Annotated in this window: 99 protein-coding genes, 12 tRNA genes, 3 rRNA genes and 2 pseudogenes (2 of these 116 running past the window's edge); 76 read left to right on the forward strand and 40 right to left on the reverse strand. The window is 30.8% G+C overall.

The window, feature by feature from the left end:
• From lpxK to AB8B23_RS01140, 6 genes are all read left to right on the forward strand, one after another.
• Positions 1-904: the 3' portion of a tetraacyldisaccharide 4'-kinase gene (gene lpxK / locus AB8B23_RS01115; RefSeq protein ID WP_369713066.1), read on the forward strand. The gene continues 110 nt to the left of window position 1, outside the view; only the last 904 of its 1014 coding nucleotides appear in the window; its start codon lies beyond the left edge, outside the window; the stop codon is at positions 902-904.
• Between the two features lie 138 nt (positions 905-1042).
• Entirely contained in the window at positions 1043-1831 is a 789-nt protein-coding gene (locus tag AB8B23_RS01120; RefSeq protein WP_369713067.1) for a hypothetical protein, read from the forward strand.
• Between the two features lie 488 nt (positions 1832-2319).
• Complete coding sequence (gene serS, locus AB8B23_RS01125; protein WP_369713068.1) at positions 2320-3591, forward strand: serine--tRNA ligase; 1272 nt, start codon at positions 2320-2322, stop codon at positions 3589-3591.
• Positions 3592-3740: 149 nt separating this feature from the next.
• Entirely contained in the window at positions 3741-4460 is a 720-nt protein-coding gene (locus tag AB8B23_RS01130; protein ID WP_147004822.1) for a GH25 family lysozyme, read from the forward strand.
• Positions 4461-4587: 127 nt separating this feature from the next.
• Positions 4588-5571, forward strand: a complete 984-nt coding sequence (locus AB8B23_RS01135) for a class II fructose-bisphosphate aldolase (RefSeq protein ID WP_006805020.1) — start codon at positions 4588-4590, stop codon at positions 5569-5571.
• Between the two features lie 637 nt (positions 5572-6208).
• A complete protein-coding gene (locus AB8B23_RS01140; RefSeq protein ID WP_369713069.1) occupies positions 6209-7822 on the forward strand; it encodes a CTP synthase in 1614 nt (537 codons plus the stop codon).
• Positions 7823-8719: 897 nt separating this feature from the next.
• On the opposite strand, the gene AB8B23_RS01145 is transcribed toward AB8B23_RS01140, so the two are convergent.
• From AB8B23_RS01145 to AB8B23_RS01175, 7 genes are all read right to left on the reverse strand, one after another.
• Positions 8720-8980, reverse strand: coding sequence for an HPr family phosphocarrier protein (locus tag AB8B23_RS01145; protein WP_021744810.1), 261 nt, complete (start codon positions 8978-8980; stop codon positions 8720-8722).
• A gap of 122 nt (positions 8981-9102) precedes the next feature.
• Positions 9103-10734 (reverse strand): Rqc2 family fibronectin-binding protein, encoded by a 1632-nt coding sequence (locus AB8B23_RS01150; RefSeq protein WP_369713070.1) that lies wholly within the window; start codon positions 10732-10734, stop codon positions 9103-9105.
• A 23-nt stretch (positions 10735-10757) separates the two neighbouring features.
• The gene (locus AB8B23_RS01155; protein WP_021744808.1) at positions 10758-11420 is read right to left on the reverse strand and encodes a MarR family winged helix-turn-helix transcriptional regulator; all 663 of its coding nucleotides are present in this window, start codon (positions 11418-11420) and stop codon (positions 10758-10760) included.
• Positions 11421-11582: 162 nt separating this feature from the next.
• Positions 11583-12215 (reverse strand): ribulose-phosphate 3-epimerase, encoded by a 633-nt coding sequence (rpe, locus tag AB8B23_RS01160; RefSeq protein WP_369713071.1) that lies wholly within the window; start codon positions 12213-12215, stop codon positions 11583-11585.
• Positions 12216-12252: 37 nt separating this feature from the next.
• Positions 12253-13107: a ribosome small subunit-dependent GTPase A gene (gene rsgA / locus AB8B23_RS01165; RefSeq protein ID WP_369713072.1), complete on the reverse strand. Its 855-nt coding sequence runs from the start codon at positions 13105-13107 to the stop codon at positions 12253-12255.
• 121 nt (positions 13108-13228) lie between these two features.
• A complete protein-coding gene (locus AB8B23_RS01170; protein ID WP_021744805.1) occupies positions 13229-14179 on the reverse strand; it encodes a PASTA domain-containing protein in 951 nt (316 codons plus the stop codon).
• An 812-nt stretch (positions 14180-14991) separates the two neighbouring features.
• Positions 14992-15171, reverse strand: coding sequence for a hypothetical protein (locus AB8B23_RS01175; RefSeq protein ID WP_369713073.1), 180 nt, complete (start codon positions 15169-15171; stop codon positions 14992-14994).
• Between the two features lie 712 nt (positions 15172-15883).
• Between AB8B23_RS01175 and AB8B23_RS01180 the strand changes: the two genes are divergently transcribed.
• The 8 genes from AB8B23_RS01180 to AB8B23_RS01215 all read left to right on the forward strand — a co-directional run bounded on the left by AB8B23_RS01180 (position 15884) and on the right by AB8B23_RS01215 (position 25665).
• On the forward strand, positions 15884-17005 hold the full coding sequence (locus AB8B23_RS01180; protein WP_369713074.1) for an SIMPL domain-containing protein: 1122 nt from the start codon (positions 15884-15886) through the stop codon (positions 17003-17005).
• 38 nt (positions 17006-17043) lie between these two features.
• Complete coding sequence (locus AB8B23_RS01185; protein WP_369713075.1) at positions 17044-18105, forward strand: SIMPL domain-containing protein; 1062 nt, start codon at positions 17044-17046, stop codon at positions 18103-18105.
• Between the two features lie 342 nt (positions 18106-18447).
• Positions 18448-19224, forward strand: coding sequence for an ABC transporter permease (locus tag AB8B23_RS01190; protein ID WP_369713076.1), 777 nt, complete (start codon positions 18448-18450; stop codon positions 19222-19224).
• Positions 19214-19798, forward strand: a complete 585-nt coding sequence (locus AB8B23_RS01195) for an ATP-binding cassette domain-containing protein (RefSeq protein WP_369713077.1) — start codon at positions 19214-19216, stop codon at positions 19796-19798. The genes AB8B23_RS01190 and AB8B23_RS01195 overlap by 11 nt, the downstream gene beginning before the upstream one ends.
• Positions 19799-19861: 63 nt before the next feature.
• Complete coding sequence (locus AB8B23_RS01200) at positions 19862-20860, forward strand: ABC transporter substrate-binding protein (protein WP_369713078.1); 999 nt, start codon at positions 19862-19864, stop codon at positions 20858-20860.
• 285 nt (positions 20861-21145) lie between these two features.
• Entirely contained in the window at positions 21146-22555 is a 1410-nt protein-coding gene (locus AB8B23_RS01205; RefSeq protein WP_369713079.1) for a sucrose-specific PTS transporter subunit IIBC, read from the forward strand.
• Between the two features lie 71 nt (positions 22556-22626).
• The gene (locus AB8B23_RS01210) at positions 22627-24225 is read left to right on the forward strand and encodes an alpha/beta hydrolase-fold protein (RefSeq protein ID WP_369713080.1); all 1599 of its coding nucleotides are present in this window, start codon (positions 22627-22629) and stop codon (positions 24223-24225) included.
• A gap of 186 nt (positions 24226-24411) precedes the next feature.
• Positions 24412-25665: a Glu/Leu/Phe/Val family dehydrogenase gene (locus AB8B23_RS01215; RefSeq protein ID WP_369713885.1), complete on the forward strand. Its 1254-nt coding sequence runs from the start codon at positions 24412-24414 to the stop codon at positions 25663-25665.
• 137 nt (positions 25666-25802) lie between these two features.
• Here AB8B23_RS01215 and AB8B23_RS01220 read toward each other — a convergent pair whose 3' ends face one another.
• On the reverse strand, positions 25803-26102 hold the full coding sequence (locus AB8B23_RS01220) for a YciI family protein (RefSeq protein WP_369713081.1): 300 nt from the start codon (positions 26100-26102) through the stop codon (positions 25803-25805).
• A 242-nt stretch (positions 26103-26344) separates the two neighbouring features.
• Here AB8B23_RS01220 and AB8B23_RS01225 point away from each other — a divergent pair, with 242 nt between their 5' ends.
• The 17 genes from AB8B23_RS01225 to AB8B23_RS01305 all read left to right on the forward strand — a co-directional run bounded on the left by AB8B23_RS01225 (position 26345) and on the right by AB8B23_RS01305 (position 38434).
• Positions 26345-28825, forward strand: a complete 2481-nt coding sequence (locus tag AB8B23_RS01225) for an AMP-binding protein (RefSeq protein WP_369713082.1) — start codon at positions 26345-26347, stop codon at positions 28823-28825.
• Between the two features lie 350 nt (positions 28826-29175).
• Positions 29176-29263 (forward strand) — tRNA-Leu (locus tag AB8B23_RS01230).
• Positions 29264-29275: 12 nt separating this feature from the next.
• Positions 29276-29351: transfer RNA gene (locus AB8B23_RS01235), tRNA-Gly, on the forward strand.
• Between the two features lie 6 nt (positions 29352-29357).
• Positions 29358-29433 (forward strand) — tRNA-Lys (locus AB8B23_RS01240).
• A 17-nt stretch (positions 29434-29450) separates the two neighbouring features.
• Positions 29451-29527, forward strand: a tRNA-Arg gene (locus AB8B23_RS01245).
• A 3-nt stretch (positions 29528-29530) separates the two neighbouring features.
• Positions 29531-29607 (forward strand) — tRNA-Ile (locus AB8B23_RS01250).
• Positions 29608-29620: 13 nt separating this feature from the next.
• Positions 29621-29695, forward strand: a tRNA-Glu gene (locus AB8B23_RS01255).
• Positions 29696-29778: 83 nt separating this feature from the next.
• Positions 29779-29865 (forward strand) — tRNA-Ser (locus AB8B23_RS01260).
• Between the two features lie 4 nt (positions 29866-29869).
• Positions 29870-29945: transfer RNA gene (locus tag AB8B23_RS01265), tRNA-Phe, on the forward strand.
• A gap of 749 nt (positions 29946-30694) precedes the next feature.
• Positions 30695-30871, forward strand: a complete 177-nt coding sequence (locus AB8B23_RS01270; RefSeq protein WP_369713083.1) for a hypothetical protein — start codon at positions 30695-30697, stop codon at positions 30869-30871.
• Positions 30872-31246: 375 nt separating this feature from the next.
• The gene (locus AB8B23_RS01275) at positions 31247-31843 is read left to right on the forward strand and encodes an outer membrane beta-barrel protein (protein ID WP_021744471.1); all 597 of its coding nucleotides are present in this window, start codon (positions 31247-31249) and stop codon (positions 31841-31843) included.
• A 488-nt stretch (positions 31844-32331) separates the two neighbouring features.
• Positions 32332-33444 carry an ABC transporter substrate-binding protein gene (locus tag AB8B23_RS01280; RefSeq protein ID WP_369713084.1) on the forward strand — a complete coding sequence of 371 codons (1113 nt, stop codon included), beginning with the start codon at positions 32332-32334 and terminating at the stop codon, positions 33442-33444.
• 47 nt (positions 33445-33491) lie between these two features.
• A complete protein-coding gene (locus tag AB8B23_RS01285) occupies positions 33492-34607 on the forward strand; it encodes an ABC transporter substrate-binding protein (protein ID WP_147006271.1) in 1116 nt (371 codons plus the stop codon).
• A 239-nt stretch (positions 34608-34846) separates the two neighbouring features.
• Positions 34847-35743 (forward strand): branched-chain amino acid ABC transporter permease, encoded by an 897-nt coding sequence (locus AB8B23_RS01290; RefSeq protein ID WP_369713085.1) that lies wholly within the window; start codon positions 34847-34849, stop codon positions 35741-35743.
• A gap of 24 nt (positions 35744-35767) precedes the next feature.
• The gene (locus AB8B23_RS01295; protein ID WP_369713886.1) at positions 35768-36853 is read left to right on the forward strand and encodes a branched-chain amino acid ABC transporter permease; all 1086 of its coding nucleotides are present in this window, start codon (positions 35768-35770) and stop codon (positions 36851-36853) included.
• A gap of 66 nt (positions 36854-36919) precedes the next feature.
• Positions 36920-37678 (forward strand): ABC transporter ATP-binding protein, encoded by a 759-nt coding sequence (locus AB8B23_RS01300; RefSeq protein WP_021744476.1) that lies wholly within the window; start codon positions 36920-36922, stop codon positions 37676-37678.
• Between the two features lie 42 nt (positions 37679-37720).
• Positions 37721-38434 (forward strand): ABC transporter ATP-binding protein, encoded by a 714-nt coding sequence (locus AB8B23_RS01305; RefSeq protein ID WP_419950570.1) that lies wholly within the window; start codon positions 37721-37723, stop codon positions 38432-38434.
• Between the two features lie 158 nt (positions 38435-38592).
• Here the strand turns inward: AB8B23_RS01305 and AB8B23_RS01310 are convergent, their stop codons facing one another.
• The 8 genes from AB8B23_RS01310 to AB8B23_RS01345 all read right to left on the reverse strand — a co-directional run bounded on the left by AB8B23_RS01310 (position 38593) and on the right by AB8B23_RS01345 (position 45786).
• Positions 38593-40584 carry a hypothetical protein gene (locus AB8B23_RS01310; protein ID WP_369713086.1) on the reverse strand — a complete coding sequence of 664 codons (1992 nt, stop codon included), beginning with the start codon at positions 40582-40584 and terminating at the stop codon, positions 38593-38595.
• A 103-nt stretch (positions 40585-40687) separates the two neighbouring features.
• Positions 40688-41812: a YARHG domain-containing protein gene (locus tag AB8B23_RS01315; protein ID WP_369713088.1), complete on the reverse strand. Its 1125-nt coding sequence runs from the start codon at positions 41810-41812 to the stop codon at positions 40688-40690.
• Positions 41813-41858: 46 nt separating this feature from the next.
• Positions 41859-42389 (reverse strand): hypothetical protein, encoded by a 531-nt coding sequence (locus tag AB8B23_RS01320; RefSeq protein ID WP_369713089.1) that lies wholly within the window; start codon positions 42387-42389, stop codon positions 41859-41861.
• 420 nt (positions 42390-42809) lie between these two features.
• The gene (locus AB8B23_RS01325) at positions 42810-43289 is read right to left on the reverse strand and encodes a hypothetical protein (RefSeq protein ID WP_369713091.1); all 480 of its coding nucleotides are present in this window, start codon (positions 43287-43289) and stop codon (positions 42810-42812) included.
• Positions 43290-43524: 235 nt separating this feature from the next.
• Positions 43525-43983: a hypothetical protein gene (locus AB8B23_RS01330; RefSeq protein WP_026745751.1), complete on the reverse strand. Its 459-nt coding sequence runs from the start codon at positions 43981-43983 to the stop codon at positions 43525-43527.
• 21 nt (positions 43984-44004) lie between these two features.
• On the reverse strand, positions 44005-44640 hold the full coding sequence (locus tag AB8B23_RS01335) for a hypothetical protein (RefSeq protein ID WP_369713092.1): 636 nt from the start codon (positions 44638-44640) through the stop codon (positions 44005-44007).
• Between the two features lie 97 nt (positions 44641-44737).
• Positions 44738-45025, reverse strand: coding sequence for a hypothetical protein (locus AB8B23_RS01340; protein ID WP_369713093.1), 288 nt, complete (start codon positions 45023-45025; stop codon positions 44738-44740).
• A 134-nt stretch (positions 45026-45159) separates the two neighbouring features.
• Positions 45160-45786: a hypothetical protein gene (locus tag AB8B23_RS01345; protein ID WP_369713094.1), complete on the reverse strand. Its 627-nt coding sequence runs from the start codon at positions 45784-45786 to the stop codon at positions 45160-45162.
• A gap of 199 nt (positions 45787-45985) precedes the next feature.
• Between AB8B23_RS01345 and AB8B23_RS01350 the strand changes: the two are divergent.
• The 4 genes and pseudogenes from AB8B23_RS01350 to AB8B23_RS01365 form a co-directional block, all read left to right on the forward strand.
• Positions 45986-46138: pseudogene (locus AB8B23_RS01350) on the forward strand (ABC transporter ATP-binding protein); the annotation flags it as partial.
• 257 nt (positions 46139-46395) lie between these two features.
• Positions 46396-47742: an AAA family ATPase gene (locus AB8B23_RS01355; protein ID WP_369713095.1), complete on the forward strand. Its 1347-nt coding sequence runs from the start codon at positions 46396-46398 to the stop codon at positions 47740-47742.
• Positions 47743-47843: 101 nt separating this feature from the next.
• Complete coding sequence (locus AB8B23_RS01360; protein WP_369713096.1) at positions 47844-48398, forward strand: hypothetical protein; 555 nt, start codon at positions 47844-47846, stop codon at positions 48396-48398.
• A gap of 174 nt (positions 48399-48572) precedes the next feature.
• Positions 48573-49391 (forward strand): Cof-type HAD-IIB family hydrolase, encoded by an 819-nt coding sequence (locus AB8B23_RS01365; RefSeq protein ID WP_369713097.1) that lies wholly within the window; start codon positions 48573-48575, stop codon positions 49389-49391.
• 436 nt (positions 49392-49827) lie between these two features.
• On the opposite strand, the gene AB8B23_RS01370 is transcribed toward AB8B23_RS01365, so the two are convergent.
• The 3 genes from AB8B23_RS01370 to AB8B23_RS01380 all read right to left on the reverse strand — a co-directional run bounded on the left by AB8B23_RS01370 (position 49828) and on the right by AB8B23_RS01380 (position 52840).
• On the reverse strand, positions 49828-50781 hold the full coding sequence (locus tag AB8B23_RS01370) for an ATPase (protein ID WP_369713098.1): 954 nt from the start codon (positions 50779-50781) through the stop codon (positions 49828-49830).
• Positions 50782-50822: 41 nt separating this feature from the next.
• The gene (locus AB8B23_RS01375) at positions 50823-51854 is read right to left on the reverse strand and encodes a rod shape-determining protein (protein ID WP_021744492.1); all 1032 of its coding nucleotides are present in this window, start codon (positions 51852-51854) and stop codon (positions 50823-50825) included.
• A gap of 95 nt (positions 51855-51949) precedes the next feature.
• The gene (locus AB8B23_RS01380) at positions 51950-52840 is read right to left on the reverse strand and encodes an alpha/beta fold hydrolase (RefSeq protein WP_369713099.1); all 891 of its coding nucleotides are present in this window, start codon (positions 52838-52840) and stop codon (positions 51950-51952) included.
• 584 nt (positions 52841-53424) lie between these two features.
• Here AB8B23_RS01380 and AB8B23_RS01385 point away from each other — a divergent pair.
• The 6 genes from AB8B23_RS01385 to AB8B23_RS01410 all read left to right on the forward strand — a co-directional run bounded on the left by AB8B23_RS01385 (position 53425) and on the right by AB8B23_RS01410 (position 56776).
• Positions 53425-54843 (forward strand): NADP-dependent glyceraldehyde-3-phosphate dehydrogenase, encoded by a 1419-nt coding sequence (locus AB8B23_RS01385; RefSeq protein WP_369713100.1) that lies wholly within the window; start codon positions 53425-53427, stop codon positions 54841-54843.
• A 90-nt stretch (positions 54844-54933) separates the two neighbouring features.
• A complete protein-coding gene (locus tag AB8B23_RS01390; protein ID WP_369713101.1) occupies positions 54934-55092 on the forward strand; it encodes a hypothetical protein in 159 nt (52 codons plus the stop codon).
• A gap of 41 nt (positions 55093-55133) precedes the next feature.
• Complete coding sequence (gene aphA / locus AB8B23_RS01395; RefSeq protein WP_369713102.1) at positions 55134-55856, forward strand: acid phosphatase AphA; 723 nt, start codon at positions 55134-55136, stop codon at positions 55854-55856.
• A 143-nt stretch (positions 55857-55999) separates the two neighbouring features.
• Entirely contained in the window at positions 56000-56191 is a 192-nt protein-coding gene (locus AB8B23_RS01400) for a hypothetical protein (RefSeq protein ID WP_369713103.1), read from the forward strand.
• Positions 56192-56295: 104 nt separating this feature from the next.
• A complete protein-coding gene (locus tag AB8B23_RS01405) occupies positions 56296-56472 on the forward strand; it encodes a hypothetical protein (RefSeq protein ID WP_369713104.1) in 177 nt (58 codons plus the stop codon).
• Positions 56423-56776, forward strand: a complete 354-nt coding sequence (locus AB8B23_RS01410) for a transposase family protein (protein ID WP_369713105.1) — start codon at positions 56423-56425, stop codon at positions 56774-56776. Before AB8B23_RS01405 ends, AB8B23_RS01410 begins: the two co-directional genes overlap by 50 nt.
• A gap of 294 nt (positions 56777-57070) precedes the next feature.
• On the opposite strand, the gene AB8B23_RS01415 is transcribed toward AB8B23_RS01410, so the two are convergent.
• The 6 genes from AB8B23_RS01415 to AB8B23_RS01440 form a co-directional block, all read right to left on the reverse strand.
• Entirely contained in the window at positions 57071-57199 is a 129-nt protein-coding gene (locus tag AB8B23_RS01415) for a hypothetical protein (RefSeq protein WP_255349256.1), read from the reverse strand.
• A complete protein-coding gene (locus AB8B23_RS01420; protein ID WP_021743009.1) occupies positions 57196-57372 on the reverse strand; it encodes a hypothetical protein in 177 nt (58 codons plus the stop codon). Before AB8B23_RS01420 ends, AB8B23_RS01415 begins: the two co-directional genes overlap by 4 nt.
• Before the next feature lie 183 nt (positions 57373-57555).
• A complete protein-coding gene (locus AB8B23_RS01425; protein WP_369713106.1) occupies positions 57556-57999 on the reverse strand; it encodes a DUF333 domain-containing protein in 444 nt (147 codons plus the stop codon).
• Between the two features lie 104 nt (positions 58000-58103).
• Complete coding sequence (gene guaA / locus AB8B23_RS01430; protein ID WP_369713107.1) at positions 58104-59648, reverse strand: glutamine-hydrolyzing GMP synthase; 1545 nt, start codon at positions 59646-59648, stop codon at positions 58104-58106.
• A 287-nt stretch (positions 59649-59935) separates the two neighbouring features.
• Positions 59936-62338, reverse strand: coding sequence for a glycyl radical protein (locus tag AB8B23_RS01435; RefSeq protein ID WP_369713108.1), 2403 nt, complete (start codon positions 62336-62338; stop codon positions 59936-59938).
• Between the two features lie 43 nt (positions 62339-62381).
• Positions 62382-63200: a glycyl-radical enzyme activating protein gene (locus AB8B23_RS01440; protein ID WP_369713109.1), complete on the reverse strand. Its 819-nt coding sequence runs from the start codon at positions 63198-63200 to the stop codon at positions 62382-62384.
• A gap of 552 nt (positions 63201-63752) precedes the next feature.
• On the opposite strand from AB8B23_RS01440, the gene AB8B23_RS01445 reads away from it, so the two are divergent.
• The 13 genes from AB8B23_RS01445 (at position 63753) to AB8B23_RS01505 (ending at position 74530) form a co-directional block, all read left to right on the forward strand.
• Positions 63753-64469: a transaldolase family protein gene (locus tag AB8B23_RS01445; protein WP_369713110.1), complete on the forward strand. Its 717-nt coding sequence runs from the start codon at positions 63753-63755 to the stop codon at positions 64467-64469.
• 147 nt (positions 64470-64616) lie between these two features.
• The gene (tuf, locus tag AB8B23_RS01450) at positions 64617-65801 is read left to right on the forward strand and encodes an elongation factor Tu (protein ID WP_369713111.1); all 1185 of its coding nucleotides are present in this window, start codon (positions 64617-64619) and stop codon (positions 65799-65801) included.
• Positions 65802-66260: 459 nt separating this feature from the next.
• A complete protein-coding gene (locus tag AB8B23_RS01455; RefSeq protein WP_369713112.1) occupies positions 66261-67367 on the forward strand; it encodes a hypothetical protein in 1107 nt (368 codons plus the stop codon).
• Between the two features lie 146 nt (positions 67368-67513).
• A tRNA-Leu gene (locus AB8B23_RS01460) sits at positions 67514-67599 on the forward strand.
• Between the two features lie 319 nt (positions 67600-67918).
• On the forward strand, positions 67919-68494 hold the full coding sequence (yqeK, locus tag AB8B23_RS01465) for a bis(5'-nucleosyl)-tetraphosphatase (symmetrical) YqeK (protein ID WP_021743944.1): 576 nt from the start codon (positions 67919-67921) through the stop codon (positions 68492-68494).
• 267 nt (positions 68495-68761) lie between these two features.
• Positions 68762-71038 carry a ribonuclease R gene (rnr, locus tag AB8B23_RS01470; protein ID WP_369713113.1) on the forward strand — a complete coding sequence of 759 codons (2277 nt, stop codon included), beginning with the start codon at positions 68762-68764 and terminating at the stop codon, positions 71036-71038.
• A gap of 21 nt (positions 71039-71059) precedes the next feature.
• Positions 71060-71509, forward strand: a complete 450-nt coding sequence (smpB, locus tag AB8B23_RS01475) for an SsrA-binding protein SmpB (protein WP_039889111.1) — start codon at positions 71060-71062, stop codon at positions 71507-71509.
• A gap of 169 nt (positions 71510-71678) precedes the next feature.
• Complete coding sequence (locus tag AB8B23_RS01480; protein WP_369713114.1) at positions 71679-72008, forward strand: IS630 transposase-related protein; 330 nt, start codon at positions 71679-71681, stop codon at positions 72006-72008.
• Between the two features lie 115 nt (positions 72009-72123).
• Positions 72124-72750, forward strand: a complete 627-nt coding sequence (locus AB8B23_RS01485) for an ISAs1 family transposase (RefSeq protein WP_369713115.1) — start codon at positions 72124-72126, stop codon at positions 72748-72750.
• Complete coding sequence (locus AB8B23_RS01490) at positions 72737-73039, forward strand: hypothetical protein (RefSeq protein WP_369713116.1); 303 nt, start codon at positions 72737-72739, stop codon at positions 73037-73039. Before AB8B23_RS01485 ends, AB8B23_RS01490 begins: the two co-directional genes overlap by 14 nt.
• Before the next feature lie 254 nt (positions 73040-73293).
• The gene (locus tag AB8B23_RS01495) at positions 73294-73647 is read left to right on the forward strand and encodes a transposase family protein (RefSeq protein WP_369713117.1); all 354 of its coding nucleotides are present in this window, start codon (positions 73294-73296) and stop codon (positions 73645-73647) included.
• An 11-nt stretch (positions 73648-73658) separates the two neighbouring features.
• Positions 73659-74000, forward strand: a complete 342-nt coding sequence (locus AB8B23_RS01500) for a hypothetical protein (RefSeq protein WP_369713888.1) — start codon at positions 73659-73661, stop codon at positions 73998-74000.
• 416 nt (positions 74001-74416) lie between these two features.
• A complete protein-coding gene (locus AB8B23_RS01505) occupies positions 74417-74530 on the forward strand; it encodes a hypothetical protein (RefSeq protein ID WP_369713889.1) in 114 nt (37 codons plus the stop codon).
• Positions 74531-74599: 69 nt separating this feature from the next.
• Here the strand turns inward: AB8B23_RS01505 and AB8B23_RS01510 are convergent, their stop codons facing one another.
• Positions 74600-74917, reverse strand: coding sequence for a hypothetical protein (locus AB8B23_RS01510; protein WP_369713118.1), 318 nt, complete (start codon positions 74915-74917; stop codon positions 74600-74602).
• A gap of 113 nt (positions 74918-75030) precedes the next feature.
• Positions 75031-75240 (reverse strand): annotated as a pseudogene (locus AB8B23_RS01515) (helix-turn-helix domain-containing protein); the annotation flags it as partial.
• 320 nt (positions 75241-75560) lie between these two features.
• Between AB8B23_RS01515 and AB8B23_RS01520 the strand changes: the two are divergent.
• The 7 genes from AB8B23_RS01520 (at position 75561) to AB8B23_RS01550 (ending at position 81096) form a co-directional block, all read left to right on the forward strand.
• Positions 75561-77072: ribosomal RNA gene (locus tag AB8B23_RS01520) — 16S ribosomal RNA — on the forward strand.
• 38 nt (positions 77073-77110) lie between these two features.
• Positions 77111-77187: transfer RNA gene (locus tag AB8B23_RS01525), tRNA-Ile, on the forward strand.
• An 11-nt stretch (positions 77188-77198) separates the two neighbouring features.
• Positions 77199-77274, forward strand: a tRNA-Ala gene (locus AB8B23_RS01530).
• 75 nt (positions 77275-77349) lie between these two features.
• Positions 77350-80253, forward strand: a 23S ribosomal RNA gene (locus AB8B23_RS01535).
• A gap of 63 nt (positions 80254-80316) precedes the next feature.
• Positions 80317-80429 (forward strand): 5S ribosomal RNA (rrf, locus tag AB8B23_RS01540).
• Together the 16S, 23S and 5S rRNA genes with 3 tRNA genes alongside form the textbook arrangement of a ribosomal RNA operon.
• Before the next feature lie 13 nt (positions 80430-80442).
• Positions 80443-80519: transfer RNA gene (locus AB8B23_RS01545), tRNA-Asn, on the forward strand.
• 427 nt (positions 80520-80946) lie between these two features.
• Positions 80947-81096 (forward strand): hypothetical protein, encoded by a 150-nt coding sequence (locus AB8B23_RS01550; protein WP_369713119.1) that lies wholly within the window; start codon positions 80947-80949, stop codon positions 81094-81096.
• Positions 81097-81727: 631 nt separating this feature from the next.
• Here the strand turns inward: AB8B23_RS01550 and AB8B23_RS01555 are convergent.
• The 5 genes from AB8B23_RS01555 to ppc all read right to left on the reverse strand — a co-directional run bounded on the left by AB8B23_RS01555 (position 81728) and on the right by ppc (position 88023).
• Positions 81728-83080 carry a HAMP domain-containing sensor histidine kinase gene (locus AB8B23_RS01555; protein ID WP_369713120.1) on the reverse strand — a complete coding sequence of 451 codons (1353 nt, stop codon included), beginning with the start codon at positions 83078-83080 and terminating at the stop codon, positions 81728-81730.
• Between the two features lie 53 nt (positions 83081-83133).
• Positions 83134-83805, reverse strand: coding sequence for a response regulator transcription factor (locus AB8B23_RS01560; RefSeq protein WP_369713121.1), 672 nt, complete (start codon positions 83803-83805; stop codon positions 83134-83136).
• Positions 83806-84092: 287 nt separating this feature from the next.
• Positions 84093-84410 (reverse strand): PepSY domain-containing protein, encoded by a 318-nt coding sequence (locus tag AB8B23_RS01565; protein ID WP_006805921.1) that lies wholly within the window; start codon positions 84408-84410, stop codon positions 84093-84095.
• Positions 84411-84488: 78 nt separating this feature from the next.
• Positions 84489-85064, reverse strand: a complete 576-nt coding sequence (locus tag AB8B23_RS01570) for a PepSY domain-containing protein (protein WP_369713122.1) — start codon at positions 85062-85064, stop codon at positions 84489-84491.
• A 157-nt stretch (positions 85065-85221) separates the two neighbouring features.
• Complete coding sequence (ppc, locus tag AB8B23_RS01575) at positions 85222-88023, reverse strand: phosphoenolpyruvate carboxylase (RefSeq protein ID WP_369713123.1); 2802 nt, start codon at positions 88021-88023, stop codon at positions 85222-85224.
• A 750-nt stretch (positions 88024-88773) separates the two neighbouring features.
• On the opposite strand from ppc, the gene AB8B23_RS01580 reads away from it, so the two are divergent.
• From AB8B23_RS01580 to AB8B23_RS01610, 7 genes are all read left to right on the forward strand, one after another.
• A complete protein-coding gene (locus AB8B23_RS01580) occupies positions 88774-91113 on the forward strand; it encodes an endonuclease MutS2 (RefSeq protein ID WP_369713124.1) in 2340 nt (779 codons plus the stop codon).
• 62 nt (positions 91114-91175) lie between these two features.
• Positions 91176-92627, forward strand: a complete 1452-nt coding sequence (cysS, locus tag AB8B23_RS01585; protein WP_369713125.1) for a cysteine--tRNA ligase — start codon at positions 91176-91178, stop codon at positions 92625-92627.
• A 24-nt stretch (positions 92628-92651) separates the two neighbouring features.
• Complete coding sequence (gene coaBC / locus AB8B23_RS01590; protein WP_369713126.1) at positions 92652-93857, forward strand: bifunctional phosphopantothenoylcysteine decarboxylase/phosphopantothenate--cysteine ligase CoaBC; 1206 nt, start codon at positions 92652-92654, stop codon at positions 93855-93857.
• Positions 93858-93925: 68 nt separating this feature from the next.
• Positions 93926-94159, forward strand: coding sequence for a DUF7336 domain-containing protein (locus AB8B23_RS01595; RefSeq protein ID WP_018450629.1), 234 nt, complete (start codon positions 93926-93928; stop codon positions 94157-94159).
• A gap of 12 nt (positions 94160-94171) precedes the next feature.
• A complete protein-coding gene (locus AB8B23_RS01600; RefSeq protein WP_369713127.1) occupies positions 94172-94642 on the forward strand; it encodes a hypothetical protein in 471 nt (156 codons plus the stop codon).
• Between the two features lie 38 nt (positions 94643-94680).
• Positions 94681-95634, forward strand: a complete 954-nt coding sequence (locus AB8B23_RS01605; protein WP_369713128.1) for a M23 family metallopeptidase — start codon at positions 94681-94683, stop codon at positions 95632-95634.
• A gap of 41 nt (positions 95635-95675) precedes the next feature.
• Positions 95676-96353: a suppressor of fused domain protein gene (locus AB8B23_RS01610; protein ID WP_021745057.1), complete on the forward strand. Its 678-nt coding sequence runs from the start codon at positions 95676-95678 to the stop codon at positions 96351-96353.
• Between the two features lie 119 nt (positions 96354-96472).
• On the opposite strand, the gene AB8B23_RS01615 is transcribed toward AB8B23_RS01610, so the two are convergent.
• Both AB8B23_RS01615 and ahpC read right to left on the reverse strand, forming a co-directional pair.
• Entirely contained in the window at positions 96473-97105 is a 633-nt protein-coding gene (locus AB8B23_RS01615; protein ID WP_369713129.1) for a thioredoxin family protein, read from the reverse strand.
• A 34-nt stretch (positions 97106-97139) separates the two neighbouring features.
• Positions 97140-97706, reverse strand: coding sequence for an alkyl hydroperoxide reductase subunit C (gene ahpC / locus AB8B23_RS01620; RefSeq protein WP_021745055.1), 567 nt, complete (start codon positions 97704-97706; stop codon positions 97140-97142).
• A gap of 171 nt (positions 97707-97877) precedes the next feature.
• Here ahpC and AB8B23_RS01625 point away from each other — a divergent pair, with 171 nt between their 5' ends.
• The 3 genes from AB8B23_RS01625 (at position 97878) to AB8B23_RS01635 (ending at position 100386) form a co-directional block, all read left to right on the forward strand.
• Positions 97878-98567: a response regulator transcription factor gene (locus AB8B23_RS01625; RefSeq protein WP_369713130.1), complete on the forward strand. Its 690-nt coding sequence runs from the start codon at positions 97878-97880 to the stop codon at positions 98565-98567.
• Between the two features lie 83 nt (positions 98568-98650).
• Entirely contained in the window at positions 98651-99340 is a 690-nt protein-coding gene (locus AB8B23_RS01630) for a YoaK family protein (RefSeq protein WP_026746853.1), read from the forward strand.
• A gap of 20 nt (positions 99341-99360) precedes the next feature.
• Positions 99361-100386 (forward strand): Fic family protein, encoded by a 1026-nt coding sequence (locus AB8B23_RS01635; RefSeq protein WP_369713131.1) that lies wholly within the window; start codon positions 99361-99363, stop codon positions 100384-100386.
• 90 nt (positions 100387-100476) lie between these two features.
• Here the strand turns inward: AB8B23_RS01635 and AB8B23_RS01640 are convergent, their stop codons facing one another.
• Positions 100477-101100, reverse strand: coding sequence for an MliC family protein (locus AB8B23_RS01640; RefSeq protein WP_039901601.1), 624 nt, complete (start codon positions 101098-101100; stop codon positions 100477-100479).
• Positions 101101-101546: 446 nt separating this feature from the next.
• Between AB8B23_RS01640 and AB8B23_RS01645 the strand changes: the two genes are divergently transcribed.
• Complete coding sequence (locus AB8B23_RS01645) at positions 101547-102404, forward strand: YitT family protein (protein ID WP_369713133.1); 858 nt, start codon at positions 101547-101549, stop codon at positions 102402-102404.
• Between the two features lie 104 nt (positions 102405-102508).
• Here the strand turns inward: AB8B23_RS01645 and AB8B23_RS01650 are convergent, their stop codons facing one another.
• Positions 102509-102691 carry a hypothetical protein gene (locus AB8B23_RS01650; RefSeq protein ID WP_369713134.1) on the reverse strand — a complete coding sequence of 61 codons (183 nt, stop codon included), beginning with the start codon at positions 102689-102691 and terminating at the stop codon, positions 102509-102511.
• 383 nt (positions 102692-103074) lie between these two features.
• Here AB8B23_RS01650 and hisS point away from each other — a divergent pair, with 383 nt between their 5' ends.
• Genes hisS through aspS form a run of 3 tightly spaced genes read left to right on the forward strand, consistent with a single transcriptional unit; the run spans position 103075 to position 106857 of the window.
• Positions 103075-104328: a histidine--tRNA ligase gene (gene hisS / locus AB8B23_RS01655; RefSeq protein WP_369713135.1), complete on the forward strand. Its 1254-nt coding sequence runs from the start codon at positions 103075-103077 to the stop codon at positions 104326-104328.
• An 8-nt stretch (positions 104329-104336) separates the two neighbouring features.
• Positions 104337-105035, forward strand: coding sequence for a DUF554 domain-containing protein (locus AB8B23_RS01660; RefSeq protein ID WP_369713136.1), 699 nt, complete (start codon positions 104337-104339; stop codon positions 105033-105035).
• Between the two features lie 40 nt (positions 105036-105075).
• Positions 105076-106857: an aspartate--tRNA ligase gene (aspS, locus tag AB8B23_RS01665; RefSeq protein ID WP_369713137.1), complete on the forward strand. Its 1782-nt coding sequence runs from the start codon at positions 105076-105078 to the stop codon at positions 106855-106857.
• Positions 106858-107430: 573 nt separating this feature from the next.
• Here the strand turns inward: aspS and AB8B23_RS01670 are convergent.
• The 4 genes from AB8B23_RS01670 to AB8B23_RS01685 all read right to left on the reverse strand — a co-directional run bounded on the left by AB8B23_RS01670 (position 107431) and on the right by AB8B23_RS01685 (position 112997).
• Positions 107431-110346 (reverse strand): autotransporter domain-containing protein, encoded by a 2916-nt coding sequence (locus AB8B23_RS01670; RefSeq protein ID WP_369713138.1) that lies wholly within the window; start codon positions 110344-110346, stop codon positions 107431-107433.
• Positions 110347-110605: 259 nt separating this feature from the next.
• On the reverse strand, positions 110606-111253 hold the full coding sequence (locus tag AB8B23_RS01675) for an N-glycosylase/DNA lyase (protein ID WP_369713890.1): 648 nt from the start codon (positions 111251-111253) through the stop codon (positions 110606-110608).
• 86 nt (positions 111254-111339) lie between these two features.
• On the reverse strand, positions 111340-112215 hold the full coding sequence (locus AB8B23_RS01680; RefSeq protein ID WP_369713139.1) for an alpha/beta hydrolase fold domain-containing protein: 876 nt from the start codon (positions 112213-112215) through the stop codon (positions 111340-111342).
• A 200-nt stretch (positions 112216-112415) separates the two neighbouring features.
• Positions 112416-112997, reverse strand: a complete 582-nt coding sequence (locus AB8B23_RS01685; RefSeq protein WP_369713140.1) for a helix-hairpin-helix domain-containing protein — start codon at positions 112995-112997, stop codon at positions 112416-112418.
• An 896-nt stretch (positions 112998-113893) separates the two neighbouring features.
• On the opposite strand from AB8B23_RS01685, the gene AB8B23_RS01690 reads away from it, so the two are divergent.
• A protein-coding gene (locus tag AB8B23_RS01690) for a DUF4153 domain-containing protein (RefSeq protein ID WP_369713141.1) crosses the window boundary here: on the forward strand, positions 113894-115343 show its 5' portion. 413 nt of this gene lie beyond the right edge of the window; the window shows 1450 of its 1863 coding nt (coding positions 1-1450); the start codon lies at positions 113894-113896; its stop codon lies beyond the right edge, outside the window.

A 115343-nucleotide genomic window follows, 5' to 3' on the forward strand; every position in this document is an offset into this window, starting at 1 on the left:
TGGAAATATTGTGGCAGGAGGGACTGGGAAAACACCAGCTGTGCAGTATTTTGTGCAAAAATATTTAGAAAAAAATAAAAAAGTTGGAATTCTGAGTCGAGGCTACAAGGGAAAACGGGAAACTGATTTACTGCTTGTACGAGATGAAAAAAAGATTTATGCTACTTCAAAGGAATCAGGGGATGAAGCCTATTTGCATGCCTTAAATTTTCAAATTCCTGTCGTAGTCTGTAAAAATCGTTATGAAGGTGCAACTTTTTTAAAAGAAAAATGTGGTGTGGAAATAATTATTATGGATGATGGTTTCCAACATAGAAAATTGAAAAAAAATAAAAATATAATTCTAATTGATGCAACAAATCCTTTTGGAATGGACGATTATTTGCCAAAGGGACGATTACGGGAGTCACTAGATGCTTTGAAGCGGGCTGATGAAATTATTATTACAAAAAGTAACTATGTTTCGGTAGAAGAAATTGCGAAAATTAAGGAAAGACTGGCAAAATATCAAAAATCGATTTCTGTTGCTACTTTTGAAGAAAGTTATTTTTACAAATTAAATTTTGAAAATGGTAAAAAGTTTGGTAAAATAAATAATGGAAACAAAATGGAAAATAAAAAATTTCCATTAGAAATTATTAAGAATAAAAATGTGCTAATTTTTTCTTCAATAGCAAATCCAGCTGTATTTTATCAGACAATAAAAAAACTAAATCCAAGTAATATTGATGAAATAAAATTTACAGATCATCACGTTTACACAAACGAAGAAATTTTGGAAATAAAAGAAAAAACCAAAAACTATGATTATGTTTTAACAACGGAAAAAGATATTGTGAAAATTGATGAAAATATAGAAAACTTAATAATTTTGAAAATGGAATTTAAAATTGTTGAAAAATAAATTAAATCTAAGGTTTTGGTGAAATCAAAATTTTAAAAATAAAAGTTATAAAATCAAATATAAAAAATATTGTAATTATTAAAAAAATTAGGATTTTTACAAAGATTAGAAAATGAAGCAGAAGGGAGGAATTAAATTTTGACTGAAAATAAAAAGCTGGAAAATGAAAATGTATTTTCAAATACAGAAAATTTTTCACAATTTATTCTAAAATATAAAAATAATTTTGAAAAACGAAAATATTTTCAGCTTGACAAAAATTTTAAGATAACATCTAAAGAACCATCATTTATACTAGAATTGGGATATATTTATTTTAGTGAAAACAAAAAAAATGAAAATATAAAGCAAATCATAAGGGAACAATTTTTGGAAACATTTAAGGAAAAAGACAAAAAGATTGAACGGTTAAGCAAAGTTGAACTTCCCAAATTAATAGACGGATTTCGAAGAAGTATTTTTAATAAAGAATCAATTTATGCTGTAAAATTAGGAAATGAATTGCTGTATCGGGATAAAGATAAATTTTTTGAAATTTTATACAATTATTCATTAATTTCAATAGATACAAATAAACTTGTAAAGACTTTTTTTACAAAAAAAATGATAGAAATAATTGAAGCTGAAAACAGTTCAAAATTTAACGAAATTCGTGATAAAATAGACGAAATAATAAAAAATATTATAAATTATTTCACAAAATCTGATTCAGCTTTCTTAAATTTTGAAAATGTGGAAAACTTAAACTATTTTGTGGAAAATCAAGCTGATGAACTTTACAAAAAAATTTATGTGGAAAATTACAATAAAATTGTGGAAAAATATAATATTCAAAATGTGAAAAAAATAGAATTTAGTAAAAATTATGATTTTGAAAATTTAAGCGAAAGTAAAAAAGTATTGTATGAATATCTTGAAAATATTTAATTTTTATTTTAACTTATTTTAGTTAATAATTGTTTTTTCTCTTTTTTTATGTTATTTATTTTAACGTAAGAGTATCAGACGCCATACTCTTTTTCGCAATAAAAGTTATTTTAACATATTTAACTAATTACTATTTGAAACTGATGGCGAAACGTTCTACGAACTACCCCGCTTACGCAAAACTTTTTTATAAAGAAAAAATAAAACTCGATTTTGAATAAAGATTATTTTAAATATACAAAATCTCACTTTCACAATATAAAGGTTAAAATAATTCAAATAATAGCAGTTATTGTGAAAGAAACACATTCGTGTTTAGTTATTTTTTCTTTAACAAAATTTTGCTTGTTTTTTGTTTTAGTTAAATTAACTGTTATAATCAAAAAAAGAAAAAATAGTTATTAAATAATAATTTTTTTAGATTAAAACACTTTAATAATTCAATAAATTTAGATAATAAATATATACAGGAAAGGAAATAAAAAATTATGCTAGAGATGAGATATATAAGGGAAAATGCTGATAAAGTCAGAGAATATTTAAAAAATAGAAATAGTGACTTTGATTTAGATTCATTGCTGAAATTTGATGAAGACAGAAGAAATTTGCTTCAGAAAGTGGAAATGTTAAAGAAAGAAAGAAATGAATCAAGTGCATTGATAGGAAAATATAAACAGGAAGGAAAAGATCCTGCTGAACTACTTGCGAGAATGCAGACTGTCAGTGCAAAAATTAAGGAACTTGACCAAAAGGTGGCAGAAATTGATGAGAAACAGTTGGAACTTGCTTATACGATTCCAAACAAATTAAGCGATACAACTCCAGTTGGAAAAGATGAAGATGATAATGTAGAAGTTAGAAAATGGGGAACTCCAAGAGAGTTTGACTTTGAAATAAAATCACATGATGAACTAGGAGTAGAACTAGGGATTTTGGACTTTGAAAGAGGGGCAAAACTTGGCGGTTCAAGATTTACAGTTTATAAAAATGCAGCTGCAAGATTGGAAAGAGCATTGATTTCGTTTATGATTGATGTTCATACTAGAGAAAATGGGTTTGAGGAAATTTTTACGCCACAATTAGTTAGACGGGAAATGATGGTGGGAACAGGACAGCTTCCAAAATTTGCTGACGATGCCTATAAAATTGAAGGCGATGAAATGTACTTGATTCCAACGGCAGAAGTTACACTTACAAATTTACATAACAGCGAAATTCTGGATGAAGAGGAATTGCCTAAATATTACTGTGGATATACAGCTTGCTTCAGAAAGGAAGCTGGTTCTGGAGGGCGTGATTTGAAGGGTCTTATAAGACAGCATCAGTTTAATAAAGTGGAAATGGTAAAAATTGTAAAACCTGAAACTTCTTACGATGAACTTGAAAAAATGGTAAACTGTGCGGAGAAAATATTGCAAAAATTGGAATTGCCATATAGGGTACTGGCACTTTGCAGTGGAGATTTAGGATTTAGTGCGGCAAAAACTTATGATTTGGAAGTTTGGGTTCCAAGTCAAGGAAAATACAGAGAAATTTCTTCTTGCTCAAATACAGAAGACTTTCAAGCTAGACGTGCAATGATCAAATACAGGGAAAAGGAAACTGGAAAAAGCCATTTTGTGCATACTCTGAATGGATCAGGACTTGCTGTGGGGAGAACATTGCTTGCCATTATGGAAAATTATCAGCAAGATGATGGAACTATAAAAGTTCCAGAAGTACTAGTGCCTTATATGGGCGGAATGACAGTTATAAAGTAACAAAAACACTATAACCGTATAACTATCATATTAATCTGATTTTTTCCTAAACTGTCAAAAACTGCTCTAAAATTAAGTACAATAATAAAAATAGGTTATTTGAGAATTTTAAAAATAATTTTGTTATTAAATAACTGAACGGAGAGAATATGGAAAAATTTATAAAATTTTTGGTAATTATGATAATTGGTGGAGGTATAGTGGGGTTTTTAGAACTTAGTGGTTATTTATATCATAATGATATTTTGGCGGAATTAGCTGGATATAAAGTTCATGGGCTGGATATTTCACATCATCAGGAAAAAGTGAATTGGACTCTTGTTGATAAAAAATATAAATTTATCATTTTAAAAGCGACAGAAGGACAGAATTTTCTTGATACGGATTTTTTATATAATTGGAATAACGCCAGGTTAAATGGATTTGTAGTTGGAGCATATCATTTTTTTGTAATGACTAGCAGTGGAGAAGCACAAGCGGATTTTTATATAAGTAAAGTGCCTGATTCTGAGAAAACATTACCTCCAATTATTGATCTTGAAATTTCTACGAAAAAATATAAAAAACCAGATGTAATTGAGCATTTGAGAGTTATGGTTGAAAAACTTGAAAAACATTATAAAAAAAGAGTAATTTTCTATGTGAATTATAACACTTATAATGCATACATAAAAGGTGAATTTCCTGAAAATAAAATTTGGATTACAGATTATAAATATTTTCCTAAAATAGACGAAGAGAATAGGTGGATAATTTGGCAAGTTTCAAGACGTGGCAGAATTGAAGGAATTCCAGGATTTACAGATAAAAATGTACTTAGAAAAGGAATGACAGTGGAAGAACTCATAAATCAAAGTAAAATAAATTAAGTAAAGTAGATTAAAAAAATATCTTATTTTTAACATTATTTTTTGTTTTCTATTGATTTTTATACGAAAATTTGATAACATATAATTAAAGAAGTTAATCTAATTAATAAATATTAGGAGGCGTAAAATGAAATATCATTTTAAAGATTTAGGATTAAGCAACACTAAAGAAATGTTTGCTAAAGCAAACAAAGAAGGTTACGCAGTACCTGCTTTTAACTTTAACAACATGGAACAATTACAAGGAATTATCGAAGCGTGCGTTGAAGAAGGATCACCAGTAATTCTTCAAGTATCAACAGGTGCAAGAAAATATATTGGTAAAGAAATGTTACCTTGGCTTGCAAAAGCTGCAACAGCTTATGTAGAAGCATCAGGATCAGACATTCCAGTAGCATTGCACTTGGATCATGGTCCAAATTTTGCTGAAGCAAAAGACTGTATCGAATATGGATTCTCTTCAGTAATGTACGACGGATCTCACCACCCTTACGATGAAAACGTTGCAGAAGCAAAACAAGTTGCTGATTTCGCTCATCAACACGATGTTACAGTTGAAGCTGAATTAGGAGTTTTAGCTGGAATCGAAGACGATGTAGTAGCAGCAGAACATGTTTATACTCAACCTGATGAAGTTGAAGACTTCGTAACAAAAACAGGAGTTGATTCATTAGCAATCGCAATTGGAACTTCTCACGGAGCTCACAAATTCAAACCAGGAGACGATCCTAAATTAAGATTGGATATCTTGGAAGAAATTGAAAAAAGAATACCTGGATTCCCAATCGTATTACATGGTTCATCAGCAGTACCTCACCAATTTGTTGAAATGATTAACCAATATGGTGGAAAAATTGCAGATGCAATTGGTATCCCTGATTCAGAATTAAGAAAAGCGGCTAAATCAGCAGTAGCTAAAATTAACGTAGATACTGATGGAAGATTGGCTTTCACAGCAGGAATCAGAGAAGTATTCGCTAAAAACCCAGGAGAATTTGATCCTAGAAAATATGTAGGACCTGCAAAAGACTACATGAAAGAATATTACAAAGATAAAATCAGAAATGTATTCGGATCAAATGGAGCTTACAAAGCTGGAGCTGCAAGATAATAACAAATAAAAAATGAAAATTAATTTGGACTATCTCAAGTTTATTCTCAAACTTGGGATATTCCTTTTAAGTTTTACATAAATAAAATTTGTTTAAAAGAGGTGAAAATTTTTTTTTTCCTCTTTTTTTGTGGGAAAAACAACATAATTATTTAAAAATATAAATAGAAAAATAGTTATTGTTTAAAAATGAGAATAAATTTTATAATAGGGTTGTTCAATAGCTAATTCCTAATCATTCAACTTTTTTATTTTCGTAGGATTGCTCATTGCCGCAAATCCTACAACCTATGGCTAGTCTACGACATTTTTCTGCACTGGCAAAAAACTCGCTATGCTCAAACAGTTTTGCCAGCACAGAAAAATGCTCCGACGGATTAGTTTATACTAATCTCTATTTAAAAAATGAAAATTATATCTTAAATTACTTGAAAATATTAGGTTTATATCTTTTATTAGAAAAGTTTATAATAGATTTATTATTTAAATGTGGATTAGTATTAATCAGAATAACTAAAATATAAAAAAAAATTAATAGAATAGTTTAAAAAATAATAGACTACTAAATTAAGTGATATTTTATAAAATTGCCAAAATATTTAAAACTGAATAAATAAGAATAGAAATAGGAGGAAAAATGGATAGACAAAATAACACGACAAAATATATTTTTGTCACAGGTGGAGTTGTTTCATCGCTTGGAAAAGGAATTGTGGCTTCTTCTTTAGGAAGATTGCTAAAAGAGAGAGGATATAAGGTTACAATTCAGAAATTTGATCCATATATAAATGTGGATCCGGGAACTATGAGTCCTTATCAGCATGGGGAAGTTTTTGTTACAGAAGATGGAGCAGAAACTGACTTGGATTTGGGGCATTATGAAAGATTTATTAATGAGAATCTGACAAAGTATAATAATTTGACGACTGGAAAAATTATGTCAAAAATTATTGCAAAAGAGCGTCGTGGGGAATTTTTAGGAGGGACTGTACAAACTGTGCCTCATATGACAGATGAAATTAAGTACAATGTTATAAAAGCTGCTGAGGAGAATAATTCTGATATTGTAATTACTGAGATTGGTGGGACAATTGGGGATATTGAAAGTGACCCGTTTATTGAAGCAATTCGTCAACTGAAAAGAGAAGTTGGAAGAGAAAATATTGCCTACATTCATGTAACATTATTGCCTTATTTAAAAGCAGCAGGAGAATTGAAGACAAAACCTACACAACATAGTGTAAAAATGCTTCAAGGGCTTGGAATCTCGCCAGATGTGATTGTAGTGAGAAGTGAACATCCTGTTGATGAAAATATTAAGAAAAAAATCTCGATTTTCTGTGATATTGATGAAGAGGCGGTTATTGAATCACTTGATGCTAAAAGTCTTTATGAAATACCATTAACTATGGAAAAATTAGGACTTGCTGATGTAATTTGTAAACATTTTAAAATAAAAAATGAAAAACCGTTATTGACTGAATGGACTAAAATGGTAGAAAAATTCAAAAATCCTAAAAAGATTGTAAAAGTAGCAGTTGTTGGAAAATATATTGAATTAAAAGATGCTTATATCAGTATTCATGAGTCAATCGAGCATGCTGGGTTTAATCTTAATACAAAAGTTGAAATTGATTATTTTAAGGCTGGAGAATTTGATGTGAAAAAACTGGCTGATTATGATGGAATTTTAGTGCCGGGAGGATTTGGTGACAGAGGAGTAGACGGAAAAGTTGAAGCGATAAAATTTGCAAGAGAAAATAACATTCCATTCTTTGGAATTTGTCTTGGAATGCAAATGGCTTGTGTCGAATTTGCAAGAAATGTACTTGGCTATAAAGATGCAACTTCGACAGAATTTGAAAAAGACACTCCATATCCAATTATAAGTCTTATGGAAGAACAAAAAGGATTAAAAGATATGGGAGGGACAATGCGTCTTGGAGCATATCCATGTGTGTTAAAAGACGACAGCTTGGCTGCAAGTGTTTATGGAAGAACTGAAATAACTGAAAGACATAGACATAGATACGAATTTAATAATGCTTATAGAGAAGAATTTGAAAAAAATGGAATGGATATTGTAGGATTATCTCCAGATGGAAATTATGTGGAAGTAATAGAAATAAAAAACCATCCATATTTTATAGCATCACAATACCATCCAGAATTTAAAAGCCGTCCAAATCGTCCACATCCATTGTTTAAAGGCTGGATAAAAGCGGCATTAAAAAAACGAAGTGAAAAATAATAATAATTAATTGAAAAATAAATTAAGCAGGAAAATTTGTATTAATTAGGAGTTTTTCTGCTTTTTTTATAAATTTTAAAATAATTCGATATAAAACTGCTTTAAAACTGAATTCAAAAGTTATGACTATTTTAATCAAACCTTAAATTTGTATAATTTTTAGTAGTTTAATTTTAAAAAGATTTGAGTATAAAATTAAGAAAAAACAATTATTATATTATCTTCCGTTTAAAAATGAGAATAAATTTTTTATAATAGGGTTGTTCAATAGCTAATTCATAAGCTGATTCCTAATCATTTAAATTTTTAATTTTTTCTTTTCGTAGGATTGCTCATTGCCGCAAATCCTTATCTTGCAATAAAGATTTATCCTAAGAATCAAAATGTATGGCAAGATTGCTACGCAACACCTATGGCTAGACTACGACTTTTATTTACCCAACTTCGAAACTCCTCCTTTCAGTCGTCAAACAGTCGCAGTTGAACAAATAAAAGCTCCGTCGGTTTATTAAATTATATTTTAATTATTTTGAAATACTAGGTTTTTATCCTTTATTGGAGAAGTTTGTAATAAATTCGTTATTTAAATAGGATTTATAGTAAAATTGCTTTAAAAATAAACTCAAAAGTTATGACTATTTTAATCAAACCCTAAATCTATATAATTTTTAGCAGTTTAATTTTAAATAGGTTTGAGTATAGTATAAGAAAAAACAATTATTAAACAAAACAATTCAAAATATAAATTCACAGAATAGTTAGTATGAAAATAAATAACAAATAAAAAAAGACGATCTTAAAAATAAGAAAGTCTTTTTTTCTAGTTCAATAAAACATATTTTCTATAACAAATCTATAAAAAACAATATTTTTATTTCACTTAATTACTACAATTTATTAGTCTCTGATAGTTGCTAATAATTCTCCTAAAACTTCAACTGCTTGATCAGCATCAGGTCCTTCAGCATGAACTGTAACTTCTGAACCATTTTTGATCCCAATTGATAATAGTTTTAATAAAGATTTTCCGTTTACTTTTTTTCCTTCATTTTCAACTTCTACTGTACTTTCAAATTCTTTTGCTTTAGCAACAAATACTCCACCTGGTCTTGTATGTAATCCTGTAGGATTTGTCATAGTAACTGTTTTACTTGCCATTTATTTATCCTCCTTAATTATATCTCTATCTTAATTTTACAACAGTTTTCGGTATTTGTCAATAAGTGTGAAAACATTTTTTCTGTTAGTCAGTCAAACAATATTTTTTATTTTTAAAAAATTTACTGAACTTCGATTAATAGAGAGTGAAAGTTTGTATAAATAACATTTCCTGGTTTACTATTTTTTATTTTTTTTACAAATTTTCTTTCACAGTAATCAACAGTAACTTTGTCGCCTTTTTTCGCTTTAGAATACTCACAGGCAAGGTTTGCAGCATGCAAAAGAACATCGTTTGGAAGTTCTTGATTATTTCGTAAAATAAGGACATGACTTCCAGGAATATCCTTTATGTGCAACCAAATGTCATTCGGTTGTCCTTTGGAAAAGGAAATTTCCTCGTTTTCCTTATTGTTTCTTCCAATAAAAATTTGAAAGCCTTTGTAGTCAAACGACAATAACTCACGTTTTTTCGGTTTGTTCAATTTAATTTTATTTTTTGATTTATTTCCATTATTTGTTAAATTCAGTTCATTTTCAATTTCTTCAATTCCAATAAAATCATTTTCTTTTTCGATAAACATTATTATTTCTTCAAAATATTTTATTTCATTTTGAATATCTAAAAATCTAGAATTTAAGGCGGAAATAGTTCGTTTTCCCTTATTATATTTATTATAATAAAAATTCAGATTATCGTTTGGAGATAAGAGCGGATCCAAATTTATTGTAATTTCCTGATTGTTATAAAAGTCAAAAACTGTAACTTTTTTCATTCCATATTTTATTTGGTGCATATTTGCTGCCAAAATATCCCCGATATTTTTATAATTTTCAAAATTTTCATTTTTTTTCAAGTCAACTTTTATATTTTTTTCAATTTTTTTGAATTTTTTTATTTGAGAATCAACATATTTTAGCAAGTTTTTCTTTTTTTCGCTAATAACATTGGAAGTAATAGTTGTTTTAAAATAAGCATTTAAACCATCATTTACGGTTTCAAAATATTTTCTTCCATTTTTTAAATTTGTATTTTCCTTTTGGCTAAATTCAGAAAATTCGTTGTAAGTTAGCACTTTTTGAATTTTTCTACGATTTATGATTTCATACATTACTGGCTTATAGCCAGATAAATATTTTTTGAAAGTATCATAATTTTGTGAACACTCTAGTGCAAAAGCACGTCCGACACCTTCAATTTTTTCCATAAAAGATTCTGTTTCAAATGGAAAATTTTCAGCTTCTAGATATATAGGTGAAATCTTTTTTTCCTCAAATGGCAATGTATATTTCGCGCCAGTCATAATAACACGGTTCCCAACATCAATTGAAGTAAAATAAAGAGCAGACAAAATTTTGTCCTTGCTAGTCAGAAAAATATTGCTCGCTTTTCCCATAATCTCAATAATTAACGTATATTTTTCCACATCTCCAAACTGATTTAACTTCTCGAAGTCAAAATAAACAATCCTGTCAAAACCTTCTTGACGGATATTTATCAAAATTGAATTTTGCAGATATTTTTTTAATGACAATAAAAATTTTGACTGAAAATTAGTATTTGGATCTTTTTCATCTTTTAAATAAAAAATTGTTGAATTGTCTTTTACTTGAAAAATTAAGTTATTTTTTCCAAAAAAGAGTGAAAATGAAACTCTGTCATATTGGAAAATCTTTGTCAGTTTATATCGTAATATTTTTTCTTTTATTTCTTTTATCAAAAATGAAATCCCAATTCCATCTAAATAAAGCATATTTCACTCCCTTTCTACAACTTTTAAAGCGTATTTTTTCTAACCATGATATTTTCTGCATCTTCAATATTTAAAACTTTTTCATCCCCATCAACAATTAAAGTTATTAAATATTTATCAATATTTAAAATTTTTATAAGTGATTTTATCATAACGCCTTTTTCGTTTAGATATTTTCTAATTGCAGTACTTCCTTTGATAGAAGAGACTTGCACTAAATCATTTTTTTCAAAATTTAAGATTGATTCGGGTTGAATGTCTTTTTTGACTTTATCTAGGTTTTTTACGATTCTTTCAAAAACTTCGATAAATGTGTCCAGTTTTTTTTGTGGAATATCATCTGTAATTTTTTCTAGAATGTTTGAGTGAAAATCTCCGTGATAGTTTAATGCAACTTTTCCTTTTGAAGTTAGTTTTACAAAAACTTTACGCCTGTCGGTATCTGATCGGGAACGTTCCAAAAATTGCTTATCAGTCAGCTTATTTACTGCAACTGAGGCAGTTCCCATTGTAATGCCCAATTTATCAGATAATTCATTCATTGTAATTTCATTTTCTCCAATAGCTTCAATAATGTGAAGTTCAGATGTAGTCAAACATTTAATTACCTGATTTAAATTTATTTCTTCAATTTTGTAATATGTTTTATAAAATTTGTCTAATAGATTTTCTATTTTTTCATACATTTTATCTGTTCCTTTCTTCTTTTATTTACAATTTTTTATTTTATCTGTTTTTTCATATTTTTTACATTTAATCTTTTTTTATATCTAATAGATAGATAAATAATTTTAGAATTTGAATAAAGCAGACATAATTTTTGAGTTCAATTTTAAGATACTTTTACATTATTTCAGGGAATCAATTTTTTCTTTATAATTTCCGCTAAAAATATAGGAACCTGCAACTAGCACATTTGCCCCAGCTTCTTTTACCAGCTTAGCAGTTTTGTCATTTATTCCACCATCCACTTCAATATCAATGTTTTTATTAATTTTTCGCAAATCTTTTATTTTCTGTATCATTTCAGGAATGAATTTTTGCCCGCCAAAACCGGGATTCACAGTCATAATTAGAACCATATCAATGTTATCCAGGTCATATTTTATAACATCCAGCGGAGTAGATGGATTTAATGCGACACCTACTTTTTTTCCAAAAGATTTTATTAACTGTATTGTTCTGTTCAAGTGCTTTGTAGCTTCGGCATGGATTGTGATTATGTCTGAAAAATCAGCAAAATCTTTTATTAAATAATCTGGTTCGTTTACCATCAGATGTACATCAAACACAAGGTTGCTATGTTTTCGTAAAGATGAAATGACAGGAGCTCCAAAGCTGATATTTGGAACAAAATTTCCATCCATAACATCTAAATGCAGGTATTCTGCTCCAAGTTTTTCCACTTCTGTGATTTCTTCCCTCAGTTTACTAAAGTCTGCAGCAAGTAGCGAAGGTGCTATTATAATTTTTTTATCCATAAAAAATCAACTCTTTTCTTTAATTAAATGTCAGGTTTTAGGTATATTTTAAAAATCGTATATTTTCAAGCGAGTATAAATAAAAATCATACCGTTCTTTTGAGATATTGCCATTTTCTATATTTTCCTTAATTGCACAATTTGGCTCATTTACGTGAATACAGTCTCGAAATTTACAGTCAGGAATAAATTCGAGAAACTCTGGAAATAATTTTTCCAGTTCTTTTTTTTCTTCCAGCTTAGGAAAATCAAGTGTTGAAAATCCTGGCGTGTCTATTATGTATGAATGTGGAGCTGGCATAAAAAATCGACTTTCTATCGTAGTATGTCGTCCTTTTTTAGTTTTCTCGCTAATATCGTTTGTAGTTAGTATTTCTTCTCCAATTAAAGTGTTAATAAGCGTGGATTTTCCAGCTCCCGACGGTCCTGAAATTACAACAGATTTTTCATTTATATATTGTTGTAATTCGTTAATTCCAGTATTTGTTTCAGTTGAAATTGGGAAAATAGAAATTATATCTTTAAAAATTTGTTTAAATTTATTAAAGAATTCCTCCAGTTCTTCTTTTGAAACTAAGTCAATTTTAGATAATATGAGTACAACTGGAATATTTTGAGAATTTGCATTTAAGAGCATTTTCTGAAAATTTGTAAAATCAAAATTTGGACTTTTTATTGCAAATAAAATACCGATAAAATCAATATTTGCAATTAGTGGACGATATAAAAAGTTTTCTCTTTTTTCAATTTTTTCAATAACTTTTTCCTTTTCGTCAAATTCTACGCAGTCTCCAATAACACAATTCATTTTATCATTTTTCACTTTTAATGTTCCACGTAATTTACATTCATAAATATTTTCTTCATTCAAATTTTTGGAATTTTCATCCAAAACATAGTAAAATCCTTTTATTTTTCTAATAACTTTTCCTTTAATAAAAATATTTGGGAGAAATTTTAAAATAAAAATTCAAAATAACTCCCATCTCCTTTCTAAATTTTTGCTGTTTTAGCTATTCGTCACCGTCATCGTCACTAGAATCACTATTATTTCCTCCGCCTTGTGTATTGTTACGTGGTGAAGATTGAGTGTTTCCATTATTTTTTTGTTCAGTACCTTGCTGATCTATTTTGTTAATTGTATTATCAATAATTCTTTCAATTTCCTGATTATCTATTTCTTCTTGAGATTTATTAATAATTTCCTCTGTCGATCTTTCACGTTTTTTCGGAGCTGCTCCAGTATTTAATACAATTGATACCTTCTGTCCTCTCTGAATCTTAGTTCCAGCTGCAGGATTTGTAGAAATAATCGTATTTACAGGCAATGTTGGGTCACTTGTACGTGAAATATTTCCAATATCAAGTCCAATTTGTTTTAACAATTCTCTTGCATCATTTAAGTCAAGTCCTATTATATTTGGCATAACTGATGGATCTACCATTTGCTGTGAAGAAACTAGTATTGAAATTTTTTGGTTAATTTCAAGTTTTGTACCTGGTTTTGGATAAACTCCCAAAATCGTATTATATTTCTGATTAGACGGGTAATAATCAATCGTTTCAATCTGAATATTTTGCCCTTTTAATCGAGATCTTGCTTCAAGTAGTTCCAGTCCAATAATATTAGGTACTTTTACATCTTCTCCGTTATTTACCCAGATTCTTATAACTCTGTTTACTTTAACTTCTTTACCCGGACGTGGATCTTGGTTATAAACCGTATCCAATGGTACTTTTTCTGTTTTAGAATTAATAACTTTGACTTTTAACCCGGCTTTTTTCAAATATTTTACAGCATCCTTTTTATTAAGGTTCATAACATCAGGAATAACTGTAAGTCTAGTGTTAAAAAAATGACGTTCAAAAACATCCTTACCAAATCTTATTAATGCCACTAAACAAAGCAGTACAATAATAGTTCTAAAAAATTTTCCATAATTAAATTTATATTTTGTGGCCATTTTTCACCTCGTTATTTTTATTGTTAATTCTTTACTCTATATAATATCATAAATATTGAAAAAATGATATAAATTTATTTTTTTAGATTGTAATTCGTCTTTTATATTTTTTAAGAAATCTTACCTAGAAGAAATTGATTTATGTGACATATTACAAAGCGTAGTTTATACAAATATGGAATTTAATCTAATACAAGATAACGAAGAATTAAATGATGTTAAAAAGGTGACAGGCAAAATAGAGATGAAATTCTATAACAATTAATTTGGTAGTTTTGTAAATCTAATTTTTAAGTATCCATACAAGATTTTCATGATAGGGTTGTTTAATAGCTAATTCGTAATTATTAAATTAAATTATTTTTTATATATTTTAATTAATAAATATTTTTTCATATTATTATGTTTTTTCTTTTTCTTTTCGTAGGATTGCTCATTGCCGCAAATCCTACAACCTATGGCTAGTCTACGACATTTTTCTGCACTGACAAAAAACTCGCTATGCTCAAACAGTTTTGCCAGCACAGAAAAATGCTCCGACAAATTAATTCATACTAGAATCTATTTAAAAGGTGAAAATTATATCTTAAAATTACTTGAAAAAATTAGGTTTATATACTTTATTAATTAGAAAAGTTTGTAATAAATTTGTTATTTAAATGGGAAATAGTATCAGACAGAATAGAAAAGAATATTTACTCAAAAAAAGACAGGAGTACATTCCCCTGTATAGGAAACCCCTGCCTCTCTGTATATATTTCATAGCTTTTAAACCATTTTCATCCATCTTATCTTTTCCATGTCACATGTATCTAATAGACTCTGTTTCCGTATCTATCCTTGCAGTAATAATATCCACTAGAATCCTTAAAACATCTTCTACCTTCTTCTCTTCTTTCCTGTTCCGCTTCTTTCCATAGGGCAATATCACGTGCACTGCATCCTATAATTGCCACAGTAAGTATAATCATAAGTAAAATTTTCTTAAACATTTCATATCATCTCCTTCTGTTTTAAATATCTATGTCAAATATTTATTCTGTTTTATGTATTAACTATTTGTGTTCTTTTTATATTTTTATTATACAATATTTTAAGTTGGAATACAAATTGCTTTTTCTATTTCTGAGGAAAATTCAATAAAAAATAAAATTATATCTAAATTACAATGTAATTTAAAATATTTTGATAAAAAACGAATTGCAATTTTTTTAAAACATAGTAGATATTTTATTTGAGATTTGTACTTTAATACTAAACTCCATTTAAATAACGAATTTATTACAAACTTTTCCAACAAAGGATAAAAACCTAATATTTCAAAATAATTAAAATATAATTTTTTTGTTTTAATAAACCGACGGAGCTTTTATTTGCCCAACTACGACTGTTTGACGACTGAAAGGAGGAGTTTCGGAGTTGGGCAAATAAAAGTCGGAGTCTAGCCATAGGTTGTAGGATTTGCGGCAATGAGCAATCCTACGAAAAGAAAAAGAAAAAAACTAATATTAAATAAAATAATCTAATACTAAATCTCATTATAAAATAGAAACGGTATTAAGGACAAAAATTTTTAATTCTTTTGATTAATTTTATTTTGAAATAAAAATAAAAACCCTCATTTAATTTTAATATATGTATGTTATACTTATACAAAATATAAGAATTTTTAAAAAATAATAAATAAAAATTATGGAGGGAAATATGAAAAAGATAGCAATTGCACTTTTTTCACTTATGAGTATTCTTTCGTTTAGTGCGAATGAGAATATTGTGAGAAAGATAAGTGTTACTGGGAATGCAGAAAGGGAAGTTATGCCTGATTTGGCAAAGATTAACTTTAAGATTGAGGAAAAGGGGAGTAACTTGAGTCAGACGACTAATGAGGTTAATAAAAAAATTGAGAAGTTTAAAAGTGAATTGAGAGCTAGGAAAATATCGCTTGAAAATTTGGAAACAAAGGCATTTTATAACAGGAAAGGGAGCGAATATCAGAATGATGAGGATATTCTGGATGTGAAAACTGTTCCAAATAAGACTGTCAAAAAGACTGATAAAAAGCCAACTTCTTATGATGTAAATATGTCAATGCTGGTAAAAAATACTGATTTTAACAAGATTTCAGCATTGATTGACTTGGAAGACGGGGATAATTTGCAAAGCATTCAGAAAAATTTTGATGAAAATACATTTGCATTTAACATAAATGAAAACGGAACAACGGTTGATCAAGCCTTAAATAAAGTGTTTAACAAACTTAATACTTCAAGAAGAAAACTGATTTCGGCTGGAATCCCTGAAAGTGATATTATTTTAAGTGATTATACGATAAAAGAAAATTATACAACAGATAACAAAAATTCAAGAAAAGATGTCTACTATGTTACAAACGAGTTTGTGCTTACGACAAAAAATATAAAGGAGCTTAATACAATAATTTCAATTGCTGATAATAATGGAATAAATATAAATGGCTCAATTAACTTTGACTTGTCAGACAAAGACAGAATTGAGTCAGAAATGTATAAAGATGCATATAATCAGACAAAACAGAAGGCAGAAAGCATTTTGCGTTCTAGTAAAATGAAATTGGGAACACCGATTATCGTGAGTGAAGATGTGGAATTTCAGCAAAAGATGATTGACAGGATTGATCAAGACTGGGAAGTGAAGTATGAAGCGGCAGCGGCACCGATTGCGATGGAAGAATATTCAAATAGTGCTGATATGCGAAAATCGAGAACAGCAGGGAGAGTCGGAGTTGATTACACTCCAAAACCACTAAAATTAACACAAAATATTTCAGTTATGTATGAAATGAAATAAGAAAATAATTTGAAATTGAGAAAGAAAGGATTTTTAAAATGAAAAGAATAATAGCGTTACTTATGACAATTTTTTCAGTATTATCATTTGCAGATGGTGAAGTTGCTGGAAAAAGAATACAGGTTAGAGGGGTTTCAAAGAAGGAAATTGCACCAAATTCGGCAAAAATTGATCTTACGATTCAGACTGAGAATGAAAGTTTGGATAAGGCGAGTGCGGAAAATGCACAAATTCTGGAAAGATACAAAAGATTGCTTGCTCAAACTGGCACAAAATATAACAAGATTAATTCAACAGAGTATTCCACTTATGAAACATATAACTGGGACACAGTTGTTGAAAATAAAGGAAAAAAGGAATATCAGACAAAACTTTCAGTAGAAGTTGACAAAATCTCACTTGACACATTAAAAAACTTTATGAATGTACTTGCAAATGAAAAAGTTTATTCTCTAAACAGAAGCAAAAACGGCACATATATTTTCACTATCGAATCTCAAAATGCAACAAGCAAGCAGGCTTACCAAAATGCAATGTCAAAATTTAACGACATTCAGCAAAAATTAAATAGAGTTGGAATTTCAGCAAGCACAGTAAAAATCGCAGGATACGACAACAAAGAAGTGAGCCTTGAAAAAAACACAAACAACAAAAAAAATATTCAAGTTGTTTCACACCAAATAGAAGTTGAAACAAGAGATTTGAAAAATCTAGGAAATATCATAAATGTAGCAAGTGCATTGGGAATCGGGGCAACTGGACAAATTAAATACGACATTGACAATAAACAGCAATTAGAAAATGAACTTTACGAAAATGCTTATAAAGAAGCCTTGAAAAAAGCACAAGTTATTCTTGGAAAAACAGATTTAAACTTAAAAAATCCTGTAACAATAACGGATAAATCAAACGAAGTTATCCAGCCTTACTACGATTACAACTATAATTACTATAACAAAGCAAATTACGCAACAAATGTAGTGCAATTAAGAAAAAGTGATAGAGAACTAATTGACGAGTCTACAAGAAGAAATATCGTAATTTCTCCAAAAAAATTAAATATTTCAAAAACTGTCTACATTGAATTTGAAATGGACTAGTAAGTTTAAAAGTTAATCTGGCAATAAGTAAATTCTTTATAATTGAGGATTACTGCATCTTGAATATAAGATTGGAGGTGCAGTTTTTTATTTATTTAAGAGAAAAAATTATTCTTGATGTTTGATAATATCTGATTTTTACTAATTTTTCATCTATCTCTATTTGTACATAAACATTTCCTAAAATAGTTTTATAATAAAAATACTTGAAAATCAAAATAAATAGTGTTAAAATATACTAATATTATTTTAAAGTTAAACTTAAAAATTATAATAATTCTATTCTAAAGTTTGATTTTGAATAGTTTTAAATAAATAATTAAAAATTGAGAGGTGTGCTGTATGACAAAAAATAAGATCAGGCTTTTTAGTCTTACACAGATATTTGCAGTAATATTTTGGCTTATTGTGTGGTTTGTGACTTCAAGGATAATTAATCAGGAACTTATACTTTCTTCTCCTTTGGAAGTTTTACGAAAAATTGAGGAATATATAAAAGAAGCGGATTTTTGGAAAACTGTGCTCTATTCCTTTACGAAAATATCGTCAGGATTTTTACTGGCTATACTGCTTGGAACTGTGCTTGCTGTGTTGTCATATCGATATGAAATAGTAAAAATTCTGTTAAATCCTTTAATAACTGTTATAAAGTCAGTTACGGTAGCATCTCTGATTATACTTTTTCTTGTCTGGTTCCAGCCCGAAAGACTGTCTATTATAATTTCAATATTTATGGCGTTTCCCATAATATATACAAATGTCTTGAAAGGACTGCAGGAAGTGGATAAAAATTTATTGGAAATGGCTAAAATATTTCGCATTACAATTTTAAAAAAGATTGTGTATATTTATGTTTCGCAAGTTATGCCTTACTTTGAATCGGCTGGAACATCTGCTCTGGGACTTGCATGGAAAGCTGGAATTGCGGCTGAAGTTATTGGGCTGCCGAAAGGTTCGATTGGAGAAAGCCTTTATGAATCAAAGATTTATCTGAATACTGAAAATTTGTTTTCGTGGACAATCGTTATAATAATTTTGGGATATATTAGCGAAAAAATATTTTTGTACATTATCAGGTACTGTATAGCAAAAATAATGGGAGATACCTATGAATATTAATATAAATAATCTTACTAAGAAATATGGAAAAAAGAAAATTTTTAAAAATTTTTCTTTGGAAATAGAAGTAGGAAAAGTAACGGCTCTTATGGGGAAATCAGGATTTGGAAAGACGACTCTTATTAGAATACTGATGGGGCTGGAAAAGTACGACGAAGGTAAAATCACAGGACTTGAAAACCAAAAAATTAGCACCGTTTTTCAGGAGGATAGATTATGTGAAAATCTATCAGCGATTACAAACATTTCGATAGTTTGTGGAAAAGAAACTTCTATCAGGGAAATATCTGCCGAACTTGAAAAAATAGGATTAAAAGAAAGCCAAAACAAACCTGTAAAAACTCTTAGCGGAGGAATGAAAAGACGTGTGGCAATTATAAGATGCATAATGGCAAAATCTGATATTATAATATTTGACGAGCCGCTTAAGGGGCTGGATGAGACAACCAAAAAAAATGTCATTAGATATCTAAAGGAAAAAATCAGAGGAAAGACTGTTATTATAGTCACTCACGATATAGAAGAGGCGAGACAGCTTGACAGTACGATTGTAAATTTGGAAAAATTTAATTAGTTTGTTAAAAGGATTGTGCGTTATCCTAAAATAACATAAAATTTATATTTAGAGGTGGTAGAAATGAAAAAACGACTTTTAGTGATTTTAATTTCAATTTTAATGTTGATTATTCTTATTGGATGTGGAAACAAAAAGGAGAATGAAGTCAAAGAAAAGGCTGAACAGGGGAAAATCAAGGTAAAAGCCTTAAAAGGGCCTCCAGCTGTAAGCATGGTAAAATTATTTGCAGACAATGAAGCAGGAAAAACTTCAAACAAATATGAAACTTCTATTATAAATTCAGTAGATGAAGTTGTTGCAATAGTTGCAAAAAAAGATTATGACATAATCACTATACCATCAAACCTGGCTTCTGTTATGTACAACAAAACTAATGGAGATGTAAAAATTGCCTCCATACTGGCATTAGGCATTAATTATATAGTCGGAAACAATGATACTGTAAAATCTATTCAAGATTTGAAGGGAAAAACAATATATACCTTTGGAAAAGGAGCAACTTCTGAAATTGTCTTAAATTATGTACTAAAAGGAAATGGACTAGAGCCAGGAAAAGATGTGAAAATAGAATTTAAGTCTGAAGCTACAGAAGTTGCTGCAGTTTTAGCAAGTGAGAAAGATGCTATCGCAATGCTGCCTGAACCTTTCCTGTCATCAGCGCAAGTTAAAAATCCCAAATTAAAGGTACTTATTTCTATGGGCGATGAATGGGACAAAGTAAAAGGAACTCTGCCAAAATCCCAAATTTCAGGAGTAGTTATTGTAAGAAAAGAATTTGCAGAAAAAAATCCTGAAGCAGTAAAAAACTTCTTAAAAGAATATCAGGAATCAATACAATTTCTAAGTGCCAATCCTAATGAAGCTGCAAAACTGACTGGAAAATATGGAATCGTTCCTGAACCTGTCGCAAAAAGAGCCATCCCAAGAGCGAATATCACATTTATTGCAGGAAACGAAATGAAGGAAAAAATGACAGAATACTTAAAAATACTATATAAAGCTAATCCAAAATCTGTTGGAGGTAAATTGCCAAAAGACGATTTTTATATCATAAATTAATTTTTTTGGTTGCTTTTACAAGGCAGTCTTTTTTCAATAAAAAATTTTAGAAATAAAACTTTTTATAAATTTAATTCTAAAACATCAAAATTATTAAAATGTTTCTCTTGATATATGATTTGTAATAATTAATGATTTTATATTTTTTAATCTTATTTTTAGAATAATATTAATATATTATTGTAATTTAAGCAAATTTATAGCTTTTTTCTAAAATAGTATTGACTTTTAAAAAAAATAAGGTATAATTAATGTTATTGTTAAAAAATTGTAAAGGAGATGAAAATGGCAAAAAGTTATGAAGAGATAGCTAAAGAAGTGATAGAAGCTATTGGAGGAAAAGAAAATATAAGTTCATTTGCACATTGTGCAACAAGACTTAGAATTATGGTAGTTGACAAGGATAAAATTGACAAGGACAAGGTAGATAATATTGAAAAAGTAAAAGGAACAATGTTTAATTCAGGACAGTTTCAAATAATCTTTGGAACAGGGACTGTAAATAAAGTTTATGAAGCTGTTCAAGGACTTGGAGGAGTAAGTGAATCTTCAGTATCCGATATGAAAAAAGAAGCAGCTAAACAAGGTAATGTTATTCAAAGAATTTCAAGAACATTTGGAGATATTTTTGTTCCAATTATACCAGTATTGGTAGCAACAGGATTATTAATGGGACTTCGTAATGTAATAACTAACCCAGATTTTTTAAAATTATTTGGAGCAACACCAAAAGGAATAAACGAAAATTTCTTGTTATATACTAGAATATTGACGGATACAGCATTTGTTATTTTACCAGTATTAGTTGCATGGTCTTCATTTAAAGTCTTTGGTGGCTCGCCAGTATTAGGAATTGTTTTAGGAGCAATGTTAATTAGTGGTGAATTACCGAATGCTTACGTAGTAGCTGCTGGTGGAGCAAAACCATTAACATTCTTTGGTTTTTTACCAGTAGTTGGATATCAAGGTTCAGTATTGCCTGCATTATTTGTAGGTTTGATTGGTGCAAAATTAGAACAAAGATTAAGAAAAATTGTACCAGATGTACTAGATTTATTAGTAACGCCGTTTTTAGTATTTGTAGTAATGAGTGTGTTGGGACTATTTGTAATTGGTCCAGTATTCCATTCAGTAGAAACTATTATATTGGGTGTAACTAGATGGATTTTAGGATTACCATTTGGAATAGCGGGAATTGTTATTGGTGGAGTTCATCAAATAATAGTTGTAACAGGAGTTCACCACATATTTAATTTCTTAGAATCACAACTTTTAAATACTCCAGATCCAATTACTGGAGAAAAATTAAATGCTTTTAATCCATTAATTACAGCAGCAATGTCAGGACAATTAGGAGCAACTTTAGCAGTAGGATTAAAAACAAAGGATCTTAAATTAAAAGCATTAGCATTCCCTTCAGCTTTATCAGCAGCATTGGGAATTACTGAGCCAGCAATTTACGGAGTAAATCTAGTAAAAGGTAAAGGTAAACCTTTTGTTATGGGGCTTATTGGTGGAGCAATAGGAGGTTTCTTTGCTTCAGTATTTAAACTTAAAGCAACAGGAATGGCTGTAACAATTGTACCAGGAATGTTATTATTCTTAAATAGCTTGCCACTTTATATTTTAATGGTAGCAATTTCAATTGGAGCAGGATTTGCATTAACATATACAATGGTAAAACTTGATAAATAACAAAATTTTAGCGGGAGTCTTTAACTCCTGCTTTTTTTGAAAAATACCAAAAATAAGGAGAGTGGCTGTTTATGAAAAAAGATCTAGTAATAATTTTATTTATTATGCTAATTGCTGGAGTAATTGGAAATGGGGCGACACGTGGTAATAGAAAGAGAGTTAGCAGGAAAAAAATTCGAAATGTGAAAGTGAGTGAAAAAACTGTGGATTTATCCAATTATGACGGGATAAAGAAAATTAACATTTTTGTACAAGGTTTTGAGAGCGGGCCTGCTGTGAGCAAAGTTATTTTTGAAATGGCTGATTATAGAATTACGAATCTTGATAAAAATGATTGGAAAATAAAAACAAATGGATTTGAGCGAAAAGTAATGAATGTGTATGTTTCGGATAAGAAAGGAGAGAAAGCCTTTGATACTGGGATTGTTACACTTGAATTAGAAAATAAGTTTAGTCCAGATACATTGAAGTACGAAGGAACACCGTTTGAATACAATACAGAGAAATTTTTTAATGAATGGGTAAAAGGATATGTTGTGGAAATCAATGGGAAAATTACAGTTAATGGAAAAGATTATTTGGTCAGTAAAAAAGAGGATGTAATTAATAATAGAGTTTCGACTGATACAGAATTGTTTAATTATAGAAGTTCATTTAGTGGAGATTATAAAAACCCAATTACTAAAAAAATAGAAAATCTAAAACTGGAAATGGCGGCTTATGAGCCTGAAAATTTTAAATTGGGAGCAAAAAAGCCTTTAATCATTTGGCTTCACGGACAAGGGGAAGGTGGAACAGATCCTGATATTGATATTCTGGGTACAGAAACTTCGGCATTTGCGAAAGAGGAAATTCAGAAATATTTTACTGCAGGAGGAACTGATACAAAAGGAGCATTTGTTCTGGCTGTACAGTCGCCAACTTACTGGATGGATGAAGGCGATGGGACTAATGGAAATGGAAGTGGAAATTCGAGATACACTCAAATTTTGATCGATACAATCAAGGAATATGTAAAGCATAATCCGTATGTCGATGCAGGCAGAATTTACCTTGCTGGAGATTCAAATGGTGGATACATGACTGTAAATATGATAATCACTTATCCAGACTATTTTGCAGCGGCAGTACCGATTTGCGAGGCGTATGCTTATCACGAATATGTGAGAAATAGCGATGGAACTTATAAAACAAACAATATTAAAGTTTTGGCAGGCGTAAAAAACAGTGCAGTCTCAAGATTTGTAGAAACTAAAAAACTATGGGTAACGAATGAAAAAATTCAAAAGATGAAAAAAACGCCAGTGTGGTTTATTGCCGCAGCAGATGATGCGATTGTTACACCGAAAAAATTCTCACTTCCAACGTATAGAGATTTATTAAAGGCTGGAGCGGATAATGCATGGTATTCGTATTATGAAAATGTAATTGGGACAGATGTGCCAGATTCAAGATTTCCTGGACATTTTTCGTGGATATATTTTTTGAATAATCAAGTGGAAGGTGTGCAGAACAGGGATAAAATAAAAAATTCCAAAGATACCGAAACTTTCGGATTTGAGCCAAGTAATGCTGGAAAAGGTGGGAATGAAAAGGCTAAAGTTAATGGGAAAACATTTGGAAATATATTTGAATGGATGAATTTTCAGAAAAAAAGTAATAGAAAATAAAATTTTTTGAAGTATTTATTTTGTACGATAAAATATATAATTGTAAAACCTCAAAATGTTAAAAATAACACTTGTTGTGCAAAAAATACTTGCAATTTTGTGTAAAATTGTAGTATGATGTAACAGTAGAGAAGATTTTTAATGGATAAAAATCGAGATAGACTAGAGAAAAGTGAGGTAGAAACGATGGCAAAAGAAACATTAAATCCGTTTGAGATTGCTCAAAAACAAATCAAATCAGCTTGTGATAAATTGAATGCAGATCCAGCTGTTTATGAAATTCTAAAAAATCCTATGAGAGTGTTAGAAGTATCGTTCCCAGTAAAACTAGACGACGGAACAGTTAAAACATTTGTAGGATACAGATCTCAACATAACAATGCGGTAGGGCCTTTCAAAGGTGGACTTAGATTCCATCCAGATGTAACAAAAGATGAAGTAAAAGCGCTGTCTACTTGGATGACATTCAAATGTTCAGTAGCAGGAATCCCTTACGGTGGGGGAAAAGGTGGAATGGCAATTAACCCTAAAGAATATTCTAAAGCTGAGTTAGAAAGAATTTCTAAAGGTTTTGCAAAAGCAATTTCACCAATCATTGGAGAAAAAGTTGACATACCAGCTCCAGACGTTAACACAAATGGACAAATCATGTCATGGATGGTTGACGCTTATGAAGAAGTTGCAGGAAAATCAACAAAAGGTGTATTCACAGGAAAACCTTTAGAATTTGGAGGATCTCTTGCAAGAACAGAAGCTACAGGATACGGAGTTCATTTAACAGCTAAAAAAGCATTAGAAAAATTAAACATTGATGTTAAAGGAGCAACATACGCTGTACAAGGATTTGGAAATGTTGGGTTCTATACAGCTTACTACGCACACAAAGATGGTGCAAAAATTGTAGCATTCTCAAATACAGATGTTGCAATTTACAATGAGAATGGAATTGACATGGAAGCTGTAATTAAAGACTTTGAAGAAAATGGACGTATTACAGCAAACAAAGGTTACGGAAAAGATATTACAAATGCTGAATTGTTAGAATTGGAAGTTGATGTTTTAGCACCATGTGCTTTAGAAAATCAAATTACTTCTGAAAACGCTGACAGAATTAAAGCAAAAGTAATAACAGAAGGAGCAAATGGACCAACTACTCCAGAAGCTGATGAAATCTTATTCAAAAAAGGAATTATAGTTATTCCTGACATTCTAGCAAATTCAGGTGGAGTTGTAGTTTCATACTTTGAATGGGTACAAAATTTACAAAGTTACTACTGGCCATTTGAAGAAGTTCAACAAAAAGAAGATGCATTATTGTCAACAGCATTTGAAGATGTATGGAACTTAGCGAATGAATACAAAGTAGATTTAAGAAATGCTGCTTATATGAAGAGTATCGAAAGAATTTCAAAAGCAATGAAATTAAGAGGATGGTATTAATTTTTTAAATTCTTGATTTAAGTTAAATACAAAAATAAAGAACCTATTTCTATTTTATTTGATTATAGAGTAGGTTCTTTTTTTTAATTAAGGTGTTAGATAATTTAAATTCTATGATTGATAATCTAAATTAATAATTATTTTTCTTGTAATTTTTTTAAATCTTCATCAAATAGTGCAGGTGTAAATTCAGTTATTAGAGTTTCTATCAAATTATTCTTGTAATACGGATCTTCTTTTAATATTTCCTCAAGTTCTGATTTTGTTACATTATATGCTAAAATAAGTCCGCCAGTTGGTGGATTTTGTCTCCCTCCAGCCATAAATTTTCCAGCATCAATATTTTTTTGAATAAAATTAAAATGTTCCTGTCTAAATTTTCCTACTTCTTCAAGCGATTTTGTATAAGTTGTAGATATAACAAAAATTGGTTTCATAGTTTATTTTCCTTTCTTAAATTATTTTTTTCACGCTATTATAATTATATTTTACAGTATATTTCAAAATAATCAATAAAAATATTTAATTTGTTAATAAAACTATAGTAAAAATGGCTTCCAAAATTATATTTTAGGAACAAAATTTTTTATATACAAAGTAATGTGAAATTGAATTTTATTTATGATTATGGTATACTAAATTGAATTTTGGATATGCCAATAAAAAGAGGAGGCAAATTATGTTTTTAGAGAGAACGGAGCGACTGGCATTAGTTGACTTTGACAATAAACATATTAATTATATTGATTTGATAAATAATATAAAGTATTTTTCTGAATATGTAGTTGAACTGGAAAAAGAAAAATTTGGGCTGATTGTTATGGAAAATCGTCCAGAATGGATTTACAGCTTTTTTGCAGTATGGGATAAAAAATCAGCTGGAATAGCCCTTGATGCTAATAGTAATTCAGATGAAATTTTATATGTACTGGAAGATTCACACCCAAATGTAATTTTTTGTTCAAATGAAACAGAAGGAACTATTTTTGAAGCAGTTGAAAAATATAGTTCAAAAAATACTGTAAAAGTAATAAATGTGGATAAAATTACAGTTGAACAGGAAAAAATGAATGTTATAAAAAATATGCAGTTTGAGCTTGAAAATCCAACTGGAGATGAAACAGCGGCTATGCTTTATACTTCAGGGACAACTGGAAGTCCAAAAGGTGTAATGCTGTCTTTTAATAATTTAAATACTGAAATGGAAGGACTTTATGAAAAGGGAATATTTGATCATAGAGATCAGATCTTAGCAATATTGCCGTTTCACCATGTTCTGCCATTGACAGCAACTGTACTTTTGATGTTAAAATATCAAACTTCAATTGTATTTGTAGAAAAAATTGCAAGCAAGGAAATATTTGATGCGCTTGAAAAAAATAGAGTAACTGCAATAATAGGTGTTCCGAGAGTATTCAAGCTATTTTATGATGGAATAAAGCAGCAAATTGATGCAAAATTTATTACACGATTTATTTACAAAATGATGAGCAATGTTAAATCATTGAAGATAAAAAGAAAAGTCTTTGCAAAAGTCCATAAAAAATTCGGTGGACATCTTGACTTCATTGTTGTCGGTGGAGCAAAAATGGATCCTGAAATTTCAAAGTTTTATGAAACATTGGGATTTTATGCCCTTGAAGGTTATGGACTTACAGAGACCTCACCAGTTATTGCTGTAAATTCAAAAAAAGAAAGAAAAATTGGAACAGTTGGAAAAAAATTATGCAATGTGGATGTAAAAATTGTAGATGAAGAATTGTGGGTTAAAGGACCAATTGTTATGAAAGGTTACTATAACAAACCTGATAAGACGGCAGAAGTTATTACTGAAGACGGATGGTTCAAGACAGGAGATTTAGCAACAATTGACGAAGAAGGATATGTTACAATTCGTGGAAGAAAAAATACAATGATTGTCCTTTCAAATGGTAAGAATATTGACCCTGAAACGCTTGAAAATAGAGTAATTGCACAAAGTAATGGATTAATCAAGGAAATTGGTATTTTTAATTACAAGAACAAGTTAGCTGCAATAATTGTTCCAGATTTATTAGAGCTTAGAAAACGTGGAATTACAAATACAAAAGCCTACATCAAAAATATTGTAGAGGACTATAATTTAAAGGCACATAACTATGAGAAAGTACTTGATTACAAACTGTTTGAAGAAGAACTGCCAAAAACACGTGTTGGAAAGACACGTAGATTTATGTTGCCAGATTTATACGAAAAAAATGAAATCGTAAAAAAAGAAAAAACACCTGAACCTACAGACGAAGCATATAAGATTTTAAAAGAATATGTCAAGAAAAATAAAGGGATTGAACCACAGCCCGAAGAAAATTTGGAACTTGAAATCGGAATGGATTCACTTGACATTGTAGAATTTTTTGCATTTATAGAAAATAGTTTTGGAATTCAGCTAGATGAAGAAAAATTTGCTGAAATGCCAAATCTGAAACTATTATCAGAGTACATTAATCAAAAAGCAACAAAATTTGAAGATAGTGATGTAGACTGGAAACAGATTATAAATGAAACAAAACCTATACAAGATGATAAAAACCGATGGGTAACAAAACTGTTGAAAGTATTTCAGCCAATAGTTGACTTATATTTCAGAGTAAAAAAAGTTGACAGAAAAAAATTAACAGACAATCCACAAATCTTTGTATCAAACCATCAAAGTTTTATAGATCCATTGATTTTAGGATCACTTTTTCCAAATAAAATTGTTTTTAATACATTGTTTTTAGCAATTGACTGGTATTTTAAAAAAGGTGTAATGAAACTTCTTGTTTCAAATGGAAATGTCGTTTTAATTGATATTAATAAAAATATTAGAAAAAGTGTAGAAGAAATAGTTGGATATCTAAAAAGTGGTAAAAGCATCGTAATTTTCCCAGAAGGAGCAAGGACAAAAGATGGAAAAGTTGCTCAATTTAAAAAAGTATTTGCTATAATTGCAAAGGAACTAAATGTGGATGTTCAATGTCTTGGAATAAAAGGAGCATTTGAAGCATATTCAAGATACATGAAGTTCCCAAAACCAAAAAAAATCGAAGTAGCAGTGCTGGAAAAATTCTCGCCAGAAGGAAGCTATGATGAAATTACACAAAAAGCAGAAAAAATTATAAGAGAGTATGTTGAGAACTAATAAAAGTTAGTACAAGAGAATGTCTTGCAAGATAGAAGAATCCAATTGTAAATTTTATATATCTGCTGTTTTATAAAATCAGTAAAAATAATATTTTTTAATTTTTATAAAATATATGATATTTAGTCAGTAAAATTATTTCTAGGTGTGAGACATTCTTTTATTGCAAAAACAAGAGAAAGAACGGCAAGCCTTAGTTTTTGTTATATATTTTAGCGTTGTATTTGAGTATGCGGTAAACCCAAATGAGAAAATAAGAAAAATTTTAAAAAAGGTGTTGACAATAAAAATTAATTATGATATACTAATTGAGTACTTGTGAGTTGAAAAAACAACAAACATCTATAAATGCCTTGGTGGCGAAATCGGTAGACGCACAGGACTTAAAATCCTGTGGGAATTTATCCCGTGCCGGTTCAAGTCCGGCCCGAGGCACCATAATCATATTATGCGGGAGTAGCTCAGTTGGTAGAGCGTCAGCCTTCCAAGCTGAATGTCGCGAGTTCGACCCTCGTCTCCCGCTCCAAAATATGAGCCATTAGCTCAGTCGGTAGAGCACTTGACTTTTAATCAAGGTGTCACTGGTTCGATCCCAGTATGGCTCACCATTTAAATTTAACCATATGTGCCTGTAGCTCAGTTGGATAGAGCAACGGCCTTCTAAGCCGTGGGCCAGGAGTTCGAATCTCTTCAGGCACGCCATATGGATCCATAGCTCAGCTGGTTAGAGCACTCGGCTCATAACCGAGCGGTCGCTGGTTCAAGTCCAGCTGGATCCACCATTGAAAAGCTTGTGCGGCCTTCGTCTAGTGGTTAGGACCTCGGGTTTTCATCCCGGTAACAGGGGTTCGATCCCCCTAGGCCGTACCATTTATTTTTTTTAGAACCATGATTTAAAATTATGGTATTTTTTTTAGAAAATTTATAACATTCAATTATCTAATTAAAGTTGTGGGTGGATGTCCGAACGGCTAAGGGACCGGTCTTGAAAACCGGCGAAATCGCAAGATGTCTGGGTTCGAATCCCAGTTCACCCGCCATTATGCCCAGATAGCTCAGTCGGTAGAGCAAGGGACTGAAAATCCCTGTGTCCGTGGTTCGATTCCGCGTCTGGGCACCATTAGAATAGCTAGAAATGTGATATATAGTGCAAGTCAGTGTTTATGCTGAATTGCACTTTTTTCTTTTATTTATGGTACTTTGCGGTTTTATCCTGTCTTAATCTGTTTCTATTTATTTCAATACATTAAAAATTTATTGGCAACTTACTGGCAACTTATTGGCAACTATTCTAATAGACTAATTTATTTATGACATCTCTTAATTCTTTAATAGTCCAATGAGTATATACGCCGTCTGTAATGTCTTTTTCCCTATGTCCAACAATTTTTTTTATTTTTGAAGCTGATTCATTTTTTAAACGTCGCATTTTAGTTATAAATGTGTGCCTAATTGAATGTAAATTACCCGAAGTATTGTATAAGGAAAATTCCTTGCTCTTTGCCAGTATGTTCTCTAGTCACAGATGGTACTTTTTGCAATATCGTATTCAAAGTCAATATTTTTGATAATTCTATAGTCACCGTAATATGAAAGCATAATTACAAGTCTGCTAAAGACGGACAGTTTCGGCGGGTATCTGCCTCTTAAAATATACTTCATTTAGAAGTTTTAACATTTTATCAAAGGTCTTTTTTTATACTAAAAATTTTCTGATAGAGTTTTTTTATTCTTTCAACATTATTTACTATTTTTATTATCAGTTATTATACCTTGATATTATTCTTTAAGGTTATCGAACAGTTTTATTATAGAAATATTGGAAAAATACAAGATATTAAATGAAGATATAGAAATAGATGGGATTAAATGAAATGTAAAAAAAATAAAATACAGATAATATTATCAGTAACTACAACAAGTTGTGAAAAACCTGAATCCAAAAAAAACTATACAGTAGTATTAAATAAAGAAGAATGCAAAAAAAGAGTTACTGAAATAATTAATAATAAAAATTTTTTTCTAAAGTTGAAAAGAAAAGAGTAAAATATTCTCAAGATGGATTAGTAAATCAAGCAGAATTCTATAGTTTGTTTCAAGATAAATCTATTGAAAAGGATTAAAAAATTATACTTTAGAGTATAAAAAATTTGCACATGGATATAAAGAATAAATAAATTTTTTGTAACAATTAAGAATGTCTAAAAGGTATATTTTATGTATAAAATAGGCATAAACAAAGGGTTCTGTCAAAGGTAAAACTAAAGATAGATACACTAACTTATAAGTTGTATGGGGTATAATACTGTTGACAGTTGGGGAGGATGTATAATCTTCAATTGTTAAATATAGCAATTTGATTTAGAAATTTTAGAAACAAGATTGTAAAGGAGATTTTTTAGAAAAGAAAGGTGATTAATTATGAAAAAGACATTAATTGGTTTATTTTTAATTTTAGGAGCAGCTTCTTTTGCAGATGCTGGGAAAATTGAAGCTAAAGGAGCTTTAGATTTAGGTGGAAAATACCACTATGGAGATAATTTTAAGAGTCAAAAAAGTAAAAATAGTTCAGGAGAGGTAGGAGTTGAATATAGAAACGAAGTAGCTCCTGGATTAGAAGTAGGTGGAGGGACAGCATTCCAATTCCATAAAGATTTAAAAGATAAAGTTAATGGACAAAATGAAAAAAACTTTAACTCTATTCCAGTTTATGGAACTGCAAAATATAAATTTGATACACAAACTGCTGTAAAACCTTACGTTAAAGGTGATTTAGGATATTCATTCAATAGTGGAGACCATGACTATGGAAGATTAGGAAAATTCAAAGCTAAAAACGGATTATACTATGGAGTTGGTGGAGGAGTAAACTACAATAACTTCAATGTAGAGCTTATGTATAAAGAAAACCAAGGAGAATACGAATATGAAGGACGATTAGGTTCAAGATCTAAATATGATGCTAATTATAAAAGAGTATCTCTTGGTGTAGGTTATGACTTTAACTTGTCACAATAATCTATAATAAGAGAAGTTATACATTAAAAATCTAAAAATTTAAAAAATTGAATATTTGCAATCGAAGAAACTATCACGTTTATGTGATAGTTTTTTTTAAATATTTAGTAAAATAAGTTATTTTAAAACCAAATAAAATTAATATTTTTATGAATAAACCATATTTTGTTTAAAATAAGGAATATTGATTATTTACTAATTAGTATGTAACTTAAAATTTATAAAGAATTTGATATTTAAATGGAAAATAGTACAAATACTGAATTTATTTAAATTTTTACAGTATGATTCAAAAGGGAACTAGATATATAATAAATTTTTAAAAATAATTTCATTTCTTTATCCTTTTGTGATATAATATTAGACATAAGCAAGTGAAAGTTTGTTTTAGATTAATAGTAATAGTATTTTATTTGATATTTATTATATGTTTTTCTAACAATGCTTTGACGATGCAAAGAATTTAAGAGAGAAAGGATGATGAGAGTATGAAAAAAATATTTCTGATGATGTTATTAGTCACGGCATTTATCGTTGGCTGTGGGAAAAAATCGGCTGATGGAAATGTTATAAAAATAGGAGTTATTGCACCGCTTACTGGAAATTATGCACAATACGGAACTGCAGTAAAAGAAGGTGTTGAACTTAAAGTAGATGCTATTAATAATGCAGGTGGAATTAATGGTAAAAAAATTGAGCTTGTCATTGCAGATAGCAAAGGAGACGTTCAGGAATCAGTGAATGCATTTAAAAAAATGGTTTCACAGGATAAAGTGAGTGTTGTAATTGGAGAAGTTGTATCGGCTACATCACAAGCTATTTCAGGACTTGCACAGCAAGCAAAAGTACCTTTGATTTCAGCAACTGCTACAAGTCTTGATGTTACAAAAGGAAAAGATTTTGTATTTAGAACTACATTTACAGATCCTTATCAAGGAACTGCTACTGCAAAATATGCAAAAGCTAAAGGTGTAAAATCAATTGCAATTTTAACAAATTCTTCAAATGATTATTCTGTAGGAATTGCGAACGCATTTAAAGAACAAGCTAAAAAAGACGGAATAACTATTACTGAAGAAAAATATACAAATGATGATAAAGATTTTAAAGCGATTTTAACAAAAGTAAAAGGACAAAATCCGCAAGCTATCTTCATACCTGATTATTACAATACAATTGGGTTAATTATTTCTCAAGCAAAAGATTTGGGAATAACAGCTCAATATTTTGGTGGAGATGGATGGGACGGAATTCAGACTAACTTTGGAGCAGTTGCAGAAGGAGCAATTTTTGCAAGCCAATTTTCTCCAGAAGATAAAGCTGAAAATGTTCAGAAATTTATGAAAGAGTACCAAGCTAAGTTTCATAAAGAACCAATAATGTTTGCTGCACTTGGATATGACACAGTGGAAATTGTGGAAGCTGCATTGAAATCAGCAAAAGATTTGACAGGGCCATCTATAAGAGAAGCTATGAATGGAGTTAGTGGAATTGATCTTATAACTGGAAAATTAAAATTTGATGCAGATAGAAATCCTGAAAAAGCAGTTACATTTATTGAAGTAAAAGGTGGAAAACTTACATTAAAAGAAAAATTTTAATTTAAAAAAATAAATTAATTATAAAAATATAGCAGAGGAGAACAACAATGAAAAAAATATTATTTTTAGTTTCATTATTGGCATTATTTGTACTAAGCTGTGGAGCAAAAGCATCTAAGGACAAGAATGTTATAAAAGTTGGTGTTATAGGAGCATTAACTGGAAACGTGGCACAATATGGAACAAGTACAATAAATGGATTTAAATTGAAAGTAAAAGAAATAAACGCTGCTGGCGGAATTAATGGTAAAAAAATTGAAATTGTAGAAGCAGATAGTAAAGGTGATGTACAGGAAGCAATTAATGCATTTAAAAAAATGGTTTCACAAGACAAAATTGACATATTTGTAGGAGAAGTTACATCTGGACCATCTCTTGCAATTGCACCGCTTGCACAACAAGCTAAAATTCCTATGATTACAGCAACTGGAACTGCATTTGATATAACAAAAGGAAAAGATTATGTATTTAGAACTACATTTACAGATCCTTATCAAGGTGTTGTTGTTGCAAAATATGCAAAATCAAAAGGGCGTAAAAATGTTACAGTTTTAACAAATACAGGAAGTGATTATTCTGTTGGGCTTGCAAACGCATTTAAGGAACAAGCTAAAAAAGAAGGAATTCAAGTAAAAGAAGAACAATATACTGCTGATGACAAAGACTTTAGAGCATTACTTACAAAAGTAAAAGGATATAATCCTGAAGTAATTTTTGTACCTGATTACTACAATACAATTGGATTAATCTTGACACAAGCAAAAGAACTTGGAATAAACGCTCAATTTATGGGTGGAGATGGATGGGACGGAATTCAGACTAACTTTGGAAAAGTTGCTAATGGAGCAGTTTTCGCAAGTCAGTTTGCACCAGATGATCCTGATCAAAATGTACAAAAATTCATCGCTGCATACAAAAATGAATATAAAATAGATCCAATTATTTTCGCTGCTTTAGGATATGATACAGGAACTATTTTAGAAACAGCATTAAAAAATGTTTCTGACTTGTCTTCAAAAGATGCGATAAGAGAAGCAATCAAAAAATTTGACGGTACTTTAGTTACTGGTTCATTAAAATTTGATGCAGAAAGAAATCCTGAGAAAAAAGTTACATTTATTGAAGTGAAAGACGGAAAACTTACATTGAAGGAAAAATTCTAGAAATAATATAGAAAATAATAATTATTATAAAGTTCGGTTGTTAGGAGAAGTTTTCTTTCTTCTAACACTCTGGAACTTTTTTTATCTAAAAAGAAGAAATTAATTTGGGTAAATATACGTAAGCAGCTTTAAGATTATACTAATTTTTTGAATACAAACAAGGAGTATAGTTTTAAGGTTGCCTAAGTATATGAGTAGAAAATAAACGTATGAGTAAAAAGTATGAGGAGTTTTTAAATATGTTAAAGAGCTTTATTGAACAGACTATTAACGGACTGCAGACTGGAAGTATTTATGCCCTTATTGCGTTGGGATATACAATGGTTTATGGTATCGTTAAACTTATAAATTTTGCACATGGAGATATACTTATGGTGGGAGCTTATGCTACGCTTATCGCTGTGTCAAATGGAATGCCATTAATACTGGCTATTGTTTTGTCAATTATTTTATGTGCTATTATGGGAGTTGTAATTGATTTTTTTGCATATCGTCCAATTAGAAATGCGCCTAAAATTTCGGCACTTATTACAGCAATTGGAATGAGTTTTTTGCTAGAAAGTTTGGCACTTATAATATTTGGAGCAAATCCAAAAGTTATTGATCAGAAATATATACCAGCATTTTTATCAAACAACAACAAGATTAATTTAGGATTTTTAAGCATCAGCATGCTTACAATATTTGTAATTGTAGTTACTTCAGTTTGTATGATTGCCTTAAATTTATTTATTAAAAATACAAAATTAGGAAAAGCAACGAGAGCAGTTTCACAGGATACAGGAGCTGCACAGCTTATGGGAATTAATGTAAATAAGACTATTGCCATAACATTCGCAATTGGATCAGGGCTTGGTGCGTTGGGTGGAGCATTGTATGCGATTGTTTATCCGCAAATTGAGCCATATATGGGAATGCTGCCAGGATTGAAGGCATTTATTGCAGCTGTATTTGGAGGAATAGGAAGTATTCCAGGGGCGATGGTTGGTGGATATGTCTTAGGGCTTATTGAAGCATATGTAAAAGGTTCATCGCTTACAACTTGGGCAAATCCTATTGTATTTGGTGTACTGATATTAATACTAATTTTTAGGCCAAATGGACTATTTGGAAAGAATATGAAGGAAAAAGTATAATTTGAAAGGAGGAAAATGGGAAATATGGAAAAAACTAATAAAGATGTAAAAGCAAAAAATATAGATAGTACAGAAAAAAAGCATAAAGAAATAAAAGAATATAAATGGAAAAATTTGAACTATTTTAACAAATTAAAAGTAAAAAATTATGTTGTTACATTTATTTCAATAATTGCACTTTATATCGTCCTAAGTTTTACTTTTGATCCAAATGATGCTTTCAGTTATACAAAAGGAATATATATAAACATATTAATTTTTGTTTTATTTGCAGTAAGCTTAAACATAACAGTTGGGCTTATGGGACAGCTTAATTTGGGGCAAGCTGGATTTATTGCAATTGGTGGATATTCAGCGGCATTTATTTCAAAAATACTTGTAAATTATAACTTACCGACATTTTTACAGTTAATACTGGTATCATTGTTTGGAGGACTGGTTGCGGCTGTATTTGGATTTTTTGTTGGTGGAAGTACGCTAAGGTTAAGAGGGGATTATCTTGCGATTATTACTTTAGCATTTGGAGAAATTGTAAAATATATTATTCAAAATCTGGACTTTTTAGGTGGAGCAACTGGACTTAACAATATTCCAACAATTCTAGATTTTTCAAATACATATTTCATTGTAGTTATCTCGATTATTATAATCGCAATGGCAATGACTTCTCGAAAAGGGAAAGAGATTCTGTCAATTAGAGAAGATGAAATTGCGGCAGAAAATATAGGAATTGGACTAAATCGTGTAAAACTTTATGGATTTGCTTTTTCAGCGTTTTTTGCTGGAGTTGGAGGATCGTTATTTGCTCATAATATTGGAATTTTGACACCAGATAAATTTGGATTTTTATTCTCGATAGAAATTCTTGTTATGGTAGTGCTAGGCGGACTTGGAAGTATTACGGGAGCGATTATCGCTGCAACGATTTTGACACTTCTAAATGAAAGATTGAGAGATGTTTCGCAGTTTAGATACTTAGTTTATGCAATTATATTGATTTCATTAATGATTTTCCGTCCAAAAGGAATTTTTGGTACGAAGGAATTTACATTTGCAGGAACAAAGAGAAGAATTAATAAACTTAGAAATTATAGAAATAACAAGAATTAAAAAAGTGAAAGTTAGAATTAAATATTTTTGATAAATATAAAAATGAAGTAAAATAGGAGATAAAATATGTCATTATTAAAAACGACAGATTTGGGAATATCTTTTGGTGGGCTAAGAGCTGTTGATGAGGTAAATATTGAGATTAAAGAAGGGGAACTGGTTGGATTGATTGGTCCAAACGGAGCTGGGAAAACGACAATATTTAACTTGCTGACAGGCGTTTACAAGCCTACTGATGGGGATATTTCTATAAATCAGATTAGTATAAATAAAAAAACTACTCCACAGATAGTTGCTTTGGGAGTTGCCAGAACATTTCAAAATATAAGGCTGTTTAAGGAATTAACAGTGCTTGACAATGTAAAGCTGGCACTTAACAGCAGTATGAAATATAATACTTTTGAAGCGATTTTCAGGCTTCCTAGATTTTGGAAGGAAGAAAAGGAAATAACAGATAAGGCGCTTGATTTACTGGATATTTTTGATATGGCTGAAATGGCAAATATTACAGCAGGAAACTTGTCTTATGGACAGCAAAGAAAACTGGAGATAGCAAGAGCTTTGGCAACAAATCCAAAATTATTGCTACTGGATGAGCCTGCAGCAGGAATGAATCCAAACGAAACAAAAGAGCTGATGAACACTATCAGCTTTATAAGAAATAAATTTAAAATTGCAATCCTGCTAATCGAGCATGATATGGACTTGGTAATGGGAATTTGTGAAAGACTTTATGTGCTAAATTTTGGGAGAATTATTGCTTCAGGTCTTCCTGATGAGATTCAAAATAATAAGGAAGTTATTGCAGCTTATTTAGGAGAATAAAATTTAAGACGAAAATTAATAAATTAGCAAAAAGGAGGAAAAGTGAATATTTTAAATGTAAATGATTTAAATGTATATTATGGCGGAATTCACGCTATAAAAAACATTTCATTTCAGATAAAAAAAGGTGAAATCGTTTCTCTAATTGGTGCAAATGGTGCTGGAAAAACCTCCACACTTCACGCTATTTCAGGGCTTGTACCAATAAAATCAGGAGAAATTTCGCTAAGCGGAGAAAATGTAACTAACATTGATGCTTACAAGCTTGTCAGCCGTGGAATGGCACATGTTCCAGAAGGACGTAGAATCTTTACAGAATTAACTGTACTGGAAAATTTGGAAATAGGAGCATTTACAAGAAATGATACAGATCAAATAAAAAAAGATATGGAGCATATGTTCTCACTGTTTCCACGACTTGCTGAACGTAAAAAACAGCTGGCAGGAACAATGAGTGGGGGAGAACAGCAAATGCTAGCAATGGCAAGAGCCTTAATGTCAAATCCTTCACTACTATTGCTAGATGAGCCGTCAATGGGACTAGCACCATTATTAGTGCAGGAAATTTTTAACATAATTGTAAGAATTAATAAAGAAGAAAACGTAACTGTACTGTTAGTAGAACAAAATGCCAATATGGCACTATCGATTGCAGACAGAGGCTACGTTCTGGAAACTGGAAAAATAATTCTGGAAGGAACAGGAAAGGAACTGCTTACAAATCCAGAGATTAAAAAGGCTTATCTTGGAGGGTAAAAATAGAAAATTAGAATATTTGTTTTGGAAAACTGTCTTGAAAAGTTTTTTGACTTTTTGGGATGGTTTTTTTGTTTTGGAGAAATTTTGAGAGAAGAAAAAAACTGGGAGGAATCCCAGTTGAAAAGATTACTATTTTTTATAAATTTTTTATTTTTCTAATTTAATAAATTGTATCCTTGCGAACTCATTGTAGCCTGTACTTCTCCTGTATTATTATATGTTTCTGAAGAAAAAGAGTTGGATTTTATTTCTTCATAAGAAATAATGTTATTTTTTTTATCTAAAACTATTTTTCCAATTTCTACAGGTTCGAAAGATTCTGTATTGCCAAAAAATCCAGTAAATACTTTTTGGATGAAATATTTAACTGATAAATTACCATTTTCATCCTGTTTATAATAAATTCCACCTAAGTTAAGATTGGAAGAAGAATCTTGATCCTTTTGCAATTCAATTTTTCGCTGTGCTACTTTTGTAATATAATTTTTAAGGTCTTTTATTTCATTGACATTTTTGGCATATTCAAGAAGTCCATTGACTTTTATTTTAAATTTGCTATTTTTAGGACGGATTTTTAATCTATTGGCTATTTCTTTGTTATAAGAAACATTAACGTCTATTGTATCTCCATTTTGTATTCCTTCAGTTTTAGAAAAAGTAAATGAAATTTCTGCATCTTTTGCAAATTCTTCTTCTTTTGTCATTTTTTCTGTATTTCCATGCATAGTTTCTAACGGGAAATTAGGATTTTGATAGTTTTGGATAGTTGCACTTCCAGAGGCTCCATCAATTCTAACTGTATAATATTTATTAAAATCAAAATTTTTCAAAAAAATAAAATTTGTACAGATATAATATAAAGCAAGAACTCCTATTACAGCAATTCCAATTACTTTATATTTTTTCTTTTTTTCAGGATTCATTGCATTTATTTTTTGGACACCATTATTCCATTCTGATTTTATATCTTCAATTTCTATATTTTTTCCTCTAAAAATAACAAAATAATTAGTTATCGCTGAACCTAATGAAACTAATAAAGTTGTTATTATCGCAAATTGTGTAAATCCTATATTAGGTGTTGCTCCTGTCGCTGCTCCCCACATACCTGATAATGAGCCAAATGCTTTTATAAGACTATTGACTGAATACATTTCAAGAAGTCCTAGTATTCCAAATCCACCAATAAAATAATAGTTTAAATTTTTTAATTTTTCTATTTTATTTTCTTTTTTCGCTTTTAAATAAATTAATACAGAAATTACAATTACCGTTATTATTATTAAATTTAATAAACTTTGCAACATTTTTGCTGTTGAAATAAATCCAATTCCTTCTCCTAACGTATTCATTCCACTATTTAAAAGATTGTCGAAAGAACTGGAACTGCTAGCTTCTGAAGTCAATTTTTTTACATTAGAATATAAACTTAAAGCCTTTATTCCAGCATAAAGAAGTATTGCCGATGAAATTGTACTTAACCAAAATATTATTTTTAAGAAAAGTTTATTATTTTCGTTATCTTTTTGTAAAATATTATCTAAAAATTCTGATTGTGAAGGGTTATTAGAATTATTATTTTCTGAAATTATATTATTATTGCTGTTGTTTCCTATATTATTTTTTGAAAAAACAATAGGATAATTTTTTAATAATGTAAGTGTAGAAAACACAAGACATCCAATTAGAGTAATTAAACCCGTAATTACAGATAATTTAAAAAGAAATTCAGGTATCAATCCTGCAATAGACAATATAAGTATTACTAGAACTACCATTCCTGCTATTGCTAATCTAAAAGGATTTGCATAATTAGGTATTTTCATTTTTTCAGCGTTATTTGAATTTAATGCTTTGGAACGAATACTAAATATTACAATTATATTTATTAAACTTGCAATTCCAAAAATTATAAAAAGAATAAATAATAAATGCATTGAATTATAGCTGTCAACAGCCCCTCCAATCATTCCACCAAATCCATTCATAAATTGTCCTAATATACCAATTATTTTTATGAAAATAAATCCCAATGTTACAAATATTATAGCACTTAACCAAAATAACAATTTTATTTCTCCAAGTTCTATTAAGTTATTGATATTTTGGTTATTTACATTATTTTCTATATTTTTGTTATTATTCATATTTCCTCCTAATTTTTATTTATTAAGCTATTACTATTAGACTGAAAATTAATTGAATTATATAGCTTAAATTTTTTGAATATGAAATAATTTATAATAAATATTAATTTTCATATCGTCTGAATATATCAATAAATCTCTTTTCTTCTTCGTTTAATAAAGTATCTTGATTAGTTTGTGTTCCACGATACCAGCTTTTTTGAGAAAAGTAATTTGAATATTCAGGTTTTGTAAATATATATCCTTTTTTGGCAAATAATGTATTTCTTATATATGCCAATTGTCGTTTTGAAAAAGTTTTTAATATATCTGGATTGTTTTTGTGCATAACTTCATCATAAACTCTATCTAATAATGCTAAATCATCTTCATTCTGATTAGTTTGCGTTGGAGTTGGATTTGATATATTTTCTCCATTTGGTTGTGCTGATGATTGTTCTGGAGTTGCACTTTCACCAGAAGAACTTAATATTCTTCTAAATAAAGTTAATCCATTTTCAAGTACTGTATTTATATCGTTTAATTTTCTTATTTCAGACAATGTTTCACTTTTCTGATTTTTAGAATCCAATTTATATTTTATTTCAGAAATCGCTCCATCTCGAGTAAAATTATAATAAGTTTTATAAACACCACCATTTTCCTCGAATACAGCACCTACGTATTTTTCATCACCATTTTTATTTTCTTCCACATTTAAATCTTTTATGAATTTCCCATTTTTCTGAATACTTCCTATCATAGATTGTAAATCCATTGAATAAGAATTTTTATCGTATTTTGTAGTAATTTGCACAATTTTTCGATTACTGATAGAATTAGGATCATCAGAATAAATGACTTCCGTTATTATATTATTTTCAGTTTGAGTAAGTTTAACAAGTTTTCCTTGCTCATAAACTTGTACTTTTTTTGTACCACTTAATTTATAATTTATTTCAGTTTCTCCTTCCAGTTTTCCATTACTTACAAAAAAATACCCGCTTTTGTGAGGTAAATTAAAAGTAACTTTCCCTGTAAAAATGTTTCCTTGATAATAAATAAATTCATTTTCAATCTTAAAGTCTGTTAAGTTAAGTGCAACAGTAGGTCCTTGTGGATTTTGAAGCTTCATATAGGCAGCTGTTTGATTTGAAGTATTATTTCTATTTTTTGTGTTACCATTTTCTTTATTTGAACAAGATGCCATAAATGCCAAGATAAGAATTGCTATTGATAACTTTTTCATATTTTTTTATATTTCCTTTCTTTAAAATTTTTTATTGAAAAACAATTTAATTATTGTTATGGAATAACCAGTCTAAATATAATTTTGTATTTTTTTCTGTAGTTGAATCAAGTCTTTTTGCATTTTTAGACTTTAACAGAGCATTTAATTCACTTTCTGAAAGGACTTGATAACGATCTCTCTCATATTTTTTTCCATTTTTTATTTCAGTTCCAGGAAACATTCCCATATATGAAATAAGAGTTATACCGTAAGAATTAGTTGTTGGTATCTTTTTATTTTTTTGAGATTTATAAACCAAATTAGGATAGCCTTCTTTATCATAATTTCCTGTTATTTCAATAGGCGTATATGAAATTTTGTATTTTTTTCCTACTTTCAAAATATTAATAAAAAAATTTTGTTTTTCCCACACACCATCATCTCCTTCCGGAGTTTCTTGATAGAACCAGTCTTTCTGATTAGAAATATAAATTTGTGTTTCAGGTGAGAAAAAACTATTTCTTTCCTGCTCCGTTATTTCTGCAAAAGCAAAAGTTCCTAAAATAAGCATTAACATTAAAATAAGTTTTTTCATGATTTAGTTCTCCTTTATTTTCTAATTTTTTAAATAACTTTGTCCTAGTATTAAGTTTTTTTGTTATTTAATTAATAATTTTATATTATAAAGTACAAGGAATTAGGTTATTTTCTTTTTATATTATACTTAAAACTCTTTATTTTATAACTCTTCCTTGAATTATAAAATTTTTTATATTATATCACATAAAATATTAATATTGCTTATTATTTTGTTATAAATATAAAATTATAGTTAAACAAAAATGATTAAATAGGATAAAATAAGGGTTTGAAATAATTGCTTATAAAGATGAATTTTTATTAAAATCCTTGAAATCAAAGATATTTATAAAGATACAGTATAGAAAGAAACTGGGATTTCTCCCAGCTTATTATTTAATTTTTCAGGTTATTTATTATGTTAAATTCAAAACTTTTAATATGTCCACTTAACATCGCCTTGTAATATATGGGCTACATTAGAATATGGATAAATTAAGTAGCCTTTTAAATCTTGAATATTTTCTTTTGAAATAAGTTTTGTAATTTCATTATATGTCTTGACTGTTTCTTTTTCAAACTGATCTGGCTTCATATTTTCTAGTTCTTTTAGCGTTTGGTTATATTCTTCTAGATGGTCTACAGTTGCATATATTGATTTATATGTAAGCAATAATTTATAGTTTTTTAGTACCAAAAGAGGATATATTGCTTTATCATTTATTAGCAAGTTTTTTTTTCTGGATTCTTCAATGAAAAAAATAATAACAGAATAAATACCAACCATTATCATCAGTTCATTCATTGCTTTTCCAAAAAACATACTCAGAATGAATGCCCTTATGACAAAAATAGCAATAAAGACATATTTTACTAAATAACATAGTTTTATGTAACTGTATTCGTTAGATTTCATATTAATCTTCTTTATTATTGATCTTTTAGTTTTTGGATGTTTTAGATAAATAGTATTCTAGATTGGCATCTAAGTATTCTTTTGCGGCATTTATACGCAGTGGTATCCTTTCCAGGGTTTTTGTCTGGATAGAATTCCTTTGCTTTTGCTCTGTGTGTCTTTTTTATAGTTTGAAGAGTCAGTTCGCCACTTGGATTTTCAGATTTTCTTCAAATTTTTTGCTATAAATTTATCCTTATTTTATTTCATCAGTAAACGGAAGTTTTTTATAGTTTATATTTTCAAATTCAAAATAATTTTTTACAGTTTTATTATTGTATCCAGTATTCTCAAACTCAAAATCAGCTCTTTTGGAGACTCCCCATCCTCTTAAGTCTAGTTCCCGATTTTTATAAAATTCTAGTTTTGCACCTTGATTAATGTATGTTTTATGAGATGATTTCAACTTTTTGTTAAAAAATTTAGATGCATCCAAATTGTAGCCTCTTACCCAATTATACGCCAAAGCAACGTCTTTGTATTCTGTTCCGTTAATATTGCAAGTATCGTAAAATCTAAAATAATCTCCTGTACCATTTCCAAAATCTCCACCTATACTAGAAAATCCAGTACAGTAGCTCCCTTTTTTCACAGTAATTTGTTGTCCGAATGCAAAACTTCCAATTAACAGTCCTGCTAATAGTAATTTTTTCATTATTTTCACTCCCTTTTTTATCTAAAATTTTTCATTTCTTTTTTTAATTCTTTCCTTAATTTCTTCTGCTTCATAATCTGTAATAATTCGTTCATGTGGCTGAACATTTCCACTATATCGTTGTCTTTCGTAAGTATGGATATCGATATCATCGTGTACTTCTCTAACTCTGTTTACTGCGGCATTTCCAATAAAGTTCCCAATTCCCAGCACTTTAAATACTAAATAGCCTGCTATAAATAGAGCAATTAATGGTATTGCAAATAATACAAGTATTCCTATTCCGATTAGTTTTAAAATTAGTAAGATGTATTGCTTTGTAGTAGTATTTTCTTCTCTAGCAATATTATCTTTGGAAGTTAGATATTTTTTGTTCAATACAGCAAAAGTAATTGCTCCAGTTATAAATTGTACAGCTGTTGCAATTCTAGAAATCGTAATTTCAGTTGGATGACTATAATTAAACAGGCTAAGAATGTAAAATATACCTTTTAGTATAAGGAATAAAGCAGCTCCTGCAATTGTTCCTGCCACAGATCCTAATAACCAGTATGATACAAGATATGTAATCCATACTTTTCCTTTTGTTACTCCTTCGAGAGGCTTACGTCTTATAGATAGGACTATAATGAGAATATTCAGTATAACAGAAGCCAAAAATATGAGTTTCAATGTTAATGATGAAGAATCGTTAAAAATTTGAATAATTTATGACATTGACTTTTCTTCCTTTCTTTAAATATTCTGTTTTATCTTATTTCGCATACTGATCTCTCATACTTGGAGGAATTTTGTCAGGATTTTTTCTAAAATATTCCTCTCGAACTTTTTTATAATTGGTAGGTGCAGGGCGGTTGGGATAGTTTGCTAAATCGTGAAAGCTAAATCTTTCCATATTCATTGCATCTTTCTTTTTTCCGCTTTTTTTAGATGTTGATGTGGTTCTTGCTTTTTTAATTCTTCTGTTCTTTTTAGAAGTTTTGTTTGCTGAAAAAGTAAATAGAGATGTTGCCAGCATAAATAATAATATAGTCTTTTTCATAAATTTTTCCTTCTTTCCTTTTTTATAAATTTATTTTTTTATTAATAACTATTTTCAAGAAAACTGGGATTTCTCCCAGTTTCTGTTGTTCCAAAATAATCAGACAATCTAAAATTCTGATAAATTTTTACAAATTAATTAAACTTTTTCCCATTAATATAAATCTCAGCTTCAGGATTTGTTGAATCAAACCAAGGAATATAGCCATTTTCAGCTTTACCGTTTTTCATTGCCAAAGTAGTTACTGTTAATTGATTGTCCCAAATATACATTGCTAAATTATGATCCAAATATAAATCATCATTAATTTCCTTTTCTTTACCTGATTTATCTCTTGAAAAACATCCTGAAATAGGTACTTTACCTATTATTTTGTATACTGGAAATTTAACATATCCATAATATGATTCCTTTCCTACCCATTCTAAAAATCCTCCTGGTTTTAGTCTGCATTCTATGTAATTTACTTTAGTTGCTGTTCCTTTTAAATCTTTATGTCTATATATAGACGTTCTTTCATCTGAATATATACTGTCTTCTGCTCTAAAGTCATTTTTATCAAAAGGATTTACGATTTCTTTATTTCCTCGATTGTCTGTTCTTATATACCCCCTAGTTCCGCCAGTTTTCCCAGAACTGTTTGATGAAGATGATGAACTGTCTGTTCCAGTTACTGCATTTTTCAGTTTTTTCCAGAAGTCTGCCTTTGCTGGAATTGTGAATGTTAGGCATAGCATTGCAATTAAAAATAGTTTTTTCATGTTTTTCTCCTTATTTTTTGAAATTTAATTTATTGAGTCAATTTAGTTATATTATACCTTAAAACCCTTAGTTTTTTTTTTTTGCTTAGAAAATATTCTTAGGCAGATTAATATTTAATAAAAAAGGTTATTAAGTGGACTTTTATCCTTATTTACTGTATAATATCAATATGTTGTAAGAATCAATAAAGAAGAAAACGTAACTGTACTGTTAGTAGAACAAAATGCCAATATGGCACTATCAATTGCAGACAGAGGCGACGTTCTGAAAACTGGAAAAATAATTTTGGAAGGAACAGGGAAGGAATTGCTTACAAACCCTGAAATTAAGAAGGCTTATCTTGGAGGATAAAATTAAGAAATTAGAATATTTGTTTTTGAAAACTGTCTTGAAAAGTTTTTTGGCTTTTTGGGATGGTTTTTTTGTTTTGGGGAAGTTTTTTTTAAAGATAGAGTGTATAGTAAAATACAATAAATTTAAAACAAAAAAATATAAAATCATGTAAAAAAATGATAAAAAAATGTATTTTTATCAAATTTTTATTGAAAAAATTAAAAAATATAGTATAATATAGTTAATAAAATATATTTTAGTAAAGGAGATTAGTTTTGAAATTAAAATCTATAAAATTAGAGAATTTTAAAAATATAAAAAATTCAAAAATTGAATTTAAAAGCAATAATTTATCAGCAATTTACGGACCTAATGGAAGTGGAAAAACGGCTGTAATAGAGGCAATTGAAGTTGTAAGAGAATATTTTTTGATTGATAAACCTGATTTTATGGAAAAGGAATTGGATGAAAAGTTAAAAAATTTTATAAAAATAGGAGAAACTACTACTTCTATTGAGTTTGAAATAGAAGGTGAAACAAAAAAATATAAGATCATTTTAATTTTTTCAAAAGACAAGTTTAATAATATTTTGCCTATGGAAGAAAAAATTTTATATAAAAATGTAGATAAAAAAAGAGAAACTTATAAAAAATTAATTTCTTTTAAAAGTTATGAAGTACAGCAAATTAAGTTAAAAAAATCTGAAAGTATCAATATAATAGAAAAAATATTGAAACAGCAGGAAACAAGTAAATTAAGTATAAATTTAGAAAATGTAAATTTAAATAGTTACTTAGGGATTATTTTTAGTCAAATTATTGAGAATCAGAAAAGTGAAAATAAAATAAAACTGAATGATGAACTTGAAAATGTATTGACAAATTTTTTAGAAATTGAAAACTATTTAACTAAAATTTTTGTTATAACCTTAGAAAATCAAGCAATGACAAATTTGAAAATTTTCTTAAATATGAATATCCACTTGGAAAATTCACAAGGAACAATTCCAATTACACTTAACCAAAATAATAACTTTTATTCTGAAAATATAGCAGAAGCAATTATAAATACTATAAAACAAATAAACGGAATTTTTAAAGCAATTATACCTGATTCTGAATTAGTATGCGAAGTAGAGGGAGAAAGAATAACTGAAAAAGAAAAGGAAAAAGGAATAAACTTATATGTAATAAAAAAAGGAGATAAAATTTCTATAAAAAATGAATCTGTAGGAATACAAAAGATAGTTTCAATATTATCAGCCTTGATTTACTGTATTCAAGACGAAAATGCGCTTGTAGTAATAGATGAATTAGATGCCCATATTTTTGAATATTTGCTCGCAGTAATCTTGGAACAAATCTCAAAAATAGCAAAAGGACAACTAATTTTTACCGCCCATAATCTTTCTCCAATGGAAAGATTAAAAGGAGAAAATATAATAGTTACTTCTCTTGATGAAGATGAAATAAATTACAGCTATTTTAAAAGAATTTCTAAAACAACAAACTTAAGACAAAAGTACATAAGATCACAAGCAATATGGAGTGAAGATAATATAAATCCATTAAATATAAGTGAAACAGAAATAGCATTGTATATGAGGAAGTTGGTGAAATAAATGAAGGGGAGTGTTATATTAATAATAGTTGAGGGAATTAGTGACGAAGAAAATGGATAAACAGAACTATAAATAAATTGAAAAAAAGAGTTACACCAATTGTGATACATGGTGATATGTTGACAAGATATAAAAAATATTCCAAAGAATTTGAAATTACATCTTCAAATGTAACAAAAGAATTACAAAAAGTTGTAAATAGTTTTTTAAAAAAGCCATCAAATGTTATAAAATGGGCAGATATTATAAAAGTTTATTATGTAACTGATACAGATAATTGTTTCAAAATAGAAAAAGAAAATTTAATAAATAAAAGGAAATGTCTAAATAAATTGTTTAAATTGAAGAAAATTGGAAAATCTAAAGATTCGAGACAACAACCATTTGAAGTAATTTTTTTTGGAAATAATTTAGAACATGTTTTATATGGTATAGAAAATAAATTATCTGATAAGGAAAAAACAAAATTATCTACAGAATTTGCAATAGATGTGTCAAATGGAAAAAAAGATTTTAAAAGCTCATTTTCACAAAGTGAAATAAAAACCTGGAACATTTATGAAGAAAGTTATAAAGAAATTCAAAATTATAAGGGCAGAGCAACAAATATTACTGCGTTGATAGAAGAAATAGAAAATGAATTTAAACTTTTATAGGTTAGACTTTTATTTTAATTTCTTGTATAATATCAATATAAAGCAGTAATTTTTTGGCATTTTATGAGGATGAAAATCACACAGTGATAAGACTGGCAACAAGCTGGTCAACTACGAAAAAAGATTTGAATGAATTAGTAAAATTATTATAAATAAAGAAAGTGAGAGGATTTTATGAATTATAAATTGATTGCGACTGATATGGATGGAACATTGCTTGATGAGGAGCATGGGATAACAAAGGAAAATGTTGAGGCGATTATTAAAGTTCAGAGAGAAAAAGGTGTTAAATTTGTACTTGCGAGTGGAAGACCAAGTTATGCGATGCTTGAATATGCAAAAGAGCTTGAAATGGATAAATACGAAGGATATGTGCTGGCATTTAACGGTGGCGAATTAATTGATATGAAGACAAACGAAGTGATTTTTCACGAAGGGCTTGAAAAAAAGGATATTGAAAATGTTTATAAAGTTTCAAAGGAAATAAATGTTCCGATGATTTTATACGTTGGAGATACAATTTATGGAACTGAAGCGACAGATGGAGTAATGTATGAAGCCGATCAATGCAAGATGAAATTTCAAAAATTCGATACACTTGAAGACTTGGAGAAAAAAGGAATTGATAAAACTACAAAATGTATGATTATTGGAAAGCCTGAAGAAGTATTGATTGCTCAGGAACACATGAATAAAGTTCACGGAAACGATTATTTTATCGCCATCTCAAAACCAATCTTCCTAGAAATTGCCAACAAAAATGTGGATAAAGGAAAAACATTGAAAAAATTGGGAGAAATTGAAAATATAAAGCCTGAAGAAATGATTGCGGTTGGTGATAGTGCGAACGATAAGCCGTTGCTGGAGTACGTGGGAATGCCTGTGGCTGTAGAAAATGCAATTCCTGAAATTAAGGAAATAGCTAAATTTATTTCAACATCAAATGTGGAGCATGGATTGAAAACTACAATTGAGGAATTTTTTGAATTTTAAAACTATAAAATTTGTACAGGAATTATCGAGAAAAAAGTCGAAAAATCATATACATCTTTTCTTTTAATTTTGAAGTTTATGGTGAAAGGGATATGTATAGTCCTGACTATGAAATGGAACTTTTGGTTCTGATTGTCCTTAACAGTTTCTATTTTTTAACAGGATTTAATATTAGATTATTTTGTTTAATAATAGTTTTACTATTTTGATTATCAGGAGAAACCTTTACTGTAAGATAAGGATTTGCGGCAATGAGCAATCCTACGAAAATAAAAAGAAAAAACATAATAATATGAAAAATATTTATTAATCAAAATATCTAAAAAATAATTTAATTGAATGATTATAAATTAGTTATTAAATATCCCCATTATAAAAATATATTCCTATTTTTAAACGGGGATTTAGTATTATTATTAATTTTATTCAATTAGTTCTAAAAATTTTGTAAAATATCAAAAAAGTTAAAAATCACACTTTTCACATTTACATTGCTTCTAATGCTGTTTTTCAAATTTATCAGTTTTTTCAATTTGTCTGCTTCCACAGAATGTTTTACGTTTATAATAATTTTTGAAAGGAAATTTATCAGAAATTCCTTTTCCTTTTTTAGTTCACTTTCGATTTCGTTTATAAAAAAATATACATTTTCGATATCCCAGAAACGTATTCGCTGTGATAACAATTCAATACTTTTATTATATTTTATCGTCAAATATAGATTATTTTTTATAGCCAGTTCTCCAGTTGTGTAATTTTTCATTTCAAAAATAATTTGTAAAATATCTTCCACTGTATTAATTTTAAATTGAATATCCTCAAGTGAGAGATTTTGCCTTTTAAATTCTAAAATATCGTTTTCATTTCCATCAAAGAAATAGTAGATTTCCTTGCTGACTCTCAGTTCATCGTTATTCATTCCAGATAGATGAAATTTGATTGTACGGGATTTTATTGTAGAAATGATGTTTAATGTTCTTGATAGAAGTATGAAATATACGTTTTGTGGCGGCTCTTCCAAAATTTTTAAAAGTGCGTTTGAAGATTCTTTTCGCAAATTTTCGATTCCGCACAGGATAAATATTTTTTTGGGTGAATTGAATGAAGATTCTATTGATGAATAGATGATTTCTCGCACTTCATCAATTTTTATATTTTCATTGTTTTTATTTATTATTTCAATGTCAGGATGCTGGAAATTGTCAATAAGCCGTTTTATTTTCTCTTTTTCAGAGTCATTCTGCACATCCTTTGTCATAATCATTTTTGAAAACATTAGTGCATAAGAAAGCAAGTCAACTCTCTTATCGCCGTAAAAGAGGTAACTTGCACTTATTTTATCTTGATTTATTTCATTTTTAAATTTTTCAGTTATTTCCTGTAATTTCATTTTTTCTCATTTTCTCTTTTTTAGATTAACAACAGATATTATTAATTTTCTTTCATTTGAAGAGTTCTTAATAATTTTTTGTTGTCAAATGCGGCTCCTCCACCTAAAACTACTGAATCTAATGGATTTGGAGATAAGAACACTTTAATTCCAACTTCTTTTTCCATCATATCAATAAAGTTTTTGATTAATGAACCTCCACCAGTCATTACAATTCCATTATCCAAAATGTCTGCCGCCAGTTCAGGAGGACATTTTTCAAGAACTTCTTTTGTAGAGTTTACAATTTGGAATAAAGAATCTTCAATTGCTTCATAAATTTCGTTTGCATTAATTTCCACAGTGTTAGGAATACCAGATTCCAAATCTCTACCTTTTATCTCCATAACTTCAGGTGATTGAACTTTTATTGCTGTAGCCATTTCTTTTTTTATTTTTTCAGCAGTTCTATCTCCGATTAGCAAGTTATATTTTCTTTTTACGTATCTTACAATATCTTCATCAAATCTATTTCCAGCAATTCTGATTGATTTGCTTGCGATAATCTCATCAAGTGAAAGAATTGCAATATCAGTAGAACCTCCACCTATATCGATTACCATACTTCCTTCAGGTTGTGAAATATTTACACCTGAACCGATAATAGCAGCTCTTCCTTCTTCAATAATGTATGTTTTTTTAGCACCTTTTACTGCATCAAATAAGGCTTTTCTTTCCACACTTGTAACTTCAATTGGTACGCAGATCATTACTTCGGGTTTGAATAATGAATTTCCATAAATTTTATGAATGAAGTATGTAATCATTTCCTTTGTTGAGTCAATATCTGCAATAACTCCGTCTTGTAAAGGCTTGATAGCTTGGATACTTTCAGGAGTTTTTCCTAACATTTCTCTAGCTTCTCTTCCAACTGCAATTAATTTTCCAGTTTTTCTATCTCTTGCAACTACAGATGGTTCATTTAACACTATTTTTTTTCTTTGCTTATCATAAATTAATATGTTCGCAGTTCCCAAATCTATTGAGATACTTTTATTTACTCTAAATATTTTTACAAAATCAAATGCTCCCATTTTTCCTCCTATTAAAATTAACTTTCTTAATTATATCATATTTTTCGATAAAAATTTATTATTTTTTGCAAATTTTTTAAATTTTTTGTTATAAATTAAAAATCTTTTGCATTTAACCACTTCAAAATTTCATCATAAATTTCATGTTTATTTGTTTCATTGAGCGATTCATGCCGTCCGTTTTTATTTTCAAGAATATTTATTCTTCTTTTTTTCTTTCTTAATATATTAAAAATTTTACTGATATATGGAATGTCAATTACTTTGTCATTAGTTCCATAAACAGCCAATATTTTTGCATGTTCATCTAATTTTTTATAATTTTTGTTAATAAATGACATTGTAGAAAAAATTCCAGAAAAAAACTTTGGTGTAACAGGATAGCCGCAAAGTTCGTCATCTTCATATTTTTTATTTTCAGCCTCATCTCTTGTTAACCAGTCAAATTTAGTTGTATTTGGCTCAAATGCTGAATTCCATTTTTCAAAAATTTTGTTAAATGCAGAAACTTTTCTGAAAATAATTCTTTCCAAAAGAGTAGCAAGTTTTCCACCGATGACTTCTAATTGGCTTTTTAAAGGGAAAGCTGACAAAATAAAGTATTTGTATTTATTTTTTATTCCCCATTGTATTCCAATAAGAGCTCCCATACTATGTCCGAGAATAGTTGTATTGCTTGGAGTCGCTCCAACTTTACTCAGAATTTTTGTGAAAAAGTTGTCAATATCTTTAAAGGCAGATTTTATACCACCTTTTCCAAAATCTCCAATTTCACCGTCCTTCAGCTCGCCATGGCCACGAATTTCCATAACAAACACATTATATCCATTAGAAGCCAAAAATTCTGCAAATTCAGCATATCTGTCAATAGGCTCTATCATTCCATGAAATATAACAACATTATTTTTATATTTTTCTCTTTTTGATTCAAAAAATAAATAAGGAATTTTTTTATTATCAAAACTTTCAAAATATTGTTTTTCCATTATTTTCCTTTCTGAAAAAATATTATCAAATACTCAATCTTTCAATAATTTTAAACAAGTACTTATAATCATTATAATATAATATTATTTTTTTTGCAATTACAAATTTTTTTCTTACAGATAAGCAGAAAGTGAAAACATCTTTAGGTGTCAATAAGTAAAAACCCACAGATTACTATATCTGTGGGCAAACGGAGATTGGAGGCTAAAATTATTATTTGCTAAAATAGAAATAGAAAATTATGGCTATAATAACAACAAAGATGAAATCTCCGCTTATCACAATCTCACCTTCATCCTGTGTCAACTGGACGGTGAAGCTCAAAGTACTATAACATAAAAAAAAATACTCTAATCAATTATGAGTAGAGCATTTTTTCCACCTTTTTGTTAATACAGAATATTTTTCTCCATTTTTTATATATGTTTATTATATTACATACTATTTTATCAGTCAATCAAATTTCTATTACTTTTTCAGAAAATGGAAAATATGAAAAATATATGAAAAAAACTATATTAATTATGAAAAATATATGCTAAAATATAAAATATAGAAAAACAAAAATAAGGAGGAATTTTTAATGAATTATAAAAATTTAGTAAATGGAGAATGGAAAGACTCTAAAAATACAATAACTATTTATTCGCCAATAAATGGGGAAGAACTTGGAACTGTACCAGCTATGTCAAGAGAAGAAGTTGATTATGCTATGGAATCTGCTAGAAAGGCTCTACCTGCTTGGAGAGCATTGTCAGCTGTAGAAAGAGCGGCTTATTTGAATAAGGCTGCAGATATTCTTGAAAGAGATAAAGATAAAATTGGGGAAAACTTGGCAAAAGAAGTGGCAAAAGGAATTAAGGCTGCTATTTCAGAAGTAGTAAGAACGGCGGATTTGATTAGATATGCTGCAGAAGAAGGACTTAGAATCACAGGTGAATTTGTAAATGGTGGTGGATTTGAAGCTGGAAGCAAGAGAAAATATGGAGCAGTAAAAAGAGAGCCAGTTGGGGTTGTACTTGCAATCGCACCATTTAACTATCCAGTAAACTTATCAGCGTCTAAAATTGCACCAGCATTAATTGGAGGAAATGTAGTAATTTTTAAACCGCCTACACAAGGTTCAATTAGCGGATTGTTATTAACTCAAGTATTTGCAGAAGCTGGAATTCCAGCGGGAGTATTTAACTCTGTAACTGGAAAAGGTTCTGAAATAGGAGATTATCTGATTGAACATAAAGAAGTTAATTTTATAAACTTTACAGGAAGTACACCGATTGGGGAAAAAATTGGAAAACTTGCAGGAATGCGACCAATTATGCTTGAATTAGGTGGAAAAGACGCTGGAATCGTATTGGAAGACGCTGATTTAGAAAAAGCTGCAAAAGATATCGTAGCAGGAGCATTCAGCTATTCTGGACAAAGATGTACTGCTATCAAAAGAGTGCTTGTAATGGACTCTGTCGCTGATAAATTGGCTAGCTTGATAAAAGCAGAAGTTGAAAAACTAACTGTGGGAGATCCTTTTGACAATGCTGACATTACAACAGTAATTGATACTCCATCAGCAGACTTTATCGAAGGATTGATAAAAGATGCACAAGAAAAAGGTGCAAAAGCATTGACAACAGTAAAAAGAGAAAAAAACTTAATATGGCCAGTAGTTTTTGACAATGTAACAACTGATATGAGAATTGCTTGGGAAGAGCCATTTGGACCAGTATTGCCAATTATCAGAATAAAATCTATAGATGAAGCAGTAGAAATTGCAAACAAATCAGAATATGGACTTCAATCAGCAGTATTCACAAAAAATTTCCCATTGGCATTTGAAATTGCTGAAAAACTAGAAGTAGGAACAGTTCACATAAATAACAAGACTCAAAGAGGGCCTGACAGCTTCCCATTCTTAGGAATCAAAGGTTCAGGAGCAGGAGTTCAAGGAATAAAATATAGCATAGAAAGCATGACAAGAGTTAAATCTATTGTATTTGATATATAGGAATTTGAGAGATGTTTTCTTTTGGGAGAACATCTTTTTTGAATTTTTATTTTTAATCTTAAATAAAAAGCTATTTTACGGAGGTTTCCTATGAAAAAAATAACGATGTACACAGTATTAGCTTTGTCGGCACTGTCATCTGCAAGTTGTTCATATTTTAAAGTTGACAAAAACGCAGGGGAAAAATCAGGAAATATATGTACTTATTCAGCAAAGGGAGAATTTATAGGTTGTAAGCCTATAAAATAGCAAAATTTTGTTAGCCGAAAAAATATATAGGAGGAAATGTTATGAAAAAAGCATTATTATTTTTATTTGCTGCATCTGTAGTATTTGCAGCAGGACCAAAGGTTCCTTATACTCATGAGGGATTTTATTCAACAGATAAAGTTCAAAAGGCTGTTCATTTTGTATCTGTTGATGATATTAAGAAGAGTCTAGAGGGAAAAGGACCAATTAATGTAAGTTTTGACATTGATGACACATTGCTTCATTCAAGCGGATACTTTATCTATGGGCAACATTATTTCCAAATTCCAGGAGATAAAAGAGGAGCTGTAAGTTACCTTTACAACCAAAAATTCTGGGATTATGTAGCTGAAAATGGAGATGAACATTCAATTCCAAAACAATCTGCAAAAGACTTGATAAAAATGCACTTGGAAAGAGGGGATAACGTATTTTTCATCACAGGAAGAACAAAACATTCAAAAGACAAAAACTATACTTCTACAAAACTTTCCAAAACATTGCAAAGATACTTTGAACTGCCAAAAGAAGTTTATGTAGAATACACAGCTGACACACCAACAAGTGGCTACAAATATGACAAATCATTCTACATCAAAAAACACAACGTTTCAATCCACTACGGTGACAGTGACGATGATATCCTAGCCGCAAGAGAATTAGGAATAAGAGGAATAAGAGTTCAAAGAGCTTACAACTCTACAAATCCACAAAAAATGAACGGTGGCTATGGAGAAGAAGTTCTAATAAACTCTGCGTGGTAAAAATAAAAAAAGTTTATAACAAACATTTGAGGGTGTTTCATAAGTCAAAAATAATTTTATTAACATGCAATATTATATATTTTTAAAAATAGATCTATTCGACAACCTTGTATAAAGAACAATACTAGTGATGAAAATGATAAATGATAAATGATGTTGAAAGAATAAAAAAACTTAAGGAAGAAAACTATCAGGAAATTTTTGGTATTAAAAAGAATACTTTTGATAAAATACTGAAACTTTTGAATGAAGCATATAGAATTGAACACTTAAGAGGCGGACATCCGTCAAAACTGTCTGTTCTTGACGGGTTTATAATTATGATTTCGTATTAAGAACTATCGAAAATATTGCCTTTGAATATGGCGTTACAAAAAGTACCATCTGTAAGTGTGTTAAATAAACTGAGAACATACTGATAAAAAGCGGGGAGTTTTCTTTGTCTAAAAAGAGGGAGCTTGCCAGGGACACTGAGATAGAGGTTGTACTGGTTGACGCTACAGAATGCGAGATTGAGCACCCTAAAAAAATAGCGGAAATATTACTCAAGAAAAAAGAAAAAGCACATGATAAAAGCTCAGATAGTGGCAGACAAAAAAGATCTAGGGATACTTAATGTCTCATTTTCACATGGAAGCGTTCATGACTTTAAGCTGTTCTGTAAAAGCCGCGTGCAATTTTTAAAAGATGTCCTTTTAATTGTCGACAAAGGATACATAGGCATAAATAAGATACACAGTAACAGCTTGATACTTAAAAAATCGACAAAAAGGAACAAATTAACTAAAGAGGATAGAAAATACAATTCAACTATTTCAAAACAGAGAATCTACATGGAGCATGTGAACAGGCATATCAAGAAATTCAGGATAGTGTCTAAACGTTACAGAAAAAAGAGAAGAAAATTTTCCATGAGATAGATTCTCGTTGATTTGTGCAATTTATAATTTTGAACTATAGGTTTCAATCAGGTCTACTAAACTCCATCTAATTAACAGAATGAGTCTATTGATGAAGAGTTATGCTTTTTAGCAGTTCATCTGTAAAATGGAATTATAGTATCACAAACTCGTCAACTACAGCATTTAGTGTCTTGAATATCCTGTTGTTAGATCTGCTTTTTTTAGTTCAGATTTGTGGTGTAAATATGCTATTATAATGTTTCTAAGCATCTTTAAATCTTTTGATTTATGTTATGTCTAATTGGTTCAATATTATACCTCTTTTATTTCATTTGTGCTTAGTAATTCACCTTTTCCTTCTCTTTCCTTGAACCGTTTCAGAAACTCCTCTTCCTCTTCAAATGTCATATTTTTATGATTTTCACTCTTTGGTCTGTTCACAAACTCCTTGTATTCTTTGCTCTGAAAAATATGATTATCCATTTGCTCACAACTTTATGATGAACATCTAAAATTTTAGCTATTTCCTTGTTCTTTTTGTCCATATCTCTTATATTTTCATTTTTGTTTTTTATTATTTTTCTAATTATTCTTATTTCGTATGTTTTTATCATTTTCAGTACTCTATTTATTATATCTCATTATTTTCAGTTAGTTTAATGGGTTTTAGTATTATTATTTTTTCCATAATATATGGTATCTCAAATTAGAATTTTATCTTAAATTTTTATAAAAAAAGACTGTCTCATAATTATGAAACAGCCTTGTCTTTGTTAATAATAAAAAGTTTAAGATTATTAGTTATTTTGTCTGTAATAATCCCATTCATCAATTTGTGTACCATTTCTAAATTTACATACACCTTTTTCGTTACCATTACTGTCTTTAACAGTAATAGACTTTCCACCTTTATCTACACAGAATTTTGCAGCAGGATTTGGTGTTCCTATAACTTGTTTTTCGAAGTCTCTAGTAGTGTTATTTTGTCTGTAGTATTCCCATTCTTCTACGGCTGTTCCGTCTTTTAGCTTGCAGACTCCATATTCACCTTTTTTACCTTTAACATTGATAGATTGTCCACCTTGTTTTTGGCAAAATTCTGAAGCAGGATTTGGTGTACTTACTACAGGCGGTGTAGAATTATTGTTATTGTGATTTCTATTTTTTCTCACAGTTCTTGCCATACCAATAACAGATAACATAACCATTATTACAGTTATAACAATTTTTAAATTTTTCATTTCTAATTCTCCTTTTTATTTTAGTATATCAATTGTTTATATCATAAAAAAATTTGTTACTTTTATGATTATTATTATTTTTTACTTAAAAAGTATTTGTTAAATTACTCCCACTCAATTGTTCCTGGTGGCTTAGAAGAAATATCATACACAATTCTGTTAATCCCGTTCACTTTGTTTATAATCTTATTTGACACTTCTTCTAGGAATTCGTAAGGCAGTTTTGACCATGTAGCAGTCATGAAGTCGATGGTATTTACTGAACGAATAGCTGCTACGTATTCATAAGTTCTTTGATCGCCCATAACTCCGACAGTTTTTACAGGTAGTAATGTTACGAATGCCTGATCTACTTTGTCGTAAAGTCCTTGTGCCATTAGTTCTGTGATGAAGATGTCGTCAGCTTCTTGAAGGATTTTTACTTTGTCAGGAGTTACTTCTCCGATAACTCTGATTCCAAGTCCTGGGCCTGGGAATGGGTGTCTTTTTATAATTGTGTCAGGTAGTCCAAGTTCATGTCCTACTTTTCGTACTTCGTCTTTAAATAGCTCTTTTAAAGGTTCAAGTAATTCAAATTGCAAGTCTTCTGGCAATCCTCCTACGTTATGGTGAGATTTTATTGTATGGGAAGGGCCTTTTATAGACTGAGATTCAATTACATCTGGGTAAATTGTTCCTTGTGCTAGGAATTTCGCTCCTTCTTGTCCTTTAAGTTTTCTAATTTCTTCGTTAAATACTTCGATAAATTCGTTTCCAATGATTTTTCTCTTGGCTTCAGGCTCGTCTACGCCTTTTAATTTATTTAAAAATCTGTCTTTTGCATCAACGAAAACAATGTTTAAGTCAAAGTGTTTTTTGTAATATTCAAGAACTTTTTTTCCTTCATCTTTTCTTAGAAGACCAGTATCTACAAACATACAAGTAAGCTGGTGCCCGATTGCATTGTTAATCAGAACTGCGGCAACTGATGAATCTACTCCACCAGAAAGGGCAAGCAGTACGTGTTCATCTCCGACAGTTTCCTTGATGGATTTTGTTTTTTCAGTAATAAAACTTGAAATTTTCCAGTTTTTTTCGCATTTACAGATGTTAAATACAAAATTTTCCAAAATTTGTGTTCCACATTCAGAATGGACTACTTCTGGATGGAATTGAAGTGCATAAATTCCATTGTTGTTTGTAATTGCGGCGATTGATGAATCTGTTTTTGCGATAATTTCAAATCCTGTTGGCAATTCTGTGATGTGATCGTTGTGGCTCATCCAGATGTTAGAAGATTTTTTTACTCCTGTAAACAAAGGATTATCATTATTTTCTACTTCTAATACAGCTTTTCCGAACTCTCTTGAATCTGCCTTTTCAACTTTTCCACCGTTTAAGTGTGTGATTAGTTGCATTCCATAGCAAATACCCAAAATAGGAAGATTTAAGTTAAATACTTCAGGATTTACAGTTGGAGCACCTTTTTCGTAAACTGAAGCAGGACCTCCTGAAAAGATGATACCTTTTACCTTTTCTTCTCCATTTTTTATTTTTTCAATATCAATTAAAGGTACAATTTCACAATAAACTTCCATTTCCCTAATTCTTCTGGCAATTAATTGGCTGTATTGTGAACCAAAATCGATGATAATAATTTTTTCTTTCACTTTTCACCTCTATTTATTAAAATTTTTTTATAAAACATAATTTTATGTAAATATTTTAGCATTATTTTTAAGTTTTTTCTATATATTTTTATAAAATTTAATTTTTAATTTTTTAGTTAAATTATTTTTAGAATGTGTCTAAAATTTTAGACAAATATTTTTGAGATTTAATTTTTTTTCTTTTATTTGCTTATCTTAAAAGATTATAAAAAATACAAGAAGCTAGCAATTTTAGGCTTCTTGTATAGAGAAAACTTATATATAAAAATTATCTAAAAGATAAATGTTTATATTCTTTGTTCAGTTCTTGAAATAATATCATTTTGTGTAGTTCTGTCAAGTGTAACAAATTGAGCGCAGTATCCAGCAACTCTTACTATTATATCTCTATGTTTTTCAGGTTCAACTTGCGCTTGCTTTAATGTTTTTCCTGAAATAATGTTAAATTGAATATGCCATCCTTTTGAACTTATAAATGATTTTATTACATTTACAAATTTTTCAAACTGTTCTGGAGTATTTACTAATTCTGGCGGATATTTTTGATTCAATAACTGTCCACCTGTAATCATTAGAGTTGGCAATTTGTTTACAGAATTTAGTACTGCTGTTGGACCATTTGTGTCAGTTCCTTGAGTTGGTGAACCACCTTCAGCTGCTGGTGTGTAGGCATATCTTCCGTCTGGAGTTGCACCGCTCACCGTTCCCATTGGTACATTTGATGAGATTCCAGATGTAGAAACTCCGTAACCACAATTAATAGGGCCTCTTCCATATCTTGTATTATGATATTTTTGAATTTCGTCAATATATGTCCAGTAAATATTTGTAGCAAATACATCCACTTCATCAATATCATTTCCATATTTAGGTACTTCTAACAATATTTTTCTGATTCGTTGTCCATTTTCTCCAGCATAATTTGTCTGAAGGGCATTGTAAACTTCTTCTTTTGTTAATATTTTATTATCAAAAACAATAGTTTTTAGAGCGTATAGTGAATTTGCAGCATTTGCAATTCCCACTTGAAGACCTGAAATGATGTCATAAACAGCTCCACCTTCTTTTGCGGAAAGTCCTCTGCCAATACAGTCATCAATAAGGCTTGATAATAAAATATCAGGGAATTCTTCCAAATGTGTATCAGACAATGCGTCAAGTGCTACTGATAATTTTGTATAGTGTTTCATGTATTTTTTCCATGCTTCCCACAAATCATCGTAAGTTTCATAGTCAGTAAGTTTTCCAGCTTTTAGTAATTGAAGTCCAGTTCTAGCATCATAGCCATCGGTCAACACAAGTTCAGTTGCTTTTACAAAGTTTAAGAAAGTCATACCAGTACATCTATATCCCCATTTTCCAGGAACAGCCACTTCTACACATCCAACCATTGAATAATTGTAGGCATCTTCAATTTTTACGCCTTTATTTAACAATGCAGGAACTATTATTTCATCTGTATGCATTGCAGGCATTCCATAACCTGTTGCGGCTACTTCGGCACATTTTCTAATAAATTTTTCTGGAGAATTTATGTGAAATCTTGCTGACAGGTTTGGCTGTGTAAGCTTATTTTCTCCAACACTTTCCAGTATTAAATAGCTTAATTCATTTGTAGAATCTTTTCCAGCTGGAGTCGATCCTCCTATTGTAACATTTTGATAAGTTGGATAACCTGCACCATAACCAGAATGCGAAGTTGAACGGACTTTTATTACAGAGTAAAGTTTTACCCATAGACATTGCAGCATTTCTTTTGCAAATTCTCTGTCTAAATCACCTTCCAGTACCTCTTTTTTGTAAAGTGGATATAAATATTGATCCACTCTTCCAAGAGAAGCTGAATGTCCATTGCTTTCAATCTGAATTACTAGATGGATAAACCAGATTGCTTGTACTCCTTCCCAAAATGTCTGAGCAGGATTTTCTGGTACGTTTAGACAATTTTTGTGAATTTGAAGTAATTCTTCTTTTCTTTGGGAATCAGTTTCCTTTTCAGCAAGTCCCTTTGCCAAATTTGCAAATCTATGAGCAAAATCAATAGTTGCCTGTGCTACAATTTGTACAGCCTTTAAGAAGTCGATTTTATTGTATCCGCCATAAACTGTAATGTCTACTTTTTCCATAGAAGCCTTAGCTTCTTCAATTACACCTTTTAGCCCTTTTGTCAAAACCTTTTTAAAATCAGGAACAATGTGTCCGTCACCAGAGGTCATATTTCCTTCTCCGTGAATAATTTTTGCGATTCCAGCTTCTTTTATTTCCTGAGGCATTTGAGCGTGAGCTTTATCCTTTAATGTTTTTCCACGCCACCATTCGCATATTTCAAGTAATTCTGGAATTTCTTCTTCGGGTATTCTGAATTTATCTCCGTCTCTATGGTCAAAGTTACCTTTTGTCTTGATTTCATCAATAATCCAATCTACTGCATATTCTGGGAAAAGGGGAGCAGTTCTCTCGTCTACAGACTGATTTCCTACGACAAGTTCCCCATCTTTTATATAAATTGTCATATTTTCTAAAATTTCCTTAACTGCGTAAGCACGGACAATATATTTTGATTTTCCTTCATGTTCCTTGTATGCTTTTGTCAAAAGTCTTCCTCTTTCGACACTGACACCAGGAAATTTTGATAAAGCCGATTCTCTTAATTTTTTTACTCTTTCGCTTTTCAAAACAAATTCTTTCATTGTTTTTCCTCCATTTTTTTATTATTTTTATCTTTAATTTTCGTTATCCATATAATTTTGCTTTCAATCCGTAACTGTTCATTATGCCTACAGCGTTATCTAGTTCCGCTTGTGTATGTTTTTCCAATGTTTTCATAGGATATTCACGACCTAGTTTTCTATATTTTTCTAATCCCATTGTGTGATAGGGGAGAATGTTTACTTCTAGAAGATTCAATTTTTTTAGGAATTCTGCTGTTTGACGAATATTCTTCTCGTCATCATTAATTCCTTTTATAAACGGAAATCGCATAATGATTTTTTTGTGCCATTTTGAAAGTTTTGTAAGATTTTCTAAAATAATTTCATTTGAGACAGAAGTGTATTCCTTATGTTTTTGGCTATTTAAGTACTTTATATCAAATAATACAGTATCTGTTAGTTTTGCTAAATTTTCAAGATCCTTGTAATTCCCATATCCTGTCGTTTCTATGGCCGTATTAACATATTCTTCTTTTAACTTTTCAAAAAGTTCTATTGCAAAACCTGAATTTACAAGTATTTCTCCGCCACTCAATGTAACACCGCCACCAGAATTTCTATAAAAGTTTTCATCTTTCATAACGATTTCAAATACTTCTTCCAGTGTCATGTCTTTTGCAACTTGTTTTAGTGAATTTGCGGCAGGACAGCCAGAACATGGATTTTTGTTTCCTTTGTAAAGAGAGCCATCATAATCCCAAAATTCATTTTCCAATTTTTGCGTTTCAGGATTGGAACACCACAGACATCTAAGTGGACATCCTTTAAAATACACGACTGTTCTAATTCCTGGTCCATCAAATGTAGCTCCTCTTTCAATATCTGTAACTAATGCTCTCATAGATTATCTACCTCTTTTTCTTTTTAAAAAATCTGTAGTTTCAAATTGTTTCTTTATATTTCGATTTTATCCTATTTTTGAAAATTTGTCAATAGTTTTATTTAATTTTATAAAAAATTATAAAAAACCTGCAATATAAATATAATTGCAGGGGAAAATGTTTTTTCGTTTTGGGGTGTTATCTTCTGCTTAGGATGTAGTAAATAACCACAAGTTGAACTAATATAAAAACTATATCCCGTTTCATTGGACATCACCCCAAATCATAATATGAATTAGGTAACGAACCTAAAAATGTTATAAAAAATTTAATACAAAAAAACTAGCCCAAATTGAGCTAGCTCTTGTCGTTGTTTTTTCATATTATGATTGTTTTCTTGTATAACAATTATACTATAAAAAAAATAATTATTCAATCAAAAAATTTTCAAAAAAATTAAAAAAATAGATTGACATTTCTTAAATTATATATTAAAATTGTATCGAAATAAAACGAAACCAATTAAAATATTAAACTATTTGATATAAAAAACAAAAGAAAGGATGACAGAAATGCAATATTTTATTGATACGGCAAATTTAGAAAATATAAAAAAAATCAGTGATATTTTTCCAATAGCAGGTGTAACTACAAATCCTACTATTATTGCAAAGGAAAAAAGAGATTTTAAGGATATTATAAATGATATTTTTGATATTATTGGAAGAGATAAAATTGTGCATGTACAGGCTGTGGGAAGTACAGCTGAAATAATGATAAAAGAAGTGAAGCTTCTGCATGATACTTTTGGAGAAAATCTTTATACAAAAATCCCTGTAACGCCTGAAGGTATAAAAGCTATAAAAAATTTGGCAAAAGATGGATATAAAATTACTGCAACAGGTATTTTGTCACCTCAGCAGATAATTATGGCAGCTGAAGCAGGAGCAGAATACATGGCTCCATATATCAATCGTTCTGATAACATTGGCGAAAATGGAATTGAAATTGTAAAAGATGCATATAAAATCCTTGAAATGACTAAAAAAACTGATGAGGAAAAACTGGCACGGTACAAAAGAATTTTTGAGCCAAAAATATTAGGAGCTTCATTTAAGAATGTAAGACAAGTTCATGAAGCAATTCTAGCTGGATCAAAATCTGTAACAGTAGCTCCAGACGTTTTTGAAAAATTAATTTATCATCCTTACACAGACTGGAGCATGGATACATTTAATTCAGACTGGGAAAAAGTTTATGGCCAAAAAACATTGCTTGATTTATTATAATTTTTGAAATTTAAAAATAGAGTTTTTCTCAATTTAAAATTAAAAGTTTTACGTGCTTGCAATTATTTTTTAGATATGTTATAATCAAAATGATAAAAATAAATTATTAAAAAACAAAAAATCAAAATAAATGGAGGAAAAATTAAAATGGCAAAAGCTAAATTCGAGAGAAGCAAACCACACGTAAACGTAGGAACAATAGGTCACGTTGACCATGGGAAAACAACAACAACAGCAGCAATTTCAAAAGTATTGGCTGAAAAAGGGCTAGCTGAAAAAGTTGACTTTGAAAACATTGACCAAGCGCCTGAAGAAAGAGAAAGAGGAATTACAATCAACACAGCTCACATTGAGTATGAAACAGAAAAAAGACACTATGCTCACGTTGACTGTCCAGGGCATGCGGATTACGTAAAAAACATGATTACAGGAGCAGCTCAAATGGATGGTGCTATCTTAGTAGTATCAGCAGCTGACGGTCCTATGCCTCAAACAAGAGAGCATATCCTTCTTGCAAGACAGGTTGGAGTACCTTATATCGTAGTTTACTTGAACAAAGTTGACATGGTAGACGACGAAGAATTATTAGAACTAGTAGAAATGGAAGTAAGAGAATTACTTACAGAATATGGATTCCCTGGAGATGACGTTCCAGTAATCAAAGGATCTTCATTAGGAGCATTAAATGGAGAAGCTCAATGGGTAGAAAGAATTATGGAATTAATGGATGCAGTTGATGAATATATCCCAACACCAGAAAGACCAGTAGACCAAGCATTCCTAATGCCAATTGAAGATGTGTTCACAATTACAGGAAGAGGAACAGTTGTAACAGGAAGAGTGGAAAGAGGAGTAATCAATGTTGGTGAAGAAGTAGAAATCGTAGGAATCAAGCCAACAACAAAAACTACTGTAACAGGAGTAGAAATGTTCAGAAAATTATTGGATTCAGGACAAGCTGGAGACAACATTGGAGCATTGTTAAGAGGAACTAAGAAAGAAGAAGTTGAAAGAGGACAAGTACTTGCTAAACCAGGAACAATCAATCCACATACAGGATTCAAGTCGGAAGTATACGTATTGACAAAAGATGAAGGAGGAAGACATACACCATTCTTCACAGGATACAAACCACAATTTTACTTCAGAACGACTGACATTACAGGAGAAGTAAACTTACCAGAAGGTGTAGAAATGGTAATGCCTGGAGACAACATTGAAATGACAGTTGAACTAATTCACCCAATCGCAATGGAAGAAGGATTAAGATTTGCGATAAGAGAAGGTGGAAGAACAGTAGCTTCAGGAGTAGTAGCAACTATTACTAAATAGTTTTCTATAAGGAACTTTCTTAAATAATTAGTAAATATCTTTTAATTATTTGATGTTATTTTTAATAAATAAAGTTATTTATAATCAAAACATAATAAAAATAGCACTTAATTAAATTAATAAAAAAATTTTTATTAATTTATTCGTAGTGCTATTGTTTTTTTAAAAATATGAGGTATACTTAATATAGGAATTATTAAGTGTTGGATTACACTATGTAACAAAAAAATATTAAAATGTCTTATACATCTTACATTCAGAAATAAATAGCTCAATAATAGTACTTGTATCTGAGTTTTAAGACAGTTTACTCAGATAAACAGAGTATATTTTGTAAAAAACTTTTTAATAAAACATCTTTTTTTTAAAAAAACTTTACAAATCCATATTATTGTGCTAAAATTAGCTGTGAATTGTTAAGATGTATATTTGTTAAAATTATTTTTAGGAGGAAAAACAATGAAAAAATTATTAGGATTATTAGCATTAGCAGTAGTATCTAATTTCGCTTTAGCGGATAAAAGTCAAGATACTTTAAAAGAATTTCATTTCTCTAGCGAATATAGAGGATCATACACAGATAAGAAAAATAATACTGGAAATGGATTAGGAATCGCTGGATTTAGAAAAGACAATCAAGAAAAAATCAGATGGAGAAATGCTTTTGGTGGAGATTTGCAACTAGTAGATGAAGGAAACTTAGGATTAAGATTTGACTTTCAAAATGACCAAGACAGAGTGAGAAATGATTTTGATTATGTAACTAGAACTAATGACAAAGGAACTTATGATAAATCTCAAACTTGGGAAAATAATATTGCATTATACAAAGATGTAACATTAGGTAATTGGACTTCTACTTGGGATCTAGGATGGAAATATAAATCTACAAGTGGAAAAGGTGCTTATGGAGGACATAGAGGAACATCAAATGAATTTTATGTAGGACCATCGTTTGGACTTAACTTATTAGGATTTAACTTTAAAGGTAAATCTCAATTAGTTTACTTTGACCAAGCCGGAGGAAAATCTGCAGATAATGCATGGAGTGGTTCTGCTTTCAGAAAAGAAAAAGTATCTGGATGGGGAGCAAACTTTGATTTAGAAACTGGTGGTAAATTACTTGATAATGCCGCTGGAAACTTTAAATACTATGTAAACTTAAATAATCATCTAAGAGATGCTAAAGGTAAATTAAAAGAAACTGGAAAAGATGCAAAATCTACTGTATATTTAGATTATGTAGTTGGAGCAAACTACAATACACCTTCATTAGCAGGAGTTTACGGATTGGTTAATCTTGAAAATGAATGGGAAAGACAAACAGCTAGACATGGATTCCAAAACAATTTCTCAGTATGGACTGGATTAGGATACAAAAAAGGGATTGACCTTCCAGTAGGAAAATTAACTATAAATCCAGAAGTTAAATATAGAGTTGTTAATAAAGAAACTGTTAAAGGTGTATATAACGATGGACGTTACTACAATAGTAACAGAGAACAATATACAAGAGAATATAATGAATTAAGAGCTGGAGTAAAAGTTGGTTTAGAAGTTAAATAGTTACTTAATTATTCAGAATGATTCATAGAAAGAGAGATGAGATATTTTTTCATCTCTTTTTTGTTAAAAAATTTGAAAAATTGAAAAAATAAGTTGACAAAAATTCAAAAATATATTATACTAATCAAGTAACATTAAATTTATATGCCCGAGTGGTGAAATTGGTAGACGCAACGGACTCAAAATCCGTCGATTTTATATCGTGCCGGTTCGACTCCGGCCTCGGGCACCAATAATATAATAAATTTTTTCATAATAAATTGCACTCTATACTCCTAGAGTGTTTTTTATTTATAAATTAATTTATTTCATTACATTTTATTTAAATCTTTTCAAAATATATCTCAATTCCTCTAATCCTTAATTTCTTGTTTTTTTCTTTCTAGTGTAGTATAATAATGTCAATAGATGTTGATTCATAGTTATGTTCAAAATTAGAGTAAAAATATGTAAAAGTAAAGGATTGGCTGTAGAGAAGGCTAATCTTTATTCTTGATTTAAGCTGGAATTACTATATTTGAAAATTGTTGTAAATTAGGGGAAGTGGTATTATGAATATAGAAGTAATTAAGAAGAATGTAAAAAAATATTTGGATGAAAAAAGATACGATCATGTGGAAAGAGTTGCTAAATGTGCTGTAGAACTTGCAAAAATTTATAATGTAGATGTGGAAAAAGTTGCAGCTTCAGCTTGGCTTCATGATGTGGCAAAATTTTTTGACTTGTCAGTTATGATTGACTTGACGAAGGGGAAATATCCTGAAGTAGAGGATAAGATGTCGAAGTCTACAGCTGTGCTTCATGGATTTGCAGGAGCTGAGTTTGTACGGCAAAATTATGACTTGTTTGGAATTGATGATGAAGAAATTTTGGATGGAATAAAATATCATACGATTGGTAAAGAAAATATGAGTACTCTTGCTAAGATTGTTTATCTTTCAGATGCGATTGAGGAAGGGAGAAGCTGGGAAGGTGTAGAAACAGCTAGAGAACTTGCAAAAACTGATTTAGATAAAGCAATAAAATTTGAAATTGAGGAAAAATTGAAATATTTACTTTCGAAGGATTCAATTATTCATCCCAATATTATAAAATTTAGAAATTCAATAATAGCAAATCAACTCTAAAATTAAAAAAATCAAATTTAATCTAAAAAATAAAAATTGATTTAAAATATATCTGAAATTTTATTATTTTCTCAATATATAGGTATATTTTGTTAGAATTTTATAATTTAGACTAATACTAAATTTCATTAAAAAATACAAATTATATTAATTATAAGAAGTTTCAATACTTGACTTGTTAGAATAATGTAGTTCAAAATTTATGAAGTATCTGATTTAAATGAAGAATAGTATAATTTGATGTATTGAATAAGACAGAGGTAAAATATGGGAAATAAACAAAAGAAAGAAAAACATAAAAATATTGAAAATAACGATAAAAATTTTCATAAAGGAAAAAAATTTAGTGGAAAAAATTACAATATAAAAAAAGAAAATGAAAAAACTCGGAAAATGGAACTCAAAGAAGAGCGTGAATTAAAATATTTGCGACAAGTACTAGCAGAGTATGAGTTTACTTTTCAGGAAATATTGCAGTTGCTGGAATGGAGCCAGAAAAAACGGAAAATGTATAAGCAACTTTTAAATGCATGGGAAGAAAGTGGCGATATTTATTTGAAAAGGAATGGAAGATATACCTTGCCTGAGAAGGAAGGGTTTGTGAAAGGGGAAATTTCTATTTCTAACGGAAATTTCGGATTTCTTGATATTAATGGAGAGGCTAGCGTCTTTATTCCTGGAGCTTATTTGAATACAGCTATGAATGGAGATACTGTTCTAGTACGTATTTTGAAGGAAAGTTCAGATGGAAAGAAACGTGAAGGGGAAGTTTACAAAGTTGTTAAAAGAAATCGGGATGTTATTGTCGGCGTTTTTGAGCATAATTTAAGTTTTGGATTTGTGCGTCCAAGAAATTCTCCAAAAGATATTTATATTCCGAAAAAATTGATAAAAGGTGCAAAAACTGGAGATTTGGTGGCTGTAAAGGTAGATTTCTGGGGAGATGAGGAAAGAAAGCCTGAAGGAGAGATTGTAAGCGTTCTGGGAAGTCCTAAGGATACAGAGGCACTAATTTCATCATTGCTTTTAAATGAGGGGATTGAGGAGAAATTTCCAAATGAAGTCTTGAGGGAACTAGACAAAATTGATGAAGATATTTCAGAAGAACTGAAAGATCGAAAAGATTTGCGGCACCTTGATATTATTACAATTGACGGCTCTGATGCGAAAGATTTGGATGATGCAGTTTATGTGGAAAAAACAGAAGATGGGTATAAACTTTTTGTAAGCATTGCCGATGTTTCTTACTATGTACGGGAAAATAGCGAGATTGATACAGAAGCATTGAAGCGTGGAAACTCAATTTATCTTGTAGACAGGGTAATTCCTATGTTGTCAAGAAAATTGTCAAATAATTTATGTTCGCTTAATCCAAATGAGGATAAACTGACTTTTACTGTACAAATGGATTTGGATAAAAAAGGTAAAGTTGTAAGAAATGATTTTTATAAATCGGTTATAAAATCGAAATACAGAATGACTTATGAAAATGTAAATACAATTTTGGAAAAAAATGAAGAATCTGAAGAATACAAAGGTCTTTATGATAAATATAGAAAAATTGGTGAAATGCTAAAAAATATGCTGGAATTATCTAAAATCATCAGAAACAACAAAAAGAGACGTGGGAGCATTGATTTTGAATTACCTGAGATAAAGGTAGTCTTAGATGAAAATAAGGCTGTAAAGGACATTGTATTGCGTTCTAGAGGGGAAGCTGAAAGAATTATTGAAGACTTTATGGTTATTGCAAATGAAACTGTGGCGGAAAAACTTTTCTGGGAAGAAATTCCAGCAATTTACAGAGTCCACGAAGATCCTGACAAGGCGAAAGTTCAAGCGTTAAATGAAACACTGATAAAATTTGGATATTCCCTAAAAGGATTGGAAGAAATACATCCTGGCAAATTCCAGAACATAATAGAAAGAACGACAGGACTGCCAGAAGGGTATTTGATTCACAAACTGATTTTACGGGCAATGCAGCGTGCAAGATATGCCAACAAAAATCTGGGACATTTTGGTCTTGCTTCTAAATATTATCTGCATTTTACATCACCGATACGTCGTTATTCTGACTTAATTGTTCATAGAATGCTTGGACGTTCGATTGAAGAATTTATGAACGAAAAAGAAAAGGCTAAATATGGAGCTAATTTTGAAGCAATTGCCTCAAGTATTTCGAGAACTGAAAGAATAGCGGATAAACTGGAAGAAGACAGTGTAAAAATCAAGTTGATTGAGTATATGCAAGATAAAATTGGGCAAGTTTATATTGCTAGACTTAGCGGGATGAATAAAAATAAGATATTTATGGAACTGGAAAATCACATAGAAGTGGTTTACAATGTTACAACAGCACGTGATAATTTTATTTATGATGAGGAAAACTATAAAATCATAGATAAAAGAAATAATAAGTCCTACACTATGGGAAGCACAATGAAAGTAAGTGTTGTAAGTGCAAGTTATACAAAAATGGAAATTGAGGTCATACCTTATGTGGAAGAAAGAGCAAAAATCGAGGAGACTGAAAAGGAATAAAGAATATTGGAAGGAGGGAAAATGCCAGTATTAGCTAGAAATAAAAAGGCTTTTCACGATTATTTCATAGAAGACAAGCTGGAAGCAGGTATTGAACTTGTAGGAACGGAAGTAAAATCAGTAAAAGCTGGAAAAGTCAGCATAAAAGAAAGTTTTATAAGAATTATACGGGATGAAGTTTTTGTGATGAATATGCATATTACGCCTTATGAATTTGGGAATATTAATAATGTTGCAGAATCTCGTGTAAGAAAATTGCTTTTGAATAGACGTGAAATAAAAAAATGGAGTGAAAAAATCAAAGAACAAGGCTACACTATTGTTCCAATTTCAGTTTATACAAAGCAAAGGCTTGTAAAAATGGAAATAGGGCTGGCAAAAGGTAAAAAGATGCATGATAAGAGGGAATCATTGAAAAGAAAAGACATTGACAGGGATATGAAGAAAATTCAAAAGAATTTTGGAAGATAAATTTTTATAAAAGTATTATCTACCAGATTTGTTTAGTAATCTTGTATTTAATGAAAAATAAAGAGGTGTTTGTAATTTGAAAAAATATTTAAGAAATACGTAATAGATATTCATAGATTGTATAATATATTGCGACAAACTAAAAAAATATAAAAACTCATGATACATTATGGCATATGAAAAAGATTATAGGAAAAGAATTTTAAATTTTTATTATGAAACTGGAAAAACAAAAACATTATTTCATTTCAACATAAGTTCCAGCACATTGTACGGATGGATAAAACTTAAGAAGGAAACAGGAGATCTTTCATCAAGAACACGGAAAAGAAAATTTAAGGTGCTTGATTCTGAAAAACTTGATGAATATATGAAAAATCCAGAGAATGCAGATAAATACATCCGTGAAATAGTAAAAGATTTTGGCTGTGGAAAGGAGACAGTGAGAGTAGCACTAAAAAAATCAGGATACACAAGAAAAAAAACAGACAAAATATAGGGAGCAGGATGAGAAAGAAGTAAATAGATATTAGACCTACACGACAAACGCATGAAAAAAATCTAAAAAAAAGGTATAATATTACTGAGATATTTTATGAAAGAAGATGGTAAAAATGTCGGAAAATAACCAAAATCTAAAAGAATTATTAATATATATTACTCAAATAGAGGACAAGCGACAGGCTTCAAAAATAAAACACAAGTTAAGTGACATTGTTGTGATTACTCTTTTTGCTATGCTTGCGAATGTTGAATATCGGGAAGAGATTGAGGAATTTGAGAAACTGTATCTTAAAACATTAAAAAGATACTTGGAGCTGCCAAACGGAGTTCCTTCGCATGATACTATTCAAAGAGTCATGGCTACAATAGAGCCTGAAGTTACAGAAGTTCTTTTGACAAAATGGATGGAGCTAAAAATTTCCGGGGAAGATAAAAAAATAAGGAAAATATTGAATATTGATGGGAAATTTTTAAACGGAATGAAGAATAAAAACAACAGCCCGTTAAACATAGTATCTGCGTATTCCAAAGAAGATGGAATCTGCTATTCACAAGTGGCGCTTGAAGGAAAAGGGAATGAGATAGAAGTGATATTACGTCTGCTTGATAAAATCTCAGTAAAGGAATGTACAGCAGGAAAACAGAAAAGCAAAGGGGTCAACTGGAAACTAGGGAATATTACTATACAGAAGAAACAGAATGGCTTATTAAAAGAAATAAGGAATGGAAGGAAGTAAAAGGGATAGGTGCATCAATTTTAACAACAGAAGAAAATGGAAAAAAGCAGGAACAGAAAAGGTATTACATAACGAATATAGCAGGGGGAGTGGAAGAATTTGTAAGAGAAGAGGACATTGGGCAATAGAAAGTTATCATTGGATACTGGATGTGACATTCAGAGAAGATGCAAATAAAACATTAAACAAAAATGCGGCAAGGAACTTAAATATTCTAAGGAAATTAGCAATCTCAATACTGGAAGAACTGCCGTTCAGAAAGAAATTTAGCAGAAGGATAAAGAGATAATATAAGAAGATACTTAAAATTATTTTTTGATATATAGAAATGCTGTTGTTAAAAAAATGGATATGATGTAAAGAAATAGTTTAAAATATTCATGCGTTTGTCGTGTTAGACCTATTCGACAACTTGTATAAAGACCAATATCGGGGTATAATAATACTGGTGATGAAAATGATAAATAATGTTGAAAGAATAAAAAAACTTAAAGAAGAAAACTATCAAAAACTTTTTGGTATTAAAAAAATACCTTTGATAAAATGCTGAAACTTTTGAACGAGGCATACAGAATTGAACATTTAAGAGGCGGACATCCGCCAAAACTTTCTGTTCTTGACAGACTTGTAATTATGCTTTCATACTATCGTGACTATAGAACTATGGAAAATATTGCCTTTGAATATGGTGTTGCAAAAAGTACTATCTATGAGTGCGTTAAATGGGTTGAAAACATCTTGATAAAAAGTGAGGAATTTTCTTTGCCCAAAAAAAGGGAACTTGTCAGGGACACTGAGATAGAAGCCGTAATGGTTGATGCTACGGAATGTGAAATTGAGCGTCCTAAAAAAAACAGCGAAAATATTACTCGGAAAAAAAGAAAAAGCACACGATAAAGGCTCAGATAATAGCAGACGAAAAGGATTTAAGGATACTCAACGTCTCGTTTTCACATGGGAGCGTTCATGACTTCAGGCTATTCTGTAGAAGTCGTGTGTATTTTTCAAAAGATGTACTTTTATACATAGGCATAGATAAGATACACGGCAACAGCTTGGTACCTAAAAAATCGACAAAAAAGCATAAATTAACTAAAGAGGACAAGAAATACAATTCAATTATTTACATAGAGCATGTGAACAGTCATATCAAGAAATTCAGGATAGTGTCTACACGTTATAGAAACAAGAGAAGAAAATTTGCCCTGAGATTTTCGTTAATTTGTGCAATTTATAATTTTGAACTATAGGTTATCGAACAGGTCTATTTAAAAAAATTATCAGAAGCAGGTTCAGGCAGAGAAATAATCTATATTGATGAAATAGACTTTGACGAATATTACTACCGTGAATACGGCTGGAGTAAAAGGGGAATATATGTTGAAGGGAAGAAAAGAGGATTAAGATATTCAAGAATAAACCTGGTTGCTGGAAAAATAGGGAATGCACTGATAGGAAGTATGGTATACAGGGAAACAATGGAAAGTGAATTTTTTTAAGAATGGTTCAGGGAAATACTTTTAAGAGATATTGAAAAATTAGGGAAGAGAGTTCTAATAGTGATGGATAATGCCAGATTTCATAGAAGGAATATATTAGAAAAGATAATAAAGGGACGGGACATTGTCTATTATTTCTTCCGCCGTATTCGCCGGATTTAACTCCAATAGAAAAATTATGGGCTAATATGAAGAAAAAATTAAAAGGCATAGCCCATAATTTTAATACACTAGAAGAAGCAGTTACTTCTGTTTTATTTAATAAATTAGTTCAGTTTTAAACAGGTTTTACTATAATATAAAATTAAAGTATTTTTTAAAGGGCAGAGATTTTTCTGCTCTTTAATTTTTTATGCTGTAGTGTTATCAAAATGATACTCTTCTGCTGAACGATAGTTCAGTATTTTTCTACATCTCTCATTCAAAATTTTTTGTATTTCTGGTATTTTTTTCTCTTTTCCATTCTTGCCTTTTACGGTATTAATTTCAGAGTATCCTTTTTCTTCACGGCTGTTAATATGTTCAGGTCTCTGCTTAATTCTTGCGCCCAGTATGCTTTTATTCTTTTTAGTATTGCATTGTCCATCAGTTTTTTTTCTAGGCTTAAGCTTGATCATTCTTGGAAGCATGTATGGCTTTATTCCTTCAATTTGGCCTCTGTGAATCATTTTATATACAGTTTTGGTTGAAGGGGCAACTTTATCAGGATTGTCTCTTTTGTAGATATTGCAGAAAGTATCAATGCTGTGAACTCTTTTCTCTCTTTTAAGTATTTCTTGTTTCAGCTCAACAAAGAATAGAGAGTCATACTGCTTACGGTAGATACACTTCTGTCTTTTTTTGTATAGGATGTGAGCAGTATCAGCAATATAGATACCTTTAAGGTGTAGGATGAATCCAACTGTATTATAGAGTTTCTTTTGAGTTTTCTTGAAATAGTGGAGGGGCTTTTTCCAAGCATCTTTGTTATGAAGCGGATAGACTTGCCTTCATTTTTGTAAGTATGTGAGAGATATTAGAATATCATTTTTACTATGTTTTTTTAATATGTTTTAGGTGCTGCACTTGATTATACAATACACCTACGAATAAAAATATGAAAAAATTCAAAAAAAGTAGTTGACAAAAGGGAGTGATTGTGGTAATATATATCTTGTCGATACGAAAAAGGTATCACAGGACAATAGAAAATAAGAATAGAAGAAGCAATAATGTGTAATAGATAAAATAAAAGTCAAGAGTATATATTTTAGTAGAGTAAGATATGAACTTGTCAAAACTAAGGTGAAATAAAATATATTTATGATATATTGAATGAAGAGTTTGATCCTGGCTCAGGATGAACGCTGACAGAATGCTTAACACATGCAAGTCTTTGGCGAAGCTGTGCTTGCACAGACTAGCCAAGGCGGACGGGTGAGTAACGCGTAAGGAACTTACCCTGCAGACAGGGATAACAGATGGAAACGACTGATAAGACCTGGTATTGTCAGGCTGACGCATGTCAAGCCTGATGAAAGGAGACGCTGCAGGAGAGCCTTGCGTCCTATTAGCTAGTTGGTGGGGTAATGGCCTACCAAGGCGATGATAGGTAGCCGGCCTGAGAGGGTGAACGGCCACAAGGGGACTGAGATACGGCCCTTACTCCTACGGGAGGCAGCAGTGGGGAATATTGGACAATGGGGGCAACCCTGATCCAGCAATTCTGTGTGCACGAAGAAGGTTTTCGGATTGTAAAGTGCTTTCAGCAGGGAAGAAGAAAGTGACGGTACCTGCAGAAGAAGCGACGGCTAAATACGTGCCAGCAGCCGCGGTAATACGTATGTCGCAAGCGTTATCCGGAATTATTGGGCATAAAGGGCATCTAGGCGGCCCTGTAAGTCTAGGGTGAAAACCTGCGGCTCAACCGCAGGCTTGCCCCGGAAACTACAGGGCTAGAGTACCGGAGAGGTGGACGGAACTGCACGAGTAGAGGTGAAATTCGTAGATATGTGCAGGAATGCCGATGATGAAGATAGTTCACTGGACGGCAACTGACGCTGAAGTGCGAAAGCTAGGGGAGCAAACAGGATTAGATACCCTGGTAGTCCTAGCTGTAAACGATGATTACTGGGTGTGGGCATGAAGAGTGTCCGTGCCGAAGCAAATGCGATAAGTAATCCGCCTGGGGAGTACGGCCGCAAGGCTGAAACTCAAAGGAATTGACGGGGACCCGCACAAGCGGTGGAGCATGTGGTTTAATTCGACGCAACGCGAGGAACCTTACCAGATCTTGACATCCTGCGAATGCCCGTGAGAGCGGGCAGTGCCTTTGGGAACGCAGAGACAGGTGGTGCATGGCTGTCGACAGCTCGTGTCGTGAGATGTTGGGTTAAGTCCCGCAACGAGCGCAACCCCTATCGTTAGTTACCATCATTAAGTTGGGGACTCTAGCGAGACTGCCTGCGAAGAGCAGGAGGAAGGTGGGGATGACGTCAAGTCATCATGCCCCTTATGATCTGGGCTACACACGTGCTACAATGGCCGGTACAGAGAGCAGCCAGGCGGCAACGCTGAGCGAATCTTGAAAGCCGGTCCAAGTTCGGATTGAAGCCTGCAACTCGGCTTCATGAAGCTGGAATCGCTAGTAATCGCAGATCAGCAATGCTGCGGTGAATACGTTCTCGGGTCTTGTACACACCGCCCGTCACACCACGAGAGTTGTCTGCACCTGAAGCTGCTGGTCCAACCGTAAGGAGGAAGGCATCTAAGGTGTGGATAGTGATTGGGGTGAAGTCGTAACAAGGTATCCGTACCGGAAGGTGCGGATGGATCACCTCCTTTCTAAGGAGAAATAAACACAGCTTCTTCTTATATCTTATGGGCGTGTAGCTCAGGTGGTTAGAGCACTGTGCTGATAACGCAGGGGTCGCTGGTTCGAGTCCAGCCATGCCCACCATATTATGTCTTGGGGATATAGCTCAGTTGGGAGAGCGCTGCCCTTGCAAGGCAGAGGTCAGCGGTTCGAACCCGCTTATCTCCACCAACTCTTATATAGGACAATGAGAAATGAATAGTAGGTAAAAGATTACAATAAAACTAGAGTAAAAGTTATTCTGGAGAAAAAGCTAATAAGGGCACACGGAGGATGCCTAGGCAACAGTAGCCGATGAAGGACGTGATAAGCTGCGATAAGCCAGGAGGAGATGCACATAATTATTGATCCCTGGATTTCCGAATGGGTAAACCTACATATCTGAAGGATATGTGTGAAAACGGTAAGTCCGCGAACTGAAACATCTAAGTAGCGGGAGGAAAAGAAAGTAAAAACGATTCCCTAAGTAGCGGCGAGCGAACAGGGAGGAGCCTAAACCGTGTCAGTGCCAAGCGGACAGCGTTGCTGGCACGGGGTTGAGGGACTTCCATTAACGGATTGTCATAATGTTTAAGCTGCATGTGTGTAAGTGGAACCAGCTGGGAAGCTGGACCAAAGAAGGTGATAGTCCTGTAGAACATAAAACATATGCTGTGACTGGAAGCACCCGAGTAGCGTCAGGCACGAGGAATCTGGCGTGAATCAGCGTGGACCATATCACGCAAGGCTAAATACTACTGTTGACCGATAGTGAAGAGTACCGTGAGGGAAAGGTGAAAAGAACCCTGAGCAAGGGAGTGAAATAGAATTTGAAACCGTGTGCTTACAAACGGTAGGAGCACTTTATGTGTGACTGCGTGGATTTTGGTTAATCATCCTGCGAGTTATGATTAGTGGCAAGGTTAATAAAGTGGAGCCGAAGGGAAACCGAGTCTTAATAGGGCATTAAGTCGCTAGTCATAGACGCGAAACCTAGTGATCTAGGCCTGTCCAGGCTGAAGCTGAGGTAAGACTCAGTGGAGGGCCGAACTCACCGCCGTTGAAAAGTTGGGAGATGAGATAGGTCTAGGGGTGAAAAGCCAATCGAACTAGGAGATAGCTCGTTCTCTCCGAAATGCATTTAGGTGCAGCCTTGATATTAAGATATGCGGGGGTAGAGCTCTGTATGGTCTAGGGGGCGTATTGCTTACCGAAATCAAGCAAACTGCGAATACCGCATATTAATAGTCAGGAGTGAGTCCGTGGATGACAAGGTCCTCGGACGAGAGGGGAACAGCCCAGACCGCCAGCTAAGGTCCCTAATTATGTCTAAGTGGGAAAGGAGGTGGATATTCACAGACAACCAGGAGGTTGGCTTAGAAGCAGCCATGCCTTGAAAGAGTGCGTAACAGCTCACTGGTCGAGAGTATCTGCGCCGAAGATGTAACGGGGCTAAGACATAAACCGAAGCTGCGGAGGCGTTTTTACGCCTGGTAGGAGAGCGTTCTGTAGGCCGTTGAAGAGACGCCGTAAGGCAGTCTTGGAGGTATCAGAAGTGAGAATGCAGGAATGAGTAGCGAGAAGGCGGGCGAGAATCCCGCCGGCCGGAAGTCCAAGGTTTCCAGGGGAAGGTTTGTCCGCCCTGGGGGAGTCGGGACCTAAGCATAAGCAAAAATGTGATGGCGAATGGAAAACAGGTTAATATTCCTGTACCGCTGTTATCGCCTGAGAGACGGAGTGACGCAGGAAGGTATGCGGGAAGGCTGACGGAATAGCCTTTCTAAGGGCGTAGCATGGGCATGCAGGAAAATCCGCATGCCTAAATGTGAGACCTGATGGGTAAGTGCATCTGCATAAGCTGCAGATCCTACACTGCCGAGAAAAACTTCTATCGATGAGAAGCAGCGCCCGTACTGTAAACCGACACAGGTGGACAGAGTGAGAAACTTAAGGCCGACAGGATAACTCTAGCTAAGGAACTCTGCAAAATGGCCCCGTAACTTTGGGAGAAGGGGTGCCTGATATACCTGATGGGAGAAACACCCTGAGGGGAAACAGGCCGCAGTGAAGAGTCCCAAGCAACTGTTTACCAAAAACACAGGTCTATGCTAAGCTGAAAGGCGACGTATATGGGCTGACACCTGCCCAGTGCCGGAAGGTTAAGAGGAGGGTTGAGAGACTCAAATTGAAGCCCCGGTGAACGGCGGCCGTAACTATAACGGTCCTAAGGTAGCGAAATTCCTTGTCGGGTAAGTTCCGACCTGCACGAATGGTGAAATGATTTGGGAGCTGTCTTGGCTGGAGACCTGGTGAAGTTGTAATGCCGGTGAAGATACCGGCTACCTGCAGTAGGACGGAAAGACCCCGTGGAGCTTTACTGTAGTTTGGCATTGGGTTCTGGCTGCATGTGTATAGGATAGTTGGGAGACTATGAAGCCAAGGCGTCAGTCTTGGCAGAGTCGCTGTTGGAATACCAACCATATGCCGTCGGAATTCTAATCTGGAAACGGAGACAGTGCTAGATGGGCAGTTTGACTGGGGCGGTCGCCTCCCAAAGAGTAACGGAGGCGTTCAAAGGTTCCCTCAGGCTGGATGGAAATCAGCCTAAGAGTGTAAACGCATAAGGGAGCTTGACTGCAAGACTGACGGGTCGAGCAGGCACGAAAGTGGGAGTTAGTGATCCGGCGGTTCCGAATGGAAGGACCGTCGCTCAACGGATAAAAGCTACCCCGGGGATAACAGGCTGATACTTCCCAAGAGTCCATATCGACGGAAGTGTTTGGCACCTCGATGTCGGCTCGTCTCATCCTGGGGCTGGAGAAGGTCCCAAGGGTTGGGCTGTTCGCCCATTAAAGAGGCACGCGAGCTGGGTTCAGAACGTCGTGAGACAGTTCGGTCCCTATCCACTGCAGGCGCTTGAGTACTGAAAAGATCTGACCTTAGTACGAGAGGACCGGGTTGGACAGACCTCTGATGTATCAGTTGTCACGCCAGTGGCACGGCTGAGTAGTCACGTCTGGAACGGATAACCGCTGAAAGCATCTAAGCGGGAAGCCGGCTTTGAGATGAGTACTCGCAGTATCCATGGAGAACACATGGTCGATAGGCCAGAGGTGTAAGCGTAGTAATGCGTTTAGCTGACTGGTACTAATATTACATATGCTTTTTAGGTAGTCTTTTACTTCTACTATTTATTTCTCATTGTCTTAGTTCATACAATTTAATCTTACATAGTTTGGTGATCATAGCGGCAGGGATACACCCGGTCACATTTCGAACCCGGCAGTTAAGTCTGCCTGCGCCTACGATACTTGGATTCGTCCCGGGAAAATAGGAAGTTGCCAAACTTTTTTTCTTTGCGTCTCCGTAGCTCAGCTGGTTAGAGCATCTGACTGTTAATCAGAGGGTCGTTGGTTCAAGTCCAACCGGGGACGCCATTTTTTTGTTCAAAAAGGAATTCAGTTTGATTTATGGCTGTTTACTTTTATATCGCTATATTTTATTTATAACTACAACAAACGTATATTTTAAACTATTTCTATATATCAAAAAATAATTTTAAATTTTTGTTTCGAAAATGGAAAAGAAAATTTAAAATGCTTAATCCTGAAAAACTCGATCAATATATGAAAAATCTAAAAAATAAAGATAATATATCCGTGAAATAGTAAAGGATTTTTACTGTGTAAAAGAGACGGTGAGGGTAGCACCGAAAAAATTAGGATACACAAGAAAAAAAGACAAAATACAGTGAATAGGACGATACGAAAGTAAACGAATATTTAAAAGTTATCAGAAGCAGATTTAAGTAGAGAAATAAGCTATATTGATGAAACGACTTTAACGAATATTACTGCCGTGAATATGGCTGGAATAAAAGAAGAGTATTTATCAAAGAAAAACGGATTAAGATATTCAAGAATAAGGTTGATGGAAATTAATAGGGAGTATGATAGACAGGAGAAAAAGTGGAAAGTAAATTTTTTGAAGAATGGTTCAGAGAAATATTTTTAAGGGATATTAAAAAATGAAAGAAAAGAGTGCTAATAGTGATGGATAATACCAGATTTTTTAGAAAAAGAATATTAGAAAAGGTAATTTAAGAAAACGGGGCATTGCCATTATTCTTTCCGTTATATTCACCGAATTTAAATCCAATAGAAAAAGTATGAGCCAGCGTCCTCAAGAAGAACATAGGTCGTAATTTTAATATGCTTGAGAAAGCAGTTATTTCTGTTGTGTTTGATAAAATAGCCTAGTTTTAAATAGGTTTCACTATACATGAGTACAGTAGGCTTGAATAGCGCAACAATAAAAAATATACAGTAGAACGGGGAAACATGGTACAGCAATGGACAAGTTAAGTGTAAAGGAAAATATGAAGACACTTTTAAAGGTAGTGAGTAATATGGACAATTTCTTTAAGAGGTAGTAATGAGTGAAATATAGCACTAGCTTAAACAAAGGTCAAGTATCGTCTTTAGGTTGAATAAGAGACTCAATGGCTTATAGCTGTAGAGTAAGCCATTCTTTTGAAAAATGGCCTTGATTCAACTGTATTGAATAATTCATTGTACGTATTATTTCATAATTGTTGTAAAAGAGGTATTAGACTCTTTGATATTTTATAAAATATTATTTATAGTCATTCAAAGTTAATAAATTTTGCAACAAATTTTGTTCCTTTGTTCAATTCACTTTCAACATCAATACTTGCATTATGCTGCTCAATAATTTTTGCAACTAATGAAAGTCCTAATCCAAAACCTTTATTCACTTTTTTGTTTCGTGAGTCATTTACTTGGTAAAATCTATCCCAAATAAGTTTTTTATCTTCATCAGGTATTCCAATTCCATTATCTTCAATCTCCATAATGCAGTTTTCATTTTCTGAATACAGCTTTACACTTATTTCATCCTTTGTAAATTTCATTGCATTATTAAGTAAATTGTCAAGCAATCTTTCAATCATTACTTTATCTGCGTTTATAAATATATTTTGTTCAATATTTTTTGAAACTTTTATATTTTTCTCGTTTAAAAGATTTTTATAATCTTCTAATATTTTTTTCATTGTTTCTGAAAAATTTATTTTTTGGAATTCAATAACAGTCTGCTTTTCTATTTTGGAAAGTTCCATTATTTGATTTATCAGTTCTGACATTCTTTTTGCCTGACGCTGAATCACAGAAAAGGAGTCCTTTGCTTCTTCCACAGTGTCTGCATATTCCAGCGAATACTGGCTTTCTGTAAGTATAACGCTCACAGGTGTCCGAAGTTCGTGCGAAACATCTGAACTGAACTGTTTTTCACGTATATAGGAATTTTCAAGCGAATTTAGCATTTGATTAAAGGTATCTGCCATCCTGTGTATTTCATCTTTTCCTTCATCAATTTTGATTCTTTTGGAAAAATCACCGTTTTTTTGAATTTCTGAAGCTGTATCTGATATTTTGGCTACAGGATTTAGAGCTTTTTTTACAATTCTGTATCCACCATAAACTATTATTAGCAATAATAGTGGACTTAAAATTAAAATTATAATAAGCAGTTTGCTTACTTCATCAGACAGCTGATTTACTGGAACAATTCCTCTAACCCATTCTCCTTCAGAATTATCTATTTTTTTATCGAAATAATAATATTTTTCTCCATTTTTTTCATAAGTTCTAACAGTGTTTTCTTTATATTTTAATGTCAAATCAAATCCTCGTGGCGACATTCCGCCCATTTCTATTCCTTCGCTATTGTACTTAACAAAGTAAATCCCGTCATCAAATTCATCAAACTCATTAGGATCTGAAATCATTTCAACAGTCATTTCAATCACAGCCTCCATCAATTCTCGATGGTTCAAGTCTCCTGTCATCTTATTTGCAACGGTAAATGATACTGTTAGCATAATCGAAATTAAGATTACTACAAAAACAGTATACCAAAGAGTTACCTTCACAGTAATTGGAAAGTCCCCCCAAATTTTATTTAATTTATTTTTCAAAACTCAATTATTCCTTTCTCTTCCAAAAATTCCTAATAATTAATTTATTTGAACTAATCCTCTTTTATAACATATCCAAGTCCTCTTTTTGTATAAATTATCTGTTTTCCATCTTCTATGTCTATTTTTTTCCTAATATTTTTTATCAAAACGTCAATTATATTAGAATCTCCTTCATAATCAAAGTCCCACACATGCTCCTTAATCTGTTCTCTGCTTAAAATCCGATTTTTGCTTTGCATAAGGTATTCTAGAACTTCATATTCCTTTCCTGTTAATTCTATCTGCTTTCCAGCTCTTGTTACTGATTTTTCTGAAGTATCCAAAATCAAATCTCCTATCACAAGCTTATTTGAACTATTTCCATATTTTCTTCTCACAACTGCCCTAATTCTTGCCATAAGTTCATTAAAGTCAAATGGTTTTACAATATAGTCATCAGCCCCCAAGTCAAGCCCTTTTACCTTATCATCTGCACTATCCCTTGCAGTAAGCATAAGAACCGAAGTGTGATTTCCCTTATCCCTAAGTTTTTTTATAACTTCAAATCCATCTACTTTTGGCATCATAATATCCAGAATTACTAAATCGTATTCACTATATTCCAGATAGTCAAGCGCTTCTTCCCCATCTAGCACGCTATCTACACTATATCCATTTTTTTTTAGATACCTTGTTACAACATTATTCAAATCTACTTCATCTTCTGCCAGCAAAATTTTCATATTTAATTCTCTCCTGTATTATTTTTAGCAAATGCTAAAATCCTAAGTTTCTATTATTCTAATATATACTCAAACCTATTTAAAATTAAACTACTAAAAATTATATAAATTTAGGGTTTGAGTAAAATAGTCATAACTTTTGAGTTTGGTTTTAAAGCAGTTTTACTATAAAAACTATAGCAATTTTACTATAATATATCACAAATTCCAAAAAATAAAAAGAGAGCAAACTGAAAACAGTAAATTTTCAATCAACCCTCTGCAAGAATATTTTTTAATTTATTTTATTAATCTCTTTCTGCTTTCCATTTTACAATGGCTCCAGTTACTGCGTCAATATCAAATTCGTATTCCCATCCATTGTGGTAGATTTCTCCTTCATAGACCATTCTTCCATTTTCTCTATCCAAATGGATTTCTTTTACGTGAGAACTGTTTGCTCCTGGCACTTTTTTCAATGCAATGTTCATTGCCCTGTTTACTCCAATGTAACTGTTTGAAGAAACGTTTCTGTTATATTTATGTTTGCTTTTTGCGTTTGCAGTCACTGATACTCCTAATACCATGATTCCTAATAATGCGATACTTAAAATTTTCTTTTTCATAATTTTTCTCCTTCTTTTTCATTTAATTTTGTTTTTTGATTTAAAAATTTTTGCAAGATTTTTTATTTATATTGTATTTTAATAATTTTTATTATAATGCTTTACTTCAGTTCCAATAATTTCTCCTGTTGAAGCGTCTATATCAAACTCGTATTTTGAATTATTGTAAAAAATTTCAATTTCATAAACTGCTCTTCCATGATCATGATCTAATTCTATTTTTCCAAAATGGCTTTGATTCGCTCCTGGCACTTGTGCAAGTGCAATTGATTTTGCTTTTTCCATTGTTATAGCTTGCGAATTGTTCACATTGTTATTAATGTAGCCAGAATTATTTGAAATTTCATCTACTTTCCATTTTACAATATCACCAGTTACAGCATCAATATCAAATTCATATTCCTGTCCGTTATAATAAATTTCCCCTTCATAAACCATTCTTCCATTTTCTCTGTCTAAATTGATTTTTTTCACGTGAGAATTGCTTGCTCCTGGCACTTTTTTCAATGCAATGTTCATCGCCCTGTTTACTCCAATGTAGTTATTTGAAGAAACATTTCTGTTGTATTTATTTCTGCTCTTTGCGTTTACAGCTACTGATACTCCTAATACCAGGATTCCTAATAATGTAATACTTAAAATTTTCTTTTTCATCTTTCTTTCTCCTTTAATATTCACTTATTTTTTACTTTTCTCTCTTATCTTGAATACATTATAAAACAGTTTTATGAATATAAAATGAATGGAAAAAAATTTTTGCAAAAAAAAGGAACAGTCCTAATTTTAATTAGAAATATTCCTTTTATTTATATTATCCACTATTACGAAGTCCTGTTGCAAGTCCATTTATTGAAATGTGAATGGCTTTTCTCAGTTCTTCTGAATCGTCTCCAGCTCTTGAACGTTTTATTAATTCAATCTGTAAATAATTCATCGAGTCAAAATATGGCAGACGATTTCGTAGACTGCTCACTAACTCTGGATTATCTGCCAGTAAAACATCATTTCCTGTAATTTTTTTCAAGATATCAATTGTTAAACCCCACTCTTTTTCTATTTCTTTAAAGATTTTTTGTGCTGTTTCCTGATCACTTGCTAATTTTACATATTCTGCGAAAATTGATAAATCTGTTTTTGATAGAACCATGTCAACATTTGAAATTGTTGAACGGAAGAATGGCCATTCCTTATACATTTTCTGTAAAATTTCCAATTTTTTATCATCATTGCCAATCCACTTTGTAAACGCTGTTCCTACACCGTACCATCCCGGAAGCATTATTCTTGCTTGCGACCATGAGAATACCCATGGGATTGCTCTTAGGCTGTCTAGTGATTGTGTTTTTTTACGTGAAGACGGTCTTGAACCAATATTTAACCCTGCAATAAAGTTTATTGGCGTAACTTCAAAGAAAAAGTCTGAAAATCCGTCTGTATTGTAAACTAAGTCACGGTAGGCATAATAACTTAAGTCTGAAACATTTTCTATTATTTTTTCATATTCTTCCCAGTCTGCATCTTCTTCTGTCAATGCACTTGATTCAAGAGCTGCTGAAATCAATGCTTCCAGATTTTTTAATCCTAAATCAGGATTTCCGTATTTTGCACCGATTACTTCTCCCTGTTCTGTAAGTCTGATTGTTCCGTCTGTACTTCCTTCAGGCTGTGCTAAAATAGCTTCATAACTTGGGCCGCCGCCACGTCCTACTGTTCCTCCACGTCCATGAAAGAATGAGATTTCAACATCAAATTCCCGTCCGATTGCAGTCAGCTCTTTTTGCGCCTTGTATAAAGACCAGCTTGAACTTAGGTATCCACCATCTTTATTACTGTCTGAATATCCTAGCATAACTTCCTGTTTTCGTCCTTTTTTATCCATCCATTTTTTTACTAATGGCAAATTAAACCATTTTCTCAAAATATCAGGAGCCGCAATTAAATCTTCCACTGTTTCAAAAAGCGGAACAATCTGTAAATCACAAAATTCATTTCCTTCATTTCCTTTTGCAAGATTGGCTTCTTTTAGTAAAATAGCTATCTCTAGCATATCTGAAACGCTTGTTGCATGAGAAATCAGATTTTTTTCAATAATTTTACTTCCAAAACGTTCTCTCAAAGATTTCGCCTTTCTGTAAATTGCAAGTTCTGAGGCTAGTGTTTCGCTTTGTGGAATTGTCGGATCGCTTAAAATTCTAGGGTCATGTTCCAATTCCCGCAGTAAAATCTCACATCTTGCGTCTTCTGACAGGCTCAAGTAATCTCCTAGAATGTTTGCATTTTTCAGAAGTTCTGCAACACATACTTCGTGAACGCTGGAATCCTGCCTTAAATCAATTGTCGCAAGGTGGAATCCAAATATTTTTGTGGCACTGATTAGATTGTTTAATTTTCCTTGTGTTAAAAATTCACTGTTGTTCTTTTTAAGAGATTCTGCCACGATTATCAAATCGTTTGTAAATTCATTAGCTGACTTGTAGGGAAGGTCAATTCCATTTTTTCTTTTTGGCGGTAATAAGTCACGGTTGTAATCACACAATTTGTAGGCTGTTGCAAGCAGTCTATCTGTTATTGTTGTCAATGCACGACGATATGGCTCGTGTGTACGATGTGGCGAAACTTCTCCAGAAGCATCAGCCAGTTTTTGCAGTTCCTCAGTTACATTTGTCATTGAAATAGACATTGATAAATCTCTATAAATTTCTCGAACTACATCCAGATAATGCTGGAATAATTTTATAGCCTGCTCTTGCGCCGACTGCTCCAGTGTATTTACTGTAACATAAGGATTTCCGTCTCTATCTCCACCAATCCACATTCCCATAGTAAGTGGAAGCAGAGCTTGGGATTTTACTTCAGAATTTCCTAATGTTTTTGAAATTTCCTGAAATTTATTCATAAGTCTTGGAATTTCATTAAAAAATGTAATGTTGTAATAACTTAGAGCATTACTTATTTCATCTGTTACACGTAATTTGCTAGCTCTCAACATTGCAGTTTGCCACCAAATTTGAATACCACGGCTTAAATCATTAAGCCATTCATTTTCATCAATTTGATGAGATTTTACATTTTCATATTTATCCAGAATATCAGTTAATTTTTTTGTCAAATCCAAAATACTTTTTCTTTGAACTTGTGTTGGATGTGCTGTTAAGACCGGAACAATTGAGACCTTTTCCATAGCCTTCAATATTTTATCTTGACTGATTCCCTTTTTCTTTAAATTTTTTAGTGATTTTTCAAGAGATCCGATCTGCGGCTTGTTGGAAATCTTTGCATATCGCTGTTCATGAGTCTGATATACATCTTCAGCAATATTCGCAAGTGCCGAAAAAATCGAAAAACCTCTTATCACACGTAAAATTTCCACATCAGTAAGTTCCGAACAAAAAGACGATAAATTTTTTCTAGCCTCCTGTTTTTGTGTTTTATAATATTTACTAGAAGCTTCTTTCAATTTTTCAGTAACCTCATAAATATGTAAACCCGCATATCTAAAAATCGTTTCACCTAGAAGAGTTGCAAAAAGCTCGTTATGAATGAGCAAATCCTCCTGATGCTTATCAAGTTTTACTGACGGTAAAGGAGTTATCGGTAAATTTTTTAAATCCATTTATTTCACACTCTCTTTCTTTTTTAACATTTATATATTTATCATTTATTCTACAATTTTTTAAATATTTTATCTGTTAAATTATACCATAAAAAAGCCTTAGATTAAATAGCGATTTCAAATTATTACAAAATGTGATATAATTTTAACAAAATAAGACAAAGCAAGGGGGAACAATCGCCATCCCCCTTGCATCCCCGGATTGTCTAAGTATTTTTTTGAAATATTCCCAAATTTTATTTGGGAAAGTAGTCTAAACATTTATTATTTGAATAAACCTGGATTACTACGAAATTGAAACTCGCTTTTTAACAAAGGTTATTATAATTCCTTAAACCAATTATAATCTAAAAATTTTGAAAAAGCTCAGACAGTCAATTTCATTTCAAAAAAATCACGACGTTTTTAGTTTAATTATAATAATTAATTTGATTAAAATAAATGTGGAAAAATTAAAAAAATTGTTATAAATTTCCGAGATTTTAATTTTTCAGTAAAAGACAACTTGTTTGAGCTTTTCTACTACATTTGAATTGATAATAACTTTATGGAGTGAAAATAACTTTTATTAAAAGCGAGTTTTGTCTTTTTCTGTAAAATTGAAATTCGGGAAGCGGGGATGCAAGGGCATGGCGTCTGATGCCCTTGCGTTAAAATAAAAAATGAGTAAAATAGAAAATATTTATTAATAAAAATAATCTTAAAATTAGACAGATATTTGAAATTAGAAAGAATGTTGAGAGGAAGAAAATGGAAAAAAATTATGATGTATTAGAATTTTATAAAATAATTAACGAACTTATTGATTTATCAAGATTGGAAAAGACGAAAGAAAAGTTTCTGGATATTGATATTATAAAGGAAAAGTCAGCTTTGGATAAGGAACTTATGCTTATGATGGAGATGATTGACTTTTATAAGTATGATGATGGATTGGAACTTGCAGGGCTTGCGGATATTACTAAGATGATGAATTCCATTGATATTATTGGGTCTTATTTGAGTGCTGAGGATTTGGCAGTTCTGAAGAAGAATTTGACGATTTTTAGAATTTCTAAAAGCAGAGCTAAAAATGTTAGGGATAAATATAGAACGATTTGGAATCTGTTTAGTGATGTTGAGGAAGTTAAGGATATTGAGAACTTTATTTCAGAAGCAATTAATGATGAAGGAGTATTGAAGGATGAGGCTTCGATTGGACTTCGTGATGTGAGAAGGCAGAAACAGAATATTAATGCAAATATAAAAGAGAAATTTGACGAGCTGATTTCCAATAAAAGTACACAAAATGCTATTCAGGAAAGAATAATAACTCAAAGAAATGATAGATACGTAATTGCTGTAAAGACAGATTTTAAAGGGCTTATTAAAGGAATAGAACATGATAGGTCTGCAACAGGAAGCACAGTTTACATCGAGCCTTTAAATATTGTTTCATTAAATAATAAATTACGTGAATACGAGGCTCGTGAGCGTGAGGAAATTAGAAAAATACTGCTTAGAATTACAGAACTTGTAAAAACGAAAAAGGAAGAAATTCTGGAAATTAAGGAAATTTTGGAAAGACTGGACTTTATTGATGCGAAAACGACTTATTCAGTTAATAAAAAATGTATTGTTCCAAAAATTATTAATAAAGAATATTTGAAACTGGTTGAAGCGAGACATCCACTAATTGATGAAAATACAGTTGTGCCGATTAATTTTGAACTTGGGAATCCTGAAAATATAATGCTTATTACAGGACCTAATACTGGAGGGAAGACAGTAACATTGAAAGTGGCTGGTCTTCTTACAATTATGGCTTTATCTGGTATCCCGATTCCTGCAAATGAAAAAACTGAAATTGGATATTTTCACAATGTACTGGCTGACATTGGGGACGAACAAAGTCTTGAGCAAAACTTATCCTCATTTTCAGGGCATGTTAGCAAAATAAAAGATATAATTGAAAATGCAAACAGTAAATCGCTTGTATTAATGGACGAATTAGGAAGTGGAACTGATCCAATGGAAGGAGCTGCTTTTGCAATGGCAATCATTGATTACTTGAATAAAAAACACGTAACTTCAATAATTACAACCCATTACAGCGAAGTAAAAGCCTATGCCTTTAATACAACAGGAATTAAAAGTGCCTCAATGGAATTTGACGTGGAAACATTATCTCCAACGTACAAACTGCTGGAAGGAATACCGGGAGAAAGTAACGCTCTTATAATTGCAAGAAAATACGGAATTAGTGAAGAAGTGATTGAAAATGCAAAAAGCTACATAAGTGAAGATAATCAGCGTGTTGAAGAAATGCTAAAATCAATAAAGGAAAAAAATGACGAGCTGGAAACAATGCAGGCAAAATTAGAAGCAACAAGAACTGAACTTGACAAGCAAAAGAGCATTTATGAGCAAAATATGATAAAACTTGAAAATGAAAAAAATGAAATTATAAAACGTGCCTATCAGGAAGCCGACAATTACTTGAAAAACATGCAGGCAAAAGCCAAAAATTTAATTGATAAAATAAATAGCGAAGAATCTAAAAAAGAAGATGCGAAAAATGCTCAAAGAAGCTTGAATATGCTACGTGAATCATTTATTACGGATAAAAAGAAAAATGTAAAGGAAAAGAAAGTTGTTACTCAAAATGTAGATTTTTCCGTTGGGGAAGAAGTGCTTGTAAAAACAATGAATCAAAACGGAAAGATTTTGAAAATAATGCCAAACAACCGTATTCAAGTGCAAACTGGAATATTAAAGCTAGTTGTATCAACTGACGATATTGTAAAAATCCAAAAGAAAAAAACAAACAAATTTAAAAACTTTGCCTCACTAAAACGAACTTCCCAAGTTCGAGGAGAAATCGACTTACGTGGAATGAATGCCGACGAAGCAATCGCAGAACTAGAAACATACATGGACAGAGCAATGCTAACAGGCTACCACGAAATCTACATAATTCACGGAAAAGGAACAATGGTACTAAGAAAAAAAATCCACGAATACCTAAGAACTTCAAAATATGTAACAGAATTTAAAGATGCCAATCAAAATGAAGGTGGAATTGGGTGTACGGTGGCTACTTTGAAGTAGGAAATTTATGTTAAGAGAGATTTTATAAATTAAAAGTTTTCAAGAGCAGGGAGAATAAAAAAATGAAACTTTACAACACAATGACCAATAAAATTGAAGAATTTAAGACAATAGAAGAAAATAAGGTAAAAATGTATGTTTGCGGGCCTACTGTCTATAATTACATACATTTGGGGAATGCACGTCCAATTGTAGTTTTTGATACGTTGGCACGGTATTTTGAGCATAAGGGGATGGAAGTTGAGTTTGTGCAGAATTTTACGGATGTGGATGATAAGATTATAAATAAGTCTATGGAAGAAGGGACTTCTGCTAGCGAGGTTTCGGAAAAATATATAAAATATTTTTTTGAGGATATTAGCAAGCTGAATATTCTTGAAAGTGTGAAAAGACCTAAAGTTACTGAAAATATGGCGGAAATTATTAAGATTATTCAAAAATTAATTGATAATGGGTTTGCTTACGAGAAAGATGGGGATGTTTATTTTGAGGTAAAAAAATATAAGGATTATGGAAAATTATCAAATCAGAAAATTGAGGAGCTGGAACTTGGGGCTAGGATTGATGTGTCGGAAATTAAGAAAAATCCAGTAGACTTTGCACTTTGGAAAAAAAAGAAAGATGGAGAGCCGTTTTGGCAATCGCCTTGGGGACAAGGACGTCCTGGATGGCATATAGAATGTAGTGCGATGGCAAAAAAATATCTTGGAGATACATTTGATATTCACGGTGGCGGACAAGATTTAGTTTTTCCGCATCACGAAAATGAGATTGCCCAAAGTAAGTGTGCTTATCACGGAAACTTTGCAAATTATTGGCTTCACAACGGATTTATTCAGATAAATGGCGACAAAATGTCAAAATCGCTAGGAAATTTCTTTTTGCTTCGTGAAATACTTGAAAAATTTTCTGGAAATGTAGTAAGACTTTTTATTCTTAGCACTCATTACAGAAAGCCGATTAACTTTTCATTCGAGAATATGGAAGATACGAAAAAAGCGTTGCAAAATATTATAAAATCAATGAATAAATTTGAAAATATTGTTGAAAAATATAAGAATGAAAAAATAGAAAATGTTAAAAATTCAGAGTTTTCTCAAAAAATTGATGAATTTGATAAAAAATTTGAAGAAGCGATGGACGAGGATATGAATACACCGCAGGCACTAGCGACTATTTTTGATCAGATTAGGGAAACAAATAAACTTATTTCCAGAAATGAAAGTGAGTTTTCCAGAATTTATTATGAAATTAAAAAATCTTATGATTCTTTGAAGGCAAAATTAGAAAATGTATTTGGAATAGCGATTGAAATAGAAAATGCTGTGAAGGAGGAAGATGGAGAAAATATGGAATTGACAAAAAAATTAATTGAATTACTGATAAAATTACGAAGTGAGGCAAGAAGTGAGAAAAATTTCAAATTATCCGATGAAATTCGGAATGAATTGAAGGCACTTGGGGTAGAAATTAAGGATAATAAGGATGGAAGTACGGATTATAATTTATTGTAATTTTTGATTTAAGAAGAGGGAAAAATGAAAAATATTTTAGTAGGAGTTACAGGGGGAATTGCGGCATATAAATCGGCTGGAATTGTATCGCTTTTGAAAAAGAAAGGATATAATGTGAAAGTTGTGATGACTGAAAATGCTACAAAAATCGTTGGACCTTTGACTCTTGAAACTTTATCAAGAAATAGGATTTATGTGGATATGTGGGACAGCAATCCGCATTATGAAGTGGAGCATATTTCACTTGCGGATTGGGCAGATATGGTTTTGATTGCACCTGCGACTTATAATATAATTGGAAAGGTGGCAAACGGGATTGCAGACGATATGCTTACGACAATCCTTTCCGCTGTTTCGGTAAGAAAGCCAGTATTTTTTGCTTTAGCAATGAATGTGAATATGTATGAAAATCCGATTTTAAAAGAAAATATTGATAAGCTGAAATCCTTTGGATATAGGTTTATTGATGCAGAAGAAGGACTGCTTGCCTGCAATTATAGTGCGAAGGGAAGAATGAGCGAGCCAGAAAATATTGTCGATGAAATAGAAAGATACAGTATTTTTTCAAAATTTGAGAATTTTGATACAACCTTGAAAGGTAAAAAAATTCTTATAACAAGCGGGCGAACAAAGGAAAATATTGATCCAGTCAGATATTTGTCAAATAATTCAAGCGGAAAAATGGGATATTCAATTGCTCAGGCGGCGGCTGATATGGGAGCAGACGTAACTTTAATTAGCGGGTCTACGGACTTGAAAATTCCAAATGGGCTTAAAAATTTTATTTCTGTGGAATCAGCACTTGAAATGTATGAAAAAGTGGATGAATATTTTAAAAATACTGATATTTTCATAGCTTGTGCGGCAGTTGCTGATTACAGACCAAAGGAATACAAAAAGGAAAAAATAAAGAAATCTGATTCAGATTTGGTTATGGAATTGGTTAGAAATCCTGATATTTTATTAGAGATGAGCAAAAAGAAGGAAAAACAGCTATTAGTTGGATTTGCCGCAGAAACTAATGATATAAGGGAAAATGCCTTGAAAAAGCTGGGAAAGAAAAATTTAGATATTATAGTGGCAAATAATGCATCTGTAATGGGCAGCGATGAAAATGTGATTGAGATTATTAGAAAAGATAGGACTTCGGTGGAAATTAGTCAGAAAAGTAAGATGGAGCTGGCTTATGATATTTTGAGTGAAGTTGTTTGTGAGTTGGAAAAGAGATAAAGTTTTTTGAAATTATGAATGTGTTGATTTTTATAAGTTTATTGATTTTGTAAAAGGGAGAATAAATTATGAAATCTGAAAAACAAAAGATAAAAAAAGTGTACATGTTGTATCATAGAGATGAAAAGGATGACGATAAATTAATAGGATTTTTTTCAACAAAGGAAAAGGCATTGGAAATTGTTGATAAATGGAAAGAAATGAAAGGTTTTAGGGATTTTCCTGAAGGATTTAAAATTAGAACCATGATAATTGGGAAAAATTACTACACAAAAGGGTTTAAATCTAAAAGCCTTAAATAATTAGGAGAAACTATGGAAATATGGATTTTATCACATGGATATGATTATGGAGATGTCTATGATAAGTATAAGTGGAATGAGGAAGCAAGGTTTTTAGGTGCCTATTATACAAAGGAAGAAGGATTGAAGGCACTGGAAAAATATAAAAAAATCAAAGGATTTTGTTCACATTTGGATGGGTTCTGGCTAGAAAAGCATCATTTGGATAAATATGCTGGATGGGAAGGTGGTTATGTTACTTATTATAAAGAAGATGAGGTAAAAATTGATAATTCAAAAAATCAAAAATTATATGTACTTTCTCATTTTTATTATACTGGTAAAGATAAAATAAAAGAAAAACATCGAATTTTATCAGTATGTTTGTCAAAATTAGAAGCTAGGAAGAAAATAAAGGAATATCAGAAAATAGAAGGATTTTCTTCACATATTTCTAATTTTTACATTGAAGAATATATTTTGGATGAAAAAAAAAATAAATAAAAGAAGGAGAGGCTATACAAATTTAGCAAATTAATGTTATGGATAATGAAAAGAAAAATGTAAATAGAGTTTTGAATGAAAAAAAAGAAAATTTAGAAAAGAGAAATTCAAAATCTAGAAAAAAAACAGGAATAATTTTGGGAATAACGGCTTTATTGATTTTAGGAATTATAATTTTGGGGATGATATTTGGTAGAAAAAATATTAATTTTAAAAATCTTGTAACTGAAGATGAAGATGATAAAATTTTTAGAATTAATCCAGTAAAAGATCCACAGGTTACATATTACAATTTTCGTGGAGAAGTTTATCCTGACTGGGCTAAATTTGGGCTGACTCGAAGTAATGGGGCAAGAGGACATCAAGGAATTGATATTTTTGCATTGCCGGGAACAGATGTTTATGCGGTTCTGGATGGAAAAATTGTGGATATGTATGTGGATAAAACAGGGTATGGATTAAATTTTTATTTGGAAGTTAATCCAAAGGAGCTTGAGAAAATAAAAAGAAAAAATTACAAACCTAAAGAAAGTGCAAGAGAATGGGCATACAGCCCAAATTATGACCCTAATACAATGCAAGTAAAATACATTAGATATTGCCATTTAAGTGAAGTGAATGTAAAAATCGGAGATACAGTGAAGGCTGGGCAAGTAATAGCTAAATCAGGTACAACTGGAAATGCAAGTGGAACACATGCTCCTCATCTGCATTTTGAGATAGCCTTTGAAATGAGAGGAAAAGGACTTATAAACAGAGTTGATCCAGAAATGTACTTTAAAATAAAAAATGGAGACAAAATGACAAAACAAGAGATAAATGTCCAGACTGAAGCAGCTAAAACAGAATGGTTTGAAACAAAAGGCTATGATACTGGATTTAGAGATAAAAGTATATTTTTAGATAAAAAAATGAATCCAGATGGAAGCAAAGTGAAAGAAAATTTAAATAAAATTAATAATTTAAAAAGTAGAAAAATTAGGAAAAAATAATTTTTTTAATTAGCAATGATGACACTTAGGAGGAAATTTTTATGGGATTATTTGATTTATTTAAGAAAGAGAATGAAAAAGAAAATGATGCTGAAGCAGTTTCTGAAGAAATAAATACAGATGGCTGGGATGCTATTACAGAAACTTTTAATAAACTTTATCCGGATCAGAAAAATCCATTACATTATGCGGCAATGATAAAATGGAGATTTGGTGGAAATGATCCTTTGGATGGTATTAGTATTTATGATGGAGGGGATTATTGGCACTTTGTTACTTATGGATTGTCTGAACTGCATGAAAAAGTAAGTGAAAATACAGAATACAGCGGTTATGGAATGGAGTTTACATTAAAATTAAAAAAAGATAATTATATTGATGAGGAAGCTGAATTAAAAGGAATTTGTGGAATTTTACAAACAATTGCAAGAGCGACGTTTTCTAGTGGAGAAATATTTAGACCGTATGAATATTTATACACTGGGCAGACGGAAGGAATGGATGTAAATAAAAAGTCAAATATTACAGGGTTTATTACTATTTCTGATGAAAAAGCTGGAATAATTGATACAGTTAATGGAAAAGTGGAATTTATACAATTTATCGGAGTAACTGATAATGAACTGAAAGCAATTCAAAATAAAGAGACAACTGTTAAAGAATTATATGAAAAATTAAACAGCGATGTAACAAACTATAATAGAAAATCAGTATTTTAAATAAAAAAGAGAGTATAAAGGGTAAATCCCTAAATATTCTCTTTTCTTCATTCACAAGTTTTATTTTTCTCTCATCTTTTCAGATAAATCAATTTTCTCTCTATTTATAATTTTGGTTACTAAGCATTAACAACAAGATTTATTAATTCTTCAATAGTTTTTGCACCAACTGATTTTTGCTCTCCATTTATAAATACAACTGGTACCGCCTGAATATCTTTTTCTTTTGCTTCTTCAAAAAATACTGCACTATCTACCATTGTTGTTGTAATGTTTTTGTTATTTGATGAAATTAAGTTTAAGGCTTGAACTACATCTGGACAATGTGTACAAGATAATGAAATAAATGTTTCGATATTTACAGGCTTATTAACTGATTCAACTTTTGAAAGCTGCTCTCCTTCCAGTTTTTTTCCAAGTCCTGCAAGTCCCAAAACTGCTAGAATAAAGCTGTTAAATTCATGTCCTCCAGGAATACCTGAAAAATTAATCCCAGTATTTTCCCCATCTTTTAAAATTGTAAAAGATGTTGGACGAGTAAGGTTTGCTTTTTCTAAGTCAGCCTTATCATTGTCAAATGATTTTTTTACATAGTTCACTTTTCCAGAAATTGAATCAACTTCTTGTAAGAAGCTATCTAATTCAGCTGATTTTTCGCTATCATTCAAAAATGAGACTAATTCAATGTTTCCATTAATTTTATCAAAATAACCTTTTAACTGTTCTACAATATTACTATCTAATAAAGCCATTTTACCTCCTTCTAATTTATTAAGTTTAAAATTATTAAATTTTACCTACTAAATCTAATCCTGGTTTTAAAGTAGCTTCTCCTTCTTTCCATTTTGCTGGACAAACTAATCCTGGGTTATCGGCTACGAATTTTGCAGCTTTTGCTCTTCTTACTAATTCTGATGCGTCTCTTCCGATTCCTTCATCATTTACTTCGTAAGCAACAATTTTTCCTTCAGGATTTACGATGAATGTTCCTCTGAATGCAAGTCCGCTTTCTTCGTTTAATACTTCAAATTCTCTTGAAATAGCTTTTGTAGGATCTCCAATCATTGCATATTTAACTTTTCCGATTGCTTCTGAGTGATCGTGCCATGCTTTGTGAGTAAAGTGAGTATCAGTACTTACTGAATAAACATTAAATCCTAATTTTTCCAATTCTTCTCTATGGTCTTCTAAATCTTCTAATTCAGTTGGACACACAAATGTAAAATCAGCTGGATAAAATACGAAAATATTCCATTTTCCTAACATATCCTTTTCAAAGTTTACTTCTTTAAATTCTTCGTTTTGATAAGCTTGAGCTGTAAAATTTTCAATTTTTTTTCCTATTAAAGACATAATTTCCTCCTAATTTAATAATATTATTGTTTTTAATTTGAAATCATTACAAATATTTCTTGGTTACATTATACCATAAAAAATTATTTTGTCAAATAAAATTTAATATTTGTATTTCAAAGAAATTATGATAAAATTTTATAAGAATAAAAATAAAAAGAGAGGATAAATATGTATAAAGTATTAATTGCAGACGATAATAAACAAATTGTTTCGATACTGTCAGAATACTGTAAAAAAAATAATTTTACTGTAAGTACTGTATTTGATGGGGAAGTAGCGTTAAAGGAAATTGAAGAAAATGAGTTTGATATAGTACTTTTGGATGTAATGATGCCTAAAAAGGATGGTTTTGATGTATGCAGAGAGGTGCGTACTTTTTCAAATGTTCCGATTATAATGATTACAGCACGTGGGGAAGATTATGAGAAAATAATGGGACTGGAAATAGGAGCAGATGATTATATAGTAAAGCCTTTCTCGCCAGGAGAAATAATTGCAAGAATAAATGCAATTTTACGTAGAATAACACCTAAAAATGATGAAAGTACAAAAATTTTTACATTTGATAATCTTGAGATTGATTTGAATAATTTTACGGTAAAGATAAACGATGAAATAATTTCGTTGACTAAGAAGGAAATAGAGATTTTATGGACTTTGGCAACAAATCAGAATAAAGTTTTTACAAGAGAAAATTTGCTGGATTTAATATGGGGATTTGATTATTTTGGAGAAAGCCGTACTGTCGATACGCATATAAAAAGGCTTCGTGCAAAACTTGACAATTATAAGCATGAGAAATGGAATATTAAGACAATTTGGGGAGTTGGCTATAAATTTGATATTTTGGAAAAATAACTTTGTTAATGAATATTAAAAATTAAATCATTGGATAAAAAATACGAAGTTCAAAAAAATAAAAAGGAGTGAAGTTTTTAAAAATGGGTAAAAGAATAAAAAAGATTTTTTTTAACGGAGAGGAGTATCCGCCAGAGACATTTAGATTAGGAATGATGCTGTGCATGGTTGGGGGATTTATGGATGCATATACTTTTGTTACGCGTGGAAAGGTGCTTGCTAATGCACAGACAGGAAATGTTGTTTATCTAGCTATAAATTTACAAAGGGGAGATTTTGGAAAAGCCTTTAATTATTTTATGCCGATTCTGGTTTTCACATTTGGAATATTATTTACTGAATTTATTAGAGTGAAATTTGAAAAACATAGAATTTTTAGATGGCAGCAAATTGTTATATTTTACCAAGTTATAATAATGTTTTTTATTTCATTCATTCCAAGCGGAAATTGGAATATTGTTGTAAATATGATTATGTCGTTCATTGCCGCAATTCAATATCAAGGATTTAGAAAAATTAGGGGACTGGCAGGAGCGACAACAATGTGTACTGGGAATTTACGAAGTGGAATGGAGAATTTATTTAAATATATAAATACAGAAAACAAGTCGTATTTACAGAATTTCTGGATATATTTGGGATTAGATGGATTTTTCTTTATCGGAGCAATGCTTTGTGTAGTTTTAGTAAAAATATACGGTATAGGAGCGTTGCTTGCTTGCTGTATTCTACTAGTTGCGGTGTTTATTATAATGTTTAAGGAAACTATTTAGGAAATAGGAGGTATTTAAAATTGAATAATTACAAGCCACCTTTTCAAATAACTGAAAAAATGACAGTATTAATAGGTGAAATAAGTGAAGAAATAGGGAGAATGTCTATTTTTCAGGAAAAAATTTCAAATCCGCATTTAAGGAGAGAAAATAGAATAAAAACAATTCATTCTTCGCTTGCTATTGAACATAATTCTCTCTCGCTGGAACAAGTTACAGCTATATTGAATGGAAAAAAAGTTTTAGGAAATCCTAATGAAATAAAAGAAGTAAAGAATGCTTATGAAGCGTATGAATTATTAACTAAGTTAAATCCATTTTCAGTAAAGGATTTATTGAATGCTCACAGATTGATGATGAATGGGCTGGTTAAGGAAAATGGTAAATTTCGTTCTCAAGGGGTTGGTATTTTTGCTGGAAGAAAAGTTGTACATATTGCTCTGCCAGCAGATTTAGTGCCTAAGCATATAAGCAGTTTAATTTCATGGTACAAGACTTCTTCTGTACATCCATTGATTAAAAGTGCTGTTTTTCATTATGAATTTGAATTTATCCATCCATTTTCAGATGGAAATGGTCGTATTGGAAGAATGTGGCATACTTTACTGCTTGGAAAATGGAAAAAAATATTTTTTTGGCTTCCAATAGAGGAATTGATAAAAAAAGAACAGAAAGAATATTATGATACTCTTGCAATAGCTGATAAAGAAGGTGAGAGTACAATATTTGTAGAGTTTATGCTCAAAATTATAAACGATAGTTTAAAAGAAATTAAAACTTCTGAAAAAATAACCGACCAAGATAACGACCAAGTAACCGATCAAGATAGCGACCAGGATAAAAATCCAGTTGAAAAATTACTTAGTGTACTTGGAGATAATGTTTTATCAGCAACAGAAATTATGGAAAGATTAAATTTAGTACATAAACCTACTTTCAGAAAAAATTATTTAAATCCTGCCTTAAAGGCAAAATTGATTGAAAGGACAATTCCTGACAAACCTAATAGTAAAAATCAGAAATACAGGAAATTGAAAAAAAGTTAAATAAAAGAAGCCGTTTAATATAATTCATAAAATTATATAAACAGCTTTTTAAAATTTAGTTTTTAATTGTAAATTCCAATTTTTCAGGTTTTATTCGTTAATTGAACCATGTCCAGAGCTTTGAAGACTGCAGCTTTTATCTTTTCCATTTTCAGTATAGATAGCATCGTTACCTTTCATGTGAATTGAGATGTTTCCATTTGAATATCTTTCTCCACTACCAGATGCTGCTGAACTTAAAGTATGGATTCCTCCATAACCATCAGCTACTTTTACTTTATCTGTTGAAACATTTTCAACTGTTATGTCTTGATAACCATCGCAGCTGTATTTTCTTAGCAAATTGCTGCTAGAACTTTGGTTGTAGCTTCCTGAGTTGTCACTTGCTGTCATAGAGCAGCTTTCATCGCTTCCATTTTTTGTGAAGACTGCATCGTTTCCTTTTATGTGAATAGAAACTCCTCCACCTGTGTATTCTTCTCCACTACCAGATCTTGTTAATTTCAGATTGTAAACTTTTCCGTTTCCATCTGTCAATCTTACTCTGTCTGTAGAAAGATTTTGTACTGTTACATCTCTGCTACTGCAGCTAAATTTTCTTGTTACATTTGATGCTTTTTTTGAAGATTTTGCTCTCACTGCTGAAAAACCAATAGAACTAAGAGCTAAAACTCCAACTAAAGCTGTTAAAATCATTTTTTTTGTCGATTTCATAACACTCACTCTCTTTTCTCCAATTTATTTTTTATTATATGCTCAAACTCCTAAAAATGAAACATATAAATTCTGTTTGAGAATAGCCCAAACTGTATCCATTTTAAAGTAATCTGGCTATAACAATTACATTTTTGAAATCTTTGAATCCCTTCTCAAATTTCAATATGAGTATATCATACTTTTTTTAAATTTTCAATTATTTAATGAAAAAAATTTTCCTATATTTTTAATTATAAATTAACTTAAAAAATATGAATTTTTATTTTTTATTGTCAACAAATCCTTTGTTTATAACAAAAATAATATATATTATATTAATTAGTAAAATTTTTTTAAAAATTAGCCAAAAAATTAAAGGAAAAAAAAAGAAATATCATGTATAATTCAAAAATGGAGCATGCGTTATCCTGAATTAACGTAAATTTTTGATGAAGGACATTTTTATGAAAACAAATACAATTTTTACATTGATTAAAGAGTATTTTTTAATTGGACTTGGAACTTTTATTCTGGCATTCGGATTACATTTTTTCTTTTTCCAGAATAAAATAGCAAGTGGTGGAGTAACAGGGCTGGCATTGGTTGTCAACAGTATTTTTCACATTTCAACTGGATTATTTGTTGCGGTTAGCAATTTTATTCTGTTTACACTTGCATTTATTGTAATTAGTGGTCAATTTGGTATAAAAAGCATTTATGCTACAGTAATTTTATCTGTTTTTCTTTCATATTTTGAAAAATTTTACCCAAACTATGCTCTTACTCACGACTTAATTTTAGCAACAATTTTTGGAAGCGCATTATGTGCTTTAGGAATAACAATTATTTATTTTTATGAAGCTTCTACTGGCGGTACTTCAATCATTGCGAGAATCCTTACAAAATATTGCCATATCAGTTACGGAATGTCTAGCTTCATCGTAGACGCAATTGTTACTCTTTTAGCGATTTTTGCCTTTGGAATTGAGCTGGGACTTGTGGGACTTTTAAGTGTCTACGTAACAGGATTTATCATTGATAAGTTTATTGAAGGATTTAATTCACGTAAGCAGATTATGATTATCACTTCAAACAAAGACATCGTTTTAAATTACATTTTAAAGGATTTTGACAGAGGTTGTACTGTACTTAAAGCCGTTGGAGGCTATTCTGGAGCTGAAAAGGACATTTTACTCACAATTATCGAAAGAAGACAGTTTATTCAGTTAAGAAAATTCCTAAAAACCCACGATCCAACTTCCTTTGTAACAGTAACTGACACAACAAAAGTTTTTGGAGAAGGTTTTGATCAATTACATTAATTTTTAAATTTTTACATTTCACAAAAAAGAGAAAGCCAATTACAATAATAATTTATTACAAAACGGTTTTCTCTAACATCTATTTACTTTTTTAATAACTCTTTTTAATTTGCACTATTTGATATCCTTACAATAAATACTTCCATTTGCTCTTTCATAATTTGTTCTACCATGTTTAACACTTCTCCGATGTACTTCTTTCCACTCATTACAATCAAAAAATTACAACTAATAGCACTCATTCCCAAGACTATCATAAGTATTATTTTTACTATTCTTATTTCCATTTTCAACAACTCCCTTTTAAATTTTTATTTCCTGTTTGTTAAAGTGTACTTTTAGAATTAATAACAATCTATTTTTTCTTTTATACTTCTAAACTTTTTGATCAATAAATATTTTTTCTTATTTTAATTTAATATCAGTTCTTTTAACACAGAAGTGTTGGATGCTATACCTTTTATTTTTCAATAACACTTATACTGAATTATCATTTAACACTAATGGCGAAAGTTCTCGCACGACTCCTATTTAACGTAAAACCTTCTTATTTGACTACTTGAAGATAAATTCAAAATAAATGTTGATAATAACTTACATTTTTTGATATAATATGAGAAGATAAATTTTTAATTGCTAAAATTGCATGTAATGAAAGGATAAATTTAGAATGATTAGTGTTTTAAAGGGAATGAAAGATAGATATTCTGATGATGTAAAAAAATACGACCTAATTGTTGATACAGCAAAAAGTGTATTTGAAAAATATGGATTTGAACGAATTATAACGCCTATTCTGGAAGAAACTGAACTTTTTAGACGTGGTGTTGGAGATGAAACAGATGTTGTTTCAAAGGAAATGTACGAATTTGTAGATAAAGGTAACAGAAATGTTACAATGCGTCCAGAAGGTACTGCTGGAGTAGTACGTGCCTATTTGGAAGCAGGTTTTCACAAGTCTTCCCCAATTGTAAAATGGTTCTACAACGGTCCAATGTATCGTTACGAAGCCCCTCAGAAAGGAAGATTTAGAGAATTTCATCAAATGGGTATCGAAATGTTCGGAGTCCGTTCTGCTTACCTTGATGCTGAAATTATCCGAATGGGATGTGAATTTCTTGAAAAACTTGGAATTACTGGACTGACTGTCGAAATAAACAGTCTTGGGAATATTGATTCAAGAAAAAAATACATCGATGATTTAAAATCATTTATGGAAAAAAGACTGGATAAACTTAGTGACGATTCAAAACGAAGATATAAAACTAACCCTTTAAGAGCATTGGATTCAAAGGATAAAGGTGACCAAGAACAATTTATCAACGCCCCAAAATTATACGACTATCTTGACGAAGAAAGCAAAAATTATTTTGAAGATACAAAGAAATATCTTGAATTAATGAATATTAATTATGTGGTAAATGACAAGCTGGTACGTGGACTTGACTATTACTCAGATACAGTCTTTGAAATAAAATCTGACAAATTAGGCTCGCAGGCAACTGTGCTGGCTGGAGGGCGTTACGACAGACTTCTTGAAATACTTGGAAATGCAAAAGTGCCAGGAATAGGCTTTGCCGCTGGAATGGAAAGAATTGCAATGCTTATGGATGAAAATTTGATTGCAAAAAAAGAAAACAAAATTTACGTTATTTATTTTGATGAAACAAAAGAATATTTTGTAAAAATAGTAGAAGAACTACGAAAAAATGGAATAAAAGTCAACTTTGACTACAATCCAAAAAGTTTTGGAGCCCAAATGAAAAAGGCAAACCGTGAAAATGCAGACTATGTATTGATTTTAGGTGAAGATGAACAAAAAGAAAATGTAGTTACAATAAAGAAATTTAGTACTGGAGAACAGGAAAAATACAGTTTTGAGCAAGTTTTGAAACATTTTGAAAGAAAGAGTCTTGAAAAATAGGGGAGGGTATGGGAAATTTAATAAATTTTTTAGCTATTATTTTGGGTAGTTTGATAGGATTTTTCGTAGGCCATAAATTTAAAAATGAAATGAAAGATCTTATAATGGAGTGTGCCGGACTATTTATAATAGTTGCTGGTTTGAAAAGCACGATAAATTCAAATCGAGATATTATTGTTTTAATTTATCTGATTATCGGTTCGATAATTGGACAAATCATAGATATTGATTTAAAATTAAAAAATTTGGGATTATTTTTGGAAAAAAAACTTAATTTTGCTATCAAAAATCCAGAAACTAATGATTCTGAAAAAAGTTTTGCAAAAGGCTTTTCAACTGCTACAATTTTATTTTGTACAGGAGCAATGGCAATTGTAGGAGCAATAAACAGTGGACTTACAGGTGACGATACAACGTTAAAGATAAAAGCAATTTTAGATGGAGTAATTTCCATCGTTATAACATCTCTATATGGAATAGGCGTTATGTTTTCAGCTGTTTCAGTTTTTATTTACCAAGGATTTTTCTATCTTTTTGCTAATTATCTAAAACCATATTTAACTGAAAAAACAATTTCAGATATAAATTTTCTTGGTGGAATAATGGTTATGGCAATCGGAGTAAATTTATTATTAAAAAAAGAAATAAAAATTGCAAATATGTTGCCGGCATTATTTATACCGATTATTTTAGAGATTTTTATATAAATAAATTAAAAGAAATTTGAATATAAGGAAAGGAAATAAAATGTACAGAAATTATAAATTAAATGAATTAAGAATGGAAAACATCGGAGAAGAAGTTATTTTATCTGGATGGGTTTCAAAAGTTAGAGATTTGGGGCATTTCACATTCATTGATTTGCGAGATAGATATGGAATTACTCAAATTTTAGTAAATGAAGAAGTTTCAGGAAAAGAACTTTTTGAAGAAGCTAGAAAATTAAAAAATGAGTGGGTTATAAAAGTTACTGGAAAAGTAGCTGAAAGAAGCAGCAAAAATAAAAATATTCCTACTGGAGATATTGAAGTTGAAGCAAAAAATATTGAAATTCTAAGCCGTTCTAAACAATTACCATTTGAAATTGACGAAACAGGAAATCTTAATGAAAATATGCGTCTAACTTACAGATACCTCGATATAAGACGTCCAAAAATGTTAAATAATATTATAAAAAGAAACGATATGCTATTTTCGATTAGAAAATTTATGAATGAAAATGGATTTTTGGACATTGACACCCCTATTCTAGCGAAAGCCACTCCCGAAGGAGCAAGAGATTTTATAGTTCCAAGCCGAATAAACAAAGGGGACTTTTACGCCTTGCCACAATCTCCACAGCTATTTAAACAAATACTTATGGTATCAGGGGTTGATAAATATTACCAGCTTGCAAAATGTTTTAGAGATGAGGATTTAAGATCCGACAGACAGCCTGAATTTACTCAATTGGACTTGGAAATGTCGTTTATTGAGCAAGAAGATATTTTAAATGTGACAGAAACACTTGCAAAACAAGTATTTAAAGATGTTACAGGCATTGAAATTACTGAAAATTTTGAAAGAATGAGTTATGATGATGCAATGAATTTTTATGGTTCAGATAAGCCTGATTTAAGATTTGACATGAAATTGATTGATTTATCCAAAGAAACACAAAATTGTGGATTTGGAGTATTTGAAAATGCAATAAAAGATGGTGGAAATGTAAAAGCTATCGTTGCTCCAAATGCTGAAAAATTTTCAAGAAAATACATCAAAGATTTAGAAGACTTTGTAAAAACATATTTCAAAGCAAAAGGACTGGCTTATATCAAAATCAATGAAAATGGTGATATTAATTCTCCAATTGCCAAATTTTTTACTGAAGAAAAGTTAACTGAAATTACTCAAAAATTAGGAATTAAAAATAACGAAATTGCTTTAATATTAGCTGATAAATATAAAATTGTTCACGATGGGCTGGGAGCATTAAGACTAAAACTTGGAGAAGAACTGGAATTAATCGATAAAGATTCTTTCAAGTTCCTATGGGTAATTGACTTCCCAATGTTTGAATGGAGCGAAGAAGAAAATAGATATAAGGCTCAACATCATCCGTTTACTTCAATAAAGCAAAAAGACAGAAAATATCTTGATTCAAATGAGCTTGATAAGATTAAAACAGATTCCTACGATATGGTTCTAAATGGTTATGAAATCGGTGGAGGAAGTATCAGAATTCATGAAGAAGAACTACAAGAAAAAGTATTTGAAAAATTAGGGCTTAGTAAAGAAGAACAGCAAGATAAATTTGGATTCTTTCTGGAAGTACTAAAATACGGTGTACCACCACACGGAGGTCTTGCCTTTGGAATCGACAGATGGCTTATGGCAATGCTAAAAGAAAATTCTATAAAAGAAGTAATCCCATTCCCTAAAACAAATAAAGGACAGGATTTGATGACTGGAGCTCCTGCTGAAATTGAAGAAAATATACTTGCAGAAGATTTGAGATTGAAATTATTAGAAATTGAAAAGGAAAATTAATAATTTTAAAAAGAGTTGGGATAATTAAAATGAAGAAATTAAAATATTTAATATTCTTTTTATTAAGTATTTTGTGTTTAAATTTATGTATTACAACGAGATACATTATGAGTAATTTTACAAATAATAGTACAAAAAATCTAGATAAATAATACAAAAATTCAATAAATATTGTATTTTATATAATACTAACTCTCTTTTTAAAATATTTATGGCTCATGATATATTTCCTTTCGTTAATGTTTTTGTGGTTACTAACATTTTAACACGAAATTATCATGAGTTTTTATATTTTTTTAGTTTGTCGCAATATATTATACAATCTATGTCATAATAAAAATTTAAAATTCTTTTTCTATAATCTTTTTCATATGCCATGATATTATTATATCATATTTTTAGGTCGTTTTTATGCAGGTTTTACTATAATTATAAAAAATACAGATAAATAATACTACTTAAATGAGAAAAGTATGAGTCAGAATTGAATAATCTTGTAGATAAAAAGTTGTAACTAAAATTAAATGTTACAACTCTTTCTATTTTTATTTAAATTATTTCAAAAAGATTATACTAGAAATTAAATCTAAGTCCTGTGGTAAAAACATTATTATTCCCTTTACCTTTTCCACTGTCAACAGAACTGTCATAGTTTACATACCATCCAAATCTAGAATTTACTTCTGTCAATGCTCCAACTCCAGTCCATGTTTTGTTCTTAGAAAGTCCGATACCTTTTACCTTAAACGTTGCTCCAGGCAGTCCAGTATATCTTGCGTCAAAGCTCAAGTCCTGCTCATTGAAAGATCTCTGATGTGTTATGTATCCCTGGAATGTAGTAGTCTTGCTTCCACCGTTCCAGCTTACAGCCTTTCCAACTCTAAGACCAACTAGTGCTGCTGTCTGATTGTAGTTCTTTTTATCAGCAGTCAGTCCAAACTGGCTCTTCTCTTCAGAGAATGAACCTCTTACAACTGTATCGTGAGTCAATCCCGCAAACGGTGTTACAACAAAGTCACCGTTATCATTTTTAATGTCATATCCTGTTTCTAGATATCCAGAATAAACTTTATCATTATGATTAATTTTTGCTCTAGTAAAGTCATTATTGCTTAAAATAATATCTCTTTCAACATCACTGTCAACAAATCCGATACCAAAACGACCTTGCAGATAAAAAGGAACATTTTTGTTTCCTAATCTTCCGTATAATGAAACTCCAAAGTTATTAGCATCAGATTTTCCACCATATCTATTGAATTTAACATTAGCCTTTGAATAAGATAATGCAGTACCTAATATTAAGTTTTCGCCAAACTGCTTGTCAACTCCAACTTGTCCACCAGTAACTTTACTATTTCCTTTACCATATCCATCCTGTTTTAATGTACCATTAGCACCAAATCCAGAAACCCATAATCCAAAGTTGTCTCCAACATTATCCAAAGTTCCTAACATGACAAGTCTGTTTGATAAATCCTTATTTACAGTTTGTGAATGCTGGAACGTAAGAGCCTGTGCAGAAGCATAGATTTGTCCAGACAGACTATCAAGTACAGCAGCTCTATTAGAACGATTTAGAGATTGAAGTTTTGCAGCTTTTTTTTCAAATTGAGCAATATTTTCAGCAGTACCATTTTCAATATTCTGATCTAATTCTTGGAAAGCAGTTTCCAAGTTCTTGGCAGTATTTTTTTGCATTTCATCAGATTCTGCTATTTTTTCTACATAGTCTAGTACATTTTTTCTGCTTATCTTTGTAGAAACAGAATTTTCATTTTGGTTGATTTTAGCGTTTAGCATTTCATCAGTATCAATGGTTTCAAAGTTTCCTTCAATTCTATTGTCTGATGTGATTATCTCTTGATTTGTTCCATTTGCGGTAATATATTTTCTTTCACCATTTTCTTCAGGCTTTATTTCAAGTTTTGAATTATTTAAGCTAACTCTTCCTGTTACATGAAGATTTGAGTTCAACTCTGCTACAACTCTTGAATTTTCAAGTGATTCATAATTTCCATTAACTTGTGTTGATCCTCTGTTTTCAAGAGTTCCGTCATTTGTTATATTGTTATTTATTCTGGCGTTATTTGTGGAAAGTATAGCACGTCTACGGACATTCAGTGACGATACATAAGTACCATTTACTCTTAATCTTCCTGCATTTACATTTGTATCACCAAGGAAAGTTGAGTTTCCCGATAATATAAGTTCTCCTGCTCCATTTTTTTCCAGTCCAGCATTTCCTGAAATATCATTTGAGAAAGTATATACTCCACTTGGAATATTTACAATTACACTTGGTCCAAGTGCAAGCTGAGTGTCAAATAAGGAAGGTCCTTTTAATGCCTTATCAATGTTTAAAAGTCCCCATCCATAAACAGAATCGACTCCTCTCTCTCCAATATCTGTAGCAGTTGACAATATAGTTTGTCTTATAAGATTTGCATCCATCCATGGATACTTTTCTTTGATTAGAGCGGCAGTTCCTGTTACGATTGGTGCCGCAAATGAAGATCCTCCACCTACGAAGCTTCTTCCTCTTATTGTAAATGTGTGATCACTTATAGCTGTTACAGACCACATTTTTGCAACTCCTGCAGGAGATAATGGTGTAAGATTGCTCCAATCAGTATCTCCCATTCTTGATTCTTCCCTTGAAGTTAGTCCTACTACATTTATCCATCCTTTTTGTAAATCTGTTTCAAAATATGGGAGTCCCCCTTCAAGAGTAGGTTGGGTATCCGATGAATCATTTCCAGCGGCCCAAACAAATAATGCTCCATTATTGACTTCATTTCTATAGAATTGGAGCATCGCACTTCCTATCTGATGTCCATAATAATGAGTTGAGGTTCTTGATGAGTTAAAATCTGTTACCATTGCATCAATTCCGAATGACTGGTTATAAATGGTAACCCCTCTATTTTTTAATTCCTGATACATTTCTAGTGTTGGCTCAGGTCTTGTTCCATCTGAAGAATGGTTTCCAGCATCAATTGCAAATACAGAGACTCCTTTTGCAATTCCTTCAGTTCTTCCTGCTGCTAATGCAGCTACAGTTATTCCATGATCATCATTTTCTGTAGATGAGGCAGTAAATCCCGGAACTGTAAATTTTGTCAATCTAGATCCAAACTTCTCAGTAAGATCTGATGCAAATGCTGAATTTTCGAATCCCACATCAATAATTCCTACTTTTACTCCTGTTCCTGTAATTGTTGTATTTGAATTATTATGTGGGTTACTACGATTATAACTAAGTTCTGTATTATTCCAAGCTATTGTCGGTGTTACAGTTGCAGTTGCAGTTGGTCTGTTTGTTCCAGAAGAAGGCGAATTAGTTGTGGTTCCAATACCACCGCCTCCACCGCCTCCACAGCTTATAACGAGAATAGCCATTCCCATAAGGATTGATCTTTTTTTAAAGTTATATTTTTTTAAAATTCCTTTTATTCCATTGTTAATCTGATTAAGATTTTTGGACATAGTGCTTTCTCCTTTTCAATATTTTTATTCTTGAATTTTGCATATGTTTAAGTTCACTATTATTAAAAAATTGACTTTTTGATGTAAAATTAAAAAAAATAAAATTTTTTTAATTATAAAACTCAATTTTAAAAGTATAAATTTAGCAAATATAAATACTGCAATTTAGATTTTCAAATTATCTTAATTTATAATTATAATAAATTTCCAATAATATTCTATCATATTTTTTAGAAAATCTCACTATAAACTAAAAATTTTATTTAAAAATTTCGCCAGCTTCCTTGTACCATAAAACTAAGTCCAGCTCATCTATTTTTATTTTTGAAAAATTAGAATATTCTCGCATTTTTTCCTCAATTTCATAGTATTTTTTTTCAGTTATTGTTTTAGGAATTTCGCTAATTACATTAAGTGCTTTGAGATTTCTTAGAATATGTCTATCCAAAATGGCAATATTTTCTCCAAACCCAAGATTTCTGAGCACATGATTTGCCTCTTTTAATCCCATTCCTTTAATATTTTTCAAAATCCATTTTCTTTTTTCAAAAGTATCGCCAATTTCTGATAATATTTTTTTTGGCTGCAATTTTCCATCTTTTGTCATTAATTCCCGTAATTCCACCAAGTATCGTGATTTATTATTCTTAAATCTGACAATATTTAGAAATTCTACTATTTCTTCAGGCTTTCCGTTGTAAAGCAGTCCATTTTCCACCAAAGTTGTAATGGCTTGCCAAGCATTTTTTGCTTTTGACTGAGGTGTCAGAATACAAAATGCCATTTCCGCAAATACTTCTTTTTCTGTACCTTTCCAAGCCTTTTTATAGCCTTCTATAGCTTTTCCGATACCTTTTTTTATTTCTTTATAAATTTTAAGAATTTCTTCGTGTTTTTCCTTATCAATTCTTTTGCTAATTTCATTGTTTTCTATATTCTTTTTTTGTTTTTTTTCAGACATAATTAAAATTCCTCGTTTTATTATTTTTTATTTTATTTCAGAAAAAAATTTCCGATTTCATCAATAGTTTCTTCTGATTCCTTGAGAGGTGCCAAAATCCAGTCGTGGCACAAATTTTCCCCAATTTTTATTTCTACACTTGTTCCGATTGCAACTTCCATCAAATCACTTAATTTTAAGCAATCAGGATATAAAATTTCATTTGTTCCGAAAATTAGAAAAATTTCTCCAAGATTATCCATATTTCCATAAATTGGTGAAATCATAGGATTTTTCACATCCAGTTCTCCTGCAAACTGTTTTCCTGTTATAACAAGCCCATTCAGTGGCAAGAGAGGATCTTTTTCTGCAAATTCAGGTATTTCTTCATTTGTCATTGAAACATCTACCCAAGGTGACATTAATGCAGTTTTCTTTGGAAATGGCAAATCTTTCTTATTTTTCAATATTTGTAAAAATGCAAGTGCCAAGCCACCGCCAGAAGAATCACCAAATAAGTAAAATTCATCATCATTATATTTATTAGTTATATGTCTGTAGGCATCCATTAATACTTTATGAGCTTTTTCAACAGTATTTTCTGGAGCAAGTGGATAGTCAATGAATGTAACTTTTAAATGAAATTTCTTTACTAATTTTTCAATAATATTTTTGTGAGCTCTGACAGCACGCATTACATAAGCTCCGCCGTGTAGAAAAACAACATGTCTGTTATAGCTTTCTTCTGAAAAAACTGTCAAAACTTGATATTCATCAATAAATTGTTCGTTAGTAATAAGCGACTTGTCAAAATTTTTTTTATTCAAAAAATCTGTATCTCTTCTCGGATTTAAAAAATCTTTTTCCTTATATTTTTTCATATTCACCAATTTTGCGATTGGCACTGCAATATCTGATAGTAAACTCATTTTTTAATTTTATTTTTTAAGAAAAATAATAAAACTCCTTTCTTATTTTTTAGATTTATGTTATTTTTATTTAGAACATATTTTAAAGTTAAAATTAATCTAAATAATTAAAAGTTAATATTTTAAAATTTATTCGAATAAGATTAATATAAGTTAGATTATTTAAGCAGCAGATTTTTTTGAATATAATACATTATATTTTATTTAATAAATTTTATTTTATCTTCAATTTCTGCATAACGCTCTTTTCCAATAATCTTTTCTAAATCGACATTCGATCTTATGTTATTTTTTTCAATTTCAGGAAGTAATTTTTTTATTTCCTTATTTGTAAATCCTATTTTTTTTAATTCTTTTTCATTTAACGTGTTAATATTGTATTTTGTAATTTCACGTCCATAATTTTTGGTTGAATCCTGAATTTTTTCATTATCCACAAACAAAAATTTTTGTGTGATTTCCAAGCCAGACTTTCCAAATCCTGAAATGTTTTTTACTTCATTAACATCTTTAATAATACCAACTTCGTCTCTATATTTTACAAATTTTTCAGCCTTATTTTTATTAATTCCCAATTTTAGCAAATCCTTGTATTCAACATTATTAATGTCAAATTTCACATTACTTTTTGTCAAATCAGCATCTTTTTTAGCTTTTTCCTTTTTATAATTTTTTTCCTTACTAATTTCAATTTCAGGAATATTTTTGTCCTCAATTAAAAGTCTTAAAAAATTTCCCGCAATTAACAGTATTACAAAAATAATGACATATTTTATTTTCATAAATAATCCCCCTTTTGATTACATTATACTTAAATATTTCCCCAAAATCTGCCACTTAAATAAAATAACTTATATTTTATGACAAATTATACCATATTGATTTGTTATTTGATAGATAAAAAAATTAAAATTTGGATTTTGTTATTTTGTAGTCATTAAAGAAAATTTTTATCTATTTAATTAAGTTATTTTCTAAATTTTTTATATATTCTTTCTTTTTTATTTTCGCAGGATTGCTCATTGCCGCAAATCCTGCACCTATGGCTAGACTCCGACTTTTATTTGTCCAACTCCGAAACTCCTCCTTCCAGTCGTCAAACAATCGTAGTTGAACAAATAAAAGCTCCGTCGGTTTATTAAAACTAAAAAATTATATTTTGATTATTTAAAAATACCAGTTTTTTATTCATCATTAGAAAAATTTATAGTAAATCCGTTATTTAAATAGAGTTTAGTATAACTAATACTTGGAATTTATTTTAGTATAATTACAAAAAATAATCTTATATTAAAATAAATTTCAAGCAAAATTTCGTTAGAAGAAAAATAGCTGTTTGAGCTTTTGGAACAAATTTTAAATTAGATAAGATTGTTTGAATTAAAATTATTTATATTCAAAAGCGAGTTCTATTTTTCTTATATAAGAAAGTTTTGCGTAAAGCGGGGTTGTAAGGGCATGGCGTCTGATGCCCTTACGTCAAAAAAGATTTAGAATTATAAATAAAAAATAATAATTAGTTAAAATACTCTAAAAAATAAGTGGTTAAGAAAATAACTTTATTGAGGGAGAAAAAAGAAAATAAAATAATTTTCTCATTTTTTTTTAACTAAGAATGTGATATTATAATATAAAAATAAATAGTAAAATCAAAAATTATGATAAGAGGTGTTTATCAATGGGAAAAATTATAGAAAAATTTAAGAAGTTATTTGGATATTTTAAGGGAGGGGTTGAGAGGTTTAGAGTGACGGTTGTCTTTACGTTAATAGTTTTTGGATTAGTTGTTTTTGCTACAGAACTTGAGAATCTTAATTATGAAAAGCTTTCTGTTGTTTCTTCGAGCTTGATAGAGATAAATAAATGCTTTGTGCTTGGTATTTTTTTAACTGGGATGTTTGAAGTTATTAGGGAACAATATTTTGAAGAAAGAAAAAAATGGATAATTAGAACTATTTATACAGTTTTAACTGTTATTATTGGATTTGGAGCTTATGTTCTCTGTTTTATTGTTTATAATTTTGAAATCGGATTTTGGATGTTATTGCCTATTTCAATATTAATTTTTCTTTTAGTACCTATTTTAAAAAATGAAAATAAGGAAAAATATTTGCAGTCTGTGTTTGTAAATTTTGTTGTATCATTAATTTTTGCAACTGTACTTTATATTGGAATTTCATTAATTTTAGCGACAATTACTGCATTGTTTGGGTTTGAGATGTTTTATGGCTTTGTTTTAAGATTTTATATGTATTCGTGGGTATTCATATTTGATGTTTTGGGAATATCGCTTTTCTTATCATTGTTGAAAAAGCCTAGTGATAATTTGGAAAGTTATGATTTTCCGTATATTTTAAAAATGCTTATAAAATTTGTAATTACTCCGCTAATTATTATTTATACTGGGATTTTATATGTTTATCTTGCAACTGTAGTTATATCTATGAAATTACCAAAGGGGCTAATTTCGCATCTTGTCCTTTGGTACACAGCGTTTAGCCTTATTGTTATCATTTTGATAACTCCGCTTGCTAAAAATGACAAATTCTTAGGTAATTTTAAAAAATATTTTCCATATTTTTCTATACCTTTAATTTTTGCTTCACTGTTTGCAATTTTTCAAAGAATTTACCAGTATGGAATTACAGAGAACCGATATTATGTGCTTCTTCTTATATTCTGGCTATTTTTCTGCATGATTTTATACATAATAAAATCAAAAGTGACAGGAGTTTTTATAAGTTTGATTATTTGTTTAATAATTGCTGTTTATACTCCATTTAGTGCAGAAAAAGTGAGTATTTACAGTCAAAGTCAAAGATTGAAGAGAATGCTTGTAAAATATGGAGCTTTAAAAGATGGAAAAGTTTCCAAAATTACACAAAACTTGAGTAATAAGCAAGGAAATGAACTTTATACAGCGATTGACTATATATCTGCTAGACAAGGCTCATCGGTTAAAAATCTTGGATTAAAAAATTCTGCTGGAAAAATCTATCAAACTTCTCATGATTTGGAAAAGGATTTGGGAATTAAAGATTCTTGGAGAGAGTATTATTCCTATGGTATTGAAGATGATGATGACAGAGAAAGTTATGATGAAAGAAAAGTAATTACATATAACTTAA

The organism is Leptotrichia sp. HSP-342 (assembly GCF_041199995.1).
Classification (GTDB): Bacteria; Fusobacteriota; Fusobacteriia; order Fusobacteriales; family Leptotrichiaceae; genus Leptotrichia; species Leptotrichia mesophila.

Bases quoted from the DNA above. Each gene is read 5' to 3' on its own strand.
- AB8B23_RS01615 (WP_369713129.1), bottom strand. From the start codon at position 97,105: ATGGCTTTATTAGATAGTAATATTGTAGAACAGTTAAAAGGTTATTTT.
- AB8B23_RS01155 (WP_021744808.1), bottom strand. From the start codon at position 11,420: ATGTATGAAAAAATAGAAAATCTATTAGACAAATTTTATAAAACATAT.
- AB8B23_RS01140 (WP_369713069.1), top strand. From the start codon at position 6,209: ATGGATAGACAAAATAACACGACAAAATATATTTTTGTCACAGGTGGA.
- AB8B23_RS01290 (WP_369713085.1), top strand. From the start codon at position 34,847: ATGTTAAAGAGCTTTATTGAACAGACTATTAACGGACTGCAGACTGGA.
- AB8B23_RS01625 (WP_369713130.1), top strand. From the start codon at position 97,878: ATGTATAAAGTATTAATTGCAGACGATAATAAACAAATTGTTTCGATA.
- AB8B23_RS01610 (WP_021745057.1), top strand. From the start codon at position 95,676: ATGGGATTATTTGATTTATTTAAGAAAGAGAATGAAAAAGAAAATGAT.
- AB8B23_RS01510 (WP_369713118.1), bottom strand. From the start codon at position 74,917: ATGATTCACAGAGGCCAAATTGAAGGAATAAAGCCATACATGCTTCCA.
- AB8B23_RS01205 (WP_369713079.1), top strand. From the start codon at position 21,146: ATGGCAAAAAGTTATGAAGAGATAGCTAAAGAAGTGATAGAAGCTATT.
- AB8B23_RS01275 (WP_021744471.1), top strand. From the start codon at position 31,247: ATGAAAAAGACATTAATTGGTTTATTTTTAATTTTAGGAGCAGCTTCT.
- AB8B23_RS01215 (WP_369713885.1), top strand. From the start codon at position 24,412: ATGGCAAAAGAAACATTAAATCCGTTTGAGATTGCTCAAAAACAAATC.
- tuf (WP_369713111.1), top strand. From the start codon at position 64,617: ATGGCAAAAGCTAAATTCGAGAGAAGCAAACCACACGTAAACGTAGGA.
- AB8B23_RS01455 (WP_369713112.1), top strand. From the start codon at position 66,261: ATGAAAAAATTATTAGGATTATTAGCATTAGCAGTAGTATCTAATTTC.
- hisS (WP_369713135.1), top strand. From the start codon at position 103,075: ATGATTAGTGTTTTAAAGGGAATGAAAGATAGATATTCTGATGATGTA.
- AB8B23_RS01490 (WP_369713116.1), top strand. From the start codon at position 72,737: ATGGAAGGAAGTAAAAGGGATAGGTGCATCAATTTTAACAACAGAAGA.
- AB8B23_RS01210 (WP_369713080.1), top strand. From the start codon at position 22,627: ATGAAAAAAGATCTAGTAATAATTTTATTTATTATGCTAATTGCTGGA.
- AB8B23_RS01630 (WP_026746853.1), top strand. From the start codon at position 98,651: ATGGGTAAAAGAATAAAAAAGATTTTTTTTAACGGAGAGGAGTATCCG.
- AB8B23_RS01380 (WP_369713099.1), bottom strand. From the start codon at position 52,840: ATGGAAAAACAATATTTTGAAAGTTTTGATAATAAAAAAATTCCTTAT.
- AB8B23_RS01495 (WP_369713117.1), top strand. From the start codon at position 73,294: ATGCTGAAACTTTTGAACGAGGCATACAGAATTGAACATTTAAGAGGC.
- AB8B23_RS01340 (WP_369713093.1), bottom strand. From the start codon at position 45,025: ATGAAAAAGACTATATTATTATTTATGCTGGCAACATCTCTATTTACT.
- rnr (WP_369713113.1), top strand. From the start codon at position 68,762: ATGGGAAATAAACAAAAGAAAGAAAAACATAAAAATATTGAAAATAAC.
- ahpC (WP_021745055.1), bottom strand. From the start codon at position 97,706: ATGTCTTTAATAGGAAAAAAAATTGAAAATTTTACAGCTCAAGCTTAT.
- AB8B23_RS01560 (WP_369713121.1), bottom strand. From the start codon at position 83,805: ATGAAAATTTTGCTGGCAGAAGATGAAGTAGATTTGAATAATGTTGTA.
- AB8B23_RS01200 (WP_369713078.1), top strand. From the start codon at position 19,862: ATGAAAAAACGACTTTTAGTGATTTTAATTTCAATTTTAATGTTGATT.
- AB8B23_RS01385 (WP_369713100.1), top strand. From the start codon at position 53,425: ATGAATTATAAAAATTTAGTAAATGGAGAATGGAAAGACTCTAAAAAT.
- AB8B23_RS01225 (WP_369713082.1), top strand. From the start codon at position 26,345: ATGTTTTTAGAGAGAACGGAGCGACTGGCATTAGTTGACTTTGACAAT.
- AB8B23_RS01170 (WP_021744805.1), bottom strand. From the start codon at position 14,179: ATGGCCACAAAATATAAATTTAATTATGGAAAATTTTTTAGAACTATT.
- AB8B23_RS01185 (WP_369713075.1), top strand. From the start codon at position 17,044: ATGAAAAGAATAATAGCGTTACTTATGACAATTTTTTCAGTATTATCA.
- AB8B23_RS01425 (WP_369713106.1), bottom strand. From the start codon at position 57,999: ATGAAAAATTTAAAAATTGTTATAACTGTAATAATGGTTATGTTATCT.
- AB8B23_RS01375 (WP_021744492.1), bottom strand. From the start codon at position 51,854: ATGGGAGCATTTGATTTTGTAAAAATATTTAGAGTAAATAAAAGTATC.
- AB8B23_RS01130 (WP_147004822.1), top strand. From the start codon at position 3,741: ATGGAAAAATTTATAAAATTTTTGGTAATTATGATAATTGGTGGAGGT.
- AB8B23_RS01300 (WP_021744476.1), top strand. From the start codon at position 36,920: ATGTCATTATTAAAAACGACAGATTTGGGAATATCTTTTGGTGGGCTA.
- AB8B23_RS01435 (WP_369713108.1), bottom strand. From the start codon at position 62,338: ATGAAAGAATTTGTTTTGAAAAGCGAAAGAGTAAAAAAATTAAGAGAA.
- AB8B23_RS01480 (WP_369713114.1), top strand. From the start codon at position 71,679: ATGGCATATGAAAAAGATTATAGGAAAAGAATTTTAAATTTTTATTAT.
- AB8B23_RS01605 (WP_369713128.1), top strand. From the start codon at position 94,681: ATGGATAATGAAAAGAAAAATGTAAATAGAGTTTTGAATGAAAAAAAA.
- AB8B23_RS01650 (WP_369713134.1), bottom strand. From the start codon at position 102,691: ATGGAAATAAGAATAGTAAAAATAATACTTATGATAGTCTTGGGAATG.
- AB8B23_RS01285 (WP_147006271.1), top strand. From the start codon at position 33,492: ATGAAAAAAATATTATTTTTAGTTTCATTATTGGCATTATTTGTACTA.
- AB8B23_RS01550 (WP_369713119.1), top strand. From the start codon at position 80,947: ATGGCTGGAATAAAAGAAGAGTATTTATCAAAGAAAAACGGATTAAGA.
- AB8B23_RS01145 (WP_021744810.1), bottom strand. From the start codon at position 8,980: ATGGCAAGTAAAACAGTTACTATGACAAATCCTACAGGATTACATACA.
- AB8B23_RS01440 (WP_369713109.1), bottom strand. From the start codon at position 63,200: ATGAGAGCATTAGTTACAGATATTGAAAGAGGAGCTACATTTGATGGA.
- serS (WP_369713068.1), top strand. From the start codon at position 2,320: ATGCTAGAGATGAGATATATAAGGGAAAATGCTGATAAAGTCAGAGAA.
- AB8B23_RS01580 (WP_369713124.1), top strand. From the start codon at position 88,774: ATGGAAAAAAATTATGATGTATTAGAATTTTATAAAATAATTAACGAA.
- AB8B23_RS01330 (WP_026745751.1), bottom strand. From the start codon at position 43,983: ATGAAAAAATTACTATTAGCAGGACTGTTAATTGGAAGTTTTGCATTC.
- coaBC (WP_369713126.1), top strand. From the start codon at position 92,652: ATGAAAAATATTTTAGTAGGAGTTACAGGGGGAATTGCGGCATATAAA.
- AB8B23_RS01270 (WP_369713083.1), top strand. From the start codon at position 30,695: ATGAAATGTAAAAAAAATAAAATACAGATAATATTATCAGTAACTACA.
- AB8B23_RS01600 (WP_369713127.1), top strand. From the start codon at position 94,172: ATGGAAATATGGATTTTATCACATGGATATGATTATGGAGATGTCTAT.
- AB8B23_RS01135 (WP_006805020.1), top strand. From the start codon at position 4,588: ATGAAATATCATTTTAAAGATTTAGGATTAAGCAACACTAAAGAAATG.
- AB8B23_RS01345 (WP_369713094.1), bottom strand. From the start codon at position 45,786: ATGAAAAAACTATTTTTAATTGCAATGCTATGCCTAACATTCACAATT.
- AB8B23_RS01640 (WP_039901601.1), bottom strand. From the start codon at position 101,100: ATGAAATCGACAAAAAAAATGATTTTAACAGCTTTAGTTGGAGTTTTA.
- AB8B23_RS01685 (WP_369713140.1), bottom strand. From the start codon at position 112,997: ATGAAAATAAAATATGTCATTATTTTTGTAATACTGTTAATTGCGGGA.
- AB8B23_RS01320 (WP_369713089.1), bottom strand. From the start codon at position 42,389: ATGAAAAAACTTATTTTAATGTTAATGCTTATTTTAGGAACTTTTGCT.
- AB8B23_RS01280 (WP_369713084.1), top strand. From the start codon at position 32,332: ATGAAAAAAATATTTCTGATGATGTTATTAGTCACGGCATTTATCGTT.
- AB8B23_RS01150 (WP_369713070.1), bottom strand. From the start codon at position 10,734: ATGCTTTATTTAGATGGAATTGGGATTTCATTTTTGATAAAAGAAATA.
- AB8B23_RS01680 (WP_369713139.1), bottom strand. From the start codon at position 112,215: ATGAGTTTACTATCAGATATTGCAGTGCCAATCGCAAAATTGGTGAAT.
- AB8B23_RS01400 (WP_369713103.1), top strand. From the start codon at position 56,000: ATGATAAATGATGTTGAAAGAATAAAAAAACTTAAGGAAGAAAACTAT.
- smpB (WP_039889111.1), top strand. From the start codon at position 71,060: ATGCCAGTATTAGCTAGAAATAAAAAGGCTTTTCACGATTATTTCATA.
- AB8B23_RS01220 (WP_369713081.1), bottom strand. From the start codon at position 26,102: ATGAAACCAATTTTTGTTATATCTACAACTTATACAAAATCGCTTGAA.
- AB8B23_RS01410 (WP_369713105.1), top strand. From the start codon at position 56,423: ATGATAAAAGCTCAGATAGTGGCAGACAAAAAAGATCTAGGGATACTT.
- AB8B23_RS01595 (WP_018450629.1), top strand. From the start codon at position 93,926: ATGAAATCTGAAAAACAAAAGATAAAAAAAGTGTACATGTTGTATCAT.
- AB8B23_RS01390 (WP_369713101.1), top strand. From the start codon at position 54,934: ATGAAAAAAATAACGATGTACACAGTATTAGCTTTGTCGGCACTGTCA.
- AB8B23_RS01175 (WP_369713073.1), bottom strand. From the start codon at position 15,171: ATGTTTAAGAAAATTTTACTTATGATTATACTTACTGTGGCAATTATA.
- AB8B23_RS01180 (WP_369713074.1), top strand. From the start codon at position 15,884: ATGAAAAAGATAGCAATTGCACTTTTTTCACTTATGAGTATTCTTTCG.
- AB8B23_RS01570 (WP_369713122.1), bottom strand. From the start codon at position 85,064: ATGAAAAAGAAAATTTTAAGTATTACATTATTAGGAATCCTGGTATTA.
- aspS (WP_369713137.1), top strand. From the start codon at position 105,076: ATGTACAGAAATTATAAATTAAATGAATTAAGAATGGAAAACATCGGA.
- rpe (WP_369713071.1), bottom strand. From the start codon at position 12,215: ATGGATAAAAAAATTATAATAGCACCTTCGCTACTTGCTGCAGACTTT.
- AB8B23_RS01315 (WP_369713088.1), bottom strand. From the start codon at position 41,812: ATGAAAAAGTTATCAATAGCAATTCTTATCTTGGCATTTATGGCATCT.
- AB8B23_RS01670 (WP_369713138.1), bottom strand. From the start codon at position 110,346: ATGTCCAAAAATCTTAATCAGATTAACAATGGAATAAAAGGAATTTTA.
- aphA (WP_369713102.1), top strand. From the start codon at position 55,134: ATGAAAAAAGCATTATTATTTTTATTTGCTGCATCTGTAGTATTTGCA.
- AB8B23_RS01660 (WP_369713136.1), top strand. From the start codon at position 104,337: ATGGGAAATTTAATAAATTTTTTAGCTATTATTTTGGGTAGTTTGATA.
- AB8B23_RS01565 (WP_006805921.1), bottom strand. From the start codon at position 84,410: ATGAAAAAGAAAATTTTAAGTATCGCATTATTAGGAATCATGGTATTA.
- yqeK (WP_021743944.1), top strand. From the start codon at position 67,919: ATGAATATAGAAGTAATTAAGAAGAATGTAAAAAAATATTTGGATGAA.
- AB8B23_RS01195 (WP_369713077.1), top strand. From the start codon at position 19,214: ATGAATATTAATATAAATAATCTTACTAAGAAATATGGAAAAAAGAAA.
- AB8B23_RS01190 (WP_369713076.1), top strand. From the start codon at position 18,448: ATGACAAAAAATAAGATCAGGCTTTTTAGTCTTACACAGATATTTGCA.
- AB8B23_RS01445 (WP_369713110.1), top strand. From the start codon at position 63,753: ATGCAATATTTTATTGATACGGCAAATTTAGAAAATATAAAAAAAATC.
- AB8B23_RS01485 (WP_369713115.1), top strand. From the start codon at position 72,124: ATGTCGGAAAATAACCAAAATCTAAAAGAATTATTAATATATATTACT.
- AB8B23_RS01365 (WP_369713097.1), top strand. From the start codon at position 48,573: ATGAATTATAAATTGATTGCGACTGATATGGATGGAACATTGCTTGAT.
- cysS (WP_369713125.1), top strand. From the start codon at position 91,176: ATGAAACTTTACAACACAATGACCAATAAAATTGAAGAATTTAAGACA.
- AB8B23_RS01325 (WP_369713091.1), bottom strand. From the start codon at position 43,289: ATGAAATCTAACGAATACAGTTACATAAAACTATGTTATTTAGTAAAA.
- AB8B23_RS01645 (WP_369713133.1), top strand. From the start codon at position 101,547: ATGAAAACAAATACAATTTTTACATTGATTAAAGAGTATTTTTTAATT.
- AB8B23_RS01310 (WP_369713086.1), bottom strand. From the start codon at position 40,584: ATGAATAATAACAAAAATATAGAAAATAATGTAAATAACCAAAATATC.
- ppc (WP_369713123.1), bottom strand. From the start codon at position 88,023: ATGGATTTAAAAAATTTACCGATAACTCCTTTACCGTCAGTAAAACTT.
- AB8B23_RS01370 (WP_369713098.1), bottom strand. From the start codon at position 50,781: ATGAAATTACAGGAAATAACTGAAAAATTTAAAAATGAAATAAATCAA.
- AB8B23_RS01420 (WP_021743009.1), bottom strand. From the start codon at position 57,372: ATGATAAAAACATACGAAATAAGAATAATTAGAAAAATAATAAAAAAC.
- AB8B23_RS01295 (WP_369713886.1), top strand. From the start codon at position 35,768: ATGGAAAAAACTAATAAAGATGTAAAAGCAAAAAATATAGATAGTACA.